Genomic DNA, 110780 nt, shown 5'->3' with positions numbered 1-110780 from the left:
TATGTCTATTACCAATGTATGCAATTCGTAAAGTGCCTGTACTAGCTAAATATAGAGGGAAGATGAGCAATGTATTTGTTATTGTTATAGGTATCCTTACTGTCCTAGCAAGTATTAAGTCGTTATTCTAATTTACTATTGTTAGTTCTGATGTAAAAATAGTGGGATATGAAAAAGAATGAAAAATTCCTAGCGGAACTGAATTAAATATTATTAAACCAGAGCGATTATGGTATTGGACAAACTTTTCCCCTTGGGGAGTTTGTCCTTTTTTGATTATAAGCATAACTTCTATTCCAGCAATCACTTTCTTAGCTGTTTGTAATGAGTTTAATTCAATCATATTATGGTGCCAATTAATGTACATCAAGCTAGTATTTTGAAAGAAACCTTCTTATTTTTCGTTCTGGAGAATATCCGTTTCTTAAGTTAATGGTTTTGAAGTCACCCTTAAATGAAAATTTTCTGTCTCTACATTTAGTTATTTTGAGAAGTCAGCTCATTTTTTGTTTTGAGGCGTTTCTTTTTCTTAAACTGTTGGATATGAGTACCCTCTAGTATAAATTTTACTATTGAAACAAGTGATTTTAACAACGTTAGGAGTGTTCCAGACAGCACAATGTAATTTGTGTTACATAGCAAGAAAAATAATCAAAATTTAAAGCGAGAAAAAGAAGCACCAAAGCAAATAACATCGGTGTTTCTTTTTTTGCGCTTTCGGGCACAGAGGTTCCTACAGCACTATTATAAAAGCGATTCTGGATGTAAGGGATTTGTAAGGAATAGGTAAGGAAAAAGAGATTTTCATTGTATATGATAAAAATATAAAGTGGCGCGAAGGGGGAAACAGGTACGACTTATATATGAAAAACAAACCAGTAAAAAGAGTGTTTTAAAGAAAAGAAGTAATTTCTAGAGTTAACATACATGTGGAAAAAGAGGGAGAAGGCATTTTATATTAAAGTTTGTTTATAATAGCTTTTTAGCCTGTTAGGGGGGATCGTAAAGTAAATTATTAATTACCTTGAAAATTTCTATTTCCTTATAGTACTAGGCATGCTGTATTAAAAATTTTAATTGTGAAGGGAGAATTAATAAATATGAGCACGAAAAAAAGAATAGGGAGTAAGTTATTACTTGTCAGTGCAATTTGTGCGATAACTATTCCTTCGGTTTCATATGCGGAGGAAGTAATTTCACCTAAAAATTTCGAGGATTATTCAAACTTGTTCGAGGGACGGAATAAGGACGTGTTGAAAACAAGTTTATATCCAAATACATATAATAACCCCTTCAGCCACCCATTTAAATCGACATTAAAGGAAACAAACACAAATATAAAAAAATAGACAATATTGAAGATGAAAATCCTGTTATATCTACTACTCTTTCATTTATCCGTTCTATGCATGCTGAAGATTATAAATCTGCATTTGGTTTAACTTCTCGATCATTACAGAAAATAATAACCGAAAAATGGCTGAAGAACTATTGGGAGGAACTTCCTACGCAATTACAAAAAGGTTCTTTTATAGAAATTGGAGAGGTTACACAAAAAGAGACAAATTCTGTTCATACAAATGTAGAGATTAAATTAGTTTTTGAACAAATTACTGTACCTTTACTAATAAAACTAGATCCATCTGGAAAAATAGATGATTTTCAACTCAGTATGTCGTTTAGTCCTGTTGCAGATCGGCCATCATATAGTAAGCCTGAATCATTTATTGATAAAGAAGTAGTAGTTGGAAGTGGTGCATTTCCATTACCAGGAATATTATCTGTTCCAAAGGGAAAGGGTCCTTTTCCAGCGGTTATTCTTGTTCATGGAGCTGGAGCAGCCGATCAGGATTCAGCAACGTATGCTTTAAAACCATTTCGCGATTTAGCTGAAGGTCTTGCCTCGAAAGGAATTGCTGTCCTTCGCTATAATAAACGAACCTATGAACATGGATTGAAAACAGAACTTAGTCCTTTTTATACAGTTGATAAAGAGACAACAGATGATACTCTTTTGGTGACTCATTTTCTTCAAAATGAACCTATGATAGATAAGAATCAAATTTATATTCTTGGTCATAGTCAAGGTGGAATGATGATTCCGAGGATAATTGAAAAAAATCAAAATCAAAATATTGCAGGGGCAATTGTGATGGGAGGAGCGGCCCAGGCATTCACAGACAATGTTTTAGATCAACTTGAGTATCGTCTTTCTATTGGAGAAATGAAACCAGAAGAATATAAATTTTACAAATCGCAATTTGAATTATTAAAGGATCCTAATTTCTCTAGTCAGAATCCTCCAAAGGATTTTTCTTTAGGACCACCAGTATATTGGGATTCTATCCGTAAAATTAAAGCAGCAGAAATGTCAAAAGAACAAAAAACACCGCTTCTTATTCTTCAAGGAGAAAGAGACAATCGAGTTCCATCAAAAATTGAAATTCCTTTTTGGAAAGAACAATTAAAAGAGCGAGATAACATTGATTATCGACTATATCCAAAGTTAAATCACTTCTTTACAGAAGGAGATGGAGAGTCAAGTAAATTGGATGAATATTATAGTCCTGCTAATATACCTGAGTATGTTATAAATGATATTGCTACTTGGGTGCAAGGAAGATTGAAATAAAATTAGCAACTATATTTTTAAATAGCTATTTTCAGTTCTTAAGATATATATATAATTATATTATGATGTAAATAACTATAACGAACGGAGTAAAGTTTCTTATTCAAATACTTTAGATTCTCATACCTGGGGGCATCATCCATGCTAGCGTCTTAATATTTGGAAGTATATACAAATACTCTAAACGAAAAAACGGTATTCTTTCTATCTAAGATGTAGAAGGATTATCGTTTATTTTTTTTGAAATGTAAAAAATTTAACATTAATAACAGAATTATATAAACTAATAATGTAAAAGTTTTTGGCAAAATTAGGGGTGATGTTCATAAAAATGGAGAACATACTTCGTATTTTACGTAAAGAGAAAAAGCTTTCCCAAGAGATTTAGCTAAATCCCTTGGTGTAACAGTTGATTAAAGTTTCACTTTATTACTTGTAAAGGGTTATTCAATGTATCGTACTATTGAAAAATCCGAATTTAATTAATTAAATGAGATAAAATCTTTTTAAAAATAATGAAATTTTAGGAAAAATAAGGTACACTAGTCAATGGTTTTAGTTTAAAATCGATTGACGTTAATGTATACGGGGGAAAGATTGATGAACAATAATCCAATAAATGAATCAGTTGAAGAAGTTGAGAGAAAACGAGTAAGATCAAGCAAACGTTTTATAAATTGGAAGCTTATTGCAGCGGGTGTTGGTGTAATTGTACTTCTCATTGGAGGAATGAGTTATTATCAGGCAACTCACTTCAATTCAAATGTTACGATTAATGACACAAAAGTCGGTGGTCTGAACGCTGATCAGGCAATACAGAAATTAAAAACATCTGGACTAGCAAACAAAGTCTATGTCGATCAACAACAAATTTTAGATGAAAAAGAGACAAAAACAGAACTTACGGAAAAAGATTTGCCTCAAGTTAAGAAACTATTAAAAAGCCAGTGGACATTTTTCCCTTCCTCAAAGGAAAAAAATTATTCAGTGCTACCGGAAAAGGCGGATCAGTATCGTAGTGAAGCGATGAAAAAACTTGTAGAAGAAAAGCTCATCTCTATGAATGAAAAATTACAAGCGCCTCAAGATGCTATGGCGAAGCTTGAACAAGGAAAAGTTGTTATTTCGAAGAGCGTTGATGGAAAACAGTATGACGTTACTAGTCTACTGAAAGATTACGACAAGCAGAAGTATAAAAGTGAAATTCATCTGAAGTCTGCATACATACAGCCTATTAAAGAAGACGATCCGATTGTCAAAAAAGAGGAGAAAGCACTACAGAATCTTCTTGGGCAGTCCGTTGAGTATAAAGTGCAGAATGAAGTGTATCCTTTAAAAGCGAAAGATTTAATTCAGAATGCCTCTATGTCAAAGGATATGAAAGTTACAATCGATGCGAGCGACATTAAGAATAAGATTGCTGAAATTAATAATGCTAAATCAACATTAAATAAAAATTTCAGCTTTAAAACCCATTCCGGTTCGGTCATATCAGTAAAAGGACAAGGCTACGGCTGGGCACTAGATGTTGAAAAAGAAACAAAACAAGTTCAACAAGCTTTTGAAAAGGGTGAAAAATCGCTATCTGCTTCTAATATCCATGGAAATGGTTGGGAGAAGGAAGGTATCGGTTATGAAACAACATCGAATAATGGCATCGGAGACACGTATGCGGAAGTTTCAATTGCAGATCAACAAATTTGGATTTATAAAGATGGGAAATTAGTCGTCACAACAAATGTAGTAACTGGTAAACATAGCACGAGTGAAGATACATCACCAGGTGTGTGGTACGTTCTATATAAACGAACACCATACACGCTGAAAGGCAGCGCAGTAGGTAAAGCTGATTATGCAGTTAAGGTAGATTACTGGGTTCCATTCACAAATAGCGGCCAAGGATTCCATGATGCAGGCTGGCGAAAAGACTGGGCAAATAATGCCTATTTAACAGGGGGATCAGGCGGGTGTGTAAACCTTCTTCCTAATGTAGCAAAAACTGTATATGATAGTTTGAACACTAATGATCCAGTTATTGTGTACTAGAAAATAGCTACGTATCAAGAAATAAATAAAGCAGGAAATCTTATCTGATGGTACATGAAAAAACACCTCGTGAAATTGCATACTAAGTGTGCAATTTCAATGGAGGTGTTTTTTGTTTGAAAACAAGAGTTCATTGCCTATAAGAAACGAAGTAGAAAGAGATTGAGATGATAAATAGATATTCAAATAGTCAATAAAATTGACACTGAATATCATTTTCATTTATTATGAAATCGTCGCATGTAATTGGACATGATTTTTGTGAAAAAGTTTACTTTTTTATTAATATAATAGATTTCTATTAAGGTGTCCCATTTAAGAATTTAAGCGTAGGAAAGGGTAAAATAAAAATGAACTGGAAAAAAGGCGGATTATGGATTATTATTTTTTTCATTGTAAAAGGTACGATTTCTACACTTTTAATAGTTACAGGTGCTAAATATTTTGATTTATCATTTATGCAACTTTTCGTACTAATACTGATCTTATTACTGATTTCTCTCATAAGTCGAAAATTGCTGCATAGACATAAACAAAACAAAAAGCAAAAAGAGCTAAATATATAATGAAGCCCCAGAGACCTTTGGATTTCTGGGGTTTTACTATATATTTAGCTTCTTACTATTTGTGGAAAGTAAAACTCCCAGCTCAAAATTTAGGTGGTACAGAAGTTTGTTGGGAGCTGATTAAAGTTTCACTTTATTTCATAGCGCATGATCTATTTTGATTAATTGTCAGGTTTTTATGTATCCTCTAATGACAAGGTTAAATCCTTTCAAATCGGTCAATCACCGTTTTTTTGAATTCACTAAAAGTGGCTGAACCTATGCAGAATAACGATACCATCTCTAGCAAAATAATTAACTATCTCATGCAAGAAAGTTAGGCTAGTTAATCGCATATGTTTTATTGAAGGGATGTGATTGAATTATGGAACGGCCGAATTGGGGAATTGGAGGATTAGTATTCGTTGGCTGCATGTTTCTTGGCGGAGGAGTGGGATCTATATTAGGTGATACTCATGCTGGATGGCTAATAGGGATGGGTGCTGGATTTATTGGGATGGCTTTAACGAGACTGATCAGAAAGTAATATAACGGGATTCTTCTTCGGGTAAATAAGGAAATATGTATGTAAGTAATTCATGGTATAAGAGCTCTATAAGTTATAGTTAGAAGTTTCTCTTTTCTAAATTTCTCCATACATAGATATGATTCTCAAGTCGGAGGAGGGCACCTTAGGGTGTCTTTTTTATGCTCTCTAAAAATGTCTTAACATATATAGCCGAGTTAATTCAAATAATCAAGAATAATTGAGCTAATAGATTTCGTTAGATTGCCATCATCTTTTTTGTAATAGAATAGATTCATTACCGTTTCAGACCGATGTATTCATTCATAACCTAACAGTAAAAGGGGGATGATTAAAGGTATGGCGTTTAATGATGAATTAATTTGTCAACAGTTTGCAAGAATTATCGGTGGCCAAGAAGGATTCGCCGGTGGAAAATGCGTGGCAACAATAAATCGAGATGAAATACAAGCAACAATCTTGGGGAAACGTTTTAGAGTAACAACTTCCTTCTCATTCGAATCACGAGATAATAAAACTGGACGGGCATTATGTCTAGGGCGGGTAGCACTCTTACAAAAGGAAGTCACTGAATTTGTTGCTACAATTATTAAACAAGGAATAATCGTTTCGTCTATACACAATGAGTGGTTATGTGATGATCCAAATTTAATTTACGTTAATATCGAAGACGTTGATGATCCACTAATTTTCGCAAGGAAAGTCAGAAGAGCGTTATGCAATTAACCAATTTTTTTAGTTAAATGAGTGATTGTGTTGATTAGAATATTTCAGATTGTTGAATGGTATACTTGGAAAATAGATTTAAGTAGATGGTTTTATAAAATCTCATATATAGCTAAAAAGATTAACTCCATTTTGATCGCTTTTTTTCAAAATGGAGTTTTTGTATTTACTTTTAAATAAGGACTGAAGAGAGCTTTTTAATCAATCTTTATTCTAAAGCGAAAACCGAGCATACATTATGCTCGGTTTTCAATAGGTAGTTTAAATGTAAAAGTACTGCCTTCTCCTAATTCACTTTCAACGGTAATTTCTCCTCCGTGTAGTTCTATAATCCATTTTACCATCGACAATCCTAAACCTGTGTTTCCATTGTTTGAAGATGTTCGTGCTGCGTCAACTCGATAGAAGCGGTCCCATATTTTCGCAATATGTTGCTCGCTGATGCCTATGCCATTATCGGAGACTTTACCTATTATGTTGGTTTCATCCCGGAACAGTTGCATATTCACAGTGCCGTTCGCTTTGCTATAAGCAATCGCATTCGTTAGTAAATTCATTAATAAACGCATCATCAATGTTTGATCTGCTTTAATAAACAGGTCTTCCTCTATATTTGTTGTTATATTAATCGAAGCTTCTTGAACCATTAATGAAAGCTCTTCTACAACGATTTCCGTTAATTCACTCATATTGATACATTCAAATTGAAAAGTATTATGCTTTTCTTGGTCAACTCGTGCTAATAATAAGAGTTGCGAGATTAACGCGGACATTTTACGCGATTGCCTTAAAATTACTTCTAACGATTCTTCCATTTCTTTCGGATTATTCCTCTGCGATAAAGCGTATTCGCATTGCGAAATAATAACAGATGTTGGTGTTCTTAATTCATGAGATGCGTCAGATGTAAATTGTTTTTCACTTTCGAATGATGTCTCCAATCGCTCAAACATTTTGTCAAAGGTTTGTGCTAAATGATACATTTCGTCTTTCGATGAACCTTGTAAATTAATTCTCTTCGAAAGGTCTTTACCATCACCAATTTCACTGGCTGAATCACTCATTTGTTGCACAGGTCGAAACGCTCTTTGCGTAATAAAATATCCTCCCGCTGCTGCAATGAGAATAAGTAATGGAAATGAGATGAGTGTTACCACAATAAGCGTATTCATGGTCGATGATAATTGATTCATGGTCATTATGCCACGAACCCAGACTTGCTCATCGCCGCCTACATTATGGAGAAAATCATATACTATCCATTCCTTATTACCGTCTTTAATGGTTTGTATTTCATCGGATTTAAGCGATACCTTTTTATTAAAGGTTGTTGGATTATGTCCTGCCAGCAGCTCACCTTGTTTACTATAAATGATGATATTTACTCCATCTTCTAAGGCTTCAAATTCATCGTCAATCTTTAACTGTCCATGCTTATATTCGATATCTTCAATGCTTTCTTTTACTGTGCTCTTCAATTGATTTTTCATATTAAAAAGCAAAACTTTATCTGAAGAAGTTAAAATAAAAGCTAACACGAGTGCCATAATAATTACAACTAGCCCCGTATACCATAGGGTCACTCTCATTTTTATTGATAGTCTTTTCATGATTCTACTCGCAATACGTAACCAGTTCCTCGTACTGTATGAATTAACTTCGTTTCAAACTGGCTATCAATTTTTTTGCGAAGATAGCGGACGTAAACATTAATAATATTCGAGCCACCTTCATAGTCGTAATTCCACACATGTTGCTCAATTTTATCTCGTGTCAACACAACTTCTTTATTACGAATCATATATTCTAAAATAGCAAATTCTTTACTGGAAAGATTGATAACTTGATCTCCTCTTGTTACTTTATGCATATTGCAATCCACCACTAGGTCAGCGATTTCAAACACATTAGATGTATTTCCTGTTTTTCTTCGCATCAACACTCGAATTCTTGCTAACAGCTCATCAAAAGCAAAGGGCTTTACTAAATAATCGTCCGCACCTAAGTCGAGTCCTGTTACGCGATCATCAATTGTATCTTTAGCTGTAAGAAGCAAGACAGGAGTTGTATTATTGTCCGCACGTAATCTTTGTAATACTTGTAAACCATCTATTCCGGGAATCATAATGTCAAGCACAATCAAATCGTAGGTAGCCATGCTTATATAATCCAAAGCATCTTCTCCATTCCCACATCCATCGACACTATAATATTCTGCATTTAATCGTTTTACCAATATATTTTGTAAGTCTTTTTCATCTTCGACAATAAGAACTCGCATTAACATTCTCCTTTTCTTCTTATTTATATGTATCACTATAATTTCAAAACATTAAAGAAAGATTAGAAACTATTTAATTATATCATTTTATCCCGCATTAACGGGCAGTAAGACTCCTACCTCAAAATTCGGCGAATGCGAGAGAGTTAGGTGGGAGCCCTGCTGCCCGTAAAAGCCCGATTGGTGAGGGCTGATTAAAGTTTCACTTTATTTTTTTGCACATTAATCTTCCTTTAATGTTTGTTCAGTAATATAAGGACATGGATAAGGTGCACATGTAAAGGGAGGAGAACATAATGGGAAAATGGATGATGATTGGAGCAATGTCTTGTTTATTCTTAACAGCTTGTTCGACTCAAGCTGATAACGATACAGAAGTACAACAACTGAAAGTAGAAAACGATAAATCACAAAAAGAAGGTGCTCAACTACAACAAGAACCACACAAAACAGGGCCTGCTATGAATGATACTAAGCAAACACAAGATTTCAAAAACGAAGTCACATCTATTGTAGAAAAGGCAAATAATACGAAACCAGTTGGAGCAAAAGAAGATAACTTAAATACGTACTTAGCAGCAAAAAAAGAAATTGACCAATTAGATGACAAGATAGATCTATCTGATGATCAGCTAGAAGCAGATTTTCACGCTGGAACGATAACTGTTGAACAATATCAAATACAAGAAAGAGAACAAGATATACTTGAAGATCAATTAGAGCAAGCAGAAAATGTACTTGAAGCAAGATTTGGAATAAATGATTAATTATTAAGGAGTGGATGGAAATGTTAAAACATAAAAAGAAAATAATTATAAGTGTAATTGCTATTTTAGTAAGTGGTATTGCTATTGTTGGTGGATATTATGGTATGGGCTACAATTATGCGAAAAAGAATGAAAACTATACAGAGAAACAGGTTCGTGAAATTTCTTTAGCTCATACAAATGGAGAAATTATTAATGTGAAAAAAGAATTCGAATTAGAAGATGACAACTTAGCACAATCTAAATTTGAATATGAAGTGGAAATCAAGACACCTGAGAATCTATTAAATATTTTAAAGGTTAGTGCTAGAACAGGCACAATAGAAATCAATAAGGAAGATTAAAAAAATTGACAAATAAAATATCACGTATTTTAAAAAACTTCTAACAAAATTTGTTAGAAGTTTTTTCACGTTTATACTCTACTATTCTAAAAGGGGACTTGCTACATCGCTATCAAGTTAAGAAATACACTCATCTAAAAACAAAAATATAGACTGTATTCATCATTTTCTACTCCTCACAAAATGATTGTTTCTTAATCTGGGTGAATTTTTAGGTTGAAGGTTACGGTTCTTCAAACCGTTGCTGCACTTGCGAAAAAAGGGGCCAAAATTCCGGCTCCTTTTTTTCGCTATTTGTGGGCAGTAAAACTCCCACCTCAAAATTCAGCTGGAACAAAGAAGTTAGGTGAGAGCCCTGCTGCCCGTAAACACCCGATTGGGAAGGCTAATAATCAGTTGGGATGAACAAAACCCCCTACTGATTAAAGTTTCACTTTATGAAGACCTAGTTAGTTTGGAAGTTTGAAAATGATGAGGTGATACAAGTGCAAACAGGAGTTATTTGTAAACAATGTAATAATGAATACAAACATCTAAAGCAATATGATAAAAGGTTGGTGGTCCTCCATGCCCATCAACCTTTTATTATGAAGTAACACCTAAACGTATTATATTATTGTTTTTTATTAAAAAACATAAAAATAATTTATTTCTATTGATAATTACCAAACACAATTGTAAAATGTTTGTATATATATAAACTAAATATACTTTCGTTTGATTTTATAGAGGGAGATAGTAAGTGTTAATAATAATAAAATAATGGTTATATCACCTACAAAGAGCCGTAAAAAGAATGGAACCAGTACGGAAAAGATACTTTTGTGAAAAATTCAAAAAATAATAATTATTTACTCTTGAAGAAAATTTACAACCATATGGAGAATAAGGTTATACAAAAAAGTCTTAAAAGGGGGACGAAATTATGGAACAAAGAAAGTTTTCAGTAACACCTCAAGATCGAATGAATTATGTATTAGGTCTTTATTCTGCAGATCAACAAATTAATACAGTTCTTTATTTTCCTGTAGGTATATCAAAGGAAATACTTGAACAATCAGTAAGGATAACGTTACAATTGCAGCCGGTTTTGAACAGCCGGTTTGTAGAAAATGATATCCCTTACTGGGAGGAACATTCATCTGCCACTAACTCACCTATTTGCCTTTTTGCAGAAGGAAATAATCAAGAACTTGAAATAATGGCAATAGACTTTATTAAGGAACCCGGTGATCGTATTCAGGGGCCTATGGTTCAAACAAAATTATTACGAGGAACTACAACAGATATGTTAGTTGTGAAATTATCTCATCTATGTTCAGATGGCGCAGGGGTCAAGGAATATATTAATTTACTTGGAGCAATTTATACTCAACTTTCCTTGGGACAATCTAAGAATCAAATTATGAAGGAATTTGGTGAGGGAAATGAGAGTTTTCGAGATCAATCACATGTATTCAAATATGCTGGAATATCGGACATAAAAAGCGCGTATCGTCCTAACCAAGAACAACAGGCATCGTTATGGTCTTTTCCATCTCAACCCAACAAAAATAAATCCCCTCAAATGTCCGTACGGCGGTTGAGCCATGAGCAATCTCTACGTCTAACCCAATGGACAAAAGCACAACAGGCTACCTTGAATGATGTAATCATGACTGCATACTTCCGAGCTTTATCACATTTCACTGTGTATGCAGAACCTCGCACCGCAGAAAAAATGATCGGTTTAACAATTGATTTACGTCGATATCTGCCTAATTATACAACTGGTGCTATTTGCAACTTATCCGGCATGGAAATGCCAGTGATTAAAATGGAGGATAATGAATCATTTAATCAGACTCTCGTTCGAATTAAACAATCAATGGATAAAATAAAGTCTCAAAATCCAGGTCTGTCTTCAGCAGCAGGAATGGAGCTACTGGCAGGTATGAAGCTATCTGTGGTGAAGGAAATGTATAATCAGCAATACGAGCAGGCTTTACAGATGGGGATGGCGTTGCCGTTACTGACAAATTTCGGGGTGATCGCTGATGAACCTATTCAGTTTGGTGAAGTTCAAGCTGAGGACGGGTATATGACATCACCCATTATGTATGCGCCATTCTTTTCAATGGGTGCAAGCTTTTATAATGGAAGACTTACATTTACGATTGGTTATCATACACCGGATACATCAAAAGAAAAGGTAGACAAATTTTTAGAAAGTGTTGTTAATCAACTATCATAAATAAAAGAGAATATAGCGCGAAAATTTCTAGCGGAATTGTATTTTAGTGGCTCGTCCCCATGTTCATCAAGCTAATATTTTGAAGTATCCCTAAAACGAAAATTTTATATCACTACAACAGTTATTTATGAGAATTCAGGTCATTTTTTTCGTTTTGGGGTATTCGCTTTTCTTAGCTTGATGGTTATGGGCGGTACCCCAGTAAAGAAAGAAATAGGGAAAATACCCTATTTCTTTTTATTTCTATAATAAAATATAATTATTAGGTCCAAAGTAATGATAATAATTAGAAGTAATACTTCTATAAGTGCTTCCGTTTTCCCATGCTGCAAAGACTTTATAAAGAAATCCCATTCTGTTTCATAGGGAGGCTCTGCCCAATTTCGTTTTAGTCCTACATAAATTCCATTTAAGAAAAAGACGATACTTAATAGAATCCTTCCAATAAATACGGCAACTATTTTTATCCCGCATTAACGGGCAGTAAAACTCCCACCTTAAAATTCAGCTGGAGCAAAGAAGTTAGGTGGGAGTCGGGCTGCCCGTAAAAGCCCGATTGGTGAGGGCTAATAATCAGTGGGGATGAACAAAACCCCCACTGATTAAAGTTTCACTTTAAATTCCAATGCTTTATCTTAATTACATACAGGATTGGAAATAGTATAAGTACCCAAAAGACAATAATATAGATTGTATTTATCATTCTTTACTCCTAACAAAATGATTGTTTTTTTATAGGTGAGTTTTCGGATTGAAGGTGTGTTTTATTGTTATTGGTTGCGCACTTGCAAAGATAAGGGCCGGAATTCCGGCTCTTTTTCTATCCCGCAAAAGCTCCCTAATTAAAGTCTTACTTTATCTCCCCGTCTCAAAAAACTCAATCCACTCTCCGTCAGGACCAGCGAAGAATATGTAACGTGTTCCATCTGGTAATGTTTCAATTTCTTCTCCTAGTAGGAAGGTTATTTTGTGTTTCTTTAGTCTTTCGATTTCATCCTCTAATGAATCCACTTTAAAACAAATGTGATGTACTTTTCCTTCTGCCGGAAGGGAAGAGTTGTAACCTTCAATTAGTTCAAGTATCGTTTCTTTCGATTCTTCCACACCTAAAAAAGCGAGTTTTAAGTCTGGATTTGGATGTCCCATACGTTTAATGAGTTGTAAGCCGACTACTTCTTCATAAAATGAAATAGATGTTTCTAAGTTTGCAACCATAAGTCCAACGTGTTCGATTCTTCTAACTGGCATGTAGATTCCTTCCTTCTTTCTGAAAATTATATACAATATATTATTGAAAATTAAGAAAATAAGCAAGATAAAAACCTTACAAATTTTAGCGTGTTATATGGTATAGTGAGAAAGTATGTTTGGGGAGAAGGAAGGAGATTATACGATGAATACACCTACTCAAACTCCTTCATTATCGGCAACGATGAAAGAGTGGCATTATGCATTAGCATATGAAATTAAACATTGGAAAACGATAGGTGGTAGTAAAATCTCTATCATTAACGGTCGTTTTTTATATACAGATTATGAAAGTACAGTATACGTATTTCAGCTTATATCGGAAGTAAGTTTACCTGAAGGTTCACCAATTCGAATTGAGTTCGATGGTGAGGAAGCAACAGGGGAAGTATTATCTGTACATGGATTAGAAATAGAACTGAAATTAAATGATTATATACAAGGTGAAATACGAGAAGCTGTTTTATACAGTGAACCGTGGCAATTGCTAGAACAGCTGCAAGAGAGATTGAAAGAGGCACATAAAGATAAGCTGAAACGTAATCGTATAAAGCGTCTTGTTGATGGGACGAGCAGTCCGAAACATATTGAAAAGATGAAAAATACGAAAAATGAATTGGCGTATCGTTCTTTTTACAATCCAACAACGTACGTGTGGGGACCACCGGGAACAGGGAAGTCTTACAATTTATCGCGTATTATTTCTGCTCATTATCAAAAAGGAAAATCGATACTTGTGTTAGCTCATAGTAATGCGGCAGTAGACGTATTAATGAGTGAAGTAACGAAGCAAATTGAGAAGAAGAAGAAATGGACGCCTGGAGAAATTGTTCGTTACGGTTATAGTCAACATGAACATATACGAAATCATGAAACGTTACTTGCATCGAAGTTAGTTGAAACGACGAATGGATCTTGGGGAGAAGAAAGACTCTATTTAGAAGAGACACGACAAGATCTTCGTGAAAAGATTTTATCATATAAAGCGACTTCTGCTGATAAAAAGCGTATACAAGAGATTGAAAGTGATCTTCGAAAGCAAAAAGCGAAAATTAAAGAAGTAGAAAAAGAATACATTGAAAATGCGAAAGTAATCGGTGCGACTTTATCGAAATGTGCAATTGATTCACTTATTTATGAGCGTACATTTGATTTAGTTGTCGTAGATGAAGTAAGTATGGCTTATGTTCCGCAAATCGCATTAGCTGCTTCACTTGGGAAACGTATTGTCGTTTGTGGTGACTTTTTACAGTTACCTCCGATTGCGATGGCGAACCATGAACTCGTTCGAAAATGGCTCGGTGAAGATATGTTTTATCATGCAGGGATTGTTGATTCTGTAAATAAATCAGAAGCACATCCGAACCTTTTTATGCTGCAGGAGCAAAGACGTATGCATACGGATATATCGAAGTTTACGAATTCATTTATTTATAAAAATAGAGTGTACGATCATCCATCTGTTTCAGAGCGTAAAGAACTTGCGAAACTGCAACCGTTCGCAAATGAGGCGAGTGTTTTATTTGATACGAGCTTAATGGGAGCCTTTTCTTTAAAAGACGCTGCTTCCGGTTCTCGTTTTAATATTATGTCTGGTTTAGTAGCGATGCAAATGATGTTAATTGGATTGTTAGACGGTGTTCAATCTATCGGTGTAGTTACGCCTTACAGGGCACAGTCCCGCTTTTTATCAACGTGCATTAGAGAAATGTTGCAGAGAACGAAATATCAAAACATACCAGTTTTAGCGGCGACGGTTCATAAATTCCAAGGTTCTGAAAGAGATATGATGATATTTGATACGGTTGATAGTTATCCGCAAGAACGACCTGGCGTGTTATTCTTTGACCATAAAAATCATCGCCTCGTCAACGTTGCAGTGACAAGGGCGAGAGGGAAGTTCATTCAATTATCAGATTGCCATTATATGCGTAAAAACCTTTCGAAAAAACAAGCGTTATCACAATTAACAGCTCATATAGAACGTCACGGAGATGTATATGATCGCACGACATCAAGACAATTGTGGGAGCGGAAAATTTCGAAACGTTTACGCTGGTTTATGGAAATGAATCTTGAAGAGCCGAAAGGGTTATTGAAAGATATTTTAGCCGCAAAACGAAAAATTATTATTTCACTTCCAAGTACAAAGCAAGTGGATAAGCGAGTCTGGCAAGCGTTAATGCGTACAAATGCGCAAATAACAGTGTATAGTGATGGACCAGTTCCGTTAAAAAATGTAAAGTTACAAAGACAAAATAAAGCATTCCCGTTTATCGTAATCGATGATGAAATCTTTTGGGCAGGAGCACCTCTTACATCTCAAATGATGTTTGAAGGTAGTATGGAATTTCCGTACATATGTGCAAGATTACAAGCACCTGAAACAATTGGCGTATTAAAAGGGTTTTTAGATATTCGGTAAATTCAGATAGGAATTCCTTGACTTTTGCCTGGAATGAACTTAGAATGAAAATAATTTAATATAATTTTATGAAAATTCTTATCACGAGAGGTTGAGGGACTGGCCCTATGACACCTCGGCAGCGGATTCTTTATGAATACTGTGCCAATTCCAGCAAGGTAACTTGAAAGATAAGAAAGAAGCTCATTTTGACTGTATATACAGAAGCCTCTTTCTATCTTTTAGAAAGAGGCTTTTTTACGTGAAAATAAAAGGAGGAAGAAAAATGGGAGCGACAGGAGTAACGTCACAAAGAAAAACAATTGAAGAGAGTATAGAAAGAAATAAGGAAAAGTACATAGAAACAAGTCATAATATTCATGCGAATCCGGAGATTGGTAACCAAGAATTTTACGCATCAAGAACGTTAAGTTTGTTGTTAGGAAGCGCAGGATTTCAGTTGCAGCACAATATAGCTGGTCATGAAACAGGGTTTATCGCGCGAAAAAGTTCCGGGAAACAAGGACCAGTTATCGCATTTTTAGCTGAGTATGATGCTTTACCAGGACTCGGTCATGCGTGTGGTCACAATTTAATCGGAACAATTAGCGTTGCAGCAGCGATCGCGTTATCAGAAACGCTTGAGGAAATCGGCGGAGAAGTTGTCGTGTTCGGAACACCAGCAGAAGAGGGCGGGCCAAATGGTAGCGCAAAATCGAGTTATGTGAAAGCTGGCTTATTTAAAAACATTGATGCGGCGCTTATGATTCATCCGAGCGGAAAAACAGCTCCAACGAGTCCATCACTAGCGGTCGATCCACTTGATTTTCATTTTTACGGAAAAACAGCTCATGCAGCAGCCTCACCAGAAGAAGGAATTAACGCATTAGATGCGATTATCCAGCTGTATAACAGTATTAATGCACTTCGCCAACAACTCCCATCAGATGTGAAAATTCACGGAGTTATTACTGAAGGTGGGAAAGCACCTAACATTATTCCGGATTATGCTGCGGCACGCTTCTTCATCCGTGCTGCAACGAGAAAAAGATGTGCGGAAGTAACAGAAAAAGTAAGAAATATTGCACAAGGGGCAGCGTTAGCAACAGGCACAAAAGTGAAAATTCATCAATTCCAAAATGAAATTGATGAATTGCTCGTGACAAAAACATTTAATGACGTCGTAGCCGAAGAGTTAGAACTACAAGGTGAAGAGGTAAACCGTAAAGAAAGAGTAGGAATCGGCTCAACGGATGCAGGAAATGTAAGCCAAGTTGTACCGACAATTCATCCGTACATTAAAATCGGTCCAGATGACTTAATTGCGCATACGAATGAATTTAGAGAAGCAGCACGTTCAGAATTAGGAGATAAAGCGCTAATCACATCGGCAAAAGCACTAGCAAATACAGCGTATCGATTAATTACAGAAGAAGGGCTGTTAGAGAAGGTGAAGGAGGAGTTTAGGGAGGAGCGGAAGAATCAGGGATAGGTGGTTAAAATACAGTTGAGTGTTCTCTTTTCGAAGAGAAATCTGATTAATAAGTGAAAATGCAATAAAAAAGAACATTGATTTTTCAATGTTCTTTTTTATTTACTAATCATTTATTTCTTCGTTATTTTGATAACAAATTTCTTCAGCAATTTCTTGGATGCGATCTAGTTTAATACCATCTTTTTGTTCAATAGATAATGGATGGTCTGTTAGTTCGAGTTCAATATAAGGTTTATAACCGATTTCTCTAGTATGAACCATTGTTTTTAAACTTACTGTATCTGGATAACAAGGAAGTTGGGTAGATAACCAACCAAACATTGGCTCTAATTCGTTTTCTCTTCCTTTCGTTTCCCAGTAATCAAGCGTCTTTTGGAAGTTTGTTTCACTTAAAGATACCCATACATCCCATATAAAAGGTCCCTCTCCATCTAAAACTGGAATTTCAATACAACCTTTCATAAAGAAATATTCATCATCAATTACACATAGATCTTCATCCATTTCAACTCGACTCTCTAGCTCTTCTTCAGGGATATAGTAAAAATAATCGGGAGCCTCATTCCCATAACATATAGGGAGTTCATCGTGAAATACTCCGCAACATTTACAAACATAGCCTATTTTTTCGTTCATTAATTTTCTCCTAACCATCTATATCAATTGTGTTTGATCATTTGATTTTAAATAGATTATATCATTTATTTTGTTGATTTCTCTCACAAAGAAGCAACTTTTAATGTTAGCGGAGGATAATACGTATCCTTTTATCAGAACGACAATTTCTCTTCAAATTCACTCTTTAAAACAATTAAAGGAGATGATAATCCAAATTGCATTAAAGAGTCTAAAAATGCAGCGAGAGAATCCATCGAATCGCTCATGACTTTCATCATATAATTAAATTCCCCGCTAATTCGATATAAATCTGTTACTTCAGGAGCAGCATTACAATATTGGATAAAATCAGAGCATTGACTCGTTTTGAACATAATGAATGCTTGGATGTTTTTATTAATTTTGGAAGGCTCAAATTTCGTTCGGTAAGCAGCTATAACCCCTTGTCTTCAAGTTTGTTAATGCGTTCTTTTACAGCAGGCTGCGTCATGGATATAATACGTCCTATTTCTGAAACAGAAATTCTCGCATTTTCATACAACAAGTTCATAATTTTATGGTCAATTTCATCTAGTTTTACTGCGTTTTGCATTGTGTAGCCTCCTTGCTTTATTTTCTAAAGTGAATCGTAAAGTTGCAAAATTTTCTACATGAAGCTACACTCTAGAAAACAGGATCTAGGGGAATCAGACATGAGATATTTTAAAGGAAAACAATTCAAGAAAGATGTTATTTTAGTAGTTGTCGGCTACTACTGCCGTTTTTCTTTCGGTTATCGTGATGTATCTGAAATCCTGAAAGAACGTGGTATTTCAGTGCAACCAACAACCATCATGCGATGGATTCATAAATATGGCAATCCCATCTATCGAATTTGGAAAGTAAAAAATAAATCTGCACGCTTATGAAACCATTCATACCCTATATAAACAAAGGCGAAGTCTTCAAAGAGACTCCGCCTTTTCAACGTACAATGAACTTCAACAATTACTAGCTACTTCCTAAACATTGTTCTGCATTTACCAACCTGTTTATGCTTTTTTCAAACTTTGCAACAGAACCAGTTTAACCATCATCATGTTCATGGAACTTTAGGTTATTTAAGTTCAGTTGAGTTCAGAAAACGAGCCCTTAAAAAAGCAGTCTGAATTTGTGTTGACAATCACACCTCCATCAATACTATCAAAAGAACCTTTATACTGTTACAGCTTGAGAAATCCATTGAGCAGTTAGTTCAGGAGATTCAACAGGAAACTGATGACCGTACTGAATACGTGTAATATCCAAGTGTTCAAACTGCTTTGGGACATGATGATCCTTGTCCAAAGCTCCCCATAGTATCTTAATTTTCCTCTTATCCCATGTCTCGGGATTTAACTGGATGGATTTTGATATAGTTAAGCAAGACATGACCGTAGCGTTAGTTTTGCGTATACGGGGGGATTTTAAATCACGGACCACAGAATGAGCGTAATTACTCAATAACTGACTGGATGTTCTGGAGCTATTGGTTTGAAGTAACTCTTTTTCCAAACGGGCGGGCTCCATATATTTTAGAACGAAACTTGTAATACGTCGAAATCTATATTTAGGTTGGATAGGATGCAGTACTGGCTGCAATAAAATGAGTTGTTTGATCAGTGAGGGCAGCCGTTCCATCACTTGAGCCGCAATCAATCCGCCAAATGAATGCCCCACTAATATAACGGGTCTGTTCAACTCAGTGATCATAGTGGAAATGCTCTCTACATAGCCTTCTATCACAGAAGGATTATGGTGATAAGGGGTACGCCCAAATCCAGGTAAATCTACGAACCAAGTATTTAAACCGCTTAAAAATTGTGAGAGGGGCAAAAGGGCATCGGCATTGCTGAACGTCCCATGAAGAAAAATAATAGGTGTTTCATTCCTATCTTTCTCTAGCGAAACTAAGTTAGCTCTTCTTCGTTGACTAAAATCTTTCTGCTCATTTTGATTTAGGCCTAAATGATTTAACCGATAATCCAAATCACTAATGATAAAAGGGAGCGTGGACGGAACTACGAATGAATTTCTGCCGTTCCTTTGTTCTATTTCTAATTTACTGTAAACAGGGAATTCCGACTTAACAAGAAAACTCATGGATTCTTTAGGAATACCAAGCATCTTATCAGCACCCATTCTAAGCACAGTTTTCAATAACGGAAGCGGTATAGTTCCTAACGGATTTGTTGTCTGCAATTCGTGTGCCATGAGTTTGATGAAAGTTCGGATCGACGGACTTTCTTGCTTAGAATCTAAAAGATAGTAGGTATTGCTTGATAACCCTTCTGTATTAACAAGTTTTGAAATAAACGAAGCCACATGGTCAATATGAACCATTGGTAACCAATAATCGTCGCCGCCTGGAACAAGCGGCATAAGATTTCGCCTTACGGCATCGACTAAGATACTAAGGCCTCCAATCTGTTCTGTTTTCCCTGAGAAGGAGTCTCCGACGATTACACTAGGATTAACAGTAGATAAGGGAATGCTCATGTTATGAAGAGATTTTCGTATATAAGAGTCGGCTAAAAACTTCATTTTTTCATAAGGCGGTTGATTGTCCAGCAAATGATCTAGATCCAACAATGCATTTTGTTCATGATAGGGACTCATAAAGCCTGCGACATGGATAAAATGCTTTAATTCTTTTTCAGCGTGGATATCCAGTGCTAGCCGAACAAGGGATTTTGCAGGGGTGAGGAAAGACTGCTCAGCTTCAATGAGGTTCAACTCAATATACATTGGACCTCCTGCGTGAATAATTAGATCAGTTGCAAGTAATTGTTTGTAGCTGTCATCACTTAAACCTAATCGAGGCTGCGTTAGATCACCGATAACAGGAACAATGTTGTTCTGTTGATCGGGTGCCAGTTGATTGATGATGGTAAGAAGACGATTTTTTTGACGTACAAGTGCATAAATCTGATGCTGAGAAGCTAACTCAGCGATTAAATGACGTCCAATATAACCAGTTCCGCCGGTCATGAAGATATTCATAATAAAAACACTCCTTTATTATTTTATAGTACTAACTAGTACTAATGTATCTAAAAATATTACTTTAGCATGGAAGCTAAAGTAGGAAATAAATTTTTGATCATATCTTGGTTGTTAGAAGCTTGAGCCAAGAAGAGAGCACCCTCAATAGAGGAGACAATCAACATAGCTGTTTGTTTAACGGGCAGCTCTTTCTTTAGTTCTTGTCGTGCAATCCCTTGGGCTAAAATCAATTCAACACCATGCAGCTGTTTTTCAAAAAAACTCTTGATTCTATCTCTAATTTCAACCGCGTCAATAGGCGTCTGTGTATACAGAGTCAGGAAAGGACAACCGCCAAGGTAGTTATTTTGTTCAATAGTATCGCTTAAAATGTGGAGTACCGCTTCTAATTTCTCTTGAACGGTGAGCTCAGTTTGAGACACAATATAATTAATTCGCTGCTCGTAATGTGCTATCAACTGATTAACAATAGCGAGTAGCAGCTCCTCCTTGCTCTTAAAATAATAATAAATGTTCGTTTTTGAAACTTTGCTATGTGCGACTATGTCGTCCATGCTTGTTGCTAGAAAACCTTTAGTAAGAAACAATGTAAAAGCGGATTGCAGAGCAATATCTTTATTAGTAAGTGTATTTTTTTTCATATTAGTACTATACAGTACTACAAATGGAGAGTCAAGGGAATGATTGATGAAATGCATAGGGGTTCGACCGCACATCCATCAACTTAAGAAAAGTAAACATCCCAAAAACAAAAAAATGAGCTACCTTCTCAAAGTAACTAACTGTAGAGAAAGAAAAAGTTCATTTAGTGGGTACTTCAAAACCTTAGCTTGATTGCGATGGGGTCACCATATCAAAAAAAAAAGAAAATTGTGCGTTTAGACATATTTTTCAACCGCTTCCTGTACGTTAAGGGACTCGTTATTTTTTTTACAGTTTTTTATTATGAAATTCTAAATAACTAATTATAATAGGTGAAAAAAACGATCAATAGTTGGGGGACGGAAAGGATTCGAATTTACATTCTTTCTCAATACATATTATGGATAAATAAAGTAAAATATGGGTTGGGGTTATGTCTCATGTTGTGTTAATCCTAACAATAACTAAGGGTACATAATATGCTTTCATACCTTTGAATGATTTTGTTATAGGAGGGATGGAGATTTAAATGGCTCAAATTGTTGGTATTGATAGATACCTTTGTACTGGGGCTTTAATCTATATGCGTGAGGGCCTTTCCCTAAGTCTTGTCAGGAAGTAAGGAACAATAAGCAAACACTGATATAATATGAATAGAGAAGAGGAATGCCTTATGAAAATACGTAGTCAAATTACATGTGCAAGTCTGGCCCTTTTAATAGCTGGAAGTTCCCTGTTATATACAACACCAACCTCAATTGTAAAAGCAGAGCCCACTCAAAATGTATCTAGTTCGTTACAAACAAATACTCAACGAGATCGTACTTCCGTCAAGCAAGCAATGCGGGATACATTGCAACTTGGATACCCGGGGATACTTGCTAAAACTTCTGAGGGTGGAAAAACTTGGGGTTATGCCGCTGGGATAGCGGATCTGAGAACCAAGAAACCAATGAAAACAGATTTTCGCTTTCGCATTGGCAGTGTGACGAAGACGTTCACCGCAACAGTTGTACTTCAATTAGCTGGAGAGAACCGCCTGAATCTAGACGACTCCATCGAAAAATGGTTGCCTGGTGTCATTCAAGGAAATGGATATGATGGTAACAAGATTACTATCCGGCATATATTGAACCATACAAGTGGTATCGCTGAATACTCAAGGTCAAAAGACGCTGATTTTACGGATACAAAAAAATCGTATACGGCAGAAGAGTTAGTGAAGATGGGGGTTTCTCTGCCTCCAGACTTTGACCCAGGAAAGGGCTGGTCTTATTCAAACACAGGATACGTATTACTGGGTATTCTTATTGAAAAAGTAACCAGAAACAGCTATGCGGAAGAGATTGAAAATCGGATTATTGAACCACTTGAATTGTCGAATACATTCCTACCTGGCAATTCAAGCGTTATTCCAGGCACTAACCATGCCCGTGGATATGACCAACCAGACGGAGCAAGTGAGCTAAAAGACGTTACTTATTATAACCCAAGTGCAGGTAGCTCGGCTGGAGATATGATTTCTACTGCTGACGACTTAAACAAATTCTTCTCTTACTTGCTCGGTGGCAAATTACTGAAAGAACAACAACTAAAACAAATGCTTACTACAGTTCCTACAGGAAGAGAAGGAATCGATGGATATGGTCTTGGAATCTATAAAACTAAGCTTCCGAACGGTGTCTCGATATGGGGACACACAGGTGGCATTCTAGGGTTTACTACTCTTGTTGGAGGTACACTTGGAGGCAAGCATACGTTGGTTGTCAATTGGAATAGTTTGGGTAGAACTGACAGTCCTAATCCTTTTAAAAATATTTTACTTGCTGAATTTAGCAAGTAGGAAAAAAGGGAAAATTTACCGTAGTTTTCATAGTTAAAAATATACTTTTCTGGTTCAAAAGCCCCACCTTATTTTCGAGAAAAATTTGGGGCTTTTTTTTGTTTTGGTGGCGTTTATTCTCCTTAAGTTGATGGATGTGGGGTAGCACCACATTACTATCAGGCTAAGGTTTTAATATATCTCCTAAATGAACATTTTCTTTTTCTACAGGTAGTTACTTTGAGAAGGTAGCTTATTTTTTCGTTTTGAGGGCGTTTATTTTTCTTAAGCTGATGGATATGGAGTATCCGCCCTAAGTTAAATAAATTTTGACTTAAAAACAAGTGATTTTAACAACGTTAGGAGTGTTTCATGCAGCACAATGTCATTTGTGTTGTATTGCAAGAAAAAAATTACATTAGAAAAGAGCCAGAATTCATCCTGTTAAGGGTAAATCGACTCTTAATATTTAAAAGGATGGTAAAAAGAAACACAGAAGTAAAAAAAACTGTGTTTCTTTTTGATTAATATATTTACTGAACTTTACGGCACAGATGCTCCTTCTATCCTATTATAAAAGCGATTTTGAAAGTAAGTAATTTGTAAGAAATGGGTAAGAAAAAAGAAATTTTCATTGTGTATGATAAAAATATAAAGAAGCGTGAAAGGCGGAACAGATATGACTTATATATGAAAAACAGACCAGTAACAAGACTGTTTCAAGGAAAAGAAGTAATTTATGTGGTTAACATATATGTGGAAAAAGAGGGATTTACCCAGGACAGAATGGCGTTTGTAAAAATAATAAATATGAAGATGATTACGAATTCAATGTTGACCTTTTTTCATTGGTGGAGATGGTAGCTGTGTGGTTAATACGAAATAGCAAGAAACCACCTATACAATATGAATAGAGGAGAGGAATGGCCTATGAAAACATGTAGTCAAATTACATGTGCAAGTCTGGCCCTTTTAATAGCTGGAAGTTCTCTGTTATACACAACGCCAACCTTAATTGTAAAAGCAGAACCTACTCAAAGTGTATCTAGTTCGGTACAAACAAGTACTCAACGAGATCGTAATTCTGTCAAGCAAGCAGTGCGGGATACATTGCAACTTGGATTCCCGGGGATACTTGCTAAAACTTCTGAGAGTGGAAAAACATGGAGTTATGCCGCTGGGGTAGCGAATCTGAGCAGCAAGAAACCAATGAAAACAGATTTTCGCTTTCGCATTGGTAGCGTGACGAAGACGTTCACCGCAACAGTTGTACTTCAATTAGCCGAAGAGAACCGCTTGAATCTAGACGACTCTATTGAAAAATGGTTGCCTGGTGTCATTCAAGGAAACGGGTATGATGATAAACAGATTACTATCCGGCAAGTATTGAACCACACAAGTGGTATCGCTGAATACACAAGGTCAAAAAGTTTTAATCTTATGGATACAAAAAAATCGTATAGGGCTGAAGAATTAGTAAAGATGGGGATTTCGATGCCCCCAGATTTTGCTCCAGGAAAGAGCTGGTCTTATTCAAATACAGGATACGTATTACTAGGGATCCTTATTGAAACAGTAACCGGGAACAGCTATGCGGAAGAGATTGAAAATCGGATTATTGAACCGCTTGAATTATCGAATACATTCTTACCTGGCAATTCAAGCGTGATTCCAGGAACCAAGCATGCCCGTGGATATATCCAACTAGACGGAGCAAGTGAGCCAAAAGATGTTACGTATTATAACCCAAGTATGGGGAGCTCGGCTGGAGATATGATTTCTACTGCTGATGATTTAAACAAATTCTTCTCTTACTTACTTGGAGGTAAATTAATAAAAGAACAGCAACTAAAACAAATGCTTACTACAGTTCCAACAGGAGAAGCTGCACTTGGCAGATATGGTCTTGGAATCTATGAAACTAAGCTTCCAAACGGTGTCTCAATATGGGGACACGGAGGTAGCATTCCAGGGTTTGTTACTTTTGCTGGAGGTACACTTGGAGGCAAGCATACATTAGCTGTCAATTTGAACAGCCTTAATGCTGATAGTCCTGATCCTTTTAAAAATATTTTACTTGCTGAATTTAGCAAGTAGGCCAAAAGGAAGAACGGATAAATTTTATCATATTTTCATAGTTAAACAAACAAATGATGAAATTGATCACTTATCTAAGGAGGCAATTCCCTCATGAAAAATAAACTAACTGGTGTATTAGCCGCTACATTAGCGCTAACTATGAGTCTACCAACAGGGGCGAAAGCATTTTCTGATAGTAAGACTACAGTTGTATCTAACGTAGAAGTAGCTAGCCAAGAGCTGAAGAAGATTGCAGCAGAGAAGGCTGCGCTACTCACGAAGTCCCATGGGACGACTAGCGTGCAGTATGCGCTAATTGATAATGGCAAGCTTACTTTGTCGGGGCAGGCTGGAAAGAACGATATGGAAGGGGAACAGCCACTAACCAAAGATACTCTATACGGGATTGGTTCAGTCAGTAAAATGTATGCAACAGCGGCTGTAATGAAATTGGTCGACGAAGGAAAAGTCGATTTGGATGCTCCTGTGGTTAACTATGTTCCTGATTTTAAGATGAAAGATGGGCGGTACAAACGCATTACCCCGCGTATGTTGTTGAATCACTCCTCCGGCTTGCAAGGTTCCACGTTAAGTAATGCATTTTTATTTAACGATAATGATACCTATTCCCATGATTTCTTGTTGCAGCAATTGTCCAACCAGAGCCTGAAAGCAGACCCTGGCGCGTTCTCGGTATACTGCAACGATGGTTTTACGCTGGCCGAAATTTTGGTGGAAAGAGTCAGCGGTATGAGCTTTACCGAATTTCTACATCAACGGTTTACAGAACCCTTAAAGATGAATCATACAAAAACGCCGCAGGACAAATGGAGAGACGAAAAGCGGGCTGGACTTTATTTTCCGGCGTACCAAGGGCAGCTTCCAATTGAATCGGTGAATGTGATTGGTACGGGAGGGGTCTCTTCCACGGCAGAAGATATGGTACGATTCTCACAATTATTTATGGGACAGGGAAAAGGGATCCTCTCTGATAAGGTAGTCAAGGCGATGGAGCAAGAGGAATATAAAAAAGGAATGTGGCCGGGGGATGGAGATAATATTTTTAACTATGGTCTTGGCTGGGATAGTGTGAAACTATACCCATTCAGTGAATATGGGATAAAAGGCTTGGCTAAGGGCGGCGACACGGCACTGCAACATGCTATACTGGTCGTGCTTCCGGAACAGAAAATGGCAGCGGCTGTGTTGTCATCCGGTGGACGAAGCTCTACAAATCAACTGCTGGCAACTGAATTGCTGCTCGCCGTGCTTAAAGAGAAGGGGACAATTAAGAACATCAAGCCGAACAAATCTTTTGGCAAGCCGGTCAAGGTCAAGATGCCTCAAGACGTGGCAAAGAAAGCGGGCTTTTATGGCAATAGCGAAACTCATTTCAAAATTGAAATTACGAAGAATGGAGAACTGTTCTTACCATCTAATCGAGAAGAAAAATATGTATATACTGTGGATGGAAGCTTTATTAATGAGAAGGGTACTTCTAAGCTCAACTTTGTCACCGAGAAGAATGGAAGAACTTATTTGAGGGAGAGCACATATAAATCGACACCAGACTTAGGGCAAGGTGCGATGACTCACTATTTAGCCGAGAAACTAGAAGACAATGTGCTATCGAAGAAAACCGCTGCCGCATGGGCGAAGCGGGAAGGTGTCAAGTTCTATCTCGTGAATGAGAAATTTAGTTCTATTGAATATCTCGTACAACCGAAACTTATTACCACACAAATTACTCGTAAGGAAGGCCTGGCGGGCTATTGGGAGGGCAGAAAAATTACAGGTCCGAACACCGCGGCGCATCAGCTCCAGATCCCCGTGATGAATGGCCGTGATACGACGGAAACGCATTTCTATACAGAAGGCGGCAATGAATATTTGGAAATGGCCGGGTTGTTATACGTAAGTGGAAACAACGTAAAACCACTTGATGCTGGCCAATCGTCCAAAGTTACTCTGCAAGCAAATGGGCATGCTAAATGGTTTACGATCCCGCAAGCGGCAGCAGGAAAAAGGATGACCGTGACATTGCCATCGAAGGGTGCGTTCGCGGTGTATGATGAGAATGGAGTATGCGTCAACTTTACCATCGTGAGCGGCAATAACAAAGTAAAACTGCCGAAGAATGGAACGGTTGTAATTGCTGGGGCACCGAACTCAGAATTTGCAATTACGTTGAACTAGCTACAATTCAAAATGGACTTCAACAAAACCAGTACGACATAGGAACGGTGTTTTGCTGGTTTTGTTTGTATTCACGTATTATCTTTAAGAAGAGAATTTCAACGAATAATATCACGCTCAAACTCTGCAAAAACAGCTATCAAACCAATTTAGGGCAATCATCATTTGCTCCATTAATCTTCTTGATGTAAATACGTTCGCAGCCGGTATTATGATGTACAAGCCCTAAACGATACAGGAATTATCCGAGGTGTTTCAGCTACTAAGTTTACGCCATATGGCACACTCACACGTCAACAGGCAGCACTTATGTTAGAACGAACTCTAGAATATCTAGGTGTAGAAAAAGAGTCAAATATAGGGCCCTACCACATCGCTATCAAGCTAAGAAAAGCATAAATCCTCAAATAGTAAAATTGAGATCCCCAGAGTAAAAATCATTGTTTTTGGGTAGCATAAAACCTTAGTATGTTAGCGATGTGATGCTAACCCAAATTTGAACCCTATTCCTCAATGAATCAAACAATTTAACATGGTAAAAGTATATTTGGATGAGAGTCCAATACTTACTATTGAAATTGTGATGGTTCACGTTGAAAGAAGGCACTTTAGGGTGTCTTTTCTTTATGAAAAAAATTCCCGCACAATGTACAGGGATAAAAAATTATAAGTCATGGTGGGACAGTTCCTGTTTTAGTTAATCAGGTAGTTTCTATTAAAGGTAAAAACAAAATGTAATGCTTTGAAAAAAACTATGTACTAGAACTGGTACTCTGTCGGTAAGCCATGAAAGAGGTACTTATATTATTTGTTTTGTAAATTATCTTGAATTTGTTGTTCCATATTTACTAGTGATGTTTTTAGGGAATTACTAAGCTTTTTAACAAATTTAAGAACAAGAAGCCAGTTTTTAATAATAGAATTCTAAAAACGTTAGGGTAGAAATTTATTGTTTTTGTTAAAAAAGAATTGACTTCTACTATAGTTGTAACTAATATGGTTACATGAGGTTGTGATTGAATTGGTTACAACCTTGTGGCTATTTAAAGTGAAAATAAGGTTTATATATTTAATTAAGGATGGTAGTCCACATGTTATCGCCCGGTGTAGAAAGTTACTAATATAATTAAATCAAGATATATTCCGAATTTTAGTATCTTCTATTTTGGAGCAATGATGTGCAGCGCTATCTTTCATTAGAAATCTTATCTAATCTTTTTGGGAAAGGTTAGTTTTGAAAAATATAGTAAGGTAACTCAAAAAAGAACAAGATATAAAAAAGATGTACTTATATAAACCAAAAAGTTAGCTGAGAATTTTAAGTGATAGCTGGACTGGTTAATAAAAATAAAGGTAGGAGATTTAAATGAAGACGAAACAAGATAATCTTATATACGTATGGGACGCATATTGTGGATGGTGCTATGGATTTTCAGAAAGTATTAAAGGATTTTACAAAGAACACACTGAAATGCCGTTAACAGTTTTATGTGGAGGATTATTTTTAGATGATTTACCAAAAAGAGGATTTTGTTAAAAATCCTAATTCCTTTGCAGAGATTAAACGAGTAGTAGTAGAAGGAGATACAGTTGCTCTTCATGTACATTCTCGTACTAATTCTCAAGATAAGGGAGTTGCTATAGTCGATATATTTCGTATAAAGAATGGTAAGATTGTCGAACACTGGGATGTAATTCAAGAGATTCCAAATGAGGCAGCTAATGATAATACTATGTTTTAGACAGAAGGTATATTCAATTGTTAGTGATGTATAGAATCTAGAAATTATAAAATGAAGGGGATGTCCTGGGTATACTACTAGGACATATCTTTTTGTTTTAACGAGATTTAATATATTATCATTTGTAGAGTGCTTACTTCATATGTCTTCTGATAACTTACCCCTGAAACTGCACCATGTTAATATTAAATTATCGTATTAATTTGTAAGAAAGCTATTTTATATTGAGCAAGAAAAAGTATTCAAGTATAGATTTTGAAGAGGAAGTTTTTTTGATAAATCAAAAAAACTTGATGAACTAGTTGCATATAGAACTCATCTGCGTATATACTATAAATATCAAAAAAAGTTGATGAAGGGAGAGTGAACTACAGTGGCACAAGATTTTCAGCTTTATGAGAAAAAATTTAAAGCGTTGGCTGATCAGAAACGGTTAGAGATTATGTATGAACTTTGCCAGCGAGGTCAGACTTGTGTATGTGATTTAACGGAGATTTTTGAAATGACGCAATCTAAGTTGTCCTATCATTTAAAGATTTTATTAGATGCAGGTTTAATTGTAAAAGAAACAAAAGGTACGTGGAGTTATTATGATTTAAATGATGCGGAAGTAAATAATTTATTATCAGAAGAATTATGCTGTATCTTTAGAAAAACAGGCAAAGGTAGTTGCTGTTAAAATTTTGCACTATTAATCAAAAAAATTGATTAATAGTATTTAAAGAGGAGGAATAAGCTATGAGATATGTTCACGTTGGTATAAATGTTACGGATTTAGAGAAGTCTATTCAATTTTACGAAAAGGTATTTGGTGTGTCACCAGTTAAGGTGAAAATGGATTATGCAAAATTTTTATTAGAGACGCCAGGACTTAACTTCACGCTGAACGTAAGAGATGAAGTGAAGGGAAATCAGGTAAATCATTTTGGTTTTCAAGTGGATACAGCTGAAGAAATTACATTACATAAAGAAAGATTAGAAAAAGAAGGTTTCTTTGCGCGTGATGAGATGGATACAACTTGTTGCTATGCGGTTCAAGATAAGTTTTGGGTAACGGATCCTGATGGGAACGAGTGGGAATTCTTTTATACAAAAGCACATAGTGATGTTCATAAAATTGAAGATCCATCTTGTTGCACGACTTCTAACGTAGTAGATAAAAATTCTTGTTGTTAATAGGAGATGGAAAATAAAATGAAACGTTTATCTTTTCTAGATCGATATTTAACACTATGGATTTTTCTAGCTATGGCTGTTGGGATTGGTTTAGGGTTTGTGTTTCCTAGTGTAGTAGACGGATTAAATACATTACAAGTTGGAACGACGTCCATCCCGCTCGCTGTTGGTTTAATTGTCATGATGTATCCACCGTTGGCGAAAGTTCGTTACGAGGAAATGGGCCGGGTATTTAAAGATGTAAAAGTATTGGTTTTATCTTTAGTGCAAAACTGGATTATTGGTCCTGTACTTATGTTTGTTTTAGCAATTATTTTTCTTCCAGATAAGCCAGAATACATGGTCGGGCTCATTATGATTGGTTTAGCACGTTGTATTGCAATGGTAATTGTTTGGAACGATCTAGCAGATGGGGATAAAGAGTATGCGGCAGGTTTAGTAGCTTTTAACTCGGTATTCCAAATGTTATTCTTCTCCGTTTATGCATACGTGTTTGTAACAGTCATTCCAGAATGGTTAGGAATTGAAGGGGCTATTGTCGATATTACAATGGTAGAAGTAGCGAAATCAGTATTTATCTATTTGGGAATTCCTTTTATAGCAGGTATGTTAACACGCTTTGTACTAGTTAAGTTAAAAGGAAGACAATGGTATGAAAAGGTGTTTATACCTAAGATTAGTCCACTTACATTACTTGCATTATTATTTACAATCATCGTTATGTTCTCTTTAAAAGGGGAAATGATTGTTAGCGTACCACTAGATGTAGTAAGAATAGCAATTCCGTTATTAATCTATTTTATTGTGATGTTTTTTGTTTCTTTCTTTATGGGAAGAAAAATTGGTGCAAACTATCGGGTGACTACAACGTTAGCATTTACAGCAGGTAGTAATAACTTTGAGTTAGCGATTGCTGTAGCAGTTGGTGTGTTTGGTATTCATTCAGGCGCGGCATTTGCAGCTGTTATCGGACCGTTAGTGGAAGTACCTGTAATGATTGCCCTTGTAAACGTCGCTTTTTGGTTTAAGCGTAAATATTTTAATGATCAATCAGTATAATTTAAAAATAAAGGCGGAAAACAACATGAAAAACAAAAAGACAATCTATTTCTTATGCACAGGAAATTCATGCAGAAGCCAAATGGCAGAAGCATGGGGCAAACAATATTTAGGCGATAAGTGGAATGTATATTCTGCAGGAATCGAAGCACACGGAGTAAATCCAAATGCTATTAAAGCGATGAAAGAAGTAAATATCGATATAACAGATCAAACATCAGATATAATTGATGTAAATATTTTAAATAACGCTGACTTAGTTGTTACCCTTTGTAGTCATGCGGATTCTGTTTGTCCTTCGACACCTCCGCACGTAAATCGTGTTCACTGGGGATTTGGTGACCCAGCAGGAAAAGAGTGGTCTGAATTTCAACGTGTTCGTGATGAAATTGGAGAACGTATAAAGCGATTTTCTGAAACAGGGGAGTAAATAAAGGAAAGAGCCAATCTTCTATCGTATAGGGGATTGGCTCTTTTTCTATACATAGTCACTACTGCATTGGTTTACAACAATTATCTCAACGAATGCAGAATATTATGTAAGAATGATATAGTTAGAATGGTAGTCTGCCTCTATTAAATTTATATATAGAAAAAAACACTATTGGTAATTAACAATGAATAAAATTTTGGTTTTTAGAGTAATCGAGATAGTAATCATAAAAAATAGCATGTAATAAAAATTTTTTCACATGAAAGGAAAAAAGGGTGAAACACATAATAAAAGACGTATTAATAAATTATTTTAAAGAAATTCATTCACTAGCAGTGGAAGAAGAGCTACATAAAAATAGCTGGAATACAGATTTACACTATAAAATTATGGTGAATGGAAAGCGATATTCCGCACGGTTTATCAATAGCAAGCGAACAATCAATCCAGCTTTTGGGGCGTTATCAAACGAACAACTGATAGAGCAAGTACGTTTTACGTATTATTTACGCGAGCATGGAGTCCTTTTTATGCAAATTAATAAAAATAGGTCAGGGGAGTCATTTACATTAGTCGCTTGGAATGATGAACAATACCGATTTATATTGTCTAATTGGATTGAAGGAGAACATATTACACTCTGTACAGAAGCTATCGCAGAAGCATTTGGAAAGGAAGCAAGAAAGGTTCATGATATTTCTAGTGCATTTCAAAGCGCGATTTTTCAGAAGAAATCTCATTTGGATGGGTATGTTGAGTTTATTAATATGTTAGAAAGCAAGACAAGCGCATGTAAGGAATTGCGGGAGTATATAGATCTTGCTAAATATCATATAGACTGCGCATATACGAGTGAATTAGAGTTTATTGTACAAACAGACTTAAATCCTTTGAATGTTTTATGGGGCTCAAGTCAACAGGTAAAAGGAATTGTAGATTTTGAATCTATTAGTTATGTTGACCGTATTGAAGGGTTAGCCTTTTTAATAAAATGGTACTCTCGAACGAAAGGAATACAGTCGCATAAAGTATGTCCGGAAGTTGCTAGAGCATTTTTAGAAGGGTATAAAGCTAATAACATTTTAACTTCAAATGATTATAAAAGACTTTCTTCGTTGCTATGGTTATCCGGTAGTTTAAATTGGAACTTCGTTAAAAAGACGATGAGTCTATTAGGTGACGGGAGAGAATTAGAGGAACATTTGAAAGTTTATAGAGTAAGGGGAGAAAGGTTGTCTTCATTGTTTTAATTTGTAGATAACATTTCTTCTCTTTTGGGATTTATAAAACAAAGCATATGAGGTGTTCTAAAAATGAAAATACAAATTGTAGTGTTTGACGGTTTTGGAGAGCTTGTCTCCTTTGCACCTTTTGAGGTATTGAAAAGAGCGATAGAAGAAGGGGCTCCGTTTACGGTTGAACTTATATCAAGTGAGCAAAAGCAAGCGGTTACTACTTCGTTTGGAGTTACGGTTAAACTACATGATTTTTTACGAATGGATAATCGTCCAGATTTGTTAATTGTACCTGGTGGTGGCTGGAATCATAAAGTTGAACATGGGGCACGAAAGCAAGCAGAGATTGGAACTTTGACCAAAATGATTAGAGAGATGCACGATGAAGGAACAATTGTTGCTGGAGTTTGTACAGGAGGTATGTTACTAGCTGTATCCGGTATATTGAATGATAAAAAGGCAACAATGCATCATTTGGCGCAAAATGAAATTAGTCAATATGGAGCAGAACTTCTTCATTACAGAATTGTGGATCAAGGCGATATTATTACTGCAAGAGGAGTTACTTCAGGAATTGATTTAGGTCTTTGGATCACGGAAAGGTTTGCAAGTCCCAAAATTGCAGCTGCTGTTGAATATAGAATGGAATACGAGAGGCGAGGTGTTGTGTGGAGTTAATTTGAATTCTTTTTCATTTGAAGACAAGAGTTCATTACTCTGAAGAAATAAAGTGGAAAGTGATTCAAATGAAAAAGAATGGGTATTCAAATCGTACCATTATAGAGACACTTGGAATTAAAAATACTACAATTGTGTGCGAATTCAAGAAAAATCAAACGACCTATCCCCTAAAGAATATAGGGAACAGGTGGTTTAGGTATTTTGATATGTGTTCCGATTTTGGGGGTCACTTCAAAAAAAGATAAGTGCTTTTTATTTTTTAGCAACCAGGTAAAACAATCTCCACATTAAAATCAAAATATATATAAGAACTATCTCGACGAATGCTTACTAAAGTTGCTGTACCATTTACTTGTGAAAGTCCATTTACACATAATAGAGGTAAAGATCCATCACAGTTATAGCAAAGAACATTGTTTATTTGTACAACATCATTTAAATATGCACTAAATCCTGTTCTTGGACCTGTACATGGAAAAAATTGAGCTGGAAATCCAAAATAGAATGGTAAATTTCCAACTGCAGTAATTTGAGATACAGAAACATTACATTCTATAACACCACAAGGAGTAGTTACAGATGCTTGAGTATCACATTGAGCAACATTAAGTTTTAAATAAAATGGATCTGTAATTACAGGGAAAGTATCACCAACATGTAATGGCTCTGAAAAAATAATTGATGAAGGATTACTCGTACCGGCCGTTAATCTAATTGTCCCAGAAGTATTTATGACGTTTTGACAAGGAGTAGAACAGTCTAATAATTGTTCTACATCTGATGTACTTTCATTATCTATCTGAATTTTTTCAGAAGTGTTTAAAACTTGATTTAATTCCTCCATTTTTTCACACACCTTTAATTCATTTTTAATCTACTTTAATAAAAAATGAAATTAAATAAGAATTAGTACATGTATCACTTGTTTTTGGATGTGAGGTATTAGTTCCTAAATAAAATTTTTCTTTTTCGGCAGTGGATTTCTTATAAAATGAAATCAATCATAGAGTGCCTTGCTCCGACTTGAACAATCTTAATTTTACATCACATCGCTATCAAGCTAAGAAAATAGAGCTACCTCCAGAATGAGGTTTTGCCCTAACTTGCAATAAAAAAGCTCATTTTTTCGTTTAAGGTGGATCTGTTTTCTTAAGTTGATGGGCAGGTGATGGTACCACATTTAAAGGAATTTAGTTTTGTTAGCTTAATAGTAATTCAATTTTTAATTTTTCACTTTACTATTATTAGATTTGTTAGAAGGGGTATCATTTATTTGATATAATTAATGGATGTGAATCAAGAAATAGAAAGAAAGATACTTCTAGTGATTTTATACTTAAAATGTAGGGAGATTGAACAAAGTTATGGGGAATGAAAAAGAAATTAGTTCCGCTAAATTAATATGGAAGATGACGCGCCCACATACATTAACGGCGACGTTTTCTCCTGTAATTTTAGGGACAGTGGCATCACTTTACGTTGCAGAAATTCATTGGCTTTTATTTATTGCGATGATGAGTGCATGTTTAGCATTGCAAATAGCAACGAATTTATTTAATGAGTATTATGATTTCAAACGTGGATTAGATACCGCTGATTCTGTTGGCATCGGTGGTGGAATTGTCCGTCATGGATTGAAACCAAAAAATGTTTTAACAGTTGCGCTTTTATTGTATGTAGTAGCAGCATTTATTGGCATTTATATTTGTATGAATAGCAGCTGGTGGTTAGTCGTCATAGGTTTAATTGGGATGGCAGTTGGCTATTTATATACAGGTGGTCCATTACCAATTGCGTACACTCCATTTGGAGAATTAGTTTCTGGACTGTTAATGGGGACATGTTTTGTACTCATTGCTTTCTTTATTCAAACGAATACTATAACGATTGAAAGTATATTGATTTCTATTCCAATTGGGATTTTAGTAGGTGCAATTAACATGTCGAATAACATCCGAGATATCGAAGAAGATATTAAAGGTGGAAGAAAGACGTTGGTAATCCTCCTTGGGAGAGAAAAAGCAGTGGTAACACTAGCTGTAGCCTTTTTAATTGCTTATTTATGGATTGCCGTAATTGTGTTGATGGGTTATATAAGCCCTTGGGCATTAGTTATGTTCCTAGGGTTGAAAAAGCCAATCTCTGCTATTCAAAGCTTCCAAAAGGGAGCAAAGGATCCCGGGTATATGCGCATCGCAATGAAATCAACAGCGATGACAAATACGATTTTTGGCTTCTTATTATCAGCAGGATTATTAATCAGTTACTGGTTTTAAATAAAAAATATTGTTAAGTAACTAAACCCCAATTTCTCGATTTTAATATAGAGAAATGGGGGTTTTTATTTTTGTATTTCTTTAATAATGATCAACCTCTTTTATAAATCTACATTATTTAATAGATTAATTGAGATAAAGATTAGGATAGTTAGAGGAATGATTTTTATATTTGTCTAAGTTATAGAGATTTTCAATAAATAAATAGTAAAATACGATATTTATTTATTGAAAAACGATAAATTCTATGTTAATCTTAAAAAAAAAGATAGACAAGGATGAAGAAGAATGAAAAAAATATTTTTAGTTGGACTTTCTACCATAACTTTAATTATTATTGGTTTTGTCTCTTACATTACATTAACAACGAAAGATCCATTAAGTGACAAAGAATTTCCAAAAACTCAAGAAAAAGCAAAGGCAACTGCTATTGAATATTTTCAAAAAGAAAAACAGTTAGATGTTGTTATAACTAAAGTTGGAGTAGTGGGAGAAATAGGATATAAAGTTTGGATCGAAGGGCATGAGCTGAATAATGAACAACAAAAAATTGATGCAATTATAGATGTTGCAAAAGAAGATAAATATAAAGTAATAAGTTCTAATATCAATTAAATATCAAGTATTACGTATAATTGATATTACCTTATAATTCTACCTTTAATATGAAAAAACGCTATCCTATTTGTAGAAATATACAGAAAGGATGGCGTTTTTGTATGGATCTTTCGATTCAAGATGAGTTTCATTATTTGCTGAAGAATTACAGTTATCTCTGCATTTTATCTTTATATCAGTATGCTATTATCTTGATATAACTATGTTGCATTTAGTAGTGACAGAAATAGTGAAAGATTTCTAATTGGTTAAAATATAAAATGAACTATTTCTTCATAAAAATAAAATTAATCGTGGGGAAGATGAAATATGCAAAGAACAATTTTAATTGTAGAAGATGAAGATATTTTACGTGAAATAATGAAGGATTACCTACTAAACGAAGGATATAAGGTCTTAGAGGCGATTGATGGGAAAGAAGCATTATCTATATTTGAAGAACATGAGGTGCATTTAATAATTTTAGACATTATGTTACCAGAATTAGATGGTTGGGCGGTTTGCCGGCGAATTCGTAAGAAATCTAATGTACCTATTATTATGCTAACGGCTCGGGTGGATGAGGATGATACTTTACTGGGATTTGAACTGGGAGCAGATGATTATGTTACAAAACCATATAGTCCTCCTATTTTATTGGCAAGAGCAAAACGATTAATTGAAAGCCGATATTCTTCCACTGTTAATGTATCTACTGCAGACACATTAACTAGTAGTGGTATCCATGTACATTTCCCTTCTCGTACAGTAACTGTAGATGGGGAAGACATAAGTATGACACATACAGAATTTGAAATATTAACGTATTTCATGCAAAATCAAGGGATTGTAATTTCAAGAGAACAACTAATCACTAAAATTTGGGGTTATGAATTCGCTGGGGATGATCGTACTGTTAATAGTCATATCCGTAATTTGCGTCATAAATTAGGACAAAAAGCGACTTGTATTGTAACTGTTGTGCGAGCTGGTTATAAATTTGAGGGACAGGTATGAAAAAAGGAATTGTATTAAAGTTATTTATATTAACTACGGCATTATGCACACTTATTTTAGTGACTATTTTTATTGGACAAACCATATTTTTTAAGCAATATTATTCGAATCGAAAAGTTAATGATATTAAAACGAATATTCAATCCTTTGAAAAGGCATATATAAAAGCTGGAGATGACGCGAAAAGGATTCAAGAATTGGAACAAAATTTCTACCAAGATAATGCGACATGGATTACAACGTTAGATAGTGTAGGGAATATAAAATATGCAAGTGATTTTTCTTTAGAAATTCAGTTAGATCATAACCAAAATAAGACCTTTTCTGAACGTTTAATTCAGATACCGTTGTATAGTTTTGTTAATTTAGAAGATATACAAAGGATAAAAGATAGTTTAGAACAGGGGAATCATATTATTATCGATGGAGTGCAGGAAGGTGATGCAGTAGTCCCGGCGATGTTAACAATAAAAGAGAAGAATGTTGGTTTGGAGAACAAGCAGTTGTCAGAGAGGTTATATGGCCCGAAAGTCGCATCTTCAAAAGGAAATTCACAGTTATATTTAGCAGGAAGTATTAAGAACGTGCAGTTACCGGAGGGTACTGTAGGAACTAACTCTATTTATGGAAATCGTGTGTTAATAGATAGAATAAAACAATTTCAGGTTGATTTAATATTAAATCAACAACCAAATAATATTGCTTCTACAGAAATAGTCGATTATGAAGAAAATGATATTAAATATAAACTATTAATCAAACCAACAATAGATGCAGATGGTAAGGTAAATTACATATTTGCTATGACATCATTACAGCCAGTTGATGAAGCTGTGCAAATGATAAAGGATTATTATGTATATTTAATTATCTTTGTTTTGATTTTAATCGTTTTGATATCGTTCTATTATTCAAATAAAATCGCCAAACCACTATTACAAATAAATGATACTACAAAAAAAATTGCAGGTTTAGATTTCTCAGAGACGATACCTATTACTACAAAGGATGAAATAGGTGCTTTATCACAAAATATTAATACACTTTCTAAAGCGTTGCATTCGTATATTAATCAATTGCAGCAAGATATAGAGAAAGAAAAGCAATTAGAAAATACACGTAAAGAATTTATCGCGGGTGTTTCACATGAGTTAAAAACACCTTTAAGTATTATGAAGAGCTGTATTTCAATTTTGGAGGATGGTGTTGCTAGTAATAAAAAGGATTATTACTTTAAAGCAATGTCAAAAGAAGTAGATAAAATGGATATGCTTATTATTGATATGCTGGAGTTAGCAAAATTCGAGTCTGGTACGTATAAAATGGAAATGGATGTTTTCCATATTGATGAGATGATTGATTATATATGTGAGCAATTAACCTCGGATATAACAGCTAAGCAATTACATGTGCATAAACAACTTTCTAAAATTGAGGTAGTTGCAAATCCACATCGAATAGAACAGGTGGTTACTAACTTTATTACGAATGCGATTCGTTACACACCAGAACATGAGAATATTATTATTTCTACAATAGAAGAGAATGAACGTGTAAAAGTATGTGTAGAAAATAAAGGAGCACATATTGAACTAGAACATTTAGAGAAAATATGGGATCGTTTTTATCGAGGAGATACGTCTCGTCAACGCTCCAAAGGCGGAACAGGATTGGGCCTTGCTATTTCAAAAAATATATTAGAGCTGCATGGTGCAGAATATGGTGTTTCGAATACAGAAGATGGAGTGTTATTTTTCTTCTACTTAAATAAAAACGTGTAGAATTTTCGTTCTACACGTTTTTATCATTTTTAAACAAAATCGACATTATCTGCATTTTATCTTTATCAGCATTCATTACTATTTTCATTAGAAACTGAATGAAAAGCTGATAAGGAGATTGTTAAAATGAAAAAAAGAGCGACATTGCTTTTATTTATAATATTAATAATGGGCACAGGAGTTAGTTTCATACATGCTAAGGGGCATAAAAATATATCACAAGAGGATTTACGATTAAGAGGAAAAACAATTGTAATTGATCCAGGGCATGGTGGAGGAGATAGAGGGACGAAAGGAAAGAAATTTGGAACGATTGAAAAAGAGCTTAATTTAAAAGTAGCACAAAATATAAAGAAAGAATTAGAAGAAAGAACGGATGCAAAAGTTATATTAACACGTGAAAAAGATGCGAGTTTACTTTCAGAAACAAAACAAAAGGAAGAATTGCAAGCGCGTGTCAAAGTAGTGAAAGAACATGCGGCGGATCTTTATATTAGCATTCATCATGATGCTTTTGAGGATACAAATGTAAAAGGAATAACAACTCATTATGGATCTAATAAAAGGAAAGATAAAAAATTAGCTAAGATCGTACAAGAAGCTATTTTTGATCAAAATATAGACAGCCGAGATAGAGGCGTTCATGGCAGTGATTTTCTTGTCTTACGAGAAAATCCTTCTCCGGCTATCCTAATAGAATTAGGGTTTACATCTAATGCGAGTGATGAAAAAAGAATGAATTCAGAAGAATTCCAAGCAAAATCGCAAAAAGGAATTGTGGATGGCATTATTAATTATTTTACGATGTAATAAAATAGGCAAATAGAAAAATACTATTCTTTCTAAATCTTAATTAGGAAGAGTAGTATTTTTTATTTTTGGTGTATATCCAGTTTTCAAATTTAAGAATTAACTTAACTTTATTCTTTAACTGATTTCGACATTATCTGCATTTTATCTTTATCCGTCTCTATTAATCTATTTATTGTAGATATCGGTTGAAACTAATGATTCAGTCGAGTAAAGGCTCAGCCTTATAAATAATGAATATGAAAATTAATAGGGAAAGGATCGAAAAATAATGAAAGAATCACAAAGTAAGAAAAAAACAAGTCGATTAACTAAGGTAATAATATCTCTAGGAGTTGTTTTAGCAACGACCTTTTTCATATTCTTTTTAATAGGGGAATGGAACTCTATCCCAGCAAAGGGAGTAGCTAATGAAAATAGTAAACAAGTTAATACGCAACAACAAGAAAAGAAAAAGGAAACACCACCGACAAAACAGAAAAGACCTGATGGAAAACCGGTAGGAAAAGTTGTGTATTTAACATTTGATGACGGTCCTAGCGAATTGACTGGGAAATTTTTAGATGTACTAAAAGAGCAAAATGTTGCTTCGACATTTTTTATGCAAGGTAGTAATTTACAAAATACAGGTTTTCAGGGAAATGTAAAACGAGCAGTAAAAGAAGGACATTATATTGGTGCACATAGTATGACACATAATAGTGATAAGCTATACAAAAAGGGACAATTTGTACCAGAGATGAAAGAAACGTTAGATCTTATCCATAATATTACGGGCACAACTCCTAAACTAGTCCGTCCGCCATATGGATCTGCACCAGGATTAAAGGGTGAGGAAATTCGGAATCAAATTGTAGAAGCAGCAATAAAAGTTTGGGATTGGACAGTAGACTCAAATGATTGGAAATTAAAAGATAATCCAACTCAGATTATAGAAAATGTAAAAAAACAGACAACAGAAGAAGTAGAAGTTGTTTTAATGCATGAAAAGGCGCAAACATTACAAGCTCTTCCTGAAATTATTAAATTTTATAAAGAAAATGGATATGAATTTGGTGTTTACAATGATGCGGATCATTTTCGTCTAAACTTCCAGAAAGATCAACGTTTATAGTATTTACATGGTTATCTTTAAAAATTGGTTTTTATCAGTAAAAATGTTATCTAATTTTACTAATAAAAGCACTGTAAGGAAGGAAATTGTATATGATTAAAAAAATAATTACAATCCCATTGATAGGTATCATAGCTTTATCAGCTTGCGGAAATCCAGATAGTCAGAGAGATATTACTAGTCCAGTCTCTAAAATAGACTCTTCTTCTACCACTTTTGAAAAAGAGCACATCTCTTCGTCTAATATAGATACTTCGACATTTAAATCTATTTTTAAATCAAGTGTATTTTTAGGGGATTCCATTACAGATGGACTTCATGATATTGATATATTAGACGAAGAAAACATTGTAAGTGGTATAGGGAAATCGATTGGAGATGCTCAAAAAAATATAGAGCAAGTAGTTAATCAAAAACCGAAAAATATATTTATTTTACTTGGGTTATGTAATCTTAGTGAAACAAAAGAAGCTGCAATAACCCAATATTCTCAACTGATTCAAAAAATAAAAGAAAAATTACCTGATACAAAAATAAATATCCTATCAATTACACCAGTTACACCAGAACGTACACAAAAAGAAGAGCGTTATAAAAACATTAATGACTTTAATGAAGGATTTAAAGTGTTAGCAAAGAAGGAACAAGTGAATTTTATCGACTTGTCCCCGATATTTAAAGATAATCCAGACCTCTATGTTAAGGATGGCATCCATTTTAAATCTGAATTTTACCCGATTTGGTTAGACTATTTAAAAAATCAATTAAAATAAACAAAAAAGTGTTTTTATTATTAAGTTATTACTTTTAATGTGTTTAATGTTTAAAGCTAATATAAAAAGGAAGTGAACTATTGCTAGCTACAATAATTCGCTTCCTTTTTTGTTTAAACCAACACATATTCCCTATCTTGAAATCGACCGTTAACAAACCATTTCAGGGGTTATTAAACACATTTTCTTCAATCAAATTTCATATTCAATCTCAGAAATATAAGCATCAAATTATTCTTCTGTTAAGTTATTTAATAACTAATTTTCAAACTGTTGATTCTTTAAATTATATCTATATAATCTGCATCTCATCTTTACCCGTAACGCTTAATCTATATTTTGTAAACGAAAGGTTCGCATTGAAAACAAAAATAACATTGCTATATACACCATCGCTTACGAAATAATGACTTGAGAGGAAGATAGAAATGTTAAAGAAAGTATGTGTTTGTCTACTTACGGGGGCCGTTGCATTGTCCTCCGCAGCCTGTGTAAATAACGGGACTGAAAAACCATCAAATAAGGTTACTCAAAATGCTACGCATGAAAAAGCACCGAAAGATAGTGCGTATAAACCTATTTTTAAAAACAGTTTATTCTTTGGAGATTCTATTACTGAAGGAATGATTGATCAAGAATTAATCGAAGATAAAAATATTATTGCTGACAAGGGGAAAGTTACAGCAATGGCTATAGAGGAAGATGTTAACAAAGTAGTAGAAACAAAACCTGAACATATTTTTATGAGCTTTGGAACGAATGATTTACTGATGCCTATGGACCTCGAAGGAAAACCTATCGAAAATCCAGTTAAGTTTTCAATAGATAACTATTCCAAATTAATACAAAAAATAAAAGAGAAACTTCCAAATGTAAGCATACACCTTTTATCTGTTACACCAGTTACAGATAGCGTATTACAGGAATATCCGCAATATAAACATATTGATGAATATAACGTGAAACTTAAAGAATTAGCAAAAACTGAGAAAGTAGAGTACATTGATTTATCCCCGATCTTTGAAAAAAACAAAGATGTTCATGATTCAGATGGTGTGCATTTTAAAGCTGATTATTACAAGATGCTACTTGAACAATTGAAAGGTTCTGTTAAGTAGAATCTATATTTGAAATTTACAGTTCTTATGTAAGGACTGTAAATTTTTAAGAAAAAATAATTGTAGGAGGTGAAAGAACAATGGTGTTCAGTAGTTTAACTTTTCTTTTCATGTTCTTACCATTAGCTCTTATTATTTATTACGTATCACCTAAAGTTCTTCGAAATTTTATATTATTTATCGTCAGTCTCATTTTTTATGCATGGGGTGAGCCTGTTTATATAGTTATTATGATATTCTCTACTATATTTGACTATGTTAATGGCGTGCTTATAGATAAATATAGAGATAGAAAGGGGATTACAAAAGCGATATTTATTAATTCCATAATAATAAATTTAGGAATACTGGGATTCTTCAAATATTATGGTTTCGTAATAGAGAATATCAATACTCTTTTCAATTTAAATATTCAGGTCGAAACGCTTCCTCTTCCGGTGGGAATCTCATTCTATACTTTCCAAACGATGTCTTATGTGATTGATGTTTATTTAGGGAAAGTACAAGCGCAAAAAAATATTATTTCTTTTGGTACTTATGTTACGATGTTTCCTCAACTTGTTGCAGGACCTATTGTAAAATACAGTGATATTGACAAACAATTACAAGAAAGAAAAGTAACATTTGATCGTTTTGGTGAAGGAATGGAATTGTTTATTAGAGGCCTTGCGTTAAAAGTACTTTTAGCTAATAATATAGGACTTCTTTGGACAAGTGTAAAAACAACTTCTATATCAGAACTTACGATCCTTACAGCATGGATTGGGATTATTGCTTTTGCTTTCCAAATATATTTTGACTTTAGAGGATATTCAGCTATGGCTCAAGGGTTAGGCAAAATGTTTGGGTTTGATTTTCCAGAAAACTTTAATTATCCCTATATATCAAAAAGTGTAACTGAGTTTTGGCGTAGATGGCACATATCGTTAGGCTCATGGTTTAGAGAGTATGTATATATTCCTCTCGGCGGAAATCGGACTGGATTAATCAAGCAACTTAGAAATTTACTTATAGTTTGGTTCTTAACAGGATTGTGGCATGGAGCAAACTGGAATTTTATTGTTTGGGGATTGTATTTTGGATTATTTGTAACACTAGAAAAGCTATTTCTTTTAAAATGGCTTAAAAATAGAATGAGCTTTATCGGACATGTGTATACACTTATCATTGTTCTAATTGGATGGGTATTTTTTGAATTTGAAAACTTATCAGTAGCAATGAATTTCATAGGAACAATGTTTGGCTTTAATCAATCCGTTTTCTTGGATAATAAAACTCTATATTATTTAACAACTAATTTTATACTATTTATTGTCCTTGCATGTTGTTCAACACCATTCCCAAAAAGGGCAATTGTATATGTTAGAGAAAAGCTGAAGTTACTAGGTGCTATTGGCATTCCAGTTTTGTATGTCATACTAGCAGTTCTTTCAACGGCGTATTTAGTGAATGACACATATAATCCATTCTTATACTTTAGGTTTTAATGATATCGTATTTGTTTGAAAGGGGTGAGTTACTTGAATCAGTATGAAAAAATATACAAACACACATTGGCAGGGTTATTGACACTCTTTATAGGGGGAATGTTCAGTGTAAATTTACTAACTCCCAATAAAACATTTTCAGATGAAGAGAATAGAAAGCTAGAACAGTTTCCGGCGTTCTCTTTCCAAAATCTTATAGAAAAAAAGTTCACTTCTAGCTACGAAAAATATATTTCTGATCAGTTTGCATTCAGGGACTTTTGGATAAACGTGAAATCTGATATGGACTACACACTAGGAAAGAAAGAGAATAATGGTGTGTATATCGGTAAAGATGGCTTTTTACTTCAAAAGTTTAGTAAGCCTGAAGAACAAGATGTAAATAGCAAAATAGAAGCAATAAATGATTTTCATCTTGCAAATCCTAATGTGAAAATGCAAGTCATGTTAGTACCTACAGCAACTAGTATTTTAGAAAATAAACTCCCAAACTATGTTTCTCATAGTGATGAGCTTACGTATATTAATAAAGTAAAAAAATCTTTAGATAAGGATATAAACTTTATTGATGTATATCCTGTATTGAGCTCTAAAAAGGATGAATATATATATTATAAAACTGATCATCATTGGACTACTAAAGGTGCATATTATGCCTATCAAAAGCTAGGTGAAAATATGAATTTTACTCCTAATAAAGATGGTTCATTCAACATTAAACAAATTACAAATAGCTTTTATGGATCCCTATATTCAAAAGCAGGCTTTAAAAATATAGATCCTGATAGTATTGAATTATATGAACAAAAGAAAGCTACCAAATATAAAGTAGAGTATATAGATGAAAGCAAAATGTCAACATTGCTTTATGAAATGGAGAACATTAAGAAAAAAGATAAATATACTGTATTTTTCAATGGGAATCATCCATTAATAAAAATAAAAACTGATAATACGAATGGGAAAAAATTATTAGTTGTTAAAGATTCTTATGCAAATTCTTTATTGCCTTTTTTACTACCGCATTTTAGTGAAATCCATATAGTCGACCTTAGGTACTATACAGATAGTCTAAAAATGTTGGTACAGAAAAATAAAATCAATGATATGTTAGTGCTTTATGATGGAAATACTTTCTTTGAAGATGCATCCGTAAATGATTTATCTGAATAAATGAATTGATTATATTTAATGTATATCCTATCTATAACGAGCAGTATCCTCGTCTTTAAATTATTTATGTCAATGGCCGTATTCATTAAATATAAATCGTTACAATCCTGGTTCAAATTAAATGTTTGACCCAACTAAACGAAAAGGAGAATTTAAACTAATGATAAATTTGTTGAAACCTTTTAATATAAAATTCGTTATTACTATTATTGTTTGTACGATTACCTTAGGAGCTTTAAGTGGTTGTTTTGGAAAAAAAGAAAGTGTCAATAGCCTTTCAGCTACAGAAATAGGGGAGAAAATTAAACATGTTACTAACTTAGAAGAAATGAAAGAAGGAGATAGTAAAAAACTTCAAAAGCTATATAACATAAATGCTGATGAAGTCGAAAGTTTTGTGCTATATACTGCTCCTACAAATATTAAAGCTGATGAAATTGCTGCGATTAAAATAAAAGATATGAAAAATGTAGAAAGCATTAAAGAGAAAATTTCAAATAGAATTGAAAAAAAATCAAAAAGTTTTAAAGACTATCTTCCAGAAGAATATTTCTTAATAGAAAAACGTGTCTTAAAAACAAAAGATAATTATATCCTTTTAGCAATATCAAAGGATGCTGATAAAATTGAAAAAACGTTCGATGAAATTTTCAAGTAATATAGATCTGAAAAACAAGGGATTAAATAAAAATATTTTCATATCGTGATTTTTAATTACTAAATCAATAACTAAGCCAAAAGCCGATTTCCTATACGATAAGGAAATCGGCTTTTTCTTTATAAAATTTTATTTAGCTTATGAAGCTTACGTTTTAAAATAATATATTGAATTTATGTTAAAACGGCATTTCAGGGCTCGTATTATTTTTTCTAAACTTATCCCGCATTAACGGGCAGTAAGACCCCCACCTCAAAATTCAGCGGAAGCAAAGAAGTTAGGTGGGGGATCAACTGCCCGTAAAAGCCCGATTGGTTCAACTAATAATCAGTGGGGGATGAACAAAACCCCCACTGATTAAAGTTTCACTTTATTAGTTAAGATTATTCGACAAGTATAGTAATGATAATTTAAAGTATAGAATATAGAATATACACATCTTAGGGAGGGTATATATGTGAAGAAGTGGATGAAAATTGTTCTTTACTCTTTACTAGGTATTTTACTTATAGGAAGTATTACGTTTTTGACTTGGTCTCAGTTTACTTATAAACCAACGAAAGAGGCTTTGTCGTTAGTAGATGATAAAAAAGATGAAGGTAATATAGTATTTGGAGCGAAAGATGCTAAAGTAGGGGTTATTTTTTATCAAGGAGCTAAAGTAGAAGCTGAGGCTTATAGTTACTTAGGAGAAGCTCTTGCAAAAGATGGGCATTTTGTAGTGATGCCTAAGTTACCATTAAACTTAGCGATACTTGGAATCAATGCGGTAGACAGTGTAATTGAACAGTATCCTGAAGTTCAAAAATGGTATGTTGCGGGGCATTCAATGGGGGGAGCTATGATTTCTAAGTATGCCTTTCAACATGAAGACAAGGTAGACGGGATCATTTTCTTAGGTTCTTATCCTGCAGATGATTTCTCTACTAAATCGATTCCAATGTTATCAATTTATGGGGAAGTAGATGCTTTAGCAACTGTAGAAAAAATAGAGAACAATAAAAAGTTAATGTCAAAGAATACAACTATGCACATGATAAAAGGCGGAAACCATGCTCATTTTGGCATGTATGGTGAGCAAAAAGGTGATAATGCGAGCTTAATTACGTCAAAAGCACAACAAGATGAAACAGTGAAAGTAATTGAAGAATGGTTATTAAAACAATGATAGCGAATGTAATAAATTTACCGAAAGGATTCTCCCATCTCAAGCATGTGTAGGAAGATAGCCTAACGGTAGGTGGGAGAGATAACAAAGAGCCAACTCGTACGAATTGGCTCTTTTATTTATTTGCTATCTCCAATTGTCCCCTTATTTTCTCCGGAATGTCCTTTTCAGAAATAATGTCGTAGGAATAGACATACTTACCTTTCACATGAATTTTTAAGTAAGTTTTTCTTATAAAATCATTAGGAGTGTTCGTTCCTACTTTATATTCCTTCTCATTCCTTAATTCATCAACACCTTTAGCGAGTACATAGCTCTTCCTTTATGATGGTAATCTGGAACGCCATATTCCTCCGCAATAGCGTATACATTTTTTTCTTCAGCAATCGGATTAAATCTGTCTAAATCTCCGCGTAATATGAAAGGTAGTAAGTATATAGGGAGGCCTATTCCTAGTATGCAAATTACAAATTTCTTCATGACGTTTCTCCTCTTGTTCGTTTATATGATTTAGTATAGAAAAAAATTCTTATAAATATAGAGGGAAATTCCTTAAGGTTTTCTTAATAAAGTTTAACCGTGTGAAAAAAAGACTAACTTGAGCATTAAGCTTACGGAATGAATAGCCAAATAATCTGTTTTCTTTATTTTTTGATGGTAGGTTATTTGGTTTTATATTGGTATGAGTGAATTAAGAAATAAGTGGGATTTAGGAACTAGAATAAATTTATCTTACAGTAATAAGAGAATTATCTAAATAAATTATAGTGAGAACAATTAAAGAAAGCATCTAGTGGGGTGCTTTTTTCTTTTGGAATAGAGAATCCCATGGGGCAGTTACATGTAATTTAGTGCTGTGCTTCTAGGTCATTGGAAAATCCAACGATAAAAAAAGAGGGGGAAGGCATTTTTTATTGAAGTTTGTTAATGATAGCTTTTTAACTTGAGAGGGGGATCGTAAAATAGATTATTAATCTCTTTGATAATTTTTATTTTCCTTATAGTTGGCATACTGTATTAGAAATTTTTAATTTTGAAAGGAGAATCAATAATTATGGGTAAGAAAAGAAGAATAAGTAATAAGTTATTACTTGTCAGTGCAATTTGTACAATAACAATTCCCTCAGTCTCATATGCGGAGGAAGTAATTTTACCTGAAAATTTTACGAGTTCTTCAAGTTTGTATGAGGGACGGAATACGGAAGTATTGAAAACAAGCTTATATCCTGATACATATAATTATCTGTTTAACCACCAATTTATTTCGAAATTAAAGGAAGCAAACACAACTATAAAAAAAGTAGACAATAGTGATGATGAAAATCCTATTATATCTACTACTCTTTCATTTATTCGCCATATGAATAGTGAAGATTATAAATCTGCATTTGATTTAACCTCAAGGTCATTACAGAAAATAATATCCAAAGAATGGTTGAAGAGCTATTGGGAGGGACTGCCAGTTCAATTACAAGCAGGTTCTTTTATAGAAATTGGAGAGGTTACACAAAAAGAGACAAATCCTGTTCATACAAATGTGGAGATTCAATTAGTTTTTGAACAAATGACTGTACCTTTACTAATAAAACTAGATCCATCTGGAAAAATAGACGATTTTCAACTCAGCATGTCGTTTAGTCCTGTTGCAGAGCGTCCATCATATAGTAAGCCTGAATCATTTGTTGATAAAGAAGTGGTAGTTGGAAGTGGTGCATTTCCATTACCAGGAACATTGTCTGTTCCAAAAGGAAAGGGTCCTTTCCCAGCGGTTATTCTTGTTCAAGGATCTGGAGCAACTGATCAGGATGAAACAGCGTTTGCTTTAAAACCATTTCGCGATTTAGCTGAAGGTCTTGCATCGAAGGGAATTGCTGTCCTTCGCTATAATAAACGAACATATGAACATGGGTTGAAAACACAATTCAGTCCCTTTTATACAGTTGATAAAGAGACAACAGATGATGCTCTTCTTGTAACTCAATTTCTTAAAAATGAGCCTCTAATAGATAAGAATCAAATTTATATTCTGGGTCATAGTCAAGGTGGAATGATGCTTCCGAAAATGATTGAAAAAGACCAAAATCAAAATATTGCTGGGGCAATTGTAATGGGAGGGCCAGCTCGTACGATCCAAGACGTTGTTTTAGATCAATTTGAGTACCTTTTTTCTATTGGAGCAATGAACCTAGAGGAATATAAATTCTACAAATCGCAATTTGAATTATTAAATGATCCCAATTTCTCTAGTCAGAATCCCCCAAAAGATTTTTACTTAGGATCAGCAGTATTTTGGGATTCTATCCGGAAAATTAAAGCAGCAGAAATGTCAAAAGAACAAAAGACACCGCTTCTTATTATTCAAGGAGAAAGAGACTATCAAGTTCAATCAAAAATCGAAATTCCTCTTTGGAAAGAACAATTAAAAGAACGAGATAACGTTGATTATCGACTATATCCAAAGTTAAATCATTTCTTTACAGAGGGTGATGGGGAAATAAGTAAGCCGGATGAATATTATAGTCCTGCTAATATACCTGAGTATGTTATAAATGATATTGCTGCTTGGGTGCAAGGAAGATCGCAATTAAATTAGCAACCATATGTTTTAATAAAGACTTTCTTTCTGTAATCAAAATAGAAACATTTTTATTAGGTTATATGTTTTTTAAAAGCACTCTTTGAAAAGGAGTGTTTTTATATTTTCCTTTGATTTAATTAACGAAAAAAATATCTTGTACTCCTTTTGTAACTTTTTCTAAATAGAAATTTTCTATAAAATAAGGGGCTTGCCTTCCAAACAAATCGTTATTTGTAACACTTTTATTAAAGCAAAGTTCTCGTGACATCGCTTTGATATTCAAAAACATTAATAACCTATTGTATTAAGTTTTTTGAAAATTTAGGTTTAACATCTTTAAAATAGGTGTATTACATATTACATAACAACTAAATAAAAAATCTAAAGGAGGAAAGATACCATGCATAAGAATGAAAGAAAACCGGTGGTTCATGAATATCAAAATGAACAGGAAGTAGTTATGAAAGTAAAAGAGCTAGAATTGCAAGGGATTCGCCACAAGTATTATCAACTTTTTCTCCAAAAAAGGGGACGAACTCCGAAATCAAATGGAAGAAATGGGGTTGTCGAAGGAGGAAGCTAACTTATATGAAGAAAAACTAGATCAAGGGAGGATTTTACTCCTAGTAACAGTTGAAACACCAACGGCGAGTGATAGGCAGCCGCAAAACTATCATTCTCTCTAATAGATTGCAACATCTGATAAATCGGAAGTTAGTATTGAAGAAAATAAAAGTAGAGAAGGGTGAGAAAAATGAAACATACAATATTTAAATATGCTGTGATCGGGATTACGACTGGAGTCATGGTCTCCTTATTAAAAAAAGAAAATCGGAAAGCTATACAAACAAAAGGAAAAAGCGTAAAAGACAAACTACAAGAAGGAAACATAAAGGAAACATTAGAGAAGGTAACTGAGACAAGTAAACAATTCTCTGTAACTGCAGCTAATGTTGCAAAACAAACATTACCACAACTGCTTACAGCCACACCAGTTGTCATTTCTACCATTAAAGATTTAACAGAAAACGAAAATAACAAAAAGAAAAAAGATGAAAAGGATTACGAAATAAATCAAAATAGTAAGGACATAGACGGGGAGAAAACGAAAAATGAAAAGAAATATATGAAAGAAGGGAAAGAAGAGAGTGCTTAGATTTAATTCTAAAAAGAGAAAGTGAGGAAAAAAGTATGAAATCTCTGTATGCAATTGATGTAGGAATTGGCTTTACCAAGCGGGCATATCGACAGGATGTAGATTCTGAGGTGACGATTAAGAGTGAAGCTTCCACACTAGCCCCTGTACCTAATCATGCTGAAAGGGAAGATTTAACAAAGGTAAGTTTTATAGACTTAGACTTTGCATACTACATGGGAAATGAAGCACATCAATCTGACGCTTCATTTCTTCCTCCATTTGACGAAGAAATAGAAAATTATTATGAAAGCGAACGGTTTAAACAACAAATATTTGGTTGCATTGCAAAGGATTATAAAGAAAATGTCGTGTTACCTTTAGTTGTTACCGGGCTTCCCGTTACTTGTTTTGGTAGTCAGCATGAGCAATTACAAAATGTATTAAAAAAAGAAACTTCCGTGCAAATTGATGGGAAATTTATTAATATTACGGTGGAAAATGCTTTGATTCTTCAGCAACCGGTCGCTTTACATGCCTATTTCTTAAAAGAGGGAATCATTCAGGAACGAGATCGTATCTTAATTATTGATGGTGGATTTCGTACATTAGAAATGACAGATATGAAACAGAATGTCATTTTAAATCATTATGAGACAGAACTAGGATGTAGCAAGCCTTTGAAAAATATTAAGAATATCCTGCAGAATCATGCGGGGGAAAGTAATCACTTGCATATTAACGACATGCCAAAAATATTAGAAAAAGGATATGGAGGTCGAGAAGAAAATCCTCAGACAAGTCAGGTTGATACTTTGATTCAAAAAGAGTTGGATACACACTTCCAAGACGTTATGCGTGTATTACAAGAACAATTTAAGTTAGACCAGTATGACACTATTATTTGGACAGGAGGAATAGTAGATATCCACAAAAAACGAATTGAAAAAATGCAAGGTGAAATTTCTTCTTTCCGTATGGTAGACGCTTCGAAAGAGGCTGCACTTCATGGATACTATATGATTGGAAGTCAAGTATTTGACGACATCACCAATCAATCTGCATATGAATCCAAATTATAATAACGACCGAAATGGAGTTCGTTGAATAGACGGCCAAATTATGTAGCTTCTTTTCCACATATAAATAAGAAAAGATAAAAAGTGCTTGTATAGAGGAAATGTTTAAAATTGAGAATACAAATAACTAATATATAGGGGGTCTTCCTTCTAACAGAATAAGACCTCCTATGCCATTTAGTTTGTAATTTAGATGATCTAAAAACTTTTCCTCGAAGACATGAATACCTACATACAAATTTCATATTACGGATATTATTCGATCAAACATAAAACTATTCAGAAAGGAAGAATAATATGGAATGCATAAAAATGCCGAAATGGAATTGGTATCATGTGAAAACTAGTGAGCTTGAAAAACTTTCTTCTATAATCCCTCGTGATGTAATATCTTATTTCTCTCAATTTGTAAAGAAAATAAGTTCTCCTTGTGAAAATGGATTATATGTTTATACGTTATCACCAAGTCAAACTTGTGTATATGGTTCTTTTTTATATGATCAAGATAAAAAAGACGCCAAAATTCAAAAATTTCTTCATTATTTCGTAGCTCATGGAATACTGATAACGGTCCAGGAAAAAGAGGAAGAGGATTTTCAAAAATTAATACATAATTCCTCTTTTAGTGCAAAAAATTGTAATAGTTCCGCTGAAGGAGTATGTGCTATCTTATCAATGTTTATATCTCACTATTTGCGAAAGGTTGACTATTTTGAAAACAATTTTAGAAATGTATTATGGGATTTTTATCATCATAATAACATAGCAGTTTTAGAAAGAATTTATCATATTCGTCATGAATTATTTATGAACACACATGTGTTTCGCTTAATACAAGAAGTGTTACAAGGCCTGAAAGAAGCTTGGTTAGAAAACATAACAAACACCCTTTGTTATAAACAAACACACGTAAAATTAGAGCGTGGATTACAACTTGTTAAAGAGTACCAAGAAGAATTAGACACGATGATTCATTTACAAGAAGTTGTTTCTTCTCATCGTGGGAATGAAATTATGAAAGCCCTTACTGTATTAACTGCTGTAAGTACGCCTTTGACGGCCTTAGGAGCATTGTGGGGGATGAATTTTAAATATATGCCTGAACTAGAATGGAAATATAGCTATTTAATCGCTCTCTTATTTATTATTTTCACAACAGGTGGTATGTATTTGTATATGCGAGTCAAAGGATGGACAGGTGATTTATTACGAGTAAAGAAAAAGAAATCTTTTTTTAAATCTCATTAATCCTGTTTATAAAAAATATGATAGATATTAACCATAGGTATATGGTTAGTAATATTTATTAATTGAGGTAGTGCCATATCCCCATCAAGTTAAAGTTTTGATGTCCCCGCAATGATAAAAATGGTGAATATTTATATGAAAGATTAGAGCTCTCCTTCTTGTAGGAGGGCTCTAATCTTTTTTTAAAAACCATATTATATACAGGGGCAGACTCATCATCTGAAATTTGTCCGGATTCAATTTAGAATATGACAAAAGAGAACTTGCGTTAGAAAACAAGCTCTCTTTAAAAGAAATAACGTAATTGAGATACTTATATATTAACAATTGTTTTCTTCTAATTCCATATGTCTCATGTTGAGAAATAAATTATAAGTGGTGTAATAAAACTAAAAAGGATTATTGACATAATATTTAGACGATAATATAATGAATCTCGAATTCAAGATAACTTGTAAAGGATTGGTAATTGTGAGCGTGATTAACGATGAGAGCTTATCTTTAAAGTTATTTGTTATATTATCAAGGGCAGTACAGTCAATTACTAAGCGTATTGAAAAGGATATAAAAAATTATGGACTTAATCCAACTAATTTTGCATTGCTTGAGCTACTATACAGTAAAGGCAATCAGCCTATAAAAAAATTGGAGACAAAATATTACCTGCAAGTAGTAGTATCACGTATGTAGTGGATAGGTTGGAAAAGAAGAGGTGAAAACCATGTCCTAAAGACCGCCGTGTCACGTATGCGTCAATTATTTTAGAAGGTAGTGAATTAATGGATACTATTTTCCTTCAGCATAAAGAGGGGATTCGGCAAATATTTGGTAGTTTGGACTATATGGAGAAAAAATGATAATTGAACAGTTGAAAAAGTTAGGATATTACGCACAGGAATTGTGAGTTTTTGGAGATTATTTCTGTTTAGTAATATCCTAATTAAATATAAGTTAAATAAATAGGAGGAAAAATTAATAAATGGTAGTAAATTTATTGTAATACAAAATGAATAAATCATGTAATTGCAATTGATATAGTAGGAAAGATAGTTGTTATGTATAACGTATACATATCGTCCTTTTCATTATAAATCTTTCATAAAGCGGAGAGTGGGTATCAAGAATGGAATTACGTCATTTAGAGTATTTTATTCAAGTTTGTAATAATAATAGTTTTACTAAAGCTGCGGAAGTTCTAGGTATTTCACAGCCGACTTTAAGTCAACAAATACGTGTTTTAGAAGGTGAACTTGATACACCCTTGTTTCATCGAGTTGGAAGAGGGATCAAAATGACTGAAGCGGGTAAGCTGCTATTTGATAAAGGAAAATTTATCATGCAACAATTTGATGACGTTTATAATGAAATTTTTGAATTAAAGGGTGTAAAAAGAGGTGTGATTACTATAGGAGGTTTATTAGAGGATCTCACTTATTTAACACCTTATATTATGAAGTTTCAACAACATTATCCCAACATTGTAGTAAAAATTATAGAGTCCGAAGTTGCTGTAAATCAAATCGTTGACAAAAATATTGATTTAGGGATCACACGTAGTGCTCAAATTCCAGACACATTAACAAGCACCCTTTTGTATAGCGAAGAGCTCGTCCTTGTAATTCCAAAAAACCATCCTTTGAATGAAAAATCATTTGTTTCTTTTCGAGAATTAGCAGGGCTCAGTAGAATAATGGTTTCATGTAGTTGTCGTGAATCTATTAAGATATATTCTGAGAGTTTAGGGTTATCTTTATCTGAAGCAAACATAGAAACAAAATCTTCTATTTCTCTATTGAGCCTTGTATACAATGGACATGGGGTTGCCATAATACCTCTTTCACTGGTTGACTTTGTTAATAATGATAATTTGAGCATGGTTCGTATTACTGATCCGACACCAAGTCAGGATATTAATCTTATTCACTTTGATGATAAATTTTTAAGTTTTGCAGCACGTATCTTTATGCAGAAGTTAAATGAGCCTGAAAAAGTATCAGTATAATAGAAACAATAATGATTATAGTGTGAGAATTAAAAATGATACATAATTCTTGGGATAAGACCTATATTAAAGTCAAAGGGCAGTGGATTTATATGTGTGGTGTATCCGATTTAAATGGGAATACCATTGACTTTTACTTAAGGGAAAAAGGACAAACTTTGCAAGGAAAGAAGTCTGTCAAAAAACAAATCAAGTTAATCAATCAACTATTCGGTCTTATTGCATAGTAATAGATTTCGTTAGGGATATACTGCTATTTCGAATCTACATAGAGCCCATATTACCATTATGATCTTAATACCAATACTATTTGGATCCGTCTTCGGATCCAAACCCTTATTGTAGAAAGAAAACCACCGGCATTATACCGGTGGTTTTGACTTAGAAAGCAAAGCAAGTACAACCAATACCCCATTTAGTTCCATCTTTTCCTATTACAGTATGAGTGTGTTGATGGAGAGGGTTACTGCAACTATGTAACTTGTGATCATGGGCATCGTGAGAAAGTATAGTGTGGGCTAGGTTAGCACCACCATAACCATAAACTCCCGTCGGTGCCCAATCAGGTGATGCTGGCGGCAGTTCAGGTGATAAATTTTTAAATTCATCATTTCCATAAACAACCTGCCCACCCATAATGGTGAGTAATGATTCAAGGTCTTTGATTTCTTCTTCTGGCACAGTAAAGTAGTCGGCAGACAATACAGCAATATCAGCAAACTGACCTACTGCAAGGGTTCCCTTTTTACCTTCATCACCAGAGAACCATGCACTTCCTTTTGAATATAATTCCAGGGCTACTTTTCTATCAAGTTTATTTTTTTCATCGTATATCGAAAGACCACCAATGGTTTTTCCGGCAACCATCCAGTAAAGAGCAACCCAAGGATTATAGCTAGAAACCCTGGTTGCATCACTACCGGCACCAACAGGTATACCCAGGTCTAACATACGATAAATCGGAGGAGTACGCTTTGCAGCTTCCTTTCCGTATAAATCAACAAAGTATTCACCTTGAAAAGCCATGCGGTCTTGGATGGCAATACCGCCATTTAAAGCCTTAACACGTTCCATACTGCGATCTGAGATTGTTTCTGCATGGTCAAACCACCATCGTAGACCATTAAAAGGAATTTCTTTGTTGACTTCCTCAAATACATTTAAGAAACGTGTTATTGACTCGTCATAAGTTGCATGTAAACGAAATGGCCAACGGTTTTCTACCAATAGAGAAATTACTTTCTTTAAGTCAGCTTCCATCATCGTAGCTAGTTCGGGCCGTGGCATTTGAAATTTTTCAAAATCGGCTGCCGAGAATACTAACATTTCTCCGGCACCATTCATTTTATACTTATCATTTCCTTGACCTGGAGAAACAATTTTTGCCCATGAAGCAAAGTCTTCATATTCATGATTAGGATTTTGCGTAAATAGATTATAAGCAATACGCAAAGTTAATTGTTCCTTCTCGGCTAAATGTTCAACAACTTTGTAATCATCAGGATAATTTTGGAAACCGCCACCTGCGTCAATGGCACTTGTAATACCTAATCTATTTAATTCGCGCATAAAATGGCGAGTTGAATTAATCTGGTCGTCAAAATTAAGTATTGGAGCTTTACCCAAACTTGAATAAAGAATAGAAGCGTTAGGATTCGCAATTAAAAGGCCCGTTGGATTACCTTGTTTATCCCGCTCAATTAAACAGCCTGGAGGGTCTGGGGTATCTTTTGTGTATCCCAGTGCACGCAGCCCAGCACGATTTACAAGTGCTCTATCGTAAAGATGTAGCACAAAGACAGGTGTGTCTTCAGAAACAGCATTAATCTCTTCCAAAGTTGGCAGCCGTCTCTCTTTAAATTGAAATTCAGACCAGCCTCCAACTACTCTTACCCACTGAGGAGCAGGTGTACGCCTTGCCTGTTCTTTGAGCATTTCGAGAGCAATGGCAAGTGAAGGGACACCTTCCCATCGTAATTCCATATTATAATGAAGACCGCCACGAATAACGTGTATATGAGAGTCATTCAGGCCTGGAATAGCTCTCTTTCTTTTAAGGTCTATTTTTTTTGTTTTTTCTGTGGCACTATCAAGAAGCTCATCTCCACCTACTGCAGTTATTAAACCATCAGTTATGGCGATAGCAGATACCTCAGGTTGAGAGGGATCAAGGGTAGTAATTTTTCCGTTATATAAGATCATATCCGGTAAATTCATGTTCACACCTCGTCTACTTCCTATTATTTTGTAACCATGGATGAAATAATTTACCGAAAATCGGCATAACTACCCATGATAGCAAGGACACTATACATACAGAAACAAAAAAGGCTGACATAATAGGATCCATATGTTTTATTATAGGTCCTATCACTTTAGGAACTAACATGCTAAGAGGCCATACACCCAGAAGGGTAACAATAGACATTTTCCATTTTGGCGGTGGAACTGGCGTTTTCGGAGTAACAAACCAATAAGCCAAACTGCTTTCAGTTTTGTAAGTTGGATTAGTAGCTTGAAATTGTTCTGCCGTTTTTAACAAATCTCGACGAACATCTGATTCTTGCCAAGCACGTAGATGCTCATACGTATCAAAACGAAAAATAACAGTATACTCCCTGGATTCGTTATTGGGGACTATTAGATTTACGCCTAAATGCCCTGGGAATATAGTAGCAGCAGCTTCGATTTCATGTCTCCATGTTTCAAACTGTTTTTCGCTACCTTCTTGAATTTCCCATGTAACAATCGTTGTTACTGGATCGCCAGCATCCATCGTGTTCCCTGTATGAGTCTCTCCGACAGCTACTCCTTCTTGTTTCATATTTTCCTGCTTGGAAGGGCGCCATGCACCATAGTATATGCGTATTCTACGCCTTGACCATAAGCACCAGTGTGTTCTTTTACAATTTCCATTACAGCATCATAAGTGTCTTTGCGTGCCCAGTCGCGTTGGTATTCAAGTAAAACTTGAATCGCTGTCACTGGAATTGCACCAGCTTGTTCTACACGACGCATAGCAGCGTTATGCGCTGTCAAACTAGTACCACCTGAAGCATCATCAACTGCATAAACCTCATATCCAGCTTTAATTGCTTCAAGCACAGGGAATGCAAGGCAAACTTCAGTCCAAAGTGCTGCAAATATTAATTTCTTTCTACCTGTTGCTTTAACTGCCTCAACAAATTTTGGATCTTCCCAAGAGTTCATTGAACTACGTTCTATAATTTCATGGTTTGGGAATATGTCAAGAATTTGTGGCCAAAAATAACCAGAAAAGCTGCGTGTTTCAACTGTAGTAAGAATAGTAGGTACGTTAAAAGTTTTTGCTGATTTAGCAAGCAGCATAACGTTATTAATTAATGTTTGTCTATCAATACTTGCAACACCAAAAGTCATTTGAGGCTGAAAATCAATCAAGATTAAGGCGCTGTTCTCCGGGTTTAACAATTCTAAATTACTCATAATAAAACGCTCCTTTTTTATTATTTAAGATTAAATTTTGAAAGTAATGTATTTTCTGTCAATATAAGCTGTAATCGTAAAAATAAAAGCTTTACTATACTTTTTAATTTAAAAGAGAGTGCTGATTTAATCAGCACTAAATTTATACTATCCATTTTTTTGAAAGTGATTTAAAGCTATTTCTTTGAAATACATTTATGCATTTTGTTTACTAAGATCTCGCTGAGCTCCCATATAGCTTCCAATTATATTTTGATAGCCTGGAAGATTACTAGCAAGCAAATTGCCAAAACCTTCGACATCGTTGCGCCAATCGCGTTGTAATTCGCAAGCTACGCTAAACCAGTTCATAAGTTGCACGCCATTATGTGCCATACGAGTATTGGCAGCATCTGCAACTTGTTTACTGAAAGTTCCTGAAGCATCAGTAACAGCAAATACTTCATATCCAGCTTTTATAGCGGAAAGTGCCGGGAAAGCAACACAAACGTCCGTAACTACGCCCGCGATGATAAGTTGTTTTTTTCCAGTTTCTTCGATTGCTTTTACAAAATCATCATTATCCCATGCGTTAATTTGTCCAGGTCGAGCTATTTTTTGTGAGTGAGGAAAGAGATCAACCAATTCTTGCATTAAAGGTCCGTTAGGTCCGTTTTCAAAGCTTGTTGTTAAAATAACTGGTAAATCAAAAAACTTAGCAGTGTGAGCAAGAGCTAAAACATTGTTCTTGAATTCATCAACACCATAGTCACGTACTAGCCCGGACATAAGACCAGTTTGATGATCTACTAAAAGAACGACAGCATCATCTTTGTTAATACGAGAATAGAGATCAGCCATTATGTATTCCTCCTAAAAATTAAGTAATCGAAGAAAGTTTAAATAGTCGAATATTATCATGATTTTCTTCGTTTGTTACGATTAGTTTGTAACTAAGCTGAAAGATAATATTAGTTATAACAGCATTCACAGAATATGAAGCGCTATACAAATTTATAGTATTTGAAAACCGATTCATTAATCAATTCTAAATTATCTATAATTCGGATAGATGGTGACTATAGTTATTTTCACCATAAAATTGATTGGTTTTACCTATACATTCTATAGATAGAACAGTATTGATAGTCACCTATTTTTGTTATTAGAATTGAATATGAGGAATATTCAGCAATTATTTTGTGATGAAAAAGTTATTAGATGGGGAATTGTTCCATAAACAGAGAATGAATTCATTGGAACAATAGAGTTTCATGCTTAGAGTTAACAACATAAACACGCATAAATAGGTTAGGAGATTCATCCGGATTATTGAAGAAAAGGATATATATTAAAATATTTTTTGGAGGTAGAAGAATGGCGAAAATTACTGTAGGAACCGAAAATCAAGCACCAATTGAGATATATTATGAGGATCATGGCATAGGAAAACCAGTTGTACTAATTCATGGTTGGCCGTTAAGTGGTCGATCTTGGGAATACCAAGTTCCCGCTCTTGTTGAGGCTGGATACAGAGTTATAACATATGATCGTCGAGGCTTTGGAAAATCATCTCAGCCGTGGGAAGGGTATGAATATGATACCCTTACTTCTGATTTACATCAACTATTAGAACATTTAGAGCTTCAAAATGTCACACTTGTTGGTTTTTCTATGGGTGGAGGCGAGGTAGCTCGGTATATTGGAAAATATGGAACCAATAGAGTAGAGAAGGCTGTATTTGCAGGAGCTGTACCACCATTCCTTTACAAGTCAGCAGATCATCCTGAGGGGGTATTAGATGATGTAGCAATTCAAGGATTTGAAAATGGAGTAAAAAGTGATCGCCTAGCATTCCTTGATGAGTTTACGAAAGGATTTTTTGCTGCTGAAGATCGAACTGACTTAGTTAGTGAACCATTTCGACTTTATAATAGGGATATCGCTGCGGGTGCATCACCTAAAGGAACACTAGATTGTATCGCTGCTTTCAGCAAAACAGACTTCAGAGGCGATTTAGCCAAGGTTAATATACCTACCCTTGTTATTCATGGTGATTCAGATGCAACTGTACCATTTGAATATAGTGGGAAGTTAACACATGAAGCAATTCCAAATTCTAAAGTAGCGTTAATAAAGGGTGGTCCACATGGGCTAAATGCAACGCATGCCAAAGAATTTAATGAAGCACTCCTATTATTTTTAAAGGACTGATTACAACTATATAATTGTTAACTGATAAATTATAAACAAGTAAAAATAAAGCTTTATAAAAGATGCTCTTGGATAAATCCAGGAGTATCTTTTTAAATTAGGAGTAGTGCACAACGGTAATCTTCCATTATGAAATTTCTATTCATTTTTAAATGGTGATATTGAGATGTTAGGTTGATATATACTCATTAGTTTCGAATTGAATATTCTTCTTAACAGCAAAAATGTATTAATTAGAGTTTTTTAGGTCTCTTAGGTGGATTGCTGTATTACTATCAAGATAATATTTTGAATAATCCTCAAAATAAAGAAATGCACATTTTCTTCTTTTGGGTAGTGAAGTTTCTTAAGTTGAGTGGGGGCCTTTATATCCTAATCCAAAAGTGTAGGCTTACAGCCTACAAATAATCATCTCCCTCTAAAAATTGTCGTTTTACACCTTCACATTTTTGAGGAAGAAATATTTTGTCAGAAAACAATAAAATTTTATTAATTTTTATAATTAGTTGAATTTTTATAGAAATAATTCTCTTAATATATTAAAATAACATCGTATTATGTCAGATTTTAATTAGGGGAGAGAAATTTTATGTTAAAAAAAATTATTCCAGTTGCTTTAGCACTAAGTACAGTTACTTTTACTAGTGTATTTGCTGCGCCTTCAGCCCAAGCAAGTACAGAACCAAACCGCTACATAGATGTGCAAATGCTCGGTATTAACGATTTTCATGGGCAACTAGACACTGTAAAAAAAATTAACAATAAAGATGCAGGGGGAATTGAGTACTTAGGAGCTTATTTACGTGATCGTGAAAAACAAAATCCGAATACATTAAAGGTACATGCTGGCGATGTTGTTGGAGCAAGTACTCCTGTTTCAGCATTATTACAAGACGAACCTACGATTGAATTTCTAAATGATTTGAAATTCGATGTTGGAACTATAGGAAATCATGAATTTGATGAAGGTGTTGCGGAAATGAACCGCCTTATTTATGGTGGGTACCATGAGAAAACAGGAAATTTTAAAGGAGCAAAATTCCCATATGTTGCCGCAAATTTCTATAATAAATCCACTGGTCGTTTATTTTTACCACCATTCACTATAAAAAAGGTACAAGGAGTTCCTGTTGGATTTATCGGAGTCGTAACAACGGATGTTCCTAACCTTGTTATGCCTACTATGCTAAAGAATGTGGAAATTACAGATGAAGTTGAAGCTATTAACAAATCCGTAAAGCAATTAAAAAAACTAGGCGTTAAATCTATCGTTGTTCTTGCGCATAACGGAGGTACAACAGATGGGAACGGCGTAACAAATGGTGATATCGTCCGATTAGCAAATGAGACTGATCCAGAAGTCGATGTTATTTTTGGAGGGCATAGCCATACCTATGTAAATGGAACTGTTAATAATAAACTTGTCGTACAAGCAAATTCTTATGGTATGGCTTTTGCTGATGTTGATGTAAAGATTGATCGTAAGACACAAGATATTGTTGAGAAGATAGCAGAAATTGTTACAACTTACCATGAAGGCATAGAGCCTGATAAAAAAATAAAGAAGAAGATGGAGAAATATCAAGAAAAAATTGCACCTCTTGTCAATGAAGTTGTAGGTAAATCTATTGCTCCACTAGATCGCAAACTAAATATGTCTGGGGAATCTACTCTCGGAAATTTAGTTGCTGATGCCCAGCGTACAACAATGCAATCCCAAATTGCTCTTATGAATCCTGGTGGTATTCGTAATGACTTAGATGCTGGTGATATTACATGGGGAGAGATATATGGTATTCAACCATTCGGAAATCAATTAATAAAAGTAAATTTAACGGGTCAAGACATTCGTGATATTTTAAATCAACAATGGCAAAAAGACATAACAAGAATGCTTCAAATTTCAGGGATCCAATACACTTGGGATGCGAACAAGCCTAATGGAGAAAAAGTAACAAGTATTCGCTTAACAAATGGAGAAGAAATTATTCCTTCTAAAACTTACAGCGTCGTTGCGAACGCATTTTTAGCTTCAGGAGGAGATGGATTTGTGTCCTTTAAAAACGGGAAAGATGCTGAAACAGGACCAACTGATTTTGAAGCATTAGTAGATTATATAAAACAAGCAACAGAACCAATTCAACCTATTATTGATGGAAGAATTCAAAGAATAAATTAGTTTTTTATTAATCTTAAAAACAACTAGATTACCTGTGCGCTATACTTTTTAGTGTGCAGGTAATCTATTTTTTGTGGATTTGAAATAGCGTCTTACCGTGGCCAATGGATATACCGTCTAGATGCAGAGTGCCGAAAACAATGAAGTAAACAAAAGTCGATATCTTGAACGTACAGGGAGTCCTTTTTTGAAAAAACAGGACATAGCGAACATCAAACAGGCTTAACGATGGATGTTTCTTCAAAAAGTGCAAATAATGAACTAGAGCTATCGTTTGCTAAGACTAAGGAAGGGAAATGGCTGAAAGAAAATGCGCATCGTGCGGGATTTATCATTCGTTATCCGAGGGAAAAAGAAAATATAACTGTTTATGCGTATGAACCTTGGCACATTCGCTATGTAGGGGATGTTGCTGAAAAAATATACAAGGAAAAACTAACTTTAGAAGAATATATGAATAAGAGAAAATAAAGCTGAAGTAGATTAACATATTTTTGTTTATAAAACAGTACGATACTTTATTTTCCTAACTTGAACAACTGCCTATCTGAAAATTTGTTAGGCAGTCTTTTTTATTTTTGGGTACAAAGTGAAACGATTTTATTATCTTCACACATATGGGAAATATAAGATGTAAATACATCCCAAACACCAATTAATGTCCCTCGTTATTAGCGATAGGATAGCTACTTAAGGACAAAAAAGAATTCGCCAACTTTTTTGCAAAATGTAATGGGGGCTCTACCGATTGGATATGAATGTACATAATTAAGGGATTCATGTACAGCCAGTGATTATGTAAAGCACTAACAATAATTCCTTGTTGCACAATGGAACTCATAAATGCAGGAATCTCTTCTTGTAGAACAGCGATTTCGCCTAAATTTAATGCATCACCATTTTGATCCAACGATTCAAAACTTACTCCGGCGGGTACTACATAGGTACTTGGTTTTCCTTGTACAAGCACTCTAAAATCGCGGTGAAAAGACACCGAACAACCAACATGACTTATTTTACTTTTCCCTTTAAGTATTGTAGCAAATTGTTCACAAATGAAATTAAAGTTGTGCATAAATTCAATTCCTTTCTCGTACAAAATTATGTAATTAGAGATTCGATTAGGGGAAATTGCTGTCTCTCTTAAAGAAGGAAAACACAGATAAACAATCTTTCTTGAAAAAGATTAATGTATCCGATTTATTAAATTTATGATTCATGATAGTCCGTTCGAGATATTGTTATAAAAAATAGATAAAGTATGCAATTATACGCTTTTAGTTTATGTAGGTTAGATAAATATGTGTCTAAATTTGAATGATAAAACTAGAAAAACAACGTTGAGAAAATAACCAATAATATTTTATTTTCTATAAAAAAGCACTACTAAATAGTATTCTTTTTCGAAATAAGTCTTTCTTATATAAGTATATTCCTAATATGAAAATATTTATTTAAATACAGGAATTTTTTGAATACTAAAGAATGGGTTCTAAAATACTGTGCTTATTCACGAAGAATTCAGTTGTTTCTCCTTTTATCTATTTACATTTTTAAGTATAGAAAATAGTTCTTATGAATATAGAGGGAAATTTTTTAAGTTTTTCTTAAAAAGATTTTAATAACGGTTATTTTAACCGAAATTTTCATGAAAATACCTTCAAAAAGAACGTTAGTTCGTATATAATAAGAACAAACGTTCTTTTGTTGGGAGTGATAACCTTGTATGATTATTCTCTTTTACCGAATCGCATTATTTTATGTGTAGATCTTCGTAGCTTTTATGCAAGCGTGTCATGTATAAAAAAAGGACTTGATCCACGATATACAAAATTGGCTGTCGTAGGAGATGTAAACCGCAGTGGATCAATCGTATTAGCGGCAACACCGCCATTAAAAGCGTTAGGAATTAAGAAAATGGCACGGTTGTATGAAATACCGAAGCGGCCAGATGTTATTATTGTGAATCCCATTATGCATACGTATATGAAGTGTTCAACTTACATAACAGGCTTAGCTTTACAGTATGTTGCGCCGGAAGATTTTCACCAATATAGTATTGATGAGTTTTTTATGGATATGACTGCAAGTATTCATTTGTTTGCGAGTAATCCGTGCGAGTTTGCTTTAAAGTTCAAGCGAGAAATATATGAACGTACACGGATCGAAAGTACGATTGGTATCGGACCGAATTTATTATTGAGTAAAGTAGCGATGGATGTGGAAGCGAAAAAGAATAAAGATGGAATAGCGTATTGGACATATGACGATATACCCGAGAAGTTATGGAGTATTAGACCACTCAGTAAATTTTGGGGTATATCGTATAAAACGGAAATGAAGCTGAATCGAAAAGGTATACATACAATTGGAGAACTAGCAGAGTATCCATTGAAATATTTAAAGCAATCTTTCGGTGTAATAGGGGAAGAATTACATCTACATAGTAACGGGATTGATTTTAGCAGAATAGCAGAGAAATACGTTCCAGCGACAACATCTATAGCGAAAAGCCAAATATTATTACGGGATTATTCGATAGAAGAGTTCATCGTTATTTTATTAGAGCATGTAGAAGAAGTTTGTTATAGGTTGAGAAGGGAAAAGAAATACGCGCAAACGATTCATTTTTCAGTCGGGTATAGCAAGGAATATGGTGGGGGAATAAGAAAGGCACATACGTTAAATAGAGCAACCAATTTAACGATGGATATTTATAATGTTTGTACATATTTTTTATACGAACGGCATACAGGAGAGCCGATTCGCTCGATAAGTCTTTCCTTAACAAATTTAATACATGAAGGAGAAGAGCAAATTTCGCTTTTCGATAACATTATACAAAGAGAAAAAGAAATGAGATTAACGAAGGTTATGGACGAAATTCGAACACGATTTGGTAAGAACAGTATTTTACGTGGGATTTCTTACACAAGCGTCGCAACAGCAAGATACAGAAACACATTATTAGGAGGGCACAAATCGTGAGAAATGCTAATATGCCAAAAGGAAGAGGAATGGTAAAGTGGCAACCGTTTGCTAGTATGCCAGAGCAGTTCGTCTGTATTAAAGAAATGATACAGGAGCAAACAAAAGTCCCGCGTCCAATTTTAACGCAAGATGCAAAAGAAAGGATTGAAAATAAGCTGTTAATTTCATATTTAGGTGAAGAAGAGGTTTTACTTACATATTATAAAGAGGGCTATCTATATAAAAATTACATAACAGTAGCTGATATAAATCCATTAAATAAGACGATTACTTGTACCGATGCTTTTCATAATCAAAGGATGTTTAAGTTTGTTGATGTAATTGAAGTGAATTAGAGGGGGAGAAATAAAAAATCATCTCTTCCTAACTTAATTATATCATGTAAATCAAGTTCAAAATAGACTGTTTATTCTCATTTACTACTGCTACAATCAAGAACACATGCACAGTAAGGAGAGATGTTAAATGAGTTCTTTCGTTCTCGATTTTCAGGAAATAGAAAAAACGCAGCTTTCGCTCGTTGGCGGAAAAGGATTGAATTTAGGGGCATTATCAAATATTCAAGGGATACAAGTGCCAGAAGGGTTTTGTGTTACAACGATAGGATACGAAAAAGCCATCGAACAAAATGAAGTGTTTCAAGCTTTATTGAATCAACTAACAATGTTGAAAATAGAGGACCGAGATCAAATTGGTGAAATCAGTAAGAAGATTAGAGAAACCATTATGGGAGTAGAAATTTCTTCTGATGTAGCGGAAGCGGTAGCTCATTATCTCTCTCGTTTTGGAAATGAACATGCTTATGCAGTGCGTTCTAGTGCCACTGCTGAAGATTTACCATATGCCTCGTTTGCAGGTCAACAAGATACGTATTTAAATATCATCGGAAAAGAAGCGATTTTGCAGCATGTAAGAAAGTGCTGGGCTTCTTTATTTACAGAGCGAGCAGTTATGTACCGCATGCAAAATGATTTTGAACATAATCAAGTTTCTATATGTGTTGTCGTTCAAAAAATGGTTTTCCCTGAGGCTTCGGGAATTTTATTTACTGCTGATCCGGTTACTTCTAACCGAAAGGTAGTATCAATTGATGCCAGTTTTGGACTTGGTGAGGCGTTAGTATCAGGACTGGTCTCTGCCGATAATTATAAAGTAAAAGAAGGCGAAATTACTGGAAAGATGATTGCAACTAAAAAATTAGCTATTTATGCTTTAAAAGAGGGCGGAACGGAGACGAAACAGGTTGATCTGGCTCAGCAAAAAATTCAAACATTGTCTGAACAACAAATTTTACAACTAGCACAGATTGGAAGACAGATTGAAGCTTATTTTGGTTGTCCGCAAGATATTGAATGGTGTTTAGTGGATGATACATTTTATATTGTCCAAAGTCGCCCAATCACGACTTTATATCCAATACCAGAAGTAAATGATGGGGAAAATCATGTGTATGTATCGGTTGGTCACCAGCAAATGATGACCGATCCCTTGAAGCCATTAGGAATGTCTTTATTCCAGTTAACATCTTTTGGACAGAGGTTTCAAGCTGGAGGAAGGTTGTTTGTTGATGTCGCACAAAGATTGGCTTCGCCTACTAGTAGAGAACTTTTATTAAATATGATAGGGAATTCGGAACCGCTTATTAAAGATGCATTAACGACTGTAGTCGAGCGAGATGATTTTATTACATTGTTACCAGATGATGAAAAAGAAAAGAGTGTTGGTAAAAGTGGACCACCTGCAAGTTCGCAACCACAAGTCGAAAACAATCCAGCAATCGTTACGGATTTAATAGAAATGAATCAAGCATCAATTGAAGAGTTAAAACGAAACATGCAAACGAAATCAGGGGTGGATGTACTTGATTTTATTTTGGAAGATATGCAGCAATTAAAGAAAATATTATTTCATCCGCAAAGTATGGCTGTCATTATGGCAGGTATGGATGCTTCAACATGGATCAATGAAAAAATGGAGCAATGGTTAGGCGAAAAGAATGCAGCAGACACACTTTCTCAATCAGTACAAAACAATATTACGTCTGAAATGGGGCTAGCATTACTCGATGTTGCTGATGTGATTCGGCCATATCCAGAAGTTATTGCGTATTTACAACATGTAGAAAATGATAACTTTTTAGATGAATTAGTTCAATTTAAAGGCGGAGAAAAAGCTCGAGATGCCATTCTAACTTTTCTAAATAAATACGGAATGAGATGCAGCGGAGAAATCGACATTACGAAAACGCGCTGGAGTGAAAAGCCAACAACCATTATCCCAATGATTTTAAATAATATAAGAGACTTTGAAGCTGGCGCTAGTAAACGGAAGTTTGAAGAAGGGTTGCAAGAAGCTTTGCAAAAAGAAGAAGAGTTAGTAGATCGATTGCAGCATTTGCCGGATGGTAAACAAAAAGTAGAAGAGACGAAGCGAATGATTCGTAACATCCGGAATTTTATCGGTTATCGTGAATATCCAAAATACGGTATGATTAATCGCTATTTCATATATAAGCAGGCAATATTGAAAGAAGCCGAGCAACTCGTGAAAAATAAAGTTATTGATGAAGTAGAAGATATATACTATCTAACTTTTGAAGAACTTCACGAAGTTGTCCTTACGAATAAACTAGATTACGAGCTTATTCATAAACAAAAAAATGATTACAAATTATATGAAAAACTAACGCCTCCCCGCGTTATGACGTCTGATGGAGAAATCATTACAGGTAAATATAAACGAGAAAACCTCCCAGCAGATGCGATTGTAGGTTTGCCTGTTTCTTCAGGAGTTATAGAGGGAAGAGCACGCGTTATTTTAAACATGGAAGAAGCGAATTTAGAAGATGGAGATATATTAGTTACTGCCTTTACTGATCCTGGCTGGACACCGTTATTTGTGTCTATAAAAGGGTTAGTCACCGAAGTTGGTGGGCTCATGACACATGGAGCAGTTATTGCACGTGAATATGGATTACCAGCAGTCGTCGGAGTAGAGAATGCTACGAAACTAATAAAAGACGGTCAACGAATTCGGGTACATGGAACGGAAGGGTATATCGAGATACTGTAGTTGTGCTTCAAATGAATAAAAAGATCATCCGCTATATGTAGTGGATGATCTTTTTATTTTGCAACAGCTCACTTCTTTAAGCCAGCTGCATAGAAAGGTCCATGAACGGCGATTGTTGATAAAATACGAGCAATTTCCTCCGGTTTTTCTTTTTGTCCATTATTTAACCATTGTTGAATGACGCCTATATGAGCAGATGCCATATAAGAAGCTAAGTATTCGCTTGGAACGAGTAAATTTTCCTTATTAATGAGAGCACCGTTTGTATCTTCAAATAGTGTTTAGTGTTTTCCACATAAAGTCTTTCAGTTTTGTTTGGAAAGATAAATCCCCTTTTGGGCTGAGTACAGCTTTCATAAAATCACTATTTTCATTTAGAAATTCAAGGATAGAAGTGATAAGTACAAACGGCGTTGTCGGAGAAGGATTTGATCCAAGTTCAGCAATAACTTCCGGGAATTTCTGTTTGGCAATGTTAGAAAACTCATGCATAATTTCCTCTTGGCATTTTGTCATTAAATCAAATTTATCTTGGTAATGTGTATAAAATGTACCACGATTTATGTTTGCTTTCGTAGTAATATCTTTCACTGTAATGGCGTCAAAACCTTTTTCTTCAATTAACTCCACCAATGCATTTCGTATGGCAGTTTTCGTACGAACAACACGTAAATCTAAATTACTATTGCGCAAAGCATGTCCCTCCTTAATTTTTTCCAACACATTTAAAGAAAGTGTCTTATAACCGACACATTCACGAATTTTGATTATTGTATAAGGTTTAACTTAAACATATAATTCGAAATATAAATAAACAACACGTTGTTGGTTATTATAAATCAAATTAAAGGAGGAGAAAAGAAAATGTTTAAAAACAAACTTTTATTGTTATCTCCAGTTATTGCACTACTTGTTGTTTTTATTTTTTCATTAACATTATTTCCAACCGTTCAACCTAAGCCGAAAAACTTACCAATCGCAATTGTAAATGAGGATCAAGGAGTAGAAATTCCGAATCAACCGAAGATGAATATGGGGCAAACGATTGTTGATAATATGAAAAAGACATCAAAATCAGAGGAAGAACCTGCGGTAAAGTGGGTAGAAGTGCAAAATAAAGAAGCAGTTCAAAAAGGCTTAAATAATCAAGAATATTATGCAGCATTGGTTATTCCGAAAGACTTTAGCACAAAACAAGCATCATTACGAACACCACAGCCATCTTCGCCAGAGGTAGAAATATTCATCAATCAAGGAATGAATACAGCAGCATCAACTATGGCAGGACAAATGTTAAATGCGATCGTTGATAATATGAACAATACTGTTCGTACACAACTATTAGAAGGATTGAAAGCAAAAGGAGCTACATTAACAGCAGACCAAGTTTCAAATGTAGTAACACCTATTACGAAGAAAGTGACAAATGTGAATGAAATCGGCAAAAATAGTGCGAACGGTAACTCGCCAATGTCTTTATTCCAGCCGTTATGGATTGCAAGTTTAGCGAGCGCAGCAATTATCTTTATTGCGATAAGTAAAACGCAAGTGGGTACAAGAAAAGAGAACTTCGTATTGAAACTAAAACAAATAGTAACAGGAGCAATTGCTACACTTGTAATTGGATTTGGTCTTACATGGATTGCGGATGGAATGGTAGGATTAAATATCCCGAATTTCACGGATACGGCTTTATTCTTATCCATTACTTCTTTTTGTTTCTTCTTAATGATTTCTGCGGTGCTTTCATTAGTTGGACTAAAGGGTATAGGTATATTCGCTCTATTACTTTTCTTTGGGGCACCGCTATTAGCATTAGCGCCTGAAATGATGTCCTCGTTTTATCGAGATTGGATTTACTCTTGGTTACCAATGAGATTCATGATAGAAGGTCTCAGGGAAATATTCTTCTTTGGGAAAGGATTAACTTGGGATACTCCTACTACAGTGCTCGTTTGGATTGGAGTAGTAAGTATGTTTATCATACTAGGAAGTGCTTTAAAACGTAGTGCGGTAAAGGGACACAAAACTGAATTAAATGCTTAAGAAATAAAAACCGTTTCACTAGTAGTGAAGCGGTTTTTTGTGATGAAATCGATAGGGGAATAATTCAATGATAGATAGGCTTTTTCGATGTTTTAAAGGTGAGTGAAGAACTAGTATTTACTGTTCTTTTTTGTATACATGCTCCTACTATTTCAAAATGCATAAAATGTTATGCGAAATAATGGAGGGGATACGATGTATAATTCGAATTATGATGATTGGTATAGACAGAATGATAAGCTAATTAGTGATATTGAAAAAGCTATAAACGGAGAGTATAGCGCTATAAGTTGCTATGCAAAATTAGCTAACATGGCTCCAAATCAAGTAGAACAAAAACAAATTCTTGAAATCCGTAATGATGAAATAAGGCATTTTCATCATTTTGTACAAATCTATACGAATTTAACTGGCAGACAGCCGAAACCACAGATTACGGAAAATTGCCCTAATACGTACTTACAGGGATTAGAGTTCGCTATACAAGATGAGCAAAAGACCGTAGATTTTTACTTGGAAATTTCAGATGAAGCAGCAGATGCATCTATGAAAGAGCTATTGCGCAGAATAGCAGCAGATGAACAAAATCATGCGGTGTGGTTTTTATATTATTTTGTGAAAACGAAGTGAGTGTTAAAAATGAATGGCTGATGTGCTGAACATATTAGAAATTATTTTAAAACGCAGTGCAATAATTGAATAAGATATGTAAATGTAAGCAGAAGGAAACCGTTTCACTAGTAGTGGAGCGGTTTTTTATGATGTGCTGTGCATAGGTATCGACAAAATATAGTAATTAAATTTGATATATAATGTATGAAACAAAAATAAATAAGCTAGGAGCAGACATATGAAAAGAGGGATTACAGTAGATATTCTAGATGGATATGATAATTTACTTTGGAAAGTGTTAAAGCCAATTGATATTACTGCATTTGATTGGCAAGTCATGGGAAGGGAGGAAGCTTATATAATAATAGGGAATGAATTAGGTCCAGAATTATTTTCAGAAGATAACGAGATCATGGAAGGATCAGAATTAAAAAGGCAAATAAAAGATAACATATATTATCTTTTATTTGTAGACTTAAAAGCATATCCAAAAGGGAAAGTACTAGGAGAAATTGAAACATATGAAGAATTTAAGAAGAGTAAGTGTGAAGTAGTCGTATTAGTAGCGGAGGGTGATTACATACAAATTTATGCAAAAAACCAAGAAGAGATTGAAATGATATATGAAAACGCACTGAATCAAGGATTTTATGTAGAATATATTACAGATGAAAATGATGGAAGGACTCGTATGTCAGTATGGTAGCAATTTGAAAGGGGAACGGCAATATGGAGAGAAATATAAGTAAAGAATATACAATTCGAATTGCTACTGAAGATCAAAGTGATAGTATTATCATTTTATTAAAAGAAGTAGCACAATGGCTACAATATAAAGAAGTGGATCAGTGGCAGTATCTTTTAGGAGAGGAAGCTACGGCTGAAATACTAGAATGTATAAGAGAGAAATATACATATGTTGTTATGAAAGAAGATGAAATAGTTGGTACGGTTACAGCTTCTCCTAAACAAAATGAATGGGATGAACATATTTTTGGAAAAGAGGAAGTTTCTAATTCATTATATATTCATAGATTTGCGGTGAAACGGAAGTATAAGGGGGATGGAATAGGAGAATGGATTATACGGTGGGTAGAAGAGAATGTGCAACATGACAAAGAGTATTTGAAGTTAGATTGCGTCCGGCATAATCGTATATTGAATGATTTTTATAAGAGAAGTGGTTTTGACTATGTTGGCAGTACGGATGGACTTAGTAAGTTTCAAAAGAAAAGAGGAGAGTGAATGAATCAAATTAACGTAAGTTTAGTTGAACAGTTAATACAACAACAGTTTCCCGAATGGGCCCATTTAGAAGTGAAACCTGTAAAGTTTAGTGGGCATGATAATAGGACGTTTCACTTAGGGGATGAGATGAGTGTAAGATTGCCAAGTGATGCAGCATATGCACCGCAAGTAGAGAAAGAAAATAAGTGGCTTCCAATATTAAGTAAGGAACTTTCTTTACCAATTTCTGCACCAATTGTGAAAGGGAATCCATCTGAAGAATATCTATGGCCTTGGTCTATTAATAAGTGGATCGAGGGGGAGACCGTTACGAAAGAAAATGTTCGTGACTTAGATGAATTTGCGGCGGACTTAGGCTCATTTTTAATAGAGTTACAATCAATTGATGCGAGTAACGGACCAATAGCTGGAGCACATAATTTTTACCGAGGCGGGCTTATATCTGTATACGATAAAGAGGCAAGAGTAGCCATTGAAAATAATAAGGATGTTTTTGATGAGACATTATTAAAGCATCTTTGGGATTTAGCACTTCAGTCAACGTGGGAGCGTAAAGCAGTTTGGATTCATGGAGATGTTGCACCAGGGAATTTACTCGTTAAGGATGGAAAGCTTTGTGCCGTAATTGATTTTGGTATTTTAGGAGTAGGAGATCCGGCTTGTGATGCAGCGATGGCATGGACGTTTTTTGATAAGAATAGTAGAAACGTATTTAAAGAAGTATTGCGTATAGATGAAGAAATGTGGAATAGAGCGAGAGGATGGGCACTTTGGAAGGCGTTAATTACATATGATGCGAATAGGGATAGTAATAAAAAAGTGGCAGAAGAATCTTATCGTGTCATTCAAGTAATTGTGGATGATTATAAGAGGTAATAGAAAAAGCTTATTTTGATTGTATATTTCAAAATAGGCTTTTTTACATGATTAAATATTCAGAATTAAAAGAAGGGATTTAACGTTATTATACAGAATATTTAGATAATAGGGGGGTGTCGAATTTTGAGTGAAATTGAATTAAAAAGGAATGTAATTAAGACAGGGCGAGAGAAGGGGATTATACTTTGGTTTATACTTGCTAGTCTAGTTGGGGTGTTTATGTTTTTCGTACCAGTTACGATAAATGGTGCTTCGTCCATTATGATTGATCATATCGTATCATGGATTAGGACTTCAGTTCCTTCTGTAGTACCATATTACGCATTACTTGTAATGATAATTGGTGCGATTTATCCATTTTATACGAAGAAATGGAATACATCTATCGTAGACATTTGTTTTTCTATTTTAAAAGTAGTAGGTGTTGTTTTTGGTATATTATATTGTTTGAAAATAGGGCCAGATTGGTTCTTTGCACCAGATGTAGGGCCGTTTTTGTATGAAAAACTAGTAATATCAGTTAGTTTACTCGTGCCAATTGGTTCGGCTTTTTTAGCGTTATTGGTCGGGTACGGATTACTTGAATTTATCGGTACGTTTTGCCGTCCAATTATGAGACCGTTATGGAAAACACCAGGACGGTCAGCAATTGATGCGGTCGCTTCCTTTGTGGGGAGTTATTCGCTTGCACTTCTTATTACGAATCGCGTGTATAAAGAAGGGAAGTATACGACAAAAGAAGCAGCAATTATCGCTACAGGTTTTTCTACAGTATCCGCAACATTTATGATCATCATCGCAAAAACATTTGACATTATGCATTTATGGAATGTTTATTTTTGGACTACTCTTGTTGTAACATTCATCGTAACTGCTATCACCGTAAGAATCCCACCACTTAGTAGAAAACCAGATACATATGTAACGGAAGAAGGGTTCCCAGAGCCCGTTTATAAAGAGAAAATGTTAGAGCGAGCTTGGGAAGATGCATTAGAAGTATCGAAATCTGCGCCAAGTATTATGAAAAATATCGCAGTGAATTTAAAAGACGGATTTATAATGACGATGGGAATATTACCATCGATTATGTCAGTAGGACTAATTGGAATCGTCTTAGCAAAGTTTACGCCAATATTTGATTGGATTAGTTATATTTTTTATCCATTTACATGGGCTTTACAACTTCCAGAAGCGGAACTAGCTGCAAAAGCAGCATCAGTTGGTATTGCAGAAATGTTTTTACCATCATTATTAGTTGTAAGTGCACCACTCGTGACAAAGTTTGTCATTGCGGTTGTTTCGGTATCATCTATATTGTTTTTCTCCGCTTCAATTCCTTGTATTTTGTCGACAGACATTCCGTTAAAAGTATCTGAGCTTATTATTTTATATGTGCAAAGAACGATTTTAACGTTGCTTATTATTACGCCGATTGCATACATACTTCTATAACGAATGAGCTCGCTTTAAAGAAAGGCGAGCTTTTTTATGGTGTTTAATTTATTATATATTAATAATACGTTATTATTTTGTATGATATAGTTACAAGAGAGGAGGGGTAATAAATGGAAATTAATCATGAAAGAGCAAAGTTACGGTTAATGGATAGCAATGATGTCGAAAAAATGTTTTCAATCGTGGAAGGAAATCGAGACATTTGGGCGTATTTAATCTCTAAAATGGATACTGTTCAAGATATGCAGCAATATGTTCAAAAGGCGATAAAAGCTTATGGGGCAGGGAAGGATTTACCATTTGTTGTTGTGGATCAAAAGACGAATGAAATAGTAGGGAGTACACGCTTATATAACATTTCAGTTGAAGACAAAACGGTGGAATTAGGGAAAACATGGTACGACCCAAGTGTGCAACGTACGAGTATGAATACAGAATGTAAGTACATGTTATTACAATATGCTTTTGAAAAGTTGCATATGCGGAGAGTACAAATTAAGACGGATGCACGAAATGAAAAAGCACAAAGAGCAATTGAAAGACTCGGCGCAGTAAAAGAGGGCGTACTTAGAAACGAAAGAAAATTACCGAGTGGGCATGTTAGAGATGCAGTTGTATATAGTATAATTGCAAATGAATGGCCAGCTGTAAAGGAACGGTTATTAGAAAAATTAGAATCGTATAAAGAAAAACAATAATTCATATTAAGAAAGGTGTATGGATCGTCTAGTTGAAAAATATACCTTTTTTCTTACAAAACAGTTACTTCTTTTATTTACTTTTGTTTCATCATTCCATTATGATAAAAAATTCGTTACAATGTAGTTGTATGGTAATAAACTTATAAATTACACAAATGTAATGAAAACCGCAAACGAAAAATGAATTGATAATCCTCAATTTTAAATGAAAACCCTTTAATGCATATATATGATAAGAAAAATTCCTTCTTTTAAACAAATTCAAACAAAATGATTTGATATATACGTTTTTATATAGAAGTATGGATGATGTACGGAGGCAGTTATAAATGAAAGAAAATAAGAAAAGTAAGAAAAGAAGAATCTTGCAAGTATTCTTGCTTATGATTTGTTCTATTATTTTATATGTAAGTTATGCAGCTTACGATATTTGGAGTTATCGCTTTAAAACAGATGATGGTGTGAAGACAGATGCTGGTATCGTGCTGGGAGCAGCTTCATGGAACGGAAAACCATCTCCTGTATTTAAAGAAAGAATTAATCATGCAATTTCCTTATATAAGAACGGTAATATTAAAAAGATTATTTTCACAGGCGGTACAAAGTTTGAGGCAGAGCTTGAGGAAGCGCGTACTGCTAGAGTGTATGCACTGAAACATGGTGTGAAAGAAGAGGATATTCTAATTGAAACAAAATCCCTTTTCACAGAGGACAATTTAAAGAATGCAAAGCAAGTTGGAATAGAGAACGGAATACGCACATATACGATTGTGAGTGATCCACTTCATATGAAACGTGCAATGAAAATTGCAAAACATATTAAAATTGAAGCGTATGCATCACCAACTCCAACGTCAGCGTATAAAACGTTAGATACAGAAATCCCTTTCTTTTTTAAAGAATTATGCTCGTATATTGGATATGTAACCTCTTTGCCATTAAAGGCATTGAAAGGGGATTAATATAAGAAAAGAACCTATCTTTTTTATAGGAACTTTTCTTATTGTTCAAAAGCATTGTATTTTTATCGGAATAGTGAAACAATAGAGAAGTAACTTCATATAATCATAATGACAAAATGAACGGTTTATGAATCGGACATAAAGTGAAACTTTAATCAGTGGGGGGTCATCCCACACTGATTATTAGCCTTCACCAATCGGGCGTTTACGGGTAGCCCGACTCCCACCTAACCTCTTTTCTCCACCTGAATTTTGAGGTGGGAGTTTTACTGCCCGCAAATAGCGGGATAAAGGAGATTATAGTATGGCACTCTCATTTGTTGAAACAGAAGAACAATCTTTAGTTATTGAACAAATAAATAAATTGATTCCGAAGTTCATGGAAAGGGAGCATCAACTAAGTGAATTAGGATCATTTCCGTATGAAAATATTAATAATTTGAAAGATATCGGATATACGAAATTAACGTTGCCAAAAGAATTGGGAGGCAATGCGATTTCTTTATATGACTTCGTTTTATTTCAAGAGAAAATAGCAGAAGGCTGCGGTGCTACCGCATTATCGATTGGATGGCACCTTGGCATTGTAAAGGAATTAGCTGAAAATCGTTCTTGGAATGAGGAAATGTTCACTTGGTTTTGTGAAGAAGTACGTAATGGTGCGCTTTTTAATCGAGCAGCGACAGAGCCGAATACAGGTAGTCCTACGCGCGGCGGGAAACCAGAGACGTTAGCTGTCAAAAAAGGTGAGAAGTGGATTATAAATGGAAGAAAAACGTTTACGACAATGGCACCAGTACTTGATTATTTTATCATTTCAGCAAGTATTGAAGGCCAGGAAGATATCGGAGAGTTTGTCATTCCAAAGAATACGCAAGGCGTGACAATTGAAGAAACGTGGGATAGCATCGCAATGCGAGGAACTGCGAGCCATGATCTCGTTTTACAAAATGTAGAGATACCAGATCGCTTTTTCACTGATATAAAGGGTTCAAAAGTTAAAGCTAAGGGTATTGGCTGGTTGCTACATATACCAGCATGTTATTTAGGAATTGCACAATCAGCAAGAAATTATGCAGTTCAGTTTGCGGTATCATACAAGCCAAACAGTTTAAATCATTCTATAAGTTTATTACCGAATGTTAGAAGGTTAGTTGGAGCATTAGAACTTGAGCTTATGCAAGCTCGTGTCTTTTTATATCAAATTGCGAAAAAATACGATGAGGCAGAAGATAAATTATCATTGCAAGCCGAACTAGCAGCTGCAAAATATGTTGTAACGAACGCGGCAATATCTATTGTAGATAAAGCAATGCGTATTGTCGGGGCGAAAAGTTTATCAGAAAAAAATCCGCTTCATCGTTATTATTTAAACGTAAGAGCAGGACTACACAATCCGCCGATGGATGATGCAACACTATCTATGCTGGCGGATGCGGCGTTTCGGTCGTAATGAAGAAATATAAAGTCTGTTCCGTTCAGGAACAGGCTTTTCGTTGTCGGTGAATCGGTATTCTATGTTGAATCGTTGATATAATTCCATGTATTATGTCATTGTTCAAAGAAGAGGGAATTCTCGTTTTACAAAATAAAAAGGCTATCCTTTTGATAAGAGGATAGCCTTTTTATTTTGTTCTATTGTGGCTGCACTTCAAGATTCATACTACTTTCAGAACCGTCTTGATTATGTGCAAATAATGAATACTCACCTGGTAAAGGATTGGCGATGAGTGAACGTAAAGGAAAGGATTTACTTTCATTTGGCTGTAACGTGTGTTTTACTAAACGATCTTCTTTGAATTTAATTGAATAGGTAAAACTGTTTGTACCAGTATTTTTAATTGTAATATGTAAGTCACCTTGGCCACTAAAGTCAAAGCATGTACCAGTATCGCCTCTGAATACAGTTGAGTTATTAAATGAAGATGAACGAAAGGTTTGAGTTTCTTCTTTATTGCTTGATGAAAGAGTAATCGTTTCTGTTTCTATACTTGAAGTTGAGGAATCTAGTTTTGTATTTGGTTTTGTTAATAAAGTAATCGCGCAAAGTGATGCAATTACAATAAATTAACTAGAGATAACGAACCGTTTTTTTGTAAGAATCATATATTTATATCCTTTCATGAGAATGTAAGAATGTATAATTTTAAGAAAAACATAACATATATGATATTTATTATCAATTCAATAAATCTTTCTTTTCATTCTTCTTTTTGTAGTTTTATAGTGGAATGCTATGTTTCTTATTTCACCTACTGTATAATAAGAAAAAAGTACGAAAAGAGGTTATCTCATGCTAGAGGTTATTGCAACTTGTTTAGAAGATGTGAAGCGAATTGAAAAGGCTGGTGGAAATCGAATTGAACTCATTTCATCATATACAGAAGGTGGTTTAACACCGAGCTATGCTTTTATAAAAAAAGCAGTAGAAGCAGTGCAAATACCAGTTCATGTTATGATTCGTCCGCATGCGAAGTCTTTTACATATACGGAAGAAGAAATTGAAATGATGAAAGAAGATATTGTAGTTGCTCAAAATCTTGGAGCTGCTGGTGTTGTATTAGGTGTGTTAAATGAACAAAATGAAGTTGATGAAGAGAAATTAGTAGATTTATTATCTGTTGTAGATGGAATAAATGTAACGTATCACCGTGCGATAGATGATACAGAAAATCCAGTAGAAGCGATGAAAGTTTTGAAGAAATTCAATAAAGTTACTCACGTTTTAACTTCAGGCGGACAAGGAAATGTAGTAGATAATATTCCGGTTCTTGCAGCAATGCAAAAGGAAAGTGAAGGGAATATACAGCTTGTTGTCGGAAGCGGAGTAACGAAAAAGAATGTAAAACAATTGCTAGATGAAACTGGAATTACGCAGGCGCATGTAGGTACAGCGGTTAGAGAAGGTAAGTCATGTTTTTCTGAAATTGACCTAAATTTAGTACAAGAGTTAGTTGAAATAATAAAGTAAGTATTTAAGAAAGAGGAGAGACGATGAAGACAAATACGAAGAAAGAATTGATCTCATGGATTAAGACGATAGGTATTACACTTGCGATTGCCTTTATCGTTCGTGGGGTGCTATTTACGCCGTCATTAGTACAAGGTGAATCGATGATGCCAACTTTAGAAAATAATGAGCGAGTTCTCGTGAATAAGATTGGTTATAGTATAAGCGGGTTAGATCGTTTTGACGTTATCGTCTTCCACGGAAAAGAAGGGTACGATTTAGTAAAACGAGTAATTGGTTTACCAGGTGATACAGTTGAGTATAAAGATGATGTTTTATATGTAAACGGAAAAGCGATGGAAGAACCGTATTTAAAAGAATTTAAAGAAAAGGCGTCAGGTCGTGTATTAACTCCTGATTTTACGTTAGAACAAATCACAGGGAAAACGAAAGTGCCAGAGGGCCAAGTGTTTGTTTTAGGAGATAATCGTGAAGTATCTAAAGACGGTCGTATGTTTGGATTTATTTCAGAAGATGAAATTGTCGGAAAAGGACAAGCTGTTTTCTGGCCGTTGAAACAAGTAAGAGCGTTATAAAGTAAAAAAGTATGGGAGAAATATTCTTCCATACTTTTTTTGTTTGTGAAAAATATATTGATAGAATTGAAAGAATATTTTATAATTTTTAATTATATGTTTGTTTCGAAAAACGGAATTAAAGTTCCGAAATTCGGAACGAGAAGGAGATATGATGAGTATAAATAAAACGGCAGTTAAGACAATGGATATTTTAGAGTTGTTTTATGAGCATGAGGAGCTAAGTTTGACAGAGATGGTTCAGCTTACGAATATGCCGAAAACATCTGTTTATCGTTTAATTGGTTCGTTAGAAGAAATGGACTTTTTACAAAAAACAGAAAAGGGCAAATATCGTCTCGGAGTCGTTTTTTTACGATTTGGTCAACTTGTTTCCCAAAGGTTATCCGTAAGAAATATTGCGATTCCTTATATGAAAGAGCTTAGGGATAGTTTAGGGCAAGCAGTAAATTTAATTATTCAAGATGGTAATGACGCAATTTACGTTGAGAAGATGGAAGGAGTTCAGCCAGTACGTGTTTATACGGCGGTTGGAAGAAGAGCACCGCTTTATGCGGGTGCATGTCCGAGAATTTTACTATCGTATTTTTCTGAGGAAGAGAAAAGAAAGTACGTAGAGGAAACGGATTTAAAGCAGTTTGCAGATGGAACGATTGTGAATAAGGAGCATTTACTAGAAGTGTTATATATGGCAAAACAAGCTGGATATACAATTAGTTATTCTGAATTAGAAAATCATACAGCGGCTATAGCAGCACCAATTTTTGCAAGTGATGGAACGGTTGTAGCCGGCATTAGTATTTCGGGATTAGCAATTGAGTATAGCGAAAGTAACATTTCATATTTTACTGCGAAAGTGAAAGAAACAGCATACCGCATTTCGAAAGAACTCGGCTTTTTGGCATAGAAAGAGGGAGTGGGATGAAATTTTCTGCGTTAGGGGATCAAGCAATTATTGTTACATTTGGTGAAGAAATTGGGATGGATATATATGAAAAAGTGCAACGGTTATTTCAAGCGCTGAGGCGGCATCCATTTGCAGGAATGGTTGAATGCGTTCCGTCGTTTACTTCATTAGCGGTGTACTACAATTTGTACGAAGTATGGATGAAAAATGATAGAAATATAAGACCATATGATTACGTTTGCCAGTATATACGGGAGCTGTGTGATTCTTATAAAGAAGAAGTGAACCGAGATGTGAAACATATTTCTATACCAGTGTGTTACGGGGGAGAATATGGACCTGATTTAGAAGAAGTTGCGCATTATCAAGGCTTACAAGTAGAGGATGTTATTCGAATACATAGTGAAACAACATATTTCGTGTACATGTTAGGTTTTACACCTGGATTCCCTTATTTAGGGGGATTATCAAAAGAACTAGAAACACCTAGAAAAGAAACACCACGGTTACAAATCGCTCCTGGTTCAGTAGGGATTGGCGGAAATCAAACGGGTATTTATCCGCTTGAAACACCAGGAGGCTGGAATATTATCGGCCGAACACCTATTTCTCTATTTAATCCAAAAGAAGAAACACCAACATATATTCAAAGTGGTATGTATTTACGATTTATACCAATAACAAAAGGAGAGTACGTATCGCTTGAGGGGGCTAAAGAATGGATGTAGAGATTTTGCATGCAGGAATGTTTACAACAGTCCAAGATTTAGGGCGATTTCATTATCAACAATACGGTGTACCTGTTGGCGGTGCTATGGATAAAAGTGCGCTCAGGATGATTAATATGTTAGTAGGTAATGAGGAGAATGAGGCTGGACTCGAAATTACAATAATGGGACCTAAATTGTTAATAAAGAAAACGACTTTGCTTGCGATTGGCGGTGCGGATATGGAACCGTTATTAAATGGAGAACGCATTCCATTATGGCGCCCTATATTAGCTGAAGAAGGAAGCATGCTTTGCCTCGGAAAAGCGAAAAGCGGTTGCAGAGCATATGTGACTTTTGCGGGCGGTATAAATATTGATCGTACGATGGGAAGTAAAAGTACTTACATACGTGCTGCTCTTGGCGGTATTGAAGGGAGAATGCTGAAAAAAGGAGATTATTTTCAAATTGGTACAGGGGCAGAAGTTGCAAGTCGTTTCATTCAAAATTTACAAGAAGAAAAGCGTATAAAAACGAAGTGGGCAATTTGTAACAATGCTTTACCAAAATATAAGAAGCATTCTATTCTTCGCGTCATAACAGACTTTGAATATGATCAATTTACAGAAGAAAGTATAAAGTCGTTTTTTTCGAAAGAGTATAAAGTGTCCAATTATGCTGATCGCATGGGGTATAGGCTTGACGGAGATGTTTTAAATAGAGTTGAAGAGATAGAAATTTTATCGAGCCCAGTTACATTCGGAACAATTCAAGTACCAAATGGTGGACAGCCTATTATATTAATGGCTGATAGACAAACGACAGGTGGTTATCCGAGAATTGGAAATGTAATTTCAGTAGATTTACCTCTTCTAGCGCAGCTGAAACCAGGAGACTATGTAACTTTTGAAAAAATAACTATGGAAGAAGCTGCACAATTATATATAAAGCAGGAAACAAGTATGAGTCTATTAAAGAAATTCATCGCTTTACGAAGCTGAGATTAGGAGGAAAACATCGTGACTAAAATCGATTTAAACTGTGATTTAGGAGAAAGTTTTGGAGCTTATAAAATGGGGAATGATGATGAAATTCTTCCGTTCGTTTCCTCTATAAACGTTGCTTGTGGTTTTCATGCGGGTGATCCGTCCGTTATGAGGCAAACGGTTGAAAAAGCCCTGCAGAAAAACGTAGCAATAGGGGCACACCCTGGATTTCCTGATTTAATTGGATTTGGAAGAAGGAACATGCATGTTTCAGCAAGTGAAGTATACGATTATGTTTTATATCAAATTGGCGCATTAGACGGATTTGTTAAAGCTGCCGGAGCGAAAATGCAACATGTAAAACCGCACGGTGCCTTATATAATATGGCGGCAACTGATTCGGAAATTGCGGATGCAATCGCAAAGGCAATTTATCATATTAATCCTGGATTATTACTTTACGGATTAGCGAATAGTGAGGCATTTATAAAGGCAACAGAAAAATATAATATAACTCTCGTACAAGAAGCTTTTGCTGATCGCACGTATAAGCAGGATGGAACTTTAACGAGCCGTACAGAAGAAAATGCTCTTATAAAAAATGAAGATGAAGCAATAAAACAAGTACTTCAAATGGTGAAAGAAGGGTATGTAGAATCGGTTAATGGGGGGAAAGTAGCAGTTCAAGCGCAAACGATATGTTTACACGGGGATGGAGAGAAAGCAGTCCAATTTGCGGGAAAAATATACAGAACATTCGAACTTAATGATATTTCTATATGCGCACCAAATAAAGTGAAACTTTAATTAGCGGGATTAAAAATGAGAGGAAGTGTTAAAATTGGTGAAATTAATTGGGATTTTACTTGTTGCGGTTGGGTTTTTATTTAGGCTAAATACACTGTTAGTAGTTATGGTTGCGGGTATTGTTACTGGTATGGTTTCAGGCTTAAGTTTTTATGATGTGATCAGCATGTTCGGTAAATTTTTCATAGAAAACAGATATATGTCTATGCCAATCATATTAACTTTACCGGTAATCGGAATTTTAGAGCGTTATGGTTTAAAAGAAAGAGCAGAAGCACTTATAACGAAATCAAAAGGAGCAACAACTGGAAGAGTATTAATGTCATATTTTACGATAAGAGAATCATCAGCAGCACTTGGACTAAATATTGGTGGTCATGCGCAAACGGTAAGACCGCTTGTTGCGCCAATGGCAGAAGGAGCTGCGCAAGGTAAATATGGTAAACTCCCTGAAAAATTGAGAGAAAAGATAAAAGCAAATGCAGCAGCTGCGGAAAATACAGCTTGGTTTTTCGGAGAAGATATTTTTATCGCAACTGGTGCCATTTTATTAATGAAAGGGTTCTTCGATTCAGTAGGTATGCATGTCGGTGTATGGGATATGGCGCTTTGGGGCATTCCAACTGCGATATCGGCACTTATTGTGAGCTGGATTAGGTTTAGAAGGTTTGACAAGTATATAGAGAAAACAATGAAGGCAGAAGAAAACCAAGAGAAGGAGGCTATATAAGATGAACATCATAACAATGGATACAATTTATTATGTATTAGGTATAATCGTTGCATTTATCGCTGTTCGTATTGTATTTGATCGTGAACATCCAAATAGATTTGGTTCTAGTTTATTTTGGGCATTGTTTGCAGTTACATTTATATTCGGAAATGTAATCCCTTCGTTTTACGTTGGTTGTATTGTGCTCGCTATGGTCGTTTTAGCTTCATTGAATAAAGTAACAAAATCTCAGGAGAAAGAAGTACCAGTACAAGAACGTGTGAAACATGCTGAGAAATTAAAAAATAAAATTTTTATGCCTGCAATATTAATACCTATTTTTACGATAATCGGTACGTTAACGTTAGGGAAAATTAAATGGGGAAATGTCGCACTTGTTGATCCTGATAAAGTAACATTAGTTGCATTAGCGCTAGGAGCATTACTCGCATTCGTTGCGGCGATGCGTATTACGAAATCCAAAATAACAACGCCTGTTCAAGAAGGAAGTAGGTTATTACAAGCTGTCGGTTGGGCAGTTATTTTACCACAAATGTTAGCGGCACTTGGCGGTATTTTCGCGAAGTCTGGCGTTGGGCAAGTTGTTTCAGATTTAGTCGGACAAGTGTTACCGACAGAGTATCCATTCGTTGCTGTTATGGCGTATTGTTTAGGAATGATGCTATTTACAGTCGTAATGGGGAATGCATTCGCAGCGTTTGCAGTAATCACTGGCGGAATCGGCTTACCTCTAATTGTACAAATGCACGGAGGGAATCCAGCTATTATGGCAGCACTCGGTATGTTTGCTGGATATTGCGGAACGCTGCTTACTCCAATGGCAGCAAACTTTAATATCGTACCTGCGATGCTTTTAGAATTGAAAGATAAAAATGCAGTCATTAAAGCACAAGTACCAATTGCTCTTTCCATTTTTATTATAAATATGTTTATTATGTACGGCCTTGTATATCGTTTCTAATTAGGAGAGTGAAACTATGAAAACAGTATTAGTAACAGGATTTGATCCGTTCGGGGGAGAAAGTATCAACCCAGCTTGGGAAGTCGCAAAAAGTTTGCATGAAAAAACAATCGGAGAGTACAAGATTATTAGTAAACAAGTTCCAACCGTATTTCATAAATCAATAAGAGTATTAAAAGAGTATATAGAAGAGTTGTCGCCTGAAATGATTATATGTATTGGACAAGCTGGGGGCAGACCAGATATTACGATAGAGCGTGTAGCAATTAATATTGATGATGCAAGAATTGCTGATAATGAAGGAAATCAGCCGGTGGATATGCCGGTTGTAGAAGAAGGACCTAATGCGTATTGGTCTACACTTCCGATGAAAGCAATCGTGAAAAAACTTCGCGAAGAAGGTATACCGTCATCAGTTTCACAAACTGCAGGTACATTCGTTTGTAATCATTTATTCTATGGTCTCATGCACGAACTAGAAAAACATGATAAGAAAATAAAAGGCGGATTTATTCATATTCCGTTCTTACCAGAGCAAGCGAGTAACTATCCAGGTCAACCGAGTATGTCACTTTCTACGATTAGTAAAGGGATAAAATTGGCAATTGAGGTAGCGACGGAAGTGGAAGTAGATATTGTAGCGTGCGGCGGTGCGACGCATTAAGTAAAAAGCATGTTAATTAAAGAGGGCTGATGCAGCCCTCTTTGTGTGTTTGTATTTTGTAATTGAAGATGCAGTATAGAATATAAAGGGAAAGGTTGCAATGGGAGTATTCTAACAAATATGGAATTGTTCCAAATAAAAGGGAACTTTTTAAATAGTTTCTTAATGATGTAGAATTTTCGTCTATATGAATGGATAAAAAGTTAAGTTCTGATAAACTCAAAGACATACAAAGTAATGATTTTAAAATGGTGTGATAAAAATATCACACCATTTTTATGTAAAACAAACAGAGTGAATTTTTTCCATTAGTAAAGTATAACTGGGTAAGAGATAATCATCAGAATTGTTAATTGTACTATGATTTTTCAAAACTGATAAATTTAAATATAAGTACGGTAAGAATGCGATATTTATCTAACTTTTACAAAAAAGAGTAACCCGTTTGGCTACTCTCCACATAGAAACTTGTATTTGTTCATTTCAATAAGAGACCGTTATTGAAGTCCCTTCATGAAATTTTGGATTTTTGATGATAATGTAAACAGCAGGATGCTAACTAAAATGGAGATAGCACCAATAACACCAAAGTAAATTGCTTCTGTTGCAGGATTATACAGTTTAACAACTTGGGCATTTATTGCTTGCGCAGACGCAGTTGATAAGAACCATAAGCTTATGGTTTGCGAAGAGAAAGCAGCTGGAGCCAGCTTCGTCGTTATTGATAACCCTGAAGGAGATAAACAAACTTCTCCAATTACAATTAAAAAGAAGCTAAGGACTAACCACATAGGATTCACTAAAGAGTGAGTACCGTTGATTAAAGCCGGAATAATCATAACTAAGAATGATAAACCTGCAAATAGCAATCCAATAGCGAATTTTTTTGCCGTTGAAGGCTGCTTCTTGCCTAACTTTATCCAAACCCATGCAAAAATCGGGGCAAGCGTTACGATAAAGATTGGACTTAATGATTGGAACCAAGCGGAATGCAATGTAATTCCATTGAACTGTAATTGAGTTCGTTGATCCGCGTATGTCGCTAAGATAATAGCACCTTGTTCTTGTATAGACCAAAATATTGTAGCTGCAATAAAGAGTGGTATATACGCAAGAAGACGAGATTGCTCTACTTTTGTTATTTTAGGACTACGATACATATAAATGAAATAATAGGCTGGAATAACAATCCCTAAGATACTAATCAGGAATGTAAAACGATTTATAGTTAACAACCCAGTTGGAATTGTAACCACACCTAGCAATGTTAATACAACTAGACCAACACTGAAATACTTAATAGTCTTTTTTCTTTCCGAATCTGATAATGGATTAGGTACTTGCGTACCGACTAGACCAAGGTTTTTCTGTTTTGTTCCAACAAATACCCCTAACCCAATTGCCATACCAATTGCCGCAACTCCAAAACCAAGGTGGAAATTATATTGCTGACCTAATGTTCCGACAACTAAAGGTGCAAGTAAGGCACCTAAGTTAATACCCATGTAGAATATACTGAACCCTGAGTCACGACGCGCATCTGTTTCACTGTATAAACTTCCTACGATGTTCGATATGTTAGGCTTTAACAACCCTGTTCCTAGAACTAAGAAGACCATAGAGATAAATAACGCACTTTTACTACCCGGTAAAGCTAAAATAAGATGGCCAATCATAATTAAAACGCCACCAAAGAATACGGTTTTACTTGGACCAAATAAACGATCCGATATCCATCCACCGATAATACTAGACATGAACAGTAAGGAACCGTAAATTGCCATTATCGAGGTTGCGGTAGATTGATCAATTCCTAATCCACCTTTTGCGACCGAATAGTACATATAATACAGTAAAATAGCTCTCATTCCGTAATGAGAAAACCTTTCCCAAAACTCAGTGAAGAATAAAGTGAATAATCCTTTTGGATGCCCAAAAAATCCTGTTTGAGGAATACTTTGAACAAGTTCGTTTTTTTCTTTCATAATGTTAATATTACCCCTTGTTAATTTTTGATATTATACAAGTATAACTTAAGAGGCTCCCAGTAGTCCATAACTATCTAAGCCCATCGATGAAGAAAAGCAGCCTTCTGGCTGCTTTCTAAATGAATTGAAAAATCGTCATTTGCTCATTAGACACACCTTTCACTGAATCTACCTCTAAACAATCCAGAATTGATTGTGAGAGTGCTTTAGCTACTAAGAATGCTACGGCCATTACCAACAAGTGTATATTGTTGACTTAATGGTATATGAGGCGGAATAACGTATGTATCTGGAACACTCATTAATCTTAAGCAATCTCGAACGGTTAACCTTCTATTTTCTTGCGGATGAATAAACTCTCTACCATCCTTTGCAATATGAGAAGTGATAGTGTAGGATGGTTGATCCCAAGATAACTTTCTTACACCATTAAATTGGTTTGGTTTTGGATTTGTAATTAAATCAAGTATCCTTTCAGGAGTAGGACTAGTCCATGTAGCAGTATGGTTTGGAAAAGTACCTAACACTTTCTCACGCGATTTAATAGTATCCGGGCTAGGTAAGTCGCCAATTGCATCTCTAGGAGTAACAACGGCAGATGTAGGGAAGTTAAACGATACATTCTTTGTGTTTCCTAGCAAGGCCGACTACATTCTCCATAACATAATCAGTTGTGAATTTATAAGATAAACAATTATTCTTAAAGCTGGTTTGAATTTTCGAAAGGTTTTATGCCAGTTTGCGGAATTAAAATTAAATAACTTTATTTTAATTGAACAGTAGTTATCTTTGAAACTTTAATTACACCTAAAAAAGTTGGGGGTTAATTCATGCAATGAAGTAAGTAAAATGAATTGTACAACACCTACTGTAAACAACTGGTATAATAAGTATAGGAATATACATAGAGGTGATTTTTGTGCAATATGAGGAAGTACGTTCGATATTAGAAAAAGCAAAGAAAATTACAGTGTTAACAGGGGCTGGTGCAAGTACGGAAAGTGGTATCCCAGATTTTCGTTCAGCAAATGGATTATATGCTGATGCGAATGTAGAGATGTATTTGTCGAGAGGCTATTATAATAGAAATCCAAAAGAGTTTTGGAAGCATTATAAAGAAATCTTTCAAATTAATACGTTTCATCAATATAAACCAAATCGAGGGCATCGCTTTTTAGCGGAGCTAGAAGAACAAGGGAAAGACATAACGATTTTAACGCAAAATATTGATGGTTTGCATCAAGTAGGTGGTAGTAAACATGTAATTGATTTACATGGAACACTTCAAACTGCGCATTGTCCGAAGTGTAAAACGGGATATGATTTACAATATATGATTGATCATGAAGTACCGCGTTGCGGGAAGTGTAATTTCATTCTAAACCCAGATGTTGTTTTATACGGAGATACACTGCCACAATATCAAAATGCAATAAAACGTTTATATGAAACAGATGTACTTCTCGTAATGGGAACGTCATTAAAAGTGCAACCTGTCGCTTCATTCCCAGAAATCGCAAAGAGAGAAGTAGGCGCAACAACAATTTTAGTAAATGAAGAGTTAACAGGGCAAGAATACAATTTTGATTTTGTTTTTCAAAATAAGATTGGTGAATTTGCCAAAGGGTTATCCTCGGTTAAATAAGTTTTTGTTTTCGTAAAGAAACTGAGGTGAATGATATCCACCTCAGTTTTTTTGTATGAATTATATTCATGTTATTGCGTATAAGGGGAATGGTAATAAATAGGATGAGAAAATCAAAAACTGAAAATTAAATCTTTTATTTCTTTTGTAATTAATATAAAATTCTATATATAGCATATAAATAAATTTAATACATAATGGTTCATGCGTAGAAATGTTAATAGAATGAAGCGAGGGAGCAAAATGAGACAGAAAAAGGAGAAACAGAAACAGTCGAAAAAGAAAAAGACTCATATTCCGTTTCGGTTAAATGTACTATTTTTTATCGTTTTTCTTTTATTTTCAGCTATTATTATTCAATTAGGTAAAGTACAAATCATTGACGGAGAAACGTATCGAAATGAAGTGAATAAAAAGGAAGATGTAACGGTGAGTACTCCAGTTCCGAGAGGGAAGATGTTTGACCGGGAAGGGAAAGTTATTGTAAATAATAAACCGTTACGAACTGTTACATATACGAAGATGAAAGGAGTGGACTCAAAAGAGGTTTTAAGAGTGGCAAGAAATTTAGCACAGCTAATTGAAATGCCGCAAGAAGATATGGACAAGTTAACAGAGACAGATAAAAAAGACTTTTGGATGCAGTTAAATGAAAAACGTGCAGCAACAAAAGTAACGAAAGAAGATGAGAGTAAATTTAGGAAACAGGAAATAGAAGGGAAAGACTTAGATAAGAAAGTAGAAGAGTTGAGACGAGAAAGAATTACACAAGAAGAATTAAACGAGCTTTCGAAAGAGGATATAGAAGTACTAGCAATTAAAAGCAAAATGAATGCGGGATATAAAATGACGCCACAAATCGTCAAAAAAGATGTAAGTCAAAATGAATATGCAGTAGTGAGTGAAAGATTATCGAGCTTGCCAGGCGTAGATACGACTGTGGATTGGGAGCGCGAATATCCAAATGACAAAATACTACGTTCTGTACTTGGTAGTGTTTCTACTGAGAATGAGGGATTACCAAGGGAGCAATTAGACTATTATTTAGTGCGAGATTATAACCGAAATGATCGTATTGGTAAGAGTTACATCGAAAAACAATACGAAGATGTGTTACATGGAACGAAAGAACAGTCTAAAAATATTACGGATAAAGCTGGAAATATTATTCGGACTGAAAAAGTGACAAAAGGAAAAAGTGGAAATAATTTAATGTTAACAGTTGATATGGATTTACAGAAAAAGGTGGAGGAAAGTCTTGAAAGGAATTTAAGGGCATTTCATTCTTCTGAACCGATGATGGATCGTGCATTCGTCGTTATGATGAATCCGAAAAATGGTCAAATTCTATCATTAGCAGGAAAGAAAATTGTAAATAAAGATGGCGGGATGCAAATAGAAGACTACGCTTTAGGAACGATGATAAGTTCTTACGAGTTAGGATCAACGGTGAAAGGAGCTACGGTATTAGCGGGATATCAAACAGAAGCGATTAAGCCATATACGCATTTCTTTGATGCACCAATGTACTTTAAAGGAAGTTCGAAGCCGAAGAAATCGTGGAAAGACTTTGGAGATATTGATGATTTAAGAGCATTGCAAGTTTCATCCAATGTCTACATGTTTAATACGGCGTTAAAGATTGCGGGGATTGATTATGTACCAAACAATCCGTTAGATATTAGGCAAGAAACATTCAATAAAATGCGCTATTACTTTAGACAATTTGGTTTAGGTGTACCAACCGGTATTGACCTTCCAAATGAATCGATTGGTCAAATGGGTAGAACAGATAATATACCTGGTTTTTTACTTGACTATGCCATTGGACAATATGATACATATACGCCGCTTCAGCTTGCGCAATATATGTCAACGATTGCAAATGGTGGTTACCGAATGAAACCACAAATTGTACAAGAAATTAGAGAGCAACCGAATAGACCAGAGGAAGTCGGGAAAGTTATGCAATCGATGGAACCAGTCGTGTTAAATCGAGTGGATATGGATCTTTCATATATAAATCATGTGAAAGAAGGGTTTAGAAGAGTTTTCCAAGAGGTAGATGGGACCGGTGCTGGAACTTTTAAAGGATTACCTTATAAACCGGCTGGGAAAACAGGGACAGCAGAAACAGTGTACGGTGGAGAAAGTGATATTGGAAGAGATGAAAATAACTATCGAAAAAAATGTTATAATTTAACTCTCGCCGGGTATGCGCCATATGATGCTGATCCGGAAGTTGCTTTTTCTGTTGTTGTGCCATGGGTAAATAATGATAAATCAGGTATTAATTCTGCAATTGGTAAAGAGGTTTTGGATGCATATTTTGATTTAAAAACGCAGAGATCGGGTGTAAGTCCAGTCCCAGTAACACAATAGCCGAGTAAGGCACAGTAAAAAATTCAAATTGTAGTATATCACTGCGCAAATGAACAGGTGCAGTGATATATTTTTGAGTTAAAAAGTGTTTTGATAAGGTGGGAATGGATATGAAAGAGGAGAATAAGAGAGGTTGGGGAAAGTACGTACTATTTATATTTGTCCTAGTAGTAACGTACCAGTCTTTCACTTTATGTAAAGTGGAAGGAAAATCAATGCAGCCAACTTTACATGAAGAAGACTACGTATTTGTAAATAAAGCTGCGGTACATTTTTCTAGCTTACAGCACGGAGAAATCGTCATTATTAAGGAAGAGGATGAGTCGAAATATTATGTGAAACGTGTAATAGGGCTTCCTGGTGACGTAATTAACATAACGAATGGAACTGTATACGTAAATGACAAAAAGCAAGATGAACCTTATATAAATAAAGATTTATATAACAATACACAAGTGTTTTATAATTTTCAAAAGACAAAGATTCCGCCAAATAAGTTATTTGTAATGGGAGACAATCGTGAACAAAGTAAGGATAGTCGAAATGGTTTAGGATATATTGAAGAAGATAATATAATAGGAAAAGTGGAATTTGTGTACTATCCTTTTTCGAAAATGAAAATCATAAAATAAGTGGGGATTCACAAAACCCCACTTATTAAAGTTTCACTTTATCTTCTTTAAAAAACCTTTTGGATTAAATGATATGAAAAACTTATGTTTAGATTCATCGATTATGAAATTGCTATTTTTAGTTAAAAACTCTTCCACAGCTTCCATTGGGCCAGGGCCCCAATCAGGAAGGAGAGGATTTCCGTTAATACTTGTATCTTCTACAATAATGTAACTGCCAGTGGTTACAATAGATTTATAAAGTAAGAGTTCTTTCGATACATGTTCTTTACTATGATCAGAATCTAAAATAACTAAAATCACATCATCAGGTTTGCGCATACTTAATATTGATTGGATGGCCTGTACAGAAACAGATGAAGCTGTTAAATACGTAATTCGATTATGGGATGGCCGATTTGGTTGCGGAGTTATATCGATAGTAAGTACGTGACCTTTTCCAATTAAATCTAACATAGAAGCTAAAAACAGTGCACTACCACCGTGAAAAGTTCCGCATTCAATAATTAAATCAGGCTTTAATTCGTATAATATTTCTTGATACAAAAAGAGATCAGAAGGAAGTTTGCAGATTGGAACCCCGAACCAGTGTGTACCATGTAACCAAACGTTGCTGTCGTAATATTGTTTTAGAAATTCGCTACTAATGTTATCGATTTTGAATTCTCCTTTCTAAAAAGGATTCTTTCATACGTAAAGAGTTTACGTATGAAAGTTGTACTATATATTATGTGGTAAGGGATTATAAGGCGAGTGTTTTCACGTGAAAATAAGCCAAATAACACATGTGGAAAATGAATTGCTTACAAAAGAAGATGTAAATGAAAGGAAATGATCGTATGTATAAGTACACAATTTGCTTCATTAGAAAAGGAGATAGAATACTTCTACTAAATAGAAACAAGAAGCCGACAATGGGAATGTGGAATGGTGTCGGAGGGAAAATAGAAGAGTATGAAACGCCATACGGAGGAGTCATTAGAGAAACCTTTGAGGAAACGGGAATAGAGCTTCCAAGTGTAACGTATAAAGGGAATGTTATTTTTAAAGTTAAAGACGAACCTCGGGGTAGCGAAGGAATGTATGTATTCCTAGCTGATTTACCAGATGGAGTACATATTGATACGCCAGTAAGCACTCATGAAGGTATATTAGAATGGAAGTCAATTGATTGGATATTAGATGGTGATAATAGAGGTGTAGTTAGCAATTTGCAAAGATATTTACCGACATTATTAAGTGAGGACAACAATTTAGAGCATATATTCACATATGATAATCGGAATATTATTGATTACAAAACTACACTTTTGATAGAAGATAATACGAAAAAACGATATGAAAAATATCTCGTTTCTCAATAAGAGAAGAAACGTTAAAATAAGAAGAGAAAGCCAAATTCTTTATGGGAATTTGGCTTTTTACAAGGAATGCTAATTCTAAGTTTACTCTTCATAATGTGCTTTAATAATAAAGCGGTGTTGCTTCACATCGAAATATCCCTTTTGTAAGATAATTTCATGTATGCGATACAATTCCTCGGTATAGCTATCTACTATAAAATCAGGAATTTGCCACGGAATTGCTTGCAAGTAATAGACAACAGCACCGACATCATAAAAACGTTGAAGAGGGAATTCTTCTTTCGCTTCTAAAATAGTAAATCCATTTTGTTCTAATTCACTACATGCCGTTTCGAGTGACCAACTTGAAAATTGGCTATTCAGCGGTGTGCCAAACTGCTCATTCAGTTCCGCACAATCAAGACCACCGACTTGTTGTGTAAGAAATGTTCCATTGATGGAAAGACTTCTTTTCACTTCAGAAGCAGAATAGGATTCATGTTGATTCACAATTAAATCAAACTGACCATCTTGAAATGGTAAAGCAGTATCATCAGTCACTTCTACGACTATAACTCCTAAAGGTTCTAATTTCTTTCGTGCAATTGGGACATTCGGAGCATAGCCCTCAGTCGCATAAATAGTTGACGGGAACGGTTGTAACATAGATAAAAACTCTCCGCCACCAGTCCCCATATCTAGCATTGATTTTGCACGTTGCATAAGCTGGAAAGCAGTGCTACCGTATGACCATGATAAAGGCTCACTATTCATACGGCCAGTTTCTGAAATGAAAGAGAAATCCCAGCCGCTAAAGTTAGTCTTTGCACTTTCTAATAGTGCTGAAAATAATGGATCACGTTTCATATTGTTGTCCTCCTATTTCGTTAATAAATGATATAGTAAGAAAAGAAAAAGGGAGGACCTCTTATTAAAGTGGAACGGTTTTATGTTTCGTGTTCGAATAGATTCATATAAATTAGCTCCTTGCGAGAATGGTTATTTATATATTCGGGAGTATCGAGTGAAAATCCTTTGAAATTATAGGGGAAGGCAGTTGTTTAATGAAAAATTGGATGGAGTTTACAGACAAAGAGTACGACCAAATATGGGATAGGGTATATAGTGAACTTAAGTTTTCGCCAAGTGATTCTACATTCCCATCATTTAAGGTGCCAAGTCCCTTTATAACATATGATATTTCTCATTACTTCAGAGAGTCGGTAGATTTAGATGTATATGACGACCTGGAAGAAAAAGCATTACTAGTTTTTAAAGAGAATACGGTATCGAATGAATATATAATGGCACTTGATTGGCAACATGAATGTTACTGGGTAAATCCACATTTAAAGTTTGATAGAAATGAATTTGATGAGTGGACAATCCCGATTTTTCCAAATGGAGATTATTATTTCTTTATTCAGAAGGACTTTAAGTGGGGCTATTTAGGGCATCCGTGGGAGGAGAGTATAACGATATTTGGAAAAGAATTAATAGATGCTTTTGATCAACATAAACCGGAAATGTTTCATAAGATTTTAAGGCAGGGTTAATGTTTAAAAGAGAAAAACGTTTATACTTCCAAATGAAGTATAAACGTTTTTATTATTAGCTGTTTTCATATAGATTGTTGCTTTCTTTACAAATACTTAAAAACAAAAATCTTTTGGTAAAGTGCCATTTTTTATCATCGTTCTTAATCCATGTTTTATAATCCAAGGATTAACAGGATGGTTTTTATCGAGTAATTGTTGCAACCATTGAAAAACGAGTTCGTTATCTTCTTTCGTAATATCATTAATGTGATTGGCTACAGATTTTTGAACATACTTAGAAGGGTCATTCATTAATGGCTCAAGAAGCTTTAAATTATTTCTGAAGTCACCTTTCAGAGCTCCTATTTTTTTTGCCCAAGGAAGTCTTGGTCTAGTACCTTCTGAAACTAATCTCCTGATGTGGCTGTTTTCATCACGTAACCATTGCTGCAATATGTCTAAGGTTTCTTCATGGTATTTTTCAAGATAAGGACGAATGGCATATTCAGCAGTATTTCTTTTTGTTATTTCATACATTGCATTGAATGAGGATTCAAAATCGTTAAGTCCATATTTTTCAACGTATTTTGCGATAGGCATATACATATAACCCTTTGTAAATGTGCCGACTTCTGTTGTATTTTCTGGTCCTAATGTTTTCAGTAATATATGTATTGCTTCATTAAAATCTTTTTGTAATGCATTGTGTAATTCATCTGCTATTACTTCTATACGTTGCTTTAACTCTAAATTTTCAACTTTATATGTTACGGAATCTACAAAATTTTTTTTAGAGAAATTAGGAACGTGTTTAGAAATAGAATCAGCCATTTTTTCTGCTAATTCTTCGTTAAATAAAAATTTTAACGGAACATATTTGCCCATTTTTTCACCCCATTGGTCGGATAAAAACAATGTTTATTTTTTAATCGACAATCCATACACCAAAGTCTCACTAGGAGTCGTAATACTAAAACCCGTCGTTTTATAATCAAGTTTCACCGTATCACCAGTGTAATCTGTCGTGAATGAATCCATTTGTACGATAAGCTCTGCATCTTCATATACAACATCATCTGCACGATATGTATCCCAAATTAAATCGACATCAACGAAAATGCTACAAGAGTTTGTCATTGTCCCTCTAATGCGAATAATCTTTTTGTCTTCACGTTCTAATCTATGTATAGCAGCTTTTGCTTCATCAGTAATACGAATGTTCATGTGATCCCAACCTTTAAGTGTATTTACTTTATTATTGCAAAAAGATAAGAAATAGGGAAGTAAATGGGATTGTAATAAAAAAACGAGCAAACAAATTTGTTTGCTCGTTTTGCTATACTCTATTTTAGTTCACATTTATCAAGTGGAATTACTTTCGTTTTCTTAGTAAATTTATATCCTAACCATAGTACTAAGAAGAGTGGTAAACCGATGTAAGAAACGAGTACACCGTTCCAGTCGATAGATGCTCCTGTAAATGCTCCGTAGTTTTGACCTAAAATAACGATAACACAAAGTGTAAATGCAAAGATTGGACCGAACGGGAACCATTTTGCTCTATACGGTAAATCTTTTAAATCTTTTCCTTGTGCAACATAAGCTTTTCGGAAACGGTAATGACTAATAGCAATCCCGACCCAAGCAATAAATCCTGACATCCCAGAAGCATTTAATAACCAAATGTATACAACACCGTCACCGAATAAAGAAGCGATGAAAGCGATGCTACCAACTACTGATGTTGCAATTAATGCGTTAACAGGTACACCGCGGCTATCTAATTTACCTAAGAACTTTGGTGCTTTTCCTTGGCGAGCTAAATCCCAAAGCATACGAGTTGATGCGTACATTCCAGAGTTACCAGCAGATAAAACTGCCGTTAAAATAACAGCGTTCATAACAGAAGCAGCGAAGGCAACGCCCGCTTTTTCAAATACTAGTGTAAATGGACTTACTGTAACATCACTTGCTGCAAGGCTATCAGTCGTATAAGGAATTAATAAACCGATAACAAGAATTGCTAAAATATAGAATAATATAATGCGCCAAAAGATAGAACGAATTGCTTTCGGAATATTGCGTTCTGGATCAGCAGTTTCACCAGCAGCTACCCCTAATAATTCAGTTCCTTGGAATGAGAAACCAGCTGCCATAAATACACCGATAATTGCCATGATGCCGCCATTAAATGGTGCATCTGCAACAGTGAAGTTTTTAAAACCGACAGCTTCGCCGCCCATAATTCCAAAAATCATCATAAAGCCGACAATTAAAAAGATAATAATAGTAACTACTTTAATAAGTGCGAACCAATATTCAGATTCACCAAAACCTTTAACAGATAAATAGTTTAAGAGAAAAATAATAGCTAAACAAAGTCCACTCCAAATAAGAGAAGGGGTATCTGGGAACCAAAATTTCATAATTAATGTTACGGCTGCTAGTTCAGCAGCGATCGTAATCGCCCAGTTATACCAATAGTTCCATCCAAGTGCAAAGCCAAGTGATGGATCAACAAATTTTGTTGCATAAGTGCTAAAAGATCCAGTAACAGGCATGTAAGCTGCGAGTTCTGCTAAGCTTGTCATTAAAAAATAAACCATAATTCCAATTGCGGCATATGCGACTAATGCACCGCCAGGACCAGCTGAATGGATAACACCACCACTGGCAAGAAATAATCCGGTACCGATTGTACCACCGAGAGAAATCATCGTAAGGTGACGAGATTTTAATCCGCGTTTTAATTCACCTTGTCCTTGTGTAGTTTGCGTTTTAGAGGTAGATTGATTTGTTGCGCTATTCATGTTCAACACTCCTTTTCTTGTAGGTTAGGAAGGAGCGGGGGAGAAAAATACAAAAAACCGCCAAAGGAATTAGGCGGAACGTTTCACAAATAACCACCCCATCATACCCTTCCGTTAAGATAGCACCCCACGTTTACACGGTAATTTTGTAAACGTGACAGTTCTGTTCCTTTCGGAGACAGCCCCAGCTCATATTTCCAGAGAAGAAATATAAACTTCGGCAACTTTTCCTTTCAAACGGAGTCAGTGACATTCGCTGTGTCTCGTCCATTTTACTTTTAAAAGTCGCAACCTCTACCTCATCGGATTGATGAGGATTTATATATTGCTAAGATATTTAATATATGGCAATTGTAATGACTTTCTGAATATATTGCAAGGAATTTTGTTAGGAAAAGTCAAAAAATATCGGTTATTGTATAGGAAACGCTTGCATAACTCCACCCGAACCTACTATTATGTAGCAATAAGTAAAAAAAAAATTGTTATACAAATGTTTCGCAAAAAATATTGAAAAACCCTTTAAAATTAAAAGAAAATTCAGAAAATATAATTCGACATAACTATCAGAAGGGGATTATTCCTTAAATTCGTTTCAAAGAATAAGTATAAATTCGATAAATAGAATGAATATTCTTTTTAATCCTGATAAAATTGAGGTATTGTTTAATTGAAAAGGGGATATCATTATGAAATTAGAAACGGAAAGATTACATATAGTACCGTGTACAGAAGAATGGATTCCAATTGCGGATAATCAAGGATACAATAATGGTCCGCATATTGTAGGACATATAGAAAATGTGAAACGAGATGTGGCTTCATTACCGTGGGGACCGTGGTATGTTATTCGGAAAGAGGATGATGTGGTTCTAGGTGATATAGGATTTAAAGGGAAACCGAATGAGCAACATACGGTAGAAATTGGTTACGGATTTATTGAGAAATATTGGAATAAAGGGTATGCAACAGAAGCAGTTAGTGAATTAATGAAATGGGCTTTTCAAACAGGGGAAGTGGAAACGATTATAGCGGAGACATTCCTTGATAACTATAGCTCCATTCGTGTATTAGAGAAATTACATATGAAAAGAGTAAATAGTACTGAAACGATGGTCAATTGGAAAATAGAAAAATAAAAAATACCGCTCGAAGTAAATCGGGCGGTATTATTATTAATTATGGTAACATTTGTTTTTGATCTTTCGGATAGCTGGCTGTCGATACGTTAGAACGATTGGAATGATTACGAACAGCAATAAAAATAGATATAATAACGACAAGACCAACTGCAACATAAGAAAGTGTAATAATAGTTGGATCTACTTTAAATGTAGTAAGCAGTGTACGTATATTCGTAAAGATAATAAGTCCGCCAACGAGTACGCCAAGTAAATGAGAAGGAACGATGCGTACTAACCATGCGGCGATTGGTGCGGCAACAATACCACCAAGCATGAGGGCAAATACCCAAACCCAGCTTATTTGTTCCCAGCCAAGTGAGATGAAAAAGCCGATTGTTGCAGCGAGTGAAACAGGAAATTCGCTCGTATCTACAGATCCAATAACTTTTCTAGCATCATTTCCTTTTGCAAGTAGAACAGGTGTCGTAATCGGCCCCCAACCACCGCCGCCAGTTGAATCGATGAATCCAGCGAATAAGCCAAGTGGTACAAGTTGTTTAGCAGACATACGCTTATTTGAAGAAACAATTTGTTTTTGAATGATGAATCGTAATAAAATATAAACCCCTAAAGTAAATAAAAATATGGAAATGTACGGTTTAATTACATCACCAGGTAAATTGCTTAAAAAACATGCCCCAATAAATGCGCCAATTGCTCCTGGTAATGTAAGTCTGGAAACTGTATATTTATCAACGTTTCCAAATTTGATATGAGATGCACCAGAAGCGGCGGTTGTAACGACTTCAGCTAAATGAACTGATGCGGAAGCTACAGCTGGTGCGATACCAAACATTAATAATAGTGAGGTAGACGTTACCCCGTACGCCATACCAAGTGCGCCATCAATCAATTGAGCGCAAAATCCAATAATAGCAAAGATAATTAATTTCTGCATAAATAATCCCCCTGTAATAATAAATGAAAAAGGCACTTTTCCCGTGTGAGAAAAGTGCCTTTGGTTTTTCCAATCAGCAACATATTAATTTGTTTTATTATAATGCATATTAATCTTATAAATCAACTAGGTTTTTAAGTTTTTGGAATTGAATGAAAGAAAAATAAAATATACAATAAAAGGATGGAGAGAAAGGGGAGAAAGAATATGTTAGCATTTGATCATCTCGTTCACGCAGTGCATTGTACACCGGGGGAAGCGGCAAAACAAATGCAGGAGCATGGATTTCATACTGCATTAGGCGGTGAGCATACGACTTGGGGTACTTGGAATAGTTTATGTTATTTTGATTTATCATATATAGAATTTTTAGCAGTTCAGCATGAAGAAAAAGCGAAAGAAGCGGAAAATCCATTAGTACAAGAAACAGTGGTGAAATTAAAAAATGGAGAAGGGATGCTACAAATCGCAATTCGAACAGATGCAATTGAAGAACTAGCAAATAAGTTTAATAAGCACGGCTTACATACGATAGGACCATTTGAAGGGAAACGGATGAGAAAAGATGGTCGGCTTTTAGAATGGAAAATGTTATTTGTAAAGCAAGAAGAGAAAGGACCGAAATTACCATTCTTTATACAGTGGAATGAAACGGATGAAGAAAGAAGAAACGATTTACGTAAAATAGGGACGATCACTGAACATAAAAATAAAGTACAAGAAATTGAAACGATTCATTATACGGTGAAAAATGTTCGAGAAACAGTGCGGAAATGGAAAGAAGTAATGGAGCTAACTGCAAATTCAATCATACAAAATGAAGAATGGAATGCTGAGTGTCAAAGTGTATCGTTTGGTGATGTTCATGTGCAGTTTTGTGAACCAGTTGGAGAAGGGCTAGTACTAGAACGTTTGAAGCATCATGGCGAATATCCATTTGCAGTGGAGTTTAAAGGGGAAAATAAACGAGAGTATGAAGTGTTAGGTAGTTTGTTCGTATATTGATAGAGGTGAGTTTTGTGGAAGAAATGTTAAGAGAGATAGAAAGAAAACTAGAGTGGTCACGTATTGTAAAATGTACAGCAATTACAAAAGGTTTTTCACACGAAGAGAAGTATAAAATTGACCTAGAGAATCGAGAAACTTATTTTGTAAAAGTGTGTGATTCTGCTAATTATGAACGAAAACAAGAAGAATATATGTATATGAAACAATTGGAGTTATTACATATTCCAACGCCGAAGTTAATTCATTTCATAAAACTTGAGGAATTAAATAAATGTGTTCAAGTATTTGAATGGACCCAAGGTGTAAATGGTGAAGAGAGCTTAAGCAAGCTATCGGTGGAAGAACAGTATAATGCAGGAAGAAAAGCAGGGGAAATATTAAAGAGAATTCACTCGATAGAAAGAGAAAGTGCAAGTAATAAATGGGAAATATCTAGGTGGAATAAGTACAAAAGGTACATAGAGGCATTAGCAGATTATGAGGTGAATTTTCTGGATTTGAAGCCAGTATTAACCTTTGTAGAAAATCATAAAGACTTATTGAAAAATCGGCCTATCACATTTTTACACGATGATTACCACCCAGCAAATAGTATGATTCACAATAAGGAGTTTATCGTTATTGATTTTGGTGGATATGATTTTGGCGATCCAATACACGATTTTTATAACGTAGCGATTTTTACTACAAGAATAAGCAAACCATTTGCGGTTGGACAAGTTCACGGTTATTGCGGAGGCGATCCGTCACTCCACTTTTGGAAACTGTATTCATTATATGCAGCGATGACATTCCCAGCGGATATCGTATGGACAAATCGAACTACACCACATTTAGTAGAGGATATGAAAGAAAGATTGAACCGAATTATAGAAGATCATAATCATTTTTCATCTTATATTCCAAAATGGTATCAATCACAACATGAGGATATAATAAACAATAAATAACGGAGGGATTCATTTGGATAAAATTGCGGTAATTTCAGATATACATGGTAATATTCCGGCATTAGAATCAGTACTGAAAGATATTAAATTAAGAGGAATTGAACGTATTATTTGTCTTGGAGATTTAGTAGGAAAAGGTCCGCATTCTAGCGAAGTAATTGAAATCGTTCGTAAAGAATGTGAAGGAACCGTAATGGGAAACTGGGATGATTTCATTACAAAACCGACTGAATTTGAAGCGTTAAAATGGCATCAAAAACAATTGTCAGAAGAACAAAATGAGTATTTAAGAAGCTTACCATTTTCAATCGAGTTTTATATGAGTGGGAAACTGATTCGTATGTTCCACGCTTCACCGAGAAGTTTGTATGAAAGAATTCAACCACATGCAACAAGAGAAGAGCGTATTAGTATGTTCGAAAATAGTGAGCTCACAGAGAATATAGAAGGGGAAAGAAAACCAGATGTCGTTTGTTACGGTGACGTTCATCAGGCGTATGTGCAAAATTTTAGAGGGAAAACGTTATGTAATGCTGGTAGTGTAGGTAATCCACTTGAAATTACACAAGCTTCCTATTTAATTTTTGAAGGAACATACAATGAAAAAGAAGCAGCAAGCTTTTCCATTCAACTCGTACGTGTACCATATGATATTGAACTAGCCATCCGATTAGCTGAAGAGTTGGATATGCCAGAAATTGAGGAATACAAGCAGGAGTTACGAACTGCTTTGTATCGGGGGTTTAAAGGGAAGTAAGGAATATGTAACTTAATAAAAATATATCAACGATTTTTCAAAATATCGACTTACCGACAAACAGTGATGAAGTTTATTTATTATAAATATATTATGTAAACAGAGTTACGGGAGGGAATGTCATGCGCCGAAAACAACGCATTAAAAAAATTGTAGATCATATTTTTAAATTAAACTTAACCCATTCAACAAGAGTTGGAGTGAGTGGTATTACAGCTTCAGGAAAGACAACATTTGCAAACGAACTGGCAGAGGAAATGAAAAATCGGGGAGTACAAGTAACACGCGCCAGTATTGACGATTTTCATAACCCTAGAGTGATTCGTTATGCACAAGGAAAAGAGTCCGCAAGAGGGTATTACGAAGACGCACACGATTATACAGCTTTCAAAGAAAGGCTATTAAAACCTTTAGGACCTAACGGGAATTTACAGTATGAAACGATTTCTCATAACTTAATAACAGACATGCCTGTACATAATACGCCGCTAGTGGCCTCGCCAACTATGGTGCTAATAGTAGATGGAACATTTTTATTGAAAAAAGAAATTGAGTATCTATTTGACTATAAAATTTTCGTAGATACAGATTTTGAGATTGCGAGAAACCGTGGTGCAGAGCGCGAGACTGAGGCTTTTGGAAGTTATCAAGAAGCAGAGAAAATGTTTATAAACAGATATCATGCAGCTTGTAAGATGTATATAGATGAGCATAATCCGAAAGAATGTGCAAATGTTATATTTCAGAATAGTAATTTTGATGATCCGGTAGTTGTATTTAAATGAATTTAAAATCGTTTATATAGCAAAAAGTTCGTGAAAGGGGATGCGTCGGGTGGATAAAAAAGATAATCCGAACGATTGGCCTGTATGGGCGAATGAGTCAGTAGAGATAGTTAATGCAAATCCTGATTGGCAAGATAAAGGCCGATATGAAGAACAGCAACTTTATGAACTGCTTACTCCTCTCGGTATTAGCAAAGTAATACATATAGGAAGTACATCCATACCTGGTTTACCTGCAAAACCTATCATTGATCTAATGGCTGAAACAGACTCATTTGATAGAGTGCTCGATATTTCAGCAAAATTGTCTATATATGATTGGCATTATGTAGGCCCGGAATTAGATGAAAGACCTTGGAGAAGGTTCTTTGTGAAAGTGAAGAATAATAGGCGTGTAGCTCATCTGCATTTGATGATTAAAGGAACTGAACGATGGGAGCAACAACTTTTATTTCGTAACCGCTTACGAGAAAACCCACAATTAGTTTATGATTATTCAAATCTAAAGCAAGAGTTAGCTAAAAGGTTTAACCAAGATAGAGAAGCATACACAAAAGCTAAAACAGAATTTATTAAACAAGTTCTAAAATGATTTGAATTTTGATTGTAACTACGTTTGAATACAAATGAAAAAAATACTTTATTTTATGGCCTAAACTTACATGAAATGCATGTAAACAAAGTGAGAAGCTTTTGTGTTCCAATGTATTTCCTTTTATTTCTCGGGAGAAATTTATATAATTGAATCAAGTTCATAGAAAGATAGGGACTAAAACTATATTAAAAGTCGACTTAATTTTATGAGGGAAATTACAGGGGATAAGGCGAAAATAAGTTAAAAAACGTAAAAAGGGGACAGGAAATAAAATGACAGAAGTACTAGAACTAAAAGAAGAATTACAACAAATTCAAAATAATAATTATGCTGTGCCAGAAGATGTAGATGCATATCCATATGCACAGTGGATGCTAGATTATATCGGATCACCTGATGCTGAATTACGTGATGATTTGATTTATAGTACGCTTCACAAATGGATTACAAATGATGTATTTAGACAAAAAGAATTACGAGGATTAATGTTACAAGCAATTAGTCCTGATTATTTATTTTATAAAATTGGTGAAAAGGGAACAGATTCTGTATTTAAACGTGCGTTCTCCGTATTAATTCCGCCGCTTATTTTATCTGTTCATGAAAGAGAACCACTGTTATCTGAAGAACAGCTGTATAGTGTGGCAGAACAAGTTCTGGAATATGTCTATTTAGAAGGAGATGTAAGGGGTTACGTAGAAGGAAAAGGCTGGGCACATTCTACTGCACATGCGGCAGATGCACTAGATGCTTTAGCACGTACAATACAAAATCGTGAGTTTTCATATGCAATACTAGCTGCAGTTCGTCAAAAAGTTCGTATGAATGACTACGTATACATACACTTTGAGGATGAGAGATTAGTAACGCCAATTATGTCGTTACGTAATCAAAATCTTTTAACTGAAGAAGAGTGGAGCAACTGGCTACATAGTATAGCAATTGTTGAAGACATCCGACATCCTCAGCATGCTATTTTAGTACAAAATATTAGAGCTTTCTTAAGAAGTTTATATTTTACAGCTTTAGAGAATGAGGGTGCTACTGCCTTTACAGATGATATATTGGAGACTTTGGAGAAATTGCGTAGGTATTAAAAAAGGCCTTTGAATTGGAAATTTTATAAATAGTCCCTACTTAGAAACAAAGAGAAACTATTAATTTTCAAAAATTTATTAGAAATTTATTTTTATATTGTACCCTTTCAGTATAAGTTGAAAGGGGTGTCAAATGAAAAAATTATTGAAGATAGGAAAGAGTATATTTTTTGTGTGTAGTAGCATTATTTTTCTTGGAACAGGCGCTGTATTTATATATCATAACTATCAATTAAGAATGGAATCGAAATTAATGAACAATGAAGGGGAACTTGTTAATTTCAATAATAAAAAAATGAATGTTTATAATGAGGGGAGCGGGAAGGATACGTTTGTATTTATGGCCGGATCTGGAATTGCCGCTCCTGTTTATGAATTGAAAGGATTATATAGTGAATTTTCGAAAGGAAACAAGATTTCTGTAATTGAGAGGGCTGGTTATGGATACAGTGATGTTTTTCATGATGATAGAGATATTGATACGATATTAGAACAAACGAGAGAAGCGCTTATTAGAAGTGGGAATAAACCTCCCTATATTTTAGTGCCACATTCTCTATCGGGTATAGAGGCTATTTATTGGGCACAAAAATACCCAAGTGAAGTAAAAGGGATTATTGGGTTAGATATTGGTTTACCTAATCAGTACGTAACTCATAAAATAGACGAGGTTGATTCATTAATAATAAAAGGGATGAATATTTTAACGAAAATTGGTTTTCAGCGATTAGCTCCTTCTATTACTTATAATCCCGAAGTAATTCAGCAATCCTTTTTAACCGAACAGGAAAAAACTATTTATAAAGCGCTCTCATATAAACAAGCTTTTAATGATGATATGAAGCAAGAACTTTTACAAAGTTACAATAACAGTAACAAATCTAATTCCTTATCATTCCCAAAAGAAACACCAATTTTATTTATAGATGCGATTGCTAGGGAAAATAAAAACTCGAAATATACAAAGCAAAAAAACAGAGATTATGAGGAGTTTGCTAGCAAGTTATTAATAGCTGATGTGAAAAAAATTGAAGGTACACATAGTATTTATTTACACGCTCCTGATGAAATATACAAACTTGCAATGGATTTTATTAATAATAAAGTAGTGAAGAACTAAGCTATTGTTATTTTAGTGATGGAAGGTCTACATAATGAAAGAATATAACATATTAATTGTTGAAGATGATTTGATGATAGGAAATTTATTACAAAAAAATTTGCAGCGTGAGAAGTATAAAGTGTATTGGGAGAAAGAAGGAAAGAATGTTCTTGATGTAATTCATGAAATAGATTTAGTCATAATGGATGTTATGTTACCAGGTGAAGATGGTTATCAAATTACAAAAAAAATAAAAAATCTAGGATTAAATATTCCAATCATATTTCTATCAGCTCGGAATGATATTGATAGTAAACTAAAAGGTCTTACCATTGGAGAAGAATACATGATAAAACCTTTTGATCCTCGGGAATTATTGTTAAGAATTCAGAAAATGTTAGATAATCAATATGGTACTTTCACGCAAATTAAACATTTATTTATAGATGCAGAATATAAAAGGGTTTTCACTAATGGTTTGCGTGATGAAGTTGTGTTTACAGCGATTGAGCGTAAAATATTTTTCTATTTGTATGAAAATAGGGATAGAATTCTAACAAAAGAACACTTCTTTGATTACTTATGGCAACTCGAAGATAGAAATCAAAATATCATGAACGTACATATAAAGAAAATTAGGACCAAAATCGATGATAAAACAGGTAACATTATTCAGAACATATATGGAGAAGGGTATAGATTAAATACCTTTATGAAGAAATGAAATTAAAGAATAAATATCAGTTATTACTATTCACTGCTATTATTAGCGTACCATTGTTATTACTGTTGATTAGTATCTTTGTATCAGTTATTTATAATGTTGCCTTTAAAACTAAAAACAAGAACATTCCTTTTCATGAATCCTTTGCATATCCTACTATGTTAATCATATTTTTATTATCACTATTAGTATTAGCTTTTGTATTTTCAAAATCAATTAATACATTATTAAATAAAATTAATGTATTAAATCAAACGATTCGAGATTTAGCAAGTGATAAAAAAATTCCAAATATAATAGATGTCAAAAGCGATGATGAGATGGGGGAACTGATTAAATCAGTAAACTTGCTTATAGAAAGAACGACTTACCGAGAATTAGAACTACAACAACAGGATCAAATAAAAAAGGAACTATTAAATAAATTACGGCATGATATTAATACACCCTTAACAGCGGTTAGATTACAATTATATTATTTAGAAGGCGAATACGAAGGACAAGCACCAGTACTTGAATCAATGTATGGGCAGATACAATATATAAGTGATTTAACTAACGAATTTAATATTCAACCTACAGAGACATTAGAGAATACTTATATTGTGAAGGATGAAGTGAATATACAAAATTTAATAGAAAACATGGTTAAAAAATGGAGCTATTTGTATAGCATTCATAAAATTGAATTAGTATATAATCCACAAGATAAAGAGTTGGTATGGAATAGTAATGAGTTATGGATTCAAAGGCTATTTGATAATATTTTTCAAAATGTGCTTAAACATTCACAAGCTAAAAAACTCAAAATCATTATAGATGAAGATGTTGTTTTCTTTAGAGATAATGGAATTGGCTTTGATATAAATGTCAAAGGAACGGGAATAGGATTAAAAAATATTGAAGATATATCAAAGATGTTCAATATAAAATACACTTTCCAATCAAATAGTGAAGGGACTATGTTTTTATTTGAAAGCATTCAAGTTAAGAGCAAAGTACATAAAACCAATACCTTCCAAACATACTAATAAAATATTTTGGGGGTGAAATTTATGGACAAAAAAGACTTTCAAAAAGTTTATAATGATTATTTACATCAAGGAGAAGAGCAAGCTCAATTTGAAGTAGACAATGAAGTCAATTCAGGAGCAGAACAAATTGTTGCCGTTCGTAAAAATGATGATGGGGATTTAATTGCTTTTAAGACAAGTAGCGGGAGAGAGTTAGATTATATTACTGCACTTAGTGAAGCGAAATCAGGGAAGTTAGCTCATGTGGACGTATTTCATAAGTATGGTAGAGATATTATACGTAGTGAACCTGATGGAATAAAGGAAAATAACTTAGATAATTTACCTTCATTTTAAACAGGTAAACCTCAAGAAGAGAATGTTCATTTGGATATTCTCTTCTTTGTTTTGCGAAGTTTTCCTTGCAAATAGACGGTTCATTTTTAAAGTGCGATTATACTTTTAAAGAGCACTCTAAACTTCTCTTTATCTTCTGCTGTAAATGGTTTCGGTCCCTTTGTACGCTTACCGCTTTTTCGAACCATTGCACTTAAATACCGTGTTTGTAACAATTGTTCAATGTTTTCATTCGTATACTTATAGCCTTTATGGTGTAGAACGATACAGCCTTTTGCTAAAGCAAGCGAAGCAAGACCGTAATCTTGCGTTACGATTAAATCTTCTTTTTTTGCTAACTGCATAATCCGGTAATCCGCAGCGTCTGCTCCAGAATCAACATAAATTGTTTCCACACCTGATGGCTGCTTAGCATTAGAATAATGAGAGAAACTAGTAACGAGGGTAACAGGAATTTCGGCATTCGTAGCTTCATAAATAATCACATCTTTTACAGGACAAGCATCTGCATCAACGTAAATCTTCATTTTATCACTCCTATGAATAGGTTCGTGTTGATAATAATGGTAGATTTTGCTTTTGTCAAACGAGACTTCTTTACATAATGTTATTTCCCACAAACCAAAATAGCCTCACGCAAACGAGAAATACCTTTTTCAATTTGATCAATATTCACTTTCCCGTAAGATAAACGAATATAACCATCTTTAGCACCGAAAATACTTCCCGGCATAAAGGCGATTTCTTGTTTTAAGCTTTGCATAATGAGTTGTTTTTCGTTTATTGGTTCTTTTAATTTCCCCCATATGTATATACCACCGGTTGGGCTTGAGAAAGAGATTTTATCGTGAAGTTGCTCGTTTAGGGCA

General features: G+C 34.7%; 99 protein-coding genes, 14 pseudogenes and 2 riboswitches (1 of these 115 only partly in view). Of the genes and pseudogenes, 85 read left to right on the top strand and 28 right to left on the bottom strand.

All coding sequences use genetic code 11. The annotated features are described in order from the left end of the window. Window positions 1-131, top strand: a pseudogene (locus B5P42_RS22180) (septum site-determining protein); the annotation flags it as partial. 104 nt (window positions 132-235) lie between these two features. On the opposite strand, the pseudogene B5P42_RS32885 reads toward B5P42_RS22180, so the two are convergent. Then, window positions 236-346, bottom strand: a pseudogene (locus B5P42_RS32885) (IS6 family transposase); the annotation flags it as partial. A 754-nt stretch (window positions 347-1100) separates the two neighbouring features. On the opposite strand from B5P42_RS32885, the pseudogene B5P42_RS22170 reads away from it, so the two are divergent. The 5 genes and pseudogenes from B5P42_RS22170 (at window position 1101) to B5P42_RS22150 (ending at window position 6496) form a co-directional block, all read left to right on the top strand. Further along, window positions 1101-2632: pseudogene (locus B5P42_RS22170) on the top strand (alpha/beta hydrolase). A 600-nt stretch (window positions 2633-3232) separates the two neighbouring features. Then, on the top strand, window positions 3233-4678 hold the full coding sequence (locus tag B5P42_RS22160) for a L,D-transpeptidase family protein (RefSeq protein WP_113735244.1): 1446 nt from the start codon (window positions 3233-3235) through the stop codon (window positions 4676-4678). A 350-nt stretch (window positions 4679-5028) separates the two neighbouring features. After that, window positions 5029-5244 carry a hypothetical protein gene (locus B5P42_RS22155; RefSeq protein WP_002017170.1) on the top strand — a complete coding sequence of 72 codons (216 nt, stop codon included), beginning with the start codon at window positions 5029-5031 and terminating at the stop codon, window positions 5242-5244. Window positions 5245-5608: 364 nt separating this feature from the next. Further along, complete coding sequence (locus B5P42_RS32100) at window positions 5609-5770, top strand: hypothetical protein (protein ID WP_000441003.1); 162 nt, start codon at window positions 5609-5611, stop codon at window positions 5768-5770. 327 nt (window positions 5771-6097) lie between these two features. After that, entirely contained in the window at window positions 6098-6496 is a 399-nt protein-coding gene (locus B5P42_RS22150; protein WP_113735243.1) for a DUF1259 domain-containing protein, read from the top strand. A 236-nt stretch (window positions 6497-6732) separates the two neighbouring features. Here B5P42_RS22150 and B5P42_RS22145 read toward each other — a convergent pair whose 3' ends face one another. Next, window positions 6733-8106, bottom strand: a complete 1374-nt coding sequence (locus tag B5P42_RS22145; protein ID WP_113735242.1) for a sensor histidine kinase — start codon at window positions 8104-8106, stop codon at window positions 6733-6735. After that, window positions 8103-8777 carry a response regulator transcription factor gene (locus B5P42_RS22140; RefSeq protein ID WP_113735241.1) on the bottom strand — a complete coding sequence of 225 codons (675 nt, stop codon included), beginning with the start codon at window positions 8775-8777 and terminating at the stop codon, window positions 8103-8105. Before B5P42_RS22140 ends, B5P42_RS22145 begins: the two co-directional genes overlap by 4 nt. 296 nt (window positions 8778-9073) lie before the next feature. Between B5P42_RS22140 and B5P42_RS22135 the strand changes: the two genes are divergently transcribed. The 3 genes from B5P42_RS22135 to B5P42_RS22120 all read left to right on the top strand — a co-directional run bounded on the left by B5P42_RS22135 (window position 9074) and on the right by B5P42_RS22120 (window position 12121). Next, window positions 9074-9544 (top strand): hypothetical protein, encoded by a 471-nt coding sequence (locus tag B5P42_RS22135; RefSeq protein ID WP_002165464.1) that lies wholly within the window; start codon window positions 9074-9076, stop codon window positions 9542-9544. A 20-nt stretch (window positions 9545-9564) separates the two neighbouring features. After that, window positions 9565-9888, top strand: a complete 324-nt coding sequence (locus B5P42_RS22130) for a PepSY domain-containing protein (RefSeq protein ID WP_002084636.1) — start codon at window positions 9565-9567, stop codon at window positions 9886-9888. 925 nt (window positions 9889-10813) lie between these two features. Beyond that, window positions 10814-12121, top strand: coding sequence for a condensation domain-containing protein (locus B5P42_RS22120; RefSeq protein ID WP_113735240.1), 1308 nt, complete (start codon window positions 10814-10816; stop codon window positions 12119-12121). A gap of 227 nt (window positions 12122-12348) precedes the next feature. On the opposite strand, the gene B5P42_RS22115 is transcribed toward B5P42_RS22120, so the two are convergent. After that, the gene (locus B5P42_RS22115) at window positions 12349-12588 is read right to left on the bottom strand and encodes a hypothetical protein (RefSeq protein ID WP_258397522.1); all 240 of its coding nucleotides are present in this window, start codon (window positions 12586-12588) and stop codon (window positions 12349-12351) included. A 388-nt stretch (window positions 12589-12976) separates the two neighbouring features. Next, entirely contained in the window at window positions 12977-13369 is a 393-nt protein-coding gene (locus B5P42_RS22110) for a VOC family protein (protein ID WP_107886627.1), read from the bottom strand. Between the two features lie 115 nt (window positions 13370-13484). On the opposite strand from B5P42_RS22110, the gene B5P42_RS22105 reads away from it, so the two are divergent. Continuing rightward, window positions 13485-15794 carry an AAA domain-containing protein gene (locus B5P42_RS22105; protein ID WP_113735239.1) on the top strand — a complete coding sequence of 770 codons (2310 nt, stop codon included), beginning with the start codon at window positions 13485-13487 and terminating at the stop codon, window positions 15792-15794. Window positions 15795-15869: 75 nt separating this feature from the next. Then, a riboswitch (SAM riboswitch) is annotated at window positions 15870-15971 on the top strand. 88 nt (window positions 15972-16059) lie between these two features. Further along, a complete protein-coding gene (locus B5P42_RS22100; protein WP_113735238.1) occupies window positions 16060-17265 on the top strand; it encodes a M20 family metallopeptidase in 1206 nt (401 codons plus the stop codon). Window positions 17266-17370: 105 nt separating this feature from the next. Here the strand turns inward: B5P42_RS22100 and B5P42_RS22095 are convergent, their stop codons facing one another. Both B5P42_RS22095 and B5P42_RS22090 read right to left on the bottom strand, forming a co-directional pair. Beyond that, window positions 17371-17904: a DUF2199 domain-containing protein gene (locus tag B5P42_RS22095; RefSeq protein ID WP_113735237.1), complete on the bottom strand. Its 534-nt coding sequence runs from the start codon at window positions 17902-17904 to the stop codon at window positions 17371-17373. A 134-nt stretch (window positions 17905-18038) separates the two neighbouring features. Continuing rightward, window positions 18039-18478 (bottom strand): annotated as a pseudogene (locus tag B5P42_RS22090) (Lrp/AsnC family transcriptional regulator). Between the two features lie 100 nt (window positions 18479-18578). On the opposite strand from B5P42_RS22090, the pseudogene B5P42_RS22085 reads away from it, so the two are divergent. After that, window positions 18579-18785: pseudogene (locus tag B5P42_RS22085) on the top strand (IS6 family transposase); the annotation flags it as partial. 295 nt (window positions 18786-19080) lie between these two features. Here the strand turns inward: B5P42_RS22085 and B5P42_RS22075 are convergent. Then, complete coding sequence (locus B5P42_RS22075; protein WP_113735236.1) at window positions 19081-20907, bottom strand: alpha/beta fold hydrolase; 1827 nt, start codon at window positions 20905-20907, stop codon at window positions 19081-19083. Between the two features lie 59 nt (window positions 20908-20966). Beyond that, entirely contained in the window at window positions 20967-21551 is a 585-nt protein-coding gene (locus tag B5P42_RS22070; RefSeq protein ID WP_060749950.1) for a TetR/AcrR family transcriptional regulator, read from the bottom strand. 674 nt (window positions 21552-22225) lie between these two features. Here B5P42_RS22070 and B5P42_RS22065 point away from each other — a divergent pair. From B5P42_RS22065 to B5P42_RS22000, 13 genes and pseudogenes are all read left to right on the top strand, one after another. Then, window positions 22226-23395 (top strand): serine hydrolase domain-containing protein, encoded by a 1170-nt coding sequence (locus B5P42_RS22065; protein WP_113735235.1) that lies wholly within the window; start codon window positions 22226-22228, stop codon window positions 23393-23395. Window positions 23396-24304: 909 nt separating this feature from the next. Next, window positions 24305-25471: a serine hydrolase domain-containing protein gene (locus B5P42_RS22055; RefSeq protein WP_113735234.1), complete on the top strand. Its 1167-nt coding sequence runs from the start codon at window positions 24305-24307 to the stop codon at window positions 25469-25471. A gap of 93 nt (window positions 25472-25564) precedes the next feature. After that, window positions 25565-27649 carry a serine hydrolase domain-containing protein gene (locus B5P42_RS22050; RefSeq protein ID WP_113735233.1) on the top strand — a complete coding sequence of 695 codons (2085 nt, stop codon included), beginning with the start codon at window positions 25565-25567 and terminating at the stop codon, window positions 27647-27649. A 222-nt stretch (window positions 27650-27871) separates the two neighbouring features. Beyond that, window positions 27872-28048 (top strand): annotated as a pseudogene (locus tag B5P42_RS33260) (hypothetical protein); the annotation flags it as partial. 967 nt (window positions 28049-29015) lie between these two features. Beyond that, a pseudogene (locus tag B5P42_RS22040) lies at window positions 29016-29180 on the top strand (DsbA family protein); the annotation flags it as partial. Beyond that, window positions 29158-29391: pseudogene (locus B5P42_RS22035) on the top strand (nuclear transport factor 2 family protein); the annotation flags it as partial. The pseudogenes B5P42_RS22040 and B5P42_RS22035, both read left to right, overlap by 23 nt. Window positions 29392-29764: 373 nt before the next feature. After that, the gene (gene arsR / locus B5P42_RS22030; RefSeq protein ID WP_000046014.1) at window positions 29765-30070 is read left to right on the top strand and encodes an arsenical resistance operon transcriptional regulator ArsR; all 306 of its coding nucleotides are present in this window, start codon (window positions 29765-29767) and stop codon (window positions 30068-30070) included. Window positions 30071-30129: 59 nt separating this feature from the next. Continuing rightward, window positions 30130-30567, top strand: coding sequence for an ArsI/CadI family heavy metal resistance metalloenzyme (locus B5P42_RS22025; protein WP_088031559.1), 438 nt, complete (start codon window positions 30130-30132; stop codon window positions 30565-30567). Between the two features lie 18 nt (window positions 30568-30585). Beyond that, window positions 30586-31626, top strand: a complete 1041-nt coding sequence (arsB, locus tag B5P42_RS22020) for an ACR3 family arsenite efflux transporter (RefSeq protein ID WP_113735231.1) — start codon at window positions 30586-30588, stop codon at window positions 31624-31626. Window positions 31627-31651: 25 nt separating this feature from the next. Continuing rightward, entirely contained in the window at window positions 31652-32056 is a 405-nt protein-coding gene (arsC, locus tag B5P42_RS22015) for an arsenate reductase (thioredoxin) (protein ID WP_113735230.1), read from the top strand. Window positions 32057-32334: 278 nt separating this feature from the next. Next, window positions 32335-33309: a phosphotransferase enzyme family protein gene (locus B5P42_RS22010; protein WP_002013620.1), complete on the top strand. Its 975-nt coding sequence runs from the start codon at window positions 32335-32337 to the stop codon at window positions 33307-33309. 63 nt (window positions 33310-33372) lie between these two features. Next, window positions 33373-33972: a DJ-1/PfpI family protein gene (locus B5P42_RS22005; RefSeq protein WP_113735229.1), complete on the top strand. Its 600-nt coding sequence runs from the start codon at window positions 33373-33375 to the stop codon at window positions 33970-33972. A gap of 17 nt (window positions 33973-33989) precedes the next feature. Further along, window positions 33990-34124: pseudogene (locus B5P42_RS22000) on the top strand (IS3-like element ISBt2 family transposase); the annotation flags it as partial. 110 nt (window positions 34125-34234) lie between these two features. Here the strand turns inward: B5P42_RS22000 and B5P42_RS21995 are convergent. Then, window positions 34235-34819, bottom strand: a complete 585-nt coding sequence (locus B5P42_RS21995) for a hypothetical protein (RefSeq protein WP_113735228.1) — start codon at window positions 34817-34819, stop codon at window positions 34235-34237. A gap of 520 nt (window positions 34820-35339) precedes the next feature. On the opposite strand from B5P42_RS21995, the gene menA reads away from it, so the two are divergent. From menA to B5P42_RS21935, 12 genes are all read left to right on the top strand, one after another. Beyond that, on the top strand, window positions 35340-36251 hold the full coding sequence (gene menA / locus B5P42_RS21990) for a 1,4-dihydroxy-2-naphthoate polyprenyltransferase (protein WP_088031550.1): 912 nt from the start codon (window positions 35340-35342) through the stop codon (window positions 36249-36251). Window positions 36252-36539: 288 nt separating this feature from the next. Continuing rightward, a complete protein-coding gene (locus B5P42_RS21985) occupies window positions 36540-36866 on the top strand; it encodes a hypothetical protein (protein ID WP_002013624.1) in 327 nt (108 codons plus the stop codon). 312 nt (window positions 36867-37178) lie between these two features. Then, on the top strand, window positions 37179-37865 hold the full coding sequence (locus B5P42_RS21980; protein WP_113735227.1) for a response regulator transcription factor: 687 nt from the start codon (window positions 37179-37181) through the stop codon (window positions 37863-37865). Further along, the gene (locus tag B5P42_RS21975; protein WP_113735226.1) at window positions 37862-39646 is read left to right on the top strand and encodes a sensor histidine kinase; all 1785 of its coding nucleotides are present in this window, start codon (window positions 37862-37864) and stop codon (window positions 39644-39646) included. Before B5P42_RS21980 ends, B5P42_RS21975 begins: the two co-directional genes overlap by 4 nt. A 126-nt stretch (window positions 39647-39772) precedes the next feature. After that, window positions 39773-40456, top strand: coding sequence for an N-acetylmuramoyl-L-alanine amidase family protein (locus tag B5P42_RS21970; RefSeq protein WP_113735225.1), 684 nt, complete (start codon window positions 39773-39775; stop codon window positions 40454-40456). A 271-nt stretch (window positions 40457-40727) separates the two neighbouring features. After that, a complete protein-coding gene (locus tag B5P42_RS21965; protein ID WP_113735224.1) occupies window positions 40728-41570 on the top strand; it encodes a polysaccharide deacetylase family protein in 843 nt (280 codons plus the stop codon). Between the two features lie 92 nt (window positions 41571-41662). Beyond that, the gene (locus tag B5P42_RS21960; protein ID WP_113735223.1) at window positions 41663-42343 is read left to right on the top strand and encodes a GDSL-type esterase/lipase family protein; all 681 of its coding nucleotides are present in this window, start codon (window positions 41663-41665) and stop codon (window positions 42341-42343) included. 428 nt (window positions 42344-42771) lie between these two features. After that, on the top strand, window positions 42772-43461 hold the full coding sequence (locus tag B5P42_RS21955; protein WP_113735222.1) for a GDSL-type esterase/lipase family protein: 690 nt from the start codon (window positions 42772-42774) through the stop codon (window positions 43459-43461). Window positions 43462-43541: 80 nt separating this feature from the next. Next, window positions 43542-44948: an MBOAT family O-acyltransferase gene (locus tag B5P42_RS21950; protein ID WP_113735221.1), complete on the top strand. Its 1407-nt coding sequence runs from the start codon at window positions 43542-43544 to the stop codon at window positions 44946-44948. Window positions 44949-44981: 33 nt separating this feature from the next. Next, complete coding sequence (locus B5P42_RS21945; protein ID WP_113735220.1) at window positions 44982-46121, top strand: DHHW family protein; 1140 nt, start codon at window positions 44982-44984, stop codon at window positions 46119-46121. Window positions 46122-46281: 160 nt separating this feature from the next. Beyond that, window positions 46282-46779 (top strand): DUF4358 domain-containing protein, encoded by a 498-nt coding sequence (locus B5P42_RS21940; RefSeq protein WP_060752009.1) that lies wholly within the window; start codon window positions 46282-46284, stop codon window positions 46777-46779. A gap of 457 nt (window positions 46780-47236) precedes the next feature. Continuing rightward, complete coding sequence (locus B5P42_RS21935) at window positions 47237-47947, top strand: alpha/beta hydrolase (protein WP_088031543.1); 711 nt, start codon at window positions 47237-47239, stop codon at window positions 47945-47947. Between the two features lie 115 nt (window positions 47948-48062). Here B5P42_RS21935 and B5P42_RS21930 read toward each other — a convergent pair. Further along, window positions 48063-48427, bottom strand: a pseudogene (locus B5P42_RS21930) (YxeA family protein). A 574-nt stretch (window positions 48428-49001) separates the two neighbouring features. On the opposite strand from B5P42_RS21930, the gene B5P42_RS21925 reads away from it, so the two are divergent. Then, window positions 49002-50540, top strand: a complete 1539-nt coding sequence (locus B5P42_RS21925; RefSeq protein WP_113735219.1) for an alpha/beta hydrolase — start codon at window positions 49002-49004, stop codon at window positions 50538-50540. Between the two features lie 118 nt (window positions 50541-50658). Here the strand turns inward: B5P42_RS21925 and B5P42_RS32875 are convergent, their stop codons facing one another. After that, a complete protein-coding gene (locus B5P42_RS32875; RefSeq protein WP_088031541.1) occupies window positions 50659-50814 on the bottom strand; it encodes an acyl dehydratase in 156 nt (51 codons plus the stop codon). 111 nt (window positions 50815-50925) lie between these two features. Between B5P42_RS32875 and B5P42_RS21915 the strand changes: the two are divergent. The 7 genes and pseudogenes from B5P42_RS21915 (at window position 50926) to B5P42_RS33420 (ending at window position 56216) form a co-directional block, all read left to right on the top strand. Then, window positions 50926-51211: pseudogene (locus B5P42_RS21915) on the top strand (general stress protein). A 68-nt stretch (window positions 51212-51279) separates the two neighbouring features. Beyond that, the gene (locus B5P42_RS21910) at window positions 51280-51681 is read left to right on the top strand and encodes a hypothetical protein (protein ID WP_060750332.1); all 402 of its coding nucleotides are present in this window, start codon (window positions 51280-51282) and stop codon (window positions 51679-51681) included. A 35-nt stretch (window positions 51682-51716) separates the two neighbouring features. Further along, window positions 51717-52742 (top strand): ParM/StbA family protein, encoded by a 1026-nt coding sequence (locus B5P42_RS21905; protein WP_113735218.1) that lies wholly within the window; start codon window positions 51717-51719, stop codon window positions 52740-52742. A gap of 294 nt (window positions 52743-53036) precedes the next feature. Beyond that, window positions 53037-53987 (top strand): magnesium transporter CorA family protein, encoded by a 951-nt coding sequence (locus B5P42_RS21900; RefSeq protein ID WP_113735217.1) that lies wholly within the window; start codon window positions 53037-53039, stop codon window positions 53985-53987. Between the two features lie 471 nt (window positions 53988-54458). After that, window positions 54459-54891, top strand: a pseudogene (locus B5P42_RS32870) (MarR family winged helix-turn-helix transcriptional regulator). Between the two features lie 219 nt (window positions 54892-55110). Continuing rightward, a complete protein-coding gene (locus tag B5P42_RS21890) occupies window positions 55111-55989 on the top strand; it encodes a LysR family transcriptional regulator (RefSeq protein ID WP_044441733.1) in 879 nt (292 codons plus the stop codon). A gap of 35 nt (window positions 55990-56024) precedes the next feature. Beyond that, window positions 56025-56216 carry a DDE-type integrase/transposase/recombinase gene (locus B5P42_RS33420; RefSeq protein WP_044441732.1) on the top strand — a complete coding sequence of 64 codons (192 nt, stop codon included), beginning with the start codon at window positions 56025-56027 and terminating at the stop codon, window positions 56214-56216. 154 nt (window positions 56217-56370) lie between these two features. Here B5P42_RS33420 and B5P42_RS21880 read toward each other — a convergent pair whose 3' ends face one another. From B5P42_RS21880 to ycaC, 4 genes are all read right to left on the bottom strand, one after another. Then, entirely contained in the window at window positions 56371-58206 is a 1836-nt protein-coding gene (locus B5P42_RS21880; protein WP_044441730.1) for an amidohydrolase, read from the bottom strand. Between the two features lie 13 nt (window positions 58207-58219). Then, window positions 58220-58813 carry an antibiotic biosynthesis monooxygenase gene (locus tag B5P42_RS21875; protein WP_113735216.1) on the bottom strand — a complete coding sequence of 198 codons (594 nt, stop codon included), beginning with the start codon at window positions 58811-58813 and terminating at the stop codon, window positions 58220-58222. Continuing rightward, on the bottom strand, window positions 58810-59454 hold the full coding sequence (locus tag B5P42_RS21870) for a hydrolase (protein ID WP_044441725.1): 645 nt from the start codon (window positions 59452-59454) through the stop codon (window positions 58810-58812). Before B5P42_RS21870 ends, B5P42_RS21875 begins: the two co-directional genes overlap by 4 nt. A gap of 195 nt (window positions 59455-59649) precedes the next feature. Then, window positions 59650-60294, bottom strand: coding sequence for an isochorismate family cysteine hydrolase YcaC (gene ycaC, locus B5P42_RS21865; RefSeq protein WP_044440380.1), 645 nt, complete (start codon window positions 60292-60294; stop codon window positions 59650-59652). 516 nt (window positions 60295-60810) lie between these two features. Here ycaC and B5P42_RS21860 point away from each other — a divergent pair. The 3 genes and pseudogenes from B5P42_RS21860 to B5P42_RS21850 all read left to right on the top strand — a co-directional run. After that, complete coding sequence (locus B5P42_RS21860; RefSeq protein ID WP_113735215.1) at window positions 60811-61647, top strand: alpha/beta fold hydrolase; 837 nt, start codon at window positions 60811-60813, stop codon at window positions 61645-61647. A 589-nt stretch (window positions 61648-62236) separates the two neighbouring features. Next, a complete protein-coding gene (locus B5P42_RS21855; RefSeq protein WP_113735214.1) occupies window positions 62237-63826 on the top strand; it encodes a bifunctional metallophosphatase/5'-nucleotidase in 1590 nt (529 codons plus the stop codon). Between the two features lie 189 nt (window positions 63827-64015). Next, a pseudogene (locus B5P42_RS21850) lies at window positions 64016-64297 on the top strand (M15 family metallopeptidase); the annotation flags it as partial. Window positions 64298-64481: 184 nt separating this feature from the next. Here the strand turns inward: B5P42_RS21850 and B5P42_RS21845 are convergent. Next, window positions 64482-64901 (bottom strand): DUF1259 domain-containing protein, encoded by a 420-nt coding sequence (locus B5P42_RS21845; protein WP_107886646.1) that lies wholly within the window; start codon window positions 64899-64901, stop codon window positions 64482-64484. 647 nt (window positions 64902-65548) lie between these two features. Here B5P42_RS21845 and B5P42_RS21840 point away from each other — a divergent pair. From B5P42_RS21840 to ppsA, 3 genes are all read left to right on the top strand, one after another. Beyond that, window positions 65549-66814, top strand: coding sequence for a Y-family DNA polymerase (locus B5P42_RS21840; RefSeq protein WP_113735213.1), 1266 nt, complete (start codon window positions 65549-65551; stop codon window positions 66812-66814). Then, the gene (locus B5P42_RS21835; RefSeq protein WP_113735212.1) at window positions 66811-67152 is read left to right on the top strand and encodes a YolD-like family protein; all 342 of its coding nucleotides are present in this window, start codon (window positions 66811-66813) and stop codon (window positions 67150-67152) included. The genes B5P42_RS21840 and B5P42_RS21835 overlap by 4 nt, the downstream gene beginning before the upstream one ends. A gap of 130 nt (window positions 67153-67282) precedes the next feature. Beyond that, window positions 67283-69889 (top strand): phosphoenolpyruvate synthase, encoded by a 2607-nt coding sequence (gene ppsA, locus B5P42_RS21830; RefSeq protein ID WP_113735211.1) that lies wholly within the window; start codon window positions 67283-67285, stop codon window positions 69887-69889. Window positions 69890-69957: 68 nt separating this feature from the next. Here the strand turns inward: ppsA and B5P42_RS21825 are convergent. Continuing rightward, window positions 69958-70582: pseudogene (locus tag B5P42_RS21825) on the bottom strand (TetR/AcrR family transcriptional regulator). 171 nt (window positions 70583-70753) lie between these two features. Here B5P42_RS21825 and B5P42_RS21820 point away from each other — a divergent pair. From B5P42_RS21820 to pcp, 18 genes are all read left to right on the top strand, one after another. Beyond that, the gene (locus B5P42_RS21820) at window positions 70754-71935 is read left to right on the top strand and encodes a YhgE/Pip domain-containing protein (RefSeq protein WP_113735210.1); all 1182 of its coding nucleotides are present in this window, start codon (window positions 70754-70756) and stop codon (window positions 71933-71935) included. Window positions 71936-72130: 195 nt separating this feature from the next. After that, complete coding sequence (locus tag B5P42_RS21815; RefSeq protein ID WP_002084692.1) at window positions 72131-72565, top strand: ferritin-like domain-containing protein; 435 nt, start codon at window positions 72131-72133, stop codon at window positions 72563-72565. A 220-nt stretch (window positions 72566-72785) separates the two neighbouring features. After that, window positions 72786-73253 (top strand): DUF2691 family protein, encoded by a 468-nt coding sequence (locus tag B5P42_RS21810; protein WP_113735209.1) that lies wholly within the window; start codon window positions 72786-72788, stop codon window positions 73251-73253. A gap of 23 nt (window positions 73254-73276) precedes the next feature. Further along, window positions 73277-73792 (top strand): GNAT family N-acetyltransferase, encoded by a 516-nt coding sequence (locus tag B5P42_RS21805; RefSeq protein ID WP_002084694.1) that lies wholly within the window; start codon window positions 73277-73279, stop codon window positions 73790-73792. Further along, complete coding sequence (locus B5P42_RS21800) at window positions 73793-74671, top strand: aminoglycoside phosphotransferase family protein (protein WP_113735208.1); 879 nt, start codon at window positions 73793-73795, stop codon at window positions 74669-74671. A gap of 126 nt (window positions 74672-74797) precedes the next feature. Beyond that, on the top strand, window positions 74798-76126 hold the full coding sequence (locus B5P42_RS21795) for a YjiH family protein (RefSeq protein ID WP_113735207.1): 1329 nt from the start codon (window positions 74798-74800) through the stop codon (window positions 76124-76126). A gap of 113 nt (window positions 76127-76239) precedes the next feature. Then, on the top strand, window positions 76240-76827 hold the full coding sequence (locus tag B5P42_RS21790) for a GNAT family N-acetyltransferase (RefSeq protein WP_113735206.1): 588 nt from the start codon (window positions 76240-76242) through the stop codon (window positions 76825-76827). Between the two features lie 332 nt (window positions 76828-77159). After that, on the top strand, window positions 77160-77792 hold the full coding sequence (locus B5P42_RS21785; RefSeq protein ID WP_002033016.1) for a YdcF family protein: 633 nt from the start codon (window positions 77160-77162) through the stop codon (window positions 77790-77792). A 304-nt stretch (window positions 77793-78096) separates the two neighbouring features. Continuing rightward, entirely contained in the window at window positions 78097-79245 is a 1149-nt protein-coding gene (locus B5P42_RS21780) for an acyl-CoA dehydrogenase family protein (RefSeq protein ID WP_113735205.1), read from the top strand. A gap of 840 nt (window positions 79246-80085) precedes the next feature. Then, on the top strand, window positions 80086-80763 hold the full coding sequence (locus B5P42_RS21770) for a copper homeostasis protein CutC (RefSeq protein WP_002142361.1): 678 nt from the start codon (window positions 80086-80088) through the stop codon (window positions 80761-80763). Between the two features lie 23 nt (window positions 80764-80786). Then, the gene (lepB, locus tag B5P42_RS21765; RefSeq protein WP_002084707.1) at window positions 80787-81338 is read left to right on the top strand and encodes a signal peptidase I; all 552 of its coding nucleotides are present in this window, start codon (window positions 80787-80789) and stop codon (window positions 81336-81338) included. Window positions 81339-81492: 154 nt separating this feature from the next. Further along, window positions 81493-82245, top strand: coding sequence for an IclR family transcriptional regulator (locus B5P42_RS21760; RefSeq protein ID WP_044443106.1), 753 nt, complete (start codon window positions 81493-81495; stop codon window positions 82243-82245). Window positions 82246-82259: 14 nt separating this feature from the next. Next, a complete protein-coding gene (pxpB, locus tag B5P42_RS21755) occupies window positions 82260-82973 on the top strand; it encodes a 5-oxoprolinase subunit PxpB (RefSeq protein ID WP_113735204.1) in 714 nt (237 codons plus the stop codon). Beyond that, on the top strand, window positions 82964-83953 hold the full coding sequence (locus B5P42_RS21750) for a 5-oxoprolinase subunit C family protein (protein ID WP_113735203.1): 990 nt from the start codon (window positions 82964-82966) through the stop codon (window positions 83951-83953). The genes pxpB and B5P42_RS21750 overlap by 10 nt, the downstream gene beginning before the upstream one ends. Before the next feature lie 18 nt (window positions 83954-83971). Beyond that, window positions 83972-84745, top strand: a complete 774-nt coding sequence (gene pxpA, locus B5P42_RS21745; protein ID WP_113735202.1) for a 5-oxoprolinase subunit PxpA — start codon at window positions 83972-83974, stop codon at window positions 84743-84745. Between the two features lie 34 nt (window positions 84746-84779). Next, complete coding sequence (locus B5P42_RS21740; RefSeq protein ID WP_002127994.1) at window positions 84780-85475, top strand: DUF969 domain-containing protein; 696 nt, start codon at window positions 84780-84782, stop codon at window positions 85473-85475. A gap of 1 nt (window position 85476) precedes the next feature. Further along, window positions 85477-86439 (top strand): DUF979 domain-containing protein, encoded by a 963-nt coding sequence (locus B5P42_RS21735; protein ID WP_044443113.1) that lies wholly within the window; start codon window positions 85477-85479, stop codon window positions 86437-86439. 16 nt (window positions 86440-86455) lie between these two features. Then, window positions 86456-87103: a pyroglutamyl-peptidase I gene (pcp, locus tag B5P42_RS21730; RefSeq protein ID WP_113735201.1), complete on the top strand. Its 648-nt coding sequence runs from the start codon at window positions 86456-86458 to the stop codon at window positions 87101-87103. 497 nt (window positions 87104-87600) lie between these two features. Here pcp and B5P42_RS21725 read toward each other — a convergent pair whose 3' ends face one another. Both B5P42_RS21725 and B5P42_RS32860 read right to left on the bottom strand, forming a co-directional pair. Then, complete coding sequence (locus tag B5P42_RS21725) at window positions 87601-89088, bottom strand: peptide MFS transporter (protein ID WP_002066298.1); 1488 nt, start codon at window positions 89086-89088, stop codon at window positions 87601-87603. Window positions 89089-89297: 209 nt separating this feature from the next. Next, window positions 89298-89732 (bottom strand): DNA cytosine methyltransferase, encoded by a 435-nt coding sequence (locus tag B5P42_RS32860; protein ID WP_258397521.1) that lies wholly within the window; start codon window positions 89730-89732, stop codon window positions 89298-89300. A 278-nt stretch (window positions 89733-90010) separates the two neighbouring features. On the opposite strand from B5P42_RS32860, the gene B5P42_RS21715 reads away from it, so the two are divergent. From B5P42_RS21715 to lepB (B5P42_RS21705), 3 genes are all read left to right on the top strand, one after another. Then, on the top strand, window positions 90011-90736 hold the full coding sequence (locus tag B5P42_RS21715; RefSeq protein ID WP_113735200.1) for an NAD-dependent protein deacylase: 726 nt from the start codon (window positions 90011-90013) through the stop codon (window positions 90734-90736). A 225-nt stretch (window positions 90737-90961) separates the two neighbouring features. Then, window positions 90962-93118 carry a peptidoglycan D,D-transpeptidase FtsI family protein gene (locus B5P42_RS21710; RefSeq protein ID WP_181458819.1) on the top strand — a complete coding sequence of 719 codons (2157 nt, stop codon included), beginning with the start codon at window positions 90962-90964 and terminating at the stop codon, window positions 93116-93118. A 110-nt stretch (window positions 93119-93228) separates the two neighbouring features. Further along, entirely contained in the window at window positions 93229-93750 is a 522-nt protein-coding gene (gene lepB, locus B5P42_RS21705) for a signal peptidase I (RefSeq protein ID WP_113735198.1), read from the top strand. 33 nt (window positions 93751-93783) lie between these two features. Here the strand turns inward: lepB (B5P42_RS21705) and B5P42_RS21700 are convergent, their stop codons facing one another. Then, window positions 93784-94407 (bottom strand): cephalosporin hydroxylase family protein, encoded by a 624-nt coding sequence (locus B5P42_RS21700; RefSeq protein ID WP_113735197.1) that lies wholly within the window; start codon window positions 94405-94407, stop codon window positions 93784-93786. Window positions 94408-94589: 182 nt separating this feature from the next. Between B5P42_RS21700 and B5P42_RS21690 the strand changes: the two genes are divergently transcribed. Beyond that, on the top strand, window positions 94590-95114 hold the full coding sequence (locus B5P42_RS21690) for an NUDIX hydrolase (RefSeq protein ID WP_113735196.1): 525 nt from the start codon (window positions 94590-94592) through the stop codon (window positions 95112-95114). 81 nt (window positions 95115-95195) lie between these two features. Here B5P42_RS21690 and B5P42_RS21685 read toward each other — a convergent pair whose 3' ends face one another. Next, a complete protein-coding gene (locus tag B5P42_RS21685; RefSeq protein WP_113735195.1) occupies window positions 95196-95960 on the bottom strand; it encodes a class I SAM-dependent methyltransferase in 765 nt (254 codons plus the stop codon). Window positions 95961-96157: 197 nt separating this feature from the next. On the opposite strand from B5P42_RS21685, the gene B5P42_RS21680 reads away from it, so the two are divergent. After that, window positions 96158-96649 (top strand): DUF2716 domain-containing protein, encoded by a 492-nt coding sequence (locus B5P42_RS21680; RefSeq protein WP_113735194.1) that lies wholly within the window; start codon window positions 96158-96160, stop codon window positions 96647-96649. A gap of 96 nt (window positions 96650-96745) precedes the next feature. Here B5P42_RS21680 and B5P42_RS21675 read toward each other — a convergent pair whose 3' ends face one another. The 3 genes from B5P42_RS21675 to B5P42_RS21665 all read right to left on the bottom strand — a co-directional run bounded on the left by B5P42_RS21675 (window position 96746) and on the right by B5P42_RS21665 (window position 99441). Next, window positions 96746-97516, bottom strand: coding sequence for a DNA alkylation repair protein (locus tag B5P42_RS21675; RefSeq protein ID WP_113735193.1), 771 nt, complete (start codon window positions 97514-97516; stop codon window positions 96746-96748). A gap of 33 nt (window positions 97517-97549) precedes the next feature. After that, the gene (locus tag B5P42_RS21670) at window positions 97550-97855 is read right to left on the bottom strand and encodes an iron-sulfur cluster biosynthesis family protein (protein WP_044443128.1); all 306 of its coding nucleotides are present in this window, start codon (window positions 97853-97855) and stop codon (window positions 97550-97552) included. Between the two features lie 119 nt (window positions 97856-97974). Next, window positions 97975-99441, bottom strand: coding sequence for an amino acid permease (locus B5P42_RS21665; RefSeq protein ID WP_113735192.1), 1467 nt, complete (start codon window positions 99439-99441; stop codon window positions 97975-97977). A 112-nt stretch (window positions 99442-99553) separates the two neighbouring features. After that, a riboswitch (Lysine riboswitch) is annotated at window positions 99554-99746 on the bottom strand. 384 nt (window positions 99747-100130) lie between these two features. On the opposite strand from B5P42_RS21665, the gene B5P42_RS21660 reads away from it, so the two are divergent. Continuing rightward, window positions 100131-100580, top strand: coding sequence for a GNAT family N-acetyltransferase (locus B5P42_RS21660; RefSeq protein WP_113735191.1), 450 nt, complete (start codon window positions 100131-100133; stop codon window positions 100578-100580). A 40-nt stretch (window positions 100581-100620) separates the two neighbouring features. On the opposite strand, the gene B5P42_RS21655 is transcribed toward B5P42_RS21660, so the two are convergent. Beyond that, window positions 100621-101523: a sulfite exporter TauE/SafE family protein gene (locus tag B5P42_RS21655; RefSeq protein ID WP_088031510.1), complete on the bottom strand. Its 903-nt coding sequence runs from the start codon at window positions 101521-101523 to the stop codon at window positions 100621-100623. 207 nt (window positions 101524-101730) lie between these two features. Between B5P42_RS21655 and B5P42_RS21650 the strand changes: the two genes are divergently transcribed. The 10 genes from B5P42_RS21650 to B5P42_RS21605 all read left to right on the top strand — a co-directional run bounded on the left by B5P42_RS21650 (window position 101731) and on the right by B5P42_RS21605 (window position 109911). After that, the gene (locus tag B5P42_RS21650; protein WP_088031509.1) at window positions 101731-102528 is read left to right on the top strand and encodes a VOC family protein; all 798 of its coding nucleotides are present in this window, start codon (window positions 101731-101733) and stop codon (window positions 102526-102528) included. A 14-nt stretch (window positions 102529-102542) separates the two neighbouring features. Next, entirely contained in the window at window positions 102543-103481 is a 939-nt protein-coding gene (locus B5P42_RS21645) for an aminoglycoside phosphotransferase family protein (protein ID WP_113735190.1), read from the top strand. Between the two features lie 13 nt (window positions 103482-103494). Beyond that, window positions 103495-104238, top strand: a complete 744-nt coding sequence (locus tag B5P42_RS21640; RefSeq protein ID WP_002013591.1) for a metallophosphoesterase family protein — start codon at window positions 103495-103497, stop codon at window positions 104236-104238. Between the two features lie 122 nt (window positions 104239-104360). Beyond that, window positions 104361-105023, top strand: coding sequence for a nucleoside/nucleotide kinase family protein (locus tag B5P42_RS21635; protein WP_113735189.1), 663 nt, complete (start codon window positions 104361-104363; stop codon window positions 105021-105023). Window positions 105024-105072: 49 nt separating this feature from the next. Next, a complete protein-coding gene (locus B5P42_RS21630; RefSeq protein ID WP_078175761.1) occupies window positions 105073-105615 on the top strand; it encodes a GrpB family protein in 543 nt (180 codons plus the stop codon). Window positions 105616-105890: 275 nt separating this feature from the next. Beyond that, window positions 105891-106715 (top strand): DUF2785 domain-containing protein, encoded by an 825-nt coding sequence (locus tag B5P42_RS21625; RefSeq protein ID WP_113735188.1) that lies wholly within the window; start codon window positions 105891-105893, stop codon window positions 106713-106715. Window positions 106716-106848: 133 nt separating this feature from the next. Continuing rightward, a complete protein-coding gene (locus B5P42_RS21620; protein ID WP_113735187.1) occupies window positions 106849-107835 on the top strand; it encodes an alpha/beta fold hydrolase in 987 nt (328 codons plus the stop codon). Between the two features lie 34 nt (window positions 107836-107869). Beyond that, window positions 107870-108541: a response regulator transcription factor gene (locus tag B5P42_RS21615; RefSeq protein WP_113735186.1), complete on the top strand. Its 672-nt coding sequence runs from the start codon at window positions 107870-107872 to the stop codon at window positions 108539-108541. Then, window positions 108538-109572 (top strand): sensor histidine kinase, encoded by a 1035-nt coding sequence (locus B5P42_RS21610; RefSeq protein WP_113735185.1) that lies wholly within the window; start codon window positions 108538-108540, stop codon window positions 109570-109572. The genes B5P42_RS21615 and B5P42_RS21610 overlap by 4 nt, the downstream gene beginning before the upstream one ends. A 24-nt stretch (window positions 109573-109596) precedes the next feature. After that, window positions 109597-109911 carry a DUF3892 domain-containing protein gene (locus tag B5P42_RS21605; protein ID WP_113735184.1) on the top strand — a complete coding sequence of 105 codons (315 nt, stop codon included), beginning with the start codon at window positions 109597-109599 and terminating at the stop codon, window positions 109909-109911. Between the two features lie 86 nt (window positions 109912-109997). On the opposite strand, the gene B5P42_RS21600 is transcribed toward B5P42_RS21605, so the two are convergent. Both B5P42_RS21600 and pdxR read right to left on the bottom strand, forming a co-directional pair. After that, a complete protein-coding gene (locus B5P42_RS21600) occupies window positions 109998-110438 on the bottom strand; it encodes a YaiI/YqxD family protein (RefSeq protein ID WP_113735183.1) in 441 nt (146 codons plus the stop codon). 80 nt (window positions 110439-110518) lie between these two features. Then, on the bottom strand, window positions 110519-110780 hold the end of the coding sequence (gene pdxR, locus B5P42_RS21595; RefSeq protein WP_113735182.1) for a MocR-like pyridoxine biosynthesis transcription factor PdxR. 1181 nt of this gene lie beyond the right edge of the window; 262 of the gene's 1443 nt are visible here — the last part of the coding sequence; the start codon falls outside the window, past its right edge; it ends in the stop codon at window positions 110519-110521.

This window comes from Bacillus sp. SRB_331, assembly GCF_003264175.1.
Taxonomy (GTDB): domain Bacteria; phylum Bacillota; class Bacilli; order Bacillales; family Bacillaceae_G; genus Bacillus_A; species Bacillus_A mycoides.
This window is presented reverse-complemented; position numbering and strand designations above follow the sequence as displayed.

Excerpts from the sequence above, each read along its gene's own strand:
- B5P42_RS21805 (WP_002084694.1), top strand. The coding sequence starts at position 73,277 with ATGGAGAGAAATATAAGTAAAGAATATACAATTCGAATTGCTACTGAA.
- B5P42_RS21605 (WP_113735184.1), top strand. The coding sequence starts at position 109,597 with ATGGACAAAAAAGACTTTCAAAAAGTTTATAATGATTATTTACATCAA.
- pcp (WP_113735201.1), top strand. The coding sequence starts at position 86,456 with ATGAAAACAGTATTAGTAACAGGATTTGATCCGTTCGGGGGAGAAAGT.
- B5P42_RS32100 (WP_000441003.1), top strand. The coding sequence starts at position 5,609 with ATGGAACGGCCGAATTGGGGAATTGGAGGATTAGTATTCGTTGGCTGC.
- B5P42_RS22105 (WP_113735239.1), top strand. The coding sequence starts at position 13,485 with ATGTTTGGGGAGAAGGAAGGAGATTATACGATGAATACACCTACTCAA.
- B5P42_RS22155 (WP_002017170.1), top strand. The coding sequence starts at position 5,029 with ATGAACTGGAAAAAAGGCGGATTATGGATTATTATTTTTTTCATTGTA.
- B5P42_RS22140 (WP_113735241.1), bottom strand. The coding sequence starts at position 8,777 with ATGCGAGTTCTTATTGTCGAAGATGAAAAAGACTTACAAAATATATTG.
- B5P42_RS21975 (WP_113735226.1), top strand. The coding sequence starts at position 37,862 with ATGAAAAAAGGAATTGTATTAAAGTTATTTATATTAACTACGGCATTA.
- B5P42_RS21845 (WP_107886646.1), bottom strand. The coding sequence starts at position 64,901 with ATGCACAACTTTAATTTCATTTGTGAACAATTTGCTACAATACTTAAA.
- B5P42_RS21650 (WP_088031509.1), top strand. The coding sequence starts at position 101,731 with ATGTTAGCATTTGATCATCTCGTTCACGCAGTGCATTGTACACCGGGG.
- ycaC (WP_044440380.1), bottom strand. The coding sequence starts at position 60,294 with ATGGCTGATCTCTATTCTCGTATTAACAAAGATGATGCTGTCGTTCTT.
- B5P42_RS21685 (WP_113735195.1), bottom strand. The coding sequence starts at position 95,960 with ATGAAACGTGATCCATTATTTTCAGCACTATTAGAAAGTGCAAAGACT.
- B5P42_RS22075 (WP_113735236.1), bottom strand. The coding sequence starts at position 20,907 with ATGAATATCTTCATGACCGGCGGAACTGGTTATATTGGACGTCATTTA.
- ppsA (WP_113735211.1), top strand. The coding sequence starts at position 67,283 with ATGAGTTCTTTCGTTCTCGATTTTCAGGAAATAGAAAAAACGCAGCTT.
- B5P42_RS21890 (WP_044441733.1), top strand. The coding sequence starts at position 55,111 with ATGGAATTACGTCATTTAGAGTATTTTATTCAAGTTTGTAATAATAAT.
- B5P42_RS22160 (WP_113735244.1), top strand. The coding sequence starts at position 3,233 with ATGAACAATAATCCAATAAATGAATCAGTTGAAGAAGTTGAGAGAAAA.
- B5P42_RS21955 (WP_113735222.1), top strand. The coding sequence starts at position 42,772 with ATGTTAAAGAAAGTATGTGTTTGTCTACTTACGGGGGCCGTTGCATTG.
- B5P42_RS21855 (WP_113735214.1), top strand. The coding sequence starts at position 62,237 with ATGTTAAAAAAAATTATTCCAGTTGCTTTAGCACTAAGTACAGTTACT.
- B5P42_RS21600 (WP_113735183.1), bottom strand. The coding sequence starts at position 110,438 with ATGAAGATTTACGTTGATGCAGATGCTTGTCCTGTAAAAGATGTGATT.
- B5P42_RS33420 (WP_044441732.1), top strand. The coding sequence starts at position 56,025 with ATGATACATAATTCTTGGGATAAGACCTATATTAAAGTCAAAGGGCAG.
- B5P42_RS21800 (WP_113735208.1), top strand. The coding sequence starts at position 73,793 with ATGAATCAAATTAACGTAAGTTTAGTTGAACAGTTAATACAACAACAG.
- B5P42_RS22025 (WP_088031559.1), top strand. The coding sequence starts at position 30,130 with ATGAGATATGTTCACGTTGGTATAAATGTTACGGATTTAGAGAAGTCT.
- pxpB (WP_113735204.1), top strand. The coding sequence starts at position 82,260 with ATGAAATTTTCTGCGTTAGGGGATCAAGCAATTATTGTTACATTTGGT.
- B5P42_RS21625 (WP_113735188.1), top strand. The coding sequence starts at position 105,891 with ATGACAGAAGTACTAGAACTAAAAGAAGAATTACAACAAATTCAAAAT.
- B5P42_RS21770 (WP_002142361.1), top strand. The coding sequence starts at position 80,086 with ATGCTAGAGGTTATTGCAACTTGTTTAGAAGATGTGAAGCGAATTGAA.
- B5P42_RS21875 (WP_113735216.1), bottom strand. The coding sequence starts at position 58,813 with ATGAAACAAGAAGGAGTAGCTGTCGGAGAGACTCATACAGGGAACACG.
- B5P42_RS22130 (WP_002084636.1), top strand. The coding sequence starts at position 9,565 with ATGTTAAAACATAAAAAGAAAATAATTATAAGTGTAATTGCTATTTTA.
- B5P42_RS22070 (WP_060749950.1), bottom strand. The coding sequence starts at position 21,551 with ATGAAAAAAAATACACTTACTAATAAAGATATTGCTCTGCAATCCGCT.
- B5P42_RS22135 (WP_002165464.1), top strand. The coding sequence starts at position 9,074 with ATGGGAAAATGGATGATGATTGGAGCAATGTCTTGTTTATTCTTAACA.
- arsB (WP_113735231.1), top strand. The coding sequence starts at position 30,586 with ATGAAACGTTTATCTTTTCTAGATCGATATTTAACACTATGGATTTTT.
- B5P42_RS21785 (WP_002033016.1), top strand. The coding sequence starts at position 77,160 with ATGAAAGAAAATAAGAAAAGTAAGAAAAGAAGAATCTTGCAAGTATTC.
- B5P42_RS21680 (WP_113735194.1), top strand. The coding sequence starts at position 96,158 with ATGAAAAATTGGATGGAGTTTACAGACAAAGAGTACGACCAAATATGG.
- B5P42_RS21910 (WP_060750332.1), top strand. The coding sequence starts at position 51,280 with ATGAAACATACAATATTTAAATATGCTGTGATCGGGATTACGACTGGA.
- B5P42_RS21995 (WP_113735228.1), bottom strand. The coding sequence starts at position 34,819 with ATGGAGGAATTAAATCAAGTTTTAAACACTTCTGAAAAAATTCAGATA.
- lepB (WP_002084707.1), top strand. The coding sequence starts at position 80,787 with ATGAAGACAAATACGAAGAAAGAATTGATCTCATGGATTAAGACGATA.
- B5P42_RS21660 (WP_113735191.1), top strand. The coding sequence starts at position 100,131 with ATGAAATTAGAAACGGAAAGATTACATATAGTACCGTGTACAGAAGAA.
- B5P42_RS21905 (WP_113735218.1), top strand. The coding sequence starts at position 51,717 with ATGAAATCTCTGTATGCAATTGATGTAGGAATTGGCTTTACCAAGCGG.
- B5P42_RS21710 (WP_181458819.1), top strand. The coding sequence starts at position 90,962 with ATGAAGCGAGGGAGCAAAATGAGACAGAAAAAGGAGAAACAGAAACAG.
- B5P42_RS21870 (WP_044441725.1), bottom strand. The coding sequence starts at position 59,454 with ATGAGTAATTTAGAATTGTTAAACCCGGAGAACAGCGCCTTAATCTTG.
- B5P42_RS21925 (WP_113735219.1), top strand. The coding sequence starts at position 49,002 with ATGGGTAAGAAAAGAAGAATAAGTAATAAGTTATTACTTGTCAGTGCA.
- menA (WP_088031550.1), top strand. The coding sequence starts at position 35,340 with ATGGGGAATGAAAAAGAAATTAGTTCCGCTAAATTAATATGGAAGATG.
- B5P42_RS22110 (WP_107886627.1), bottom strand. The coding sequence starts at position 13,369 with ATGCCAGTTAGAAGAATCGAACACGTTGGACTTATGGTTGCAAACTTA.
- B5P42_RS22150 (WP_113735243.1), top strand. The coding sequence starts at position 6,098 with ATGATTAAAGGTATGGCGTTTAATGATGAATTAATTTGTCAACAGTTT.
- B5P42_RS22050 (WP_113735233.1), top strand. The coding sequence starts at position 25,565 with ATGAAAAATAAACTAACTGGTGTATTAGCCGCTACATTAGCGCTAACT.
- B5P42_RS21610 (WP_113735185.1), top strand. The coding sequence starts at position 108,538 with ATGAAATTAAAGAATAAATATCAGTTATTACTATTCACTGCTATTATT.
- B5P42_RS21970 (WP_113735225.1), top strand. The coding sequence starts at position 39,773 with ATGAAAAAAAGAGCGACATTGCTTTTATTTATAATATTAATAATGGGC.
- B5P42_RS21965 (WP_113735224.1), top strand. The coding sequence starts at position 40,728 with ATGAAAGAATCACAAAGTAAGAAAAAAACAAGTCGATTAACTAAGGTA.
- B5P42_RS22100 (WP_113735238.1), top strand. The coding sequence starts at position 16,060 with ATGGGAGCGACAGGAGTAACGTCACAAAGAAAAACAATTGAAGAGAGT.
- arsC (WP_113735230.1), top strand. The coding sequence starts at position 31,652 with ATGAAAAACAAAAAGACAATCTATTTCTTATGCACAGGAAATTCATGC.
- B5P42_RS22095 (WP_113735237.1), bottom strand. The coding sequence starts at position 17,904 with ATGAACGAAAAAATAGGCTATGTTTGTAAATGTTGCGGAGTATTTCAC.
- B5P42_RS21750 (WP_113735203.1), top strand. The coding sequence starts at position 82,964 with ATGGATGTAGAGATTTTGCATGCAGGAATGTTTACAACAGTCCAAGAT.
- B5P42_RS22120 (WP_113735240.1), top strand. The coding sequence starts at position 10,814 with ATGGAACAAAGAAAGTTTTCAGTAACACCTCAAGATCGAATGAATTAT.
- B5P42_RS21980 (WP_113735227.1), top strand. The coding sequence starts at position 37,179 with ATGCAAAGAACAATTTTAATTGTAGAAGATGAAGATATTTTACGTGAA.
- B5P42_RS21780 (WP_113735205.1), top strand. The coding sequence starts at position 78,097 with ATGGCACTCTCATTTGTTGAAACAGAAGAACAATCTTTAGTTATTGAA.
- B5P42_RS21810 (WP_113735209.1), top strand. The coding sequence starts at position 72,786 with ATGAAAAGAGGGATTACAGTAGATATTCTAGATGGATATGATAATTTA.
- B5P42_RS22055 (WP_113735234.1), top strand. The coding sequence starts at position 24,305 with ATGAAAACATGTAGTCAAATTACATGTGCAAGTCTGGCCCTTTTAATA.
- B5P42_RS21735 (WP_044443113.1), top strand. The coding sequence starts at position 85,477 with ATGAACATCATAACAATGGATACAATTTATTATGTATTAGGTATAATC.
- B5P42_RS21820 (WP_113735210.1), top strand. The coding sequence starts at position 70,754 with ATGTTTAAAAACAAACTTTTATTGTTATCTCCAGTTATTGCACTACTT.
- B5P42_RS21690 (WP_113735196.1), top strand. The coding sequence starts at position 94,590 with ATGTATAAGTACACAATTTGCTTCATTAGAAAAGGAGATAGAATACTT.
- B5P42_RS22145 (WP_113735242.1), bottom strand. The coding sequence starts at position 8,106 with ATGAAAAGACTATCAATAAAAATGAGAGTGACCCTATGGTATACGGGG.
- B5P42_RS21880 (WP_044441730.1), bottom strand. The coding sequence starts at position 58,206 with ATGAATTTACCGGATATGATCTTATATAACGGAAAAATTACTACCCTT.
- B5P42_RS21940 (WP_060752009.1), top strand. The coding sequence starts at position 46,282 with ATGATAAATTTGTTGAAACCTTTTAATATAAAATTCGTTATTACTATT.
- B5P42_RS21615 (WP_113735186.1), top strand. The coding sequence starts at position 107,870 with ATGAAAGAATATAACATATTAATTGTTGAAGATGATTTGATGATAGGA.
- B5P42_RS32875 (WP_088031541.1), bottom strand. The coding sequence starts at position 50,814 with ATGTTTTTGAATATCAAAGCGATGTCACGAGAACTTTGCTTTAATAAA.
- B5P42_RS21960 (WP_113735223.1), top strand. The coding sequence starts at position 41,663 with ATGATTAAAAAAATAATTACAATCCCATTGATAGGTATCATAGCTTTA.
- B5P42_RS21815 (WP_002084692.1), top strand. The coding sequence starts at position 72,131 with ATGTATAATTCGAATTATGATGATTGGTATAGACAGAATGATAAGCTA.
- B5P42_RS21655 (WP_088031510.1), bottom strand. The coding sequence starts at position 101,523 with ATGCAGAAATTAATTATCTTTGCTATTATTGGATTTTGCGCTCAATTG.
- B5P42_RS21675 (WP_113735193.1), bottom strand. The coding sequence starts at position 97,516 with ATGGGCAAATATGTTCCGTTAAAATTTTTATTTAACGAAGAATTAGCA.
- lepB (WP_113735198.1), top strand. The coding sequence starts at position 93,229 with ATGAAAGAGGAGAATAAGAGAGGTTGGGGAAAGTACGTACTATTTATA.
- B5P42_RS21665 (WP_113735192.1), bottom strand. The coding sequence starts at position 99,441 with ATGAATAGCGCAACAAATCAATCTACCTCTAAAACGCAAACTACACAA.
- B5P42_RS21725 (WP_002066298.1), bottom strand. The coding sequence starts at position 89,088 with ATGAAAGAAAAAAACGAACTTGTTCAAAGTATTCCTCAAACAGGATTT.
- B5P42_RS22005 (WP_113735229.1), top strand. The coding sequence starts at position 33,373 with ATGAAAATACAAATTGTAGTGTTTGACGGTTTTGGAGAGCTTGTCTCC.
- B5P42_RS21900 (WP_113735217.1), top strand. The coding sequence starts at position 53,037 with ATGGAATGCATAAAAATGCCGAAATGGAATTGGTATCATGTGAAAACT.
- B5P42_RS21670 (WP_044443128.1), bottom strand. The coding sequence starts at position 97,855 with ATGAACATTCGTATTACTGATGAAGCAAAAGCTGCTATACATAGATTA.
- B5P42_RS21635 (WP_113735189.1), top strand. The coding sequence starts at position 104,361 with ATGCGCCGAAAACAACGCATTAAAAAAATTGTAGATCATATTTTTAAA.
- B5P42_RS21760 (WP_044443106.1), top strand. The coding sequence starts at position 81,493 with ATGAGTATAAATAAAACGGCAGTTAAGACAATGGATATTTTAGAGTTG.
- B5P42_RS21985 (WP_002013624.1), top strand. The coding sequence starts at position 36,540 with ATGAAAAAAATATTTTTAGTTGGACTTTCTACCATAACTTTAATTATT.
- B5P42_RS21950 (WP_113735221.1), top strand. The coding sequence starts at position 43,542 with ATGGTGTTCAGTAGTTTAACTTTTCTTTTCATGTTCTTACCATTAGCT.
- B5P42_RS21620 (WP_113735187.1), top strand. The coding sequence starts at position 106,849 with ATGAAAAAATTATTGAAGATAGGAAAGAGTATATTTTTTGTGTGTAGT.
- B5P42_RS21860 (WP_113735215.1), top strand. The coding sequence starts at position 60,811 with ATGGCGAAAATTACTGTAGGAACCGAAAATCAAGCACCAATTGAGATA.
- B5P42_RS22065 (WP_113735235.1), top strand. The coding sequence starts at position 22,226 with ATGAAAATACGTAGTCAAATTACATGTGCAAGTCTGGCCCTTTTAATA.
- B5P42_RS21790 (WP_113735206.1), top strand. The coding sequence starts at position 76,240 with ATGGAAATTAATCATGAAAGAGCAAAGTTACGGTTAATGGATAGCAAT.